The sequence below is a fragment of the Pseudomonas fluorescens genome (genome assembly GCF_041354075.1).
In the GTDB taxonomy this organism is placed as follows: Bacteria; Pseudomonadota; Gammaproteobacteria; order Pseudomonadales; family Pseudomonadaceae; genus Aquipseudomonas; species Aquipseudomonas fluorescens_CE.
In genome coordinates, this window is sequence record NZ_JARZGC010000010.1 from 1 (window position 1) to 113,665 (window position 113,665).

The window sequence follows — 113,665 nt, forward strand, 5'->3', positions numbered from 1 at the left end:
AATGCGGACTGACAGTCGACAGAAATGTTGGCAGATCTGACGCTTTCGCGAGCAAGCCCGCTCCCACATCAGCTCTGTGCCGCCTGCCCCCTCCTTTGTAAAACCCTATATAATGTGCGCTTTTTAGCGATCCTGAACTCAAGGAGCTTTAGTGAGCACGTTGCCACCCTGCCCGAAATGCAATTCCGAATACACCTATGAAGACGGCACACAGCTGATCTGCCCTGAGTGTGCCCACGAATGGTCCGCCAGTGGCGAAGCCGAGGCGGCGTCCGATGACGCGGTGAAAAAGGATTCGGTGGGTAACGTCCTGCAGGATGGCGACACCATCACCGTGATCAAGGACCTGAAGGTCAAAGGCACTTCCCTGGTGGTCAAGGTCGGCACCAAGGTCAAGAACATCCGCCTGTGCGACGGCGATCACGACATCGACTGCAAGATCGATGGTATCGGTCCGATGAAGCTCAAGTCCGAGTTCGTCAGAAAAGTCTGAACCTGCCACATGCCATCCCGCGCCCGGCGTGGGATGGTGCTTTGCCCTCCCCCGCCCCCACCTGTTCCCTCTCAACTCCCCAATGTCGGCCATTTTGACCTGACACAATCTTTACCCGGAAAAAATCACAATTGGCCAATAGGCCCTTGCTATTTCTTGAATAAGAATTATTCTCATTGAACCAATCAATGGAGATGAGAACCATGACTTATTTGATCGACGCCTGGCTGGATCGCCCACACCCCTACCTCAGGATTCTGCATCGGGAAACCGGGGAAGTCTGTGCGGTACTGGAAGAGGAAGCCTTGAGCGAGCTGCAGGATCAAGGTGACCTGGACGTCAGTGGCTTGAGTTCCAGCGAGCCGGTGGTGCTCAAGGAACTGGTGCGCAATCTGTTTCTGTTCTGCTACGCCCGGGCGTTGCGCCCGACGACGGAGCTCAATGGCAAGTTTCATCCATGAGACACACTGCAAAACAAACCTGTAGGAGCGAGCATGCTCGCGAAGGAATTGAGGACGCCGCTGGGCATCAGATACCCAGCATTATCGTTAACGTCCATTCGCGAGCATGCTCGCTCCTACAGATGAATCATCAGCGGTCTTACAGAACGTCGAGCAGCTCGACGTCGAAGACCAGTACGCTGTGCGGCGGAATGCTGCCAACGCCTTGAGCGCCGTAAGCCAGCTCGCTCGGCACGTACAGACGCCATTTGCTGCCGGCGTTCATCAGTTGCAGGGCCTCGGTCCAGCCGGCGATCACGCCGCCCACCGGGAATTCTGCAGGCTGACCACGATCGTAGGAGCTGTCGAACACAGTGCCGTCGATCAGGGTGCCGTGGTAGTGGGTACGCACGGTGTCTTCACGGGACGGCTTGGCGCCCTCACCGGCGGTCAACACTTCGAATTGCAGACCGGAAGCCAGGGTGGTGATGCCGTCGCGCTTGGCGTTTTCAGCCAGGAACGCCAGACCTTCGCCTGCAGCCGCTTCAGCCTTGGCAGCCGCTTCGGCTTGCATGATTTCGCGGATGACCTTGAAGCTGGCGGACATTTCTTCCTGGCCCACACGGCTTGGCTTGCCGCCAAACGCGTCGGTCAGACCTGCCAGGATCGCGTCCAGGCTGACGCCCGGTGGCGGATTGTCACGCAGTTGGTCGCCCAGCTGACGGCCAATGCCGTAGCTGACGCGGGTTTCGTCGGTGGACAGATTTACTTCGGACATGACACTGCTCCGCTGTGCGGGCGACTCTGGATCTGCCGTGCATGCACAGCACCACCGGAGCGCCCGGAACCAAAAAGGGCCAGCAGACTAGCACAGATGTCGATGCGCTGATGAGGGGCGTCAGTGATGCCAGGCAGAACCGAAGCCGATCGGCACCTTGAGGCTCTCCCCGGTACCCGCCTCCAGTCCGCACATTTCATCATGGACCGAGGTGTGCACCAGGTTGAACGGCAGGTCGGGAAAGTCGTGAAGCACCGCCCGCGCATGCTCTACCGAGCGCAGGTGGAACATCTGGCCGCGGGCATCGCTCAAGGGATACGCCGCACCGTGCATGCGCGCTTCCAGCAGATAGATCCCGCCTTCCAGCGAGACCAGATTCAGCTCGTCGATTTTCCCGGCGATGGCATAAGCATGTAGCTCTATGAAGTTCATGAACGTACCCCACACACTGGCGAGACAACATCCCTTAAGGGATAGGCTTCAGAACCTCAAAGTACAAGCCAGAACTGCCACCGCCCGTCCGTTTCACACCTGCAGCGGAAAAATCAGTGCTTGGTGACCTTGTCCAGGTAACCCATGGCGAACGCCGAGACCACGAACGTCATGTGAATGATGACGTACCACATCAAATGCTCGGGATCGACGTTCTTCGCATCCATGAAAATACGCAGCAGGTGAATGGAGGAAATGGCCACGATGGAAGCCGCCACCTTCATCTTCAGCGACGAGGAGTCCATGGTGCCCAGCCAGTTGAGCTTTTCCTTGGTGTCGTCGATGTCCAGCTGGGACACGAAGTTCTCGTAGCCGGAAATCATCACCATCACCAGCAGGCCGCCCACCAGCGCCATGTCGATCAGCGACAGCAGCACCAGGATCAGGTCGGACTCGGCCATCGAGAACACGTTTGGGATGACGTGGAAGACTTCCTGGAAAAACTTCAGCGCCAGGGCCAGCAGACCGAGGGAAAGGCCGAAGTAGATCGGCGCCAGCAGCCAGCGGGAGGCGTACATTGCATTTTCGATAAAGCGTTCCATTGAATCTCACACATGGTTGGAAATGGCGGCGAGTATACCAGCCGCCTGTTACACCCATAAACAGTCGGCAAATCCGCCACCTGCACGTGTATGACAAGGTTTTTCTGCTAGTGTCCAAATCATTGACAGCGCAGTGATATCAGACAGGAAGACTGGAAATGAATGGGCGAATGCCTTTGAAGAGCCTTGGCATGTTGCTGGTCCTGCTGACGGGCGGCTGCTCCCCCGGCGAGGACAACCCTCCGGCCAATCTGGACGAAAAGACGGCGCGGTTCGAAACGTCTCTGGAGGTCATCCAGGACCCCAAGCTCAAGAATGCCGTGACCGAACTGGGCAGCTCGTTGTTATTGCTCGAGCGGGCCCAGCTCAAGCTCGACAGCAAGCCCGTGGAGACCGAATACGGCGAGGATGTGCTCGCCGTGCTCAAACACTATTCCACCCCCCAGGCCCTGGTCGACACCTACATCAACGGCCTGATCGTGCTGCACAAGGATTCCAGTTCCGACTATCTGACCGACCTGCAACCGCTGTTCCCTCTCAATTTCGACATACCGGCCGGTTTTTTCTTTCCCCATGGCCTGCAATGGCAGTCAGTGACCCTGAGCAACAAGCGGGTGATCGCGTTCCAGCCTGAGTGGTCGGAGACCGATCCCGGCATCCAGTTGAGCCCGTCCAGTTCGAACCTGAACCATCCCGACGACCTCACGGTGACCTACCCCTTCATTGACGGCCTGGATGTGCAAAACAAGCACCAGCCGCAACCGGTGAGCCTGCAGGGCAAAGTGCAAGTCATCGCGCCCCGCCGGCTCTACAGCTTCGACCTGACGAAAAAGGACATCGGCCAGACCCGTAGCAACGACAACCTCAGCGTCACGCTCTTGAAGCTGACGGACAACTTCGCCGAAATCGAATACAACAACAGCGCGGCACTGGCGCCTGAAGTCGCGCAAATTCCCCTCAACTCGCTGATTGTCCAGGCCAGGGACGCCAGCGGGCAATTTCTCGCCCGTTCGGGGTCGATCAACCAGAGCGCTGCGCAAATTGCCTTCTATGAAAAACAACTGGCAAGGATGCAGAAGCAAAAGGCCTGGAGCGAAGCGTTCGAAAAGCAGCTCGAAGACGAGCAACGCGTTTTCGAGCAGAAACAGAAAAGCCAGTACTCGAAGGTCTATTTCAACGGGCCGATCGACACGCTGGAGGTCAGCCTGCTCGACTTCTCGACCGCCACGGTGACGCAAAAGGACCTTGACCTGCCAGTCCGTCGCTTCGACCGTCACACCACGCAAAAGACCATCCAGCCCCTGACGCTGCCCGTGGTGGTGTACGACGATCATGCCCCCACCTGGCTCAAAGGCGCGGCACTGAACGAGGAGCAACTGAAAAAAAGCGTCAGCATCCGCCAGTCGGTCGATGACCCGAGCGCTGCGCGCATCGAGTTCGACCACACTCACAGTTTCAACGACGAGCTGCTGGGCAGCGCCTTCAACCCTGGCGAAACCCCGGTCACTTTTTTCACCGAAGACAAACAGGGCCAGCGCGGTGAGCCGATTGAACTGCCGGCTGAGGCATATCAGATCGATCCCTTGAACAGCATCATCACCTACGATTTGAACCTGTTCGCGCAGACACCTGCCTACGCCGTGGGCTCCATGCCGCTGTTTCTGGCCACCATCGACAAGCAGACCCTCGACACGAACGCGCTGCCCAAGGGGCTGGAACTGAAGGGCAATGCGCTGGTGGTGGACCAGAAGCTGTTCCCCGCCCAGGACTGGCGCTTTTTCGCCAGGGACGAAAGCGGTCATTACCTCAAGGAGATTCTGTCGGTCAGCCATGACGCGAGCCCCGAAGGCCCGGCGTTGTTCGACGTGCATTACTTCTATGGCCAGCCGACGCGGCTGGAGACCTATCAGCGAACCGACCTCACCACCGTGCAGTACGGCTTCGAGGTCAAGCTCGACAAGGTCGAGGCCACCAACCCCGCCCCATGATCCGCCCGTCCCTCAGGACGGGAAGCCGCCGGAACTGCGGCAACGCCCGCCATTGATTTCCCGCAGCTGGGCTTGCAGGTGCAGGCACCAGATCTGCGGATCATCCGCCAGCTCGTAACCGTGCAGGGTCAGGCTTTCAACGATGGTATCGAGGATTGACTCAGCCACGAAGGGTCCGTGGAACGGGCCCTGGGCCTTGATGGCTGAAGGTTGCTCGCCAGCCATTCCGGCAGCGAAGAGCAAGGTCCACATGCCCGTATCCCCCGCCAAAGGGCGGATGGCACACTCGATACGGGTCACAAGGCCCAGGCATTGACGGGTGAGGCAAAGGTTGCGCGACATGGCGGCGCCCCTCGGTAGATCCGCTGTTCAGCCCCCAAGCAGGAGCTGTTTCGATCCAGTGATGACTCTCCTTATCCTTGAGCTGAGGATAGAAGAAAAGTTCGAACAGGACGCCAACCGGGACCAGAAGGCGCCGAGCGGTCATTGTGTGAATCTTGACGCCAGAGTGATGGCACTTTATTGGCGGATGCACCCAATATCCTGTGGGAGCGGGCTTGCTCGCGAAGGCGGTTCAACATTCAACACAATTGCTGACTGATCCACCGCCTTCGCGAGCAAACCCGCTCCCACAGGTTTAATCTGCGGCGCTCAAATCAGACCGGCTTGGCCTCGACCAGCGCCTCCTGCGCGGCCTCCTTCTCGGCCTCCTTGAGGTCTTCCTCGCTGATCATCTCGGCAATCACTCGCAGACGCTCGACCACCCTCGCATTGACGCTGCCTTCAGGGAATTCGCCGTTCTCGTCCGGCGCACCGGCCGGCTCGCCCACCAGCAGGCTCAGGGCTTCGTCCGCCTGACGCACCGCGTACACGTGGAACTGCCCCGCACGCACCGCCGCCAGCACCTTCTCATCGAGCATCAGCGTGGCCACGTTGGCGTGCGGAATGATCGCCCCTTGCTCGCCAGTCAGCCCACGGGCTTCACACAGGCGGAAGAAGCCTTCGATCTTCTCGTTGACCCCGCCCACGGCCTGCACTTCGCCAAACTGGTTGATCGACCCGGTGATCGCAAAACACTGCTTGAGCGGTGTTTTCGACAGCGCCGAGATCAAGGTGCACGCCTCGCCCAACGAAGCACTGTCGCCATCGACGTAACCGTACGACTGCTCCAGGGCGATACTCGCGGAGATCGCCAGCGGGAATTCCTGGGCGTAACGGCTGCCCAGATACCCGGTCAGGATCATCACGCCTTTGGAGTGGATCGGCTGACCGAGGTTGACCTCGCGCTCGATGTCGACGATGCCGCTGCCACCCGGATAGACAGTGGCGGAAATCCGCGCCGGCACACCAAAGGCCGAATCGCCGACTTCCAGTACCGTCAGGCCGTTGCATTTGCCGACGGCAGCGCCATCGGTGTCGATCAGGATGATCCCGGCCAGCATGTCGTCGAGAATCCGCGCCGACACACGACCGGTGCGGGTCGCTTTGGCCTTGAGCGCGCGCTCGATGTGGCCGGCGTCGGTCATTTCATCACTTGCCAGGTGACGGATGAAGTCCGCCTCGCTGACCAGCTGGAACAGGTCACCGATACGGGCCGACAAGCGCCCCTGGTGTTCGGCCAGGCGCGCGCTGTAGGTGGCCAGGCGCGCCACGGCGTCCGCCGTCAGCGGCGCCATGCCCTCCTCCGAGGTGCGGGTTTTGAGCAATTGCGCAAACTGCTCCAGGCTCTCGTCGACCATCGGGATGTCTTCGTCGAAATCCACCAGGACGCGGAACATCTCCTGGAAGTCCGGATCGAGGTCCTGCAGCGTGTAGTACAACTGGCGCGCCCCGATGATCACGACCTTGACCTGCAACGGGATGTGTTGCGGCGTCAGGGTCACGGTGGCCAGGCGGCCCAGTTCGCCCAGTGGCGACTCCATTTTCAGCTTGCGCGATTGCAGGGCGCGCTTGAGCGCATCCCACACGAATGGCTCGCCGAGCATTTTTTCCGCTTCGAGGATCAGGAAACCGCCGTTGGCCCGGTGCAACGCCCCCGGACGCAACTGCCGATAGGTCGTGTAGAGCGCGCCCTGGTCGGTGCTGTATTCAATGCGGCCAAACAGGTTTTCGTAAGTCGGGTGCGGCTCGAACACCACCGGTGCACCGCCGCTGGCGGCGTGCCCCACCACCAGGCTTGGCGCGTATTGCTCTTCGAGCATCTTGCGGGCGACCGCGTCAGCCTTGCTGTCATCGACCAGTTGCTCGACCACGGTTTTGAGCAGGTAGACCTGCATCGCCTGCAGGTAACCACAGACGGCGGCGTTCTCCGCGTACTTTTCCGACAACGGCGCCAGCAAAGGCTGCAGGGCCAGGGTGATGGTTTCTTCGTTGAGGTGACGCAGCTGATTGCTGGACTCGCGTTTCCATTGCGGCAGGCTGGCGAGTTCTTCGTTGAGACGCTCTTCCAGCGAGGAAATGTCGTCGTGGAAACGCTCACGATCGGCTTCCGGCAACTGGGCGAACTCCGCTTCGTCGAGGGCCTTGCCATCGAGCATCGGCGTGAACGCGATATTGCTGGCATCGCGATACAGCGCGACATCCTTCTCCAGCGCCAGACGCTCGATCACGTCCAGCGCCTTGTCATAACGCTGGTTGAAGGCCCGGTCGATCGCGCTTTTCTTCTGCTGGTAGGACGGGTGTTCGAACACGGCGGGGAAAGTCGAGAGCAGGTTGTCGATCAAGGCGTTGATGTCACCGATGAACGCGCCGGCGCTACCCGACGGCAATTCGAGGGCACGAGGTTCGCGCGGCTCATCGAAGTTGTTGACGTATACCCAGTCCGACGGGGTCTGCAGGCGCTTGCCCTCGGCTTTCAGGTAACGTTTGACGAACGAAAACCGGCCGGTGCCGGGTTCACCCATGACAAACACGTTGTAACCGGGGCGCGGCATGGCCACGCCAAACTGCAAGGCTTCGACCGCACGTTCCTGGCCAAGCACACCGCGAAAAGGCTCCAGATCATTGGTGGTAGAGAAGCTGAACTGTTCAGCGGAAAACGGACGGGTCAGCGCTTCAGGCGCTAGACGCAAGCTGGCAGCAACAGGATCAGGCATCGGGCTTCCTTACATCAGGCGGGGCAGATAGCGGCATTCTGGCGCTGCCCATACCCCACTGGCAAGGCGCGCCGTAAGCCTAAGCATAGACAAGCCGTCAGCCCCAGGCGGGCCGGGTCTAAATCAGCGTTTCCAATGAATATTTCGCAAAAAGCCACGGAACCCTTGGAACGTGCCTAAACTCCAACTTGCGCGGCTGGAACAATAACCGGCCCTCTGGCGCCTTTTCGGGCCACACCCTTGTCCATTGGTATGCACATAAAGAGAACAAAGCTATGAAACGGATTCTTCTCGGTACTCTCTTCACCGCTGTATCCATCAACGCCATGGCTCAGGCGCCAGGCGGCCCGGATTGCGGTTGGGGCAACATGCTGTTCGAAGGTCAGCGTGGTACTCCGGCTCACTTCCTGGCATCCACCACCAACGGCACTTCCGGTAACGCGACGTTCGGCATGACTTCCGGCACCAACGGTTGCTCGACCAATGCGTCGCTGACCTACGGCGGCAAATCCTGGTTTGCCATGAATGGCATGATGAACGAGCTGTCGGAAGACATGGCCAAAGGTAACGGCGAAGCGCTGACGACCTATGCCGTGGTACTGGGCGTGGCGCCGGAAGACCGTGCGCACTTCGCTGCCGTGACTCACGAGCACTTCCAGCAGATCTTCAGCAAGGCTGATGTGACCGCTGAAGACGTGCATACCAACACCCTGGCCGTCCTGAAGAACGATCCGCGTCTGGCCAAGTACGCCACTCAAGCTTAAGCTCGACTCACCCGCTCTTTTCGAGGAGCGGGTTTTATTTTTTGGACCTGCCCCTCCTTGGGTCTTTGTTTTTTTCGAATCTAAGTTGCCCATTATGCTCAAACGCCTTGCCTGGCTGGCGCTGTGTGTCTGCGCCCCGCTATCCGCCGCGCCTCACATCGACAATCAACGTTTGCAGCAATTGGCCAACGATCCCTTCTGGATCTCCCTGGGCCACTACGAAACGGCCAAACTGGGCGGCTGGCGCAGCTATGTCAGCGACCGCAAGTTCTTTCTCGCGCCCGACGGCAACGAACACCCGGACCGTGAGCTGGCAGCCACCGTCCAGGCGTTGTATGCCCCGGCCAGTGCCGGCGAGCAACACGCCCAATGCGTCTACCCCTCCCGCACCCGCTGGCTCAAGGCGCAGCTCGACCTGACCGATCTGCCGACGCCCGAGTGCGCCGAATTCAAAAAATGGTTCAAGGACGTGTCGCCCCACAGCGCGGTGATGATTTTCCCGGCGGCCTACCTGAACAGCCCGTCGTCGATGTTCGGCCACACCCTGCTGCGCATCGACCAGGCGGATGTGCAGAGCGACAAGACCTCGCTGCTCAGCTACGCCATCAACTTCGGCGCCTACATCGAAGGGTCGGACAACAGCATCCTCTACGCCTGGAAGGGCTTGATGGGCGGCTATCCGGGCCTGTTCGCGCTGGTGCCCTACCAGGAAAAACTCTCGGAATACCGCAGCCTGGAAAACCGTGACCTGTGGGAGTACCGCCTTAACCTGACCCAGCAGGAAACCGCACGGATGGTCGAGCACGTCTGGGAGCTGAAGCAGATCCAGTTCGACTATTTCTTCTTCGACGAAAACTGCTCGTATCGCCTGCTCGAACTGTTGCAGGTCGCACGTCCCAGCCTGCGGCTCACGGAGCAGTTCCCCCTGACGGCGATCCCCACTGACACCGTCAAGGCGGTCAAGGAAGCCGGCCTGGTGGAGTCGATCCAGTACCGGCCATCACGCGAACGTGAACTGCTGAGCCGCGCCGAGACGCTGGACCCTGAAGAACAACAGTGGGTGCTGAAGGTCAGCGCCGATCAGCGACAATTGCAGGAGCCGGCGTTCAAGGCTCAGCCCCGCGAGCGTCAGGCGCTGATCATCGACGCCGCTTACCGCCTCGAGCGCTACCGGGCCAATGGTCAGGAGCGCGATCCCCAACGGGCGCAACGCAGTTTCGAACTGCTGCGGGCGATCAACCAGAACCCGGCGCCAGAGCTGGACATCGCGCAGCCCGGCCTGCCGGAGGATGGCCACGAGTCCCGCACCTGGCAGGCCGGCATCGGCACCCGGGGCGACAAGGCCTTTGGCGAATATGGCCTGCGCATGGCCTATCACGACCTCAACGACAACGCCGAGAGTTTTCCCCTGGGCGCACAGATCGAAATCCTGCAGTTGAAACTGCGCCAGTACGAAGGCAATCAGTGGCAGTTGCAGCAACTGGATCTGGCGACCATCCGCTCCCTGACACCGCGCAATGAACTGCTGCAACCGCTGTCATGGCAAGTCACCGGCGGCCTCGAACGCGTTCCCGGCAAGCACGATGACGAAACCCTGGTCAGCCACGTCAACGGCGGGGGCGGTGGCACCTGGCAATTGAGCGACGACCTGCTGGGGTTTGCCCTGGGCACCGTGCGGGTCGAACACAACAATGATTTCGCCGAATTCATCTCGCCAGCCGCCGGCTTCAACAGCGGCCTGTTGTGGAAGAACCCGCTGGGCAACTTCAGCCTGGAAGCCAAGGGCGACTTCTTCACCAATGGCGAGGTGCGCCGCAGCCTCAGTCTGAATCAGCAGTGGGAATTGTCGCGCAACCTTGGCCTGCGCCTGAGCGCCCAGCGCGAGTTCAGCCACCTTGCCACGCCTGAAAACGAGGTGATGCTCGAGGTGAAGTGGTATCACTATTGACGCAAATCCCATGTGGGAGCGGGCTTGCTCGCGAAGGCGGTGTGCCAATCAACGGCATGGTGGCTGACACACCGCCCTCGCGAGCAAGCCCGCTCCCACATTTTATGTTTCATGACACATCCATCACACCCCTTTCACGATCGCCTCACGAACCCGCTCGTAGACTTGCTCCATCAGCCGCCGAGCGGCTCGGGAGACGACGATGCGGCGCGGTATGGCGGTGGTGGGTGTATTGATATTGATCGCGGGTTGCCAGACGACTCACGAAGAGTTGATTGCCAAGGGTTACCCGCCGGCGTTCGCCGACGGTTTCGATGACGGTTGCAGCAGCGGTCGCCAGGCCGCAGGGGCGATCACCGGCGAGTTTCGCAAGAACGTCCCGCGCTACCTCGGAGACAGCAACTACGCCGAGGGCTGGAGCGATGGCTTTCGCCAGTGCCAGGCCATGCGCGAGAGCGAAGACCGCGAGGACTACCGCAGCCACCATTGGGACGAGCGGGAAAAAGCCTGGCAGCAGCAGAAAGACCAGGACACCGCTCGGGCCTTTCACGCTCAATGAGTCGCTCACAGACATCCATTGAAACCAAAAGCCTGTGACCATGGCCCAAACCCTATAACAGGGAGGAGCCCCATGAGTCGCGCCTTCGTCAATGAAGATAACGCTGCGGCGCAAGCCGATCAGCCGGTCGAACGGCAGGTCAGCACGCAGCCCAATTACGTCACGCCCGCAGGCTTTGCCCAGTTGCAGGCGAAAGTCGCCGAGCTGCAACAGCAGCACGGCGAGCAGTTGGCCAAGGGCGAGCAGGCCGACAAGCAGCGCCTGGCCGACCTGGAGCGGGATCTACGCTATTTCAATCAACGCCTGCAAAGCGCGCAGGTCGTGCCCGCACCCCGTTCAACGCAAAAGGTGCAGATCGGCAGCCGTGTGACGTTCGCCGACGAACAGGACACCGAGCGCACCGTGCAACTGGTGGGCGAGGACCAGGCCGACGCGCCGGCCGGCCTGATCAATTGGGGCTCGCCGCTGGGCAGGGCACTGCTTGGCGCGCAACTCGGGGATGAGGTGCTATGGCAACGCCCGGCCGGGAATCAGACGATCGAGATCCTTCGCATCGAAACCGTTTAAACCACACCCTGGGCGAGCATAGCGTCGGCAACCTTGACGAAACCGGCGATGTTCGCACCTTTGACGTAATTGACCTGGCCGTTCTCTTCGCCGTAATGCACGCAGGCGTGGTGGATCGACTGCATGATCCCGTGCAGCTTGCTGTCCACTTCGCCGCCGGTCCACAGCAGGCGCATGGCGTTCTGCGACATCTCCAGACCACTCACCGCCACACCGCCGGCGTTGGATGCCTTGCCTGGCGCAAACAGGATACCGGCTTCGATGAACAGGTCCACCGCTTCCAGGGTGGTCGGCATGTTCGCGCCCTCGGCCACGCAGACGCAGCCGTTACGCAACAGGGTGCGCGCAGCCTCGGCGTCGAGTTCGTTCTGGGTCGCGCACGGTAGCGCGATATCGCACGCCAGGTCCCAGGGGCACTGGCCGGCCCGGAATTCCAGGCCAAAAGCCGTGGCCAGCTCGCTGATGCGGCCGCGCTTGACGTTTTTCAGCTCAAGCAACGCCAGCCATTGCGCTTCGGTCAAACCGGCCTCGCAATACAGCGTGCCTTCGGAATCGGAGAGGGAGATCACCTTGCCGCCCAGGTCCATGACCTTGCGCGCGGCATACTGCGCCACGTTGCCCGAACCCGAGATGGCCACGCGCTTGCCTTCGACGGCGTCACCCCGGCGTTTGAGCATTTCCTCGGCAAAGTACACACAGCCGAAACCGGTGGCTTCCGGACGAATCAGGCTGCCGCCGTAGCTCGGGCCCTTACCGGTCAGCACACTGGTGAACTGGTTGCTCAGGCGCTTGTACTGGCCGAACAGGAACCCGATCTCACGCGCACCGACACCGATGTCGCCGGCCGGAACGTCAACGTCCGCACCGATGTGCCGGTACAACTCGCTCATGAAGGCCTGGCAGAAACGCATGACCTCCGCGTCGCTCTTGCCCTTGGGGTCGAAGTCCGAACCGCCCTTGCCGCCGCCCATCGGCAACGAGGTCAACGAGTTCTTGAAGGTCTGCTCGAAGGCGAGGAATTTCAGCACGCCGAGGTTGACCGAAGGATGGAAGCGCAGGCCACCCTTGTACGGTCCGATGGCGCTGTTCATCTGCACGCGGAAACCGCGATTGACCTGCACCTTGCCTTGATCGTCGACCCACGACACACGAAACACCACTGCCCGCTCCGGCTCGCACATGCGCTCCAGGATGCCGGAAATCAGGTAATGCGGGTTGGCCTCGAGAAACGGCCACAGGCTGCGCAGGACTTCTTCCACGGCTTGATGGAATTCCGGCTGATCCGGGTCGCGTTTTTTCAGTCGGGCAAGGAAGGAGTCGACGGATTCAATCATGGAGAAGTCTCGGCAAATGCATTGTCATTGGAAGATTTTGCGCCGGACTGTAACAAAGGACTAACGCACTGTAACAGCGCAAAATGTCGCAGTTATGAAATTAAATGGTGCACTAGATATAAATTAACGCACTTAAGCGGGCAATTTTGCACCCAGAAGGGGCGACGCTCTCAAGACTTGCACCAACAGTCACATCGCCATCGCTGGCAAGCCAGCTCCTACAGGGTCGGCGAATTACCTGTGGGAGCTGGCTTGCCAGCGATGAATTCACTGAGCTGCCACTGCCTACATGCAACAGGCAAAAAAAACGGAGCCCGAAGGCTCCGCTTTTTTCATGCAAACGACCCTTGATCAGGCGAGTTTCTTGTGGCGTACACGGTGCGGCTGGGCAGCCGCTTCGCCGAGGCGTTTTTTGCGATCGGCTTCGTACTCGGTGTAGTTGCCTTCGAAGAACACCGCTTGCGAGTCGTCTTCGTACGCCAGGATGTGCGTGGCCACGCGGTCCAGGAACCACCGATCGTGGGAGATCACAATGGCGGCGCCCGGGAAGTCCAGCAGGGCTTCTTCCAGGGAACGAAGGGTTTCAACGTCAAGGTCGTTGGACGGTTCGTCGAGCAGCAGGACGTTACCGCCCTCCTTCAGGGTCAGGGCCAGGTGCAGGCGACCGCGCTCACCACCGGACAGGTCCTTGACGAACTTCTGCTGATCGCCGCCCTTGAAGTTGAAGCGACCGACGTAGGTCCGCGACGGAATCTCGTAGTTGCCGATGCGGATCTGGTCCGAACCGTCGGAGATCTGCTGGAACACGGTCTTGCTGCCGTCCAGGTCCTCGCGGCTCTGGTCGACGCAGGCCAGTTGCACGGTTTCGCCGATTTCGATGCTGCCCGAATCCGGCGTTTCCTTGCCCATCAGCATGCGGAACAGGGTCGATTTACCGGCACCGTTACCGCCGATTACGCCCACGATGGCGCCTTTGGGCATGGCGAACGACAGGTTGTCGATCAGCACGCGATCGCCGTAGCCCTTGGTGACGTTCTTGAACTCGATGACCTTGTCACCCAGGCGCGGACCGGCCGGGATGTAGATCTCGTTGGTTTCGCTGCGCTTCTGGAATTCCTGCGACTGCATTTCCTCGAAGCGTTGCAGACGGGCCTTGGATTTGGACTGACGGGCCTTGGCGCCTTTGCGCACCCACTCCAGTTCTTCCTTCATGGCTTTTTCATGGGCCGACTGCTGCTTGGATTCCTGGGCCAGACGATCGGACTTGGCTTCCAGCCAACCCGAATAGTTGCCCTCGTAAGGAATGCCCGCGCCGCGGTCGAGTTCCAGAATCCAGCCGGCAACGTTGTCCAGGAAGTACCGGTCGTGCGTGATCGCAACCACGGTGCCCGGGAAGTCGTGGAGGAAATGCTCCAGCCAGGCGACGGAGTCGGCATCCAGGTGGTTGGTCGGTTCGTCGAGCAGCAGCATGTCCGGTGCGGACAGCAGCAAACGGCACAGGGCCACACGACGTTTTTCACCACCGGACAGGTGTTCGACCTTGGCATCCCAGGCCGGCAGACGCAGCGCATCGGCGGCGACTTCCAGCTGGCGCTCCAGGTTATGACCGTCGCCCGCCTGCAGGATGGCTTCGAGCTTGGCCTGTTCAGCCGCGAGCTTGTCGAAGTCGGCATCCGGTTCGGCGTAGGCCGCATAGACCTCGTCCAGGCGCGCCTGGGCCTCCTTGATCACGCTGACCGCTTCCTCGACCACTTCACGAACGGTCTTGGTCGGGTCCAGGATCGGCTCCTGCGGCAGGTAACCGATGTTCAGCTCCGGCATCGGCCGGGCTTCGCCTTCGAATTCGGTGTCGACGCCGGCCATGATTTTCAACAGCGTGGATTTACCCGAACCGTTGAGGCCGAGCACGCCGATCTTGGCGCCTGGAAAGAATGACAGCGAAATATTTTTCAGGATTTCCCGCTTCGGCGGAACAACTTTGCCCAGCCGATGCATGGTGAATACGTATTGAGCCATGGAGAACCTAGGGTCAGTGACTGATGAATGGGTGGAACGCAGGCAATGCCTGGCCAGGCCGGTGCGCGTCGACGCTTGATGGATCATGCTGCGCGCTGAAAAAACCTGATTCTAGGAGCTGGAACGCTCCCGCGTAACCGGCAAAGCTACCTGAATGACGAGAGGCAGTCCAGCCGAACGGGGCTGGCACTTTGCCACAACTCAAGGCATGCTAGGCGCCCTCCGGGCGTCCGGCTTATAGTGCACGTCGCGCCAGTCCAGCCCAACCGCAGGATCACAGCTTGTCCAACGTCACGCCGCCCCTGATTACCCGCGCACCGACCGCTGCGCCCGGCTCTCCCCTGCGCGGAACCCTCAAAGGCGTACTGGCGACACTGGTGTTGCTGCTGCTCGCCCTGCTCTTCTGGCAATTACTGGATCAACTGCGGGAAACCCAGAAAAACCAGCGTCAGTACACCATCGACTACACGGCCGACCTGGCCGCACAAGTCAGCCTGAACATGTCGCTCAACGCGCAGATTGCCCTCAACCTGCTACCGATCGTCGAGCAACCGCAAAGTGCAGACGAACAACAGGAGCTTTTGCGCAAGCTGCAAAAAAGCATGCCCGACCTGCTCAGCCTCGCGTTGCTGAGCCCTTCCGGCAAGATCCTCAGCGACAGCGCCACCGACAGTGATGACGCCGATTACCTGGCCGAGCTGGTTCGACGCAGCCGCGCCCAGGTGCATTACTTCAGTAATGCGGACAATGGCTCGGTGGTGCATCTGCTGCTGCATCAGGCCAGCGGCAGTACGCGCGGTTACTGGGCGCTGCGCCTGAAGCCGAATTTCTTCTCGGCCCTGACCCAACTGAACGAATCCGGCGTCCGCCCGTTGTGGCTGGTGGAAAACCGCGTCAATCACCAGGTCCTCAGCCGAGACCAGTCGGGCCCGCTGCCCAAACCCGGCGAACTGACCGAAGCCGATGTGGCCAACAGTGTGCTGACGGTGCCGCTGAGCTACAGCGATTGGCAATTGCGCGGGTTGTTCGACCGTCAACGGGTCATCGAAGAACTGCTGCCTGCCTTCATCGGCAAGTGTCTTCTGGGGCTGGCGTTCTCCCTGCTGCCGCTGATTGCCTTGCTGAACATGCGCCGCCGCCAGCGCCAGGTAAATGAAGGCCGTCGACGCTACCAGGATATTTTCGAAGGCACCGGCGTCGCGCTGTGCGTCCTCGACGTGTCGGGCCTGAAGAGCGCTTTCGACAAGGCGAACCTGCACGGCAGCGAACAACTGCAAACCTGGCTGGCAGACCCGGACCAACGGCGGCAAATGCTGCAGGAGCTGCGGATCACCGAGGTCAACCAGGTGGCGCTGCAACTGCTGAACGTCAGCACCTGCGAGCAAGCCTGGAAACTGCTGATCGACGGCAATCCGCTGGACGGCAGCGCCATTGGCAACCAGGTGCTCGACGCCGTGCTCAACCAGCAGAAACAGCTCGAGCTGGAAATCAAGTTGGCGGACGCCAACGGCCGCGACCAACACTTGTGGCTGGTGCTGCGCCTGCCGGAAGACCAGGACGACTACAAAGCGGTGATCCTGAGCATCAACGACATCACCAGCCGCAAGCTCATCGAACTGTCGCTGCTCGAACGTGAAGGGTTCTGGTCCGACGTGGTGCGCACGGTGCCGGATCACCTGTACGTGCAGGACGTGATCAGCCAGCGCATGATCTTCAGCAACCATCACCTGGGCCAGACACTCGGCTACAACCGCACCGAATTGCACCAGATGGGCGAATATTTCTGGGAAATCCTCCTGCACCCCGAAGATGCCGACTTTTACCACCGAAGCCGCCAGGCCCAGCGGCATTCGGGTTATGCCCAGCTGCTGCAATGCCATCTGCGCTTCCGTCATCGGGACGGCAAATGGCGTCGTTTCGACATTCGCGAGCAGGCCCTGGCGCGGGACAAATATGATCAGGTCACCCGAATCATTGGCGTGGCCAAGGACATTACCGAGCAGATCGAGGCCAGCGAATCCCTGCGCGACAGCGAACAGCGCTACCGGATGCTGGCCGAAAGCATCAGCGACGTGATCTTCTCCACCGACAGCCAACTCTCGCTCAACTATGTCAGCCCATCGGTACAAAGCGTGCTGGGCTATGACGTCGACTGGATCTTCCGCAATGGCTGGCAGACCACCATTGCCAACCCTCAGCAATTGTCCGGCATTTTCAGCCTGATGGACCGGGTCAGCAAGGCGCTGGATAAACCCGAGCAACTGGCGCTGCTGCGCAGCCAGGTGCAGACCCAATTGTTCGTGTTCGACTGCCTGCGCGGCGATGGGCGCAAGATTCCGATCGAATTGCGCCTGGTGCTGGTCTGGGACGAACACGGCGCCTTCGAAGGCGTGCTCGGCGTCGGTCGCGACATCAGCCAGCAACGTCGGGCCGAGAAAGACCTGCGCATGGCGGCCACGGTATTCGAGCACTCGACCTCGGCGATCCTGATCACCGACCCGGCCGGCTACATCGTCCAGGCCAACGAGGCCTTCAGCCGCGTCAGTGGTTACGCGGTCGAGCAGGTGCTCGACCAGTTGCCGAATATCCTGACGGTCGACGAGCAACAGGAAGCCCACCTGCGCTATGTGCTCAAGCAACTGAACCAGAACAGCACCTGGGAAGGCGAAGTCTGGCTCAAGCGTCGCAATGGCGAGCATTACCCGGCGTGGGTCGGCATCACGGCGGTGCTCGACGACGAGGGCGACCTGGCCAGTTACGTGTGCTTCTTTACCGACATCAGCGAGCGCAAGGCCAGCGAGCAGCGCATTCACCGCCTCGCCTACTATGACGCCCTGACCCACCTGCCCAACCGCACACTGTTCCAGGACCGCCTGCACACCGCCCTGCAATCGGCGGAACGGCAGAAGTCCTGGGTGGTGCTGATGTTCCTCGACCTTGACCGTTTCAAGCCGATCAACGACTCCCTGGGCCACGCCGCCGGCGATCGCATGCTCAAGGAAATGGCCACGCGCCTGCTCGGTTGCGTCGACGATGACGACACCGTGGCCCGCATGGGTGGCGACGAATTCACCCTGCTCCTGCAACCGCGCATCAACCGCGAAATTGCCCTGAACCGGGCGATTCACGTGGCCGAGCAGATTCTCGCCAGCCTGGTCAAACCCTTCGTGCTGGAGGGTCGCGAGTTCTTCGTCACCGCGAGTATCGGCATCGCCTTGAGCCCGCAGGATGGCAATGAACTCAGCCAGTTGATGAAAAACGCCGACACCGCGATGTATCACGCCAAGGAACGCGGCAAGAACAACTTCCAGTTCTACCAGACCGACATGAACGCCAGTGCCCTGGAACGCCTGGAGCTGGAAAGCGACCTGCGCCACGCCCTGGATCAGAACGAATTCATTCTTTACTACCAGCCCCAGTTCAGTGGCGACGGCAAGCGCCTGACCGGCGCCGAAGCCTTGCTGCGCTGGCGCCACCCACGCCGAGGCCTGGTGCCGCCAGGGGATTTCATCCCGGTGCTCGAGGAGCTCGGGCTGGTGGTCGACGTCGGCGACTGGGTGATCAGGGAAGCGTGCAGCCAGCTAAAGGCCTGGCACCAGGCCAAGGTGCGCGTGCCGAAAGTGTCGGTGAACATCTCGGCGCGGCAGTTTTCCGATGGCCAACTGGGCACGCGCATTGCCGACATCCTCAAGGAAACCGGCCTGCCGCCCGCCTGCCTGGAGCTGGAGCTGACCGAAAGCATCCTGATGCGCGAAGTCAGCGAGGCCATGCAGATTCTCGACGGGTTGAAGAACCTCGGGTTGAGCATCGCCGTGGATGACTTCGGTACCGGTTACTCATCGCTCAACTACCTCAAGCAATTCCCGATCGATGTGCTGAAAATCGACCGCACGTTCGTCGACGGCCTGCCTTCGGGCGAACAGGACGCGCAGATCGCCCGGGCGATCATCGCCATGGCCCACAGCCTCAACCTGGCGGTGATCGCCGAGGGCGTGGAAACCCATGAACAGCTCGACTTCCTGCGCGAGCATGGTTGCGATGAGGTTCAGGGCTACCTGTTCGGGCGGCCGATGGCGGCGGGCCGGTTCGAAGCGCAGTTCAGCAATGATGCGCTCTTCGTGTTCGAATGAAATCCTGCGGCGATGAGGCCTCTGAAGGCGCCGCATTTCTGCTCATGAAGCCCGCTTGTCTACGACATGATGTCCTTTCATATGCCATCTAAAACCCATTGGGTTAGAATGCCCCCCTTTTCTGCCCCGATCCTTGAGGACCGCCATGTTCAGCCGTGATTTGACTATTGCCAAGTACGACGCCGATCTCTTTGCCGCCATGGAGCAAGAAGCTCAGCGCCAGGAAGAGCACATTGAGCTGATCGCTTCGGAAAACTACACCAGCCCTGCGGTGATGGAAGCTCAAGGCTCGGTTTTGACCAACAAGTACGCCGAAGGCTACCCAGGCAAGCGCTACTACGGCGGTTGCGAGTACGTCGACGTGGTCGAGCAACTGGCCATCGACCGCGCCAAGGAACTGTTCGGCGCCGATTACGCCAACGTTCAGCCGCACGCCGGCTCGCAAGCCAACAGCGCCGTTTACCTGGCCCTGCTGCAAGCGGGCGACACCATCCTGGGCATGAGCCTGGCCCACGGCGGTCACCTGACCCACGGCGCCAGCGTGTCCTCCTCCGGCAAGCTGTACAACGCCGTGCAGTACGGCATCGACGCCAACGGCCTGATCGACTACGACGAAGTCGAGCGCCTGGCCGTCGAGCACAAGCCAAAAATGATCGTGGCCGGTTTCTCCGCCTACTCGCAGATCCTCGACTTCCCGCGTTTCCGTGAAATCGCTGACAAGGTCGGTGCCTACCTGTTCGTCGACATGGCCCACGTGGCCGGTCTGGTCGCCGCAGGCGTCTACCCGAACCCGGTTCCATTCGCCGACGTCGTGACCACCACCACCCACAAGACCCTGCGCGGTCCACGTGGCGGCCTGATCCTGGCTCGCGCCAACGCCGACATCGAGAAAAAACTCAACTCCGCGGTCTTCCCGGGTGCCCAGGGCGGCCCGCTGGAGCACGTGATCGCCGCCAAGGCCATCTGTTTCAAGGAAGCGCTGCAGCCTGAGTTCAAGGCCTACCAGCAACAAGTGGTGAAAAACGCCCAGGCCATGGCCAGCGTGTTCATCGATCGCGGTTTCGACGTGGTTTCCGGCGGTACTCAGAACCACCTGTTCCTGCTGTCGCTGATCAAGCAGGAAATCTCCGGTAAAGATGCTGACGCCGCACTGGGCAAGGCATTCATCACCGTGAACAAGAACTCCGTGCCCAACGACCCACGCTCCCCGTTCGTCACCTCCGGCTTGCGCTTCGGTACTCCGGCCGTGACCACTCGCGGTTTCAAGGAAGCCGAGTGCAAGGAACTGGCTGGCTGGATCTGCGACATCCTGGCTGACCTGAACAACGAAGCGGTGATCGATGCCGTTCGTGAGAAGGTCAAGGCCATCTGCAAGAAGCTGCCGGTGTACGGCGCCTGATAGCGGATGACTGAAAGCCCGGCCAATTGGCCGGGCTTTTTTTTGTCTTGAATATGGCTGACCGATAGCGCCCCGTCATCAAGGGTAGAAACATCAGATCATTAAAAGCCAATCTCTTTAATAGTTCATAACTGCTAGTTTAATAACGACCGCAACAACGCAATTAAACCAGTTAATGGACATAACACAATGGGACAGAACAAAGAACGCTCTTTCGTTGCAACACTATCAACCTCGCACGGTAACCTGCATCTACCCAGACTGACTTATGGCAAAACCACTTACATACAAAAGCTGGATTACGACACCTGGTCATTTGAGGCCAATATGGATGTCTCGAACCATTTGTGCGTCAAAAGCGATGTGTCACCGCATCAATTGAAATTTTATTTCTATTGCATCGACGACTATTATTCCATCTACCTGTTCACCAACGGGCTGTACCATCGTCAGGCATTGAGTAATGAGACGAAGGACTTCATCGGAGCCTATTCGCCCAACAGCGGACAAACCACTTTCAATCTCCTGGACCAGCAGGGCCGTATCATCACGCTTGACCAATTGGGCGAAGAGACGGCATCCATCCGGATCCGCACCAGAGGCGGCAAAACACTCAGTGTGCGAGGCAACACCAAAGTCGGCGGGCTCGTCTGCACGGAGTCGCACAAAGCCAAGCCCCTGGAGTTCAAACTCGACATTGAGAGTCGGGGCGCAGCCTGATCATTTCAACGACTCGCAGGAATAGTTCGAGAGCATTCCTGGAAAGGGATTTGATATTCAACTCAAGCGTGCCTGCAAATATCCACGCCCGCTAACTTCTGCGCGCTCGAAACTCGAAATACAAGAAGCGGACATTCACAGAAGACAGTTGAAAGATCAGCGTTGTGCTAGTTGGGAAATATATCGGCCACACCAGCCTCACGACGAAACATCAAGTGAGTGTCACTGCTTACGTCCAGCGGGCGCGAAAGTTCATCGCGCCCGCGTTCTACCCCACGGGCAGCGAGTTGCTTTCAACCGGCCGCCACGTTATCGAATCCTGCCCGAATTTTCTCTTCAGGCAAATCATCGGCGATGAACACGATCACACTTTCACGCGCCTCATCGGGCGCCCATTCGGTATCCCAATCGAAGCCATACAACTTCAGCACGCCCTGGAACACCATGCGTCGCGGCTCGCCCTTGATGTTCAGTACCCCTTTGTAGCGCAACAATTGCTTGCCGTGGTCTTCGAGCAGTTCGTTCATGAACTCGCTCAGCTTGTCGATATCCAGCGGCTTGTCGGTGCGCAGCACCAGGCTGGAGATGCGATCGACCGAAGGTACCGAACTGACCGGACGCAAACTGACGCCGCCGCCGAGGTCGGCATTGAGATTGAAGCCGCGCACATCGAGCAGTTCGGCCAGATCGATCCTGCCATGATCCACCAGACGAATCGGTGCCCGGCGGTTGATGCGCGTCAGGCGTTCGCTCAGGGCGTTGAACGCCGGTTCGTCCACCAGATCGCGCTTGCTCACCAGCAGGCGGTCGGCGAAGCCGATCTGTGCCTGGGCAATGGTCTGGGCCAGGTGCACATCGGCGTGGGCGGCGTCGACCAGGGTGATGATGCCGTCGAGGATGTAACGCTCGCGCAATTCTTCGTCGATAAAGAAGGTTTGCGCCACCGGTGCCGGGTCCGCCAGGCCGGTGCATTCGATCACCAGACGGTCGAAGGCGAGCTCGCCGCTGTCCAGGCGTTCGAGCAGCAGGTACAGCGCTTTGGTCAGATCGGTGTGAATGGTGCAGCAGACACAGCCGTTGGACAGCGTCATCACTTGCACCGGCTCGTCGCCCAACAGCTGGGTGTCGATACCGGCGTCACTGAATTCGTTTTCGATTACGGCAATTTTCAGCCCGTGCTCGGCCTTGAGCAGGTGGCGCAACAGCGTGGTTTTGCCGGCGCCGAGGAATCCGCTGAGGATCGTGACGGGAATGGGAGAGGACAAAGGGCGAGTCTCCTGGATATCAAGGCGTAAAAATAACTGTAGGAGCGAGCATGCTCGCGATGGCGATCCTGACAACACGGGCATTCAGAGACCCTGCGTTATCGTTGACGACCATCGCGAGCATGCTCGCTCCTACAGGAGGTAGCACTTACCGAATTAGCAGCACTTCGGCCCACCCTTGCCACCGTAACGCGCTTCCTGGCGTTCACGAAAGAACACCTCGTAGCTCATCACCGGTTTGTCCGGGTGTTTGTTCTGCATGTGCTCGACGTAGGTGTCGTAGTCGGGCATGCCGACCATCAGGCGTGCGGCCTGACCGAGGTATTTACCCAGGCGACTCAAGTCATTGAACATGCTGCACTCCTCGATTACGCATCCGGCAGGGCCTGGAAGGGGGCTTCCTTATCCGTACGCTCTTTGGTGCCCCAGGCGGCGATACCGACCTTGAGCGCGTAGAACAGGATACTGAAGACCACGAACAGGAACAGCGCCGTCAGCGTGGCGTTGGTGTAGGCGTTGAAGATCACGTGCTGCATCTGCTCGACGCTCTTGGCTGGGGCAATGACCTGACCGTTGGCCAGCGCATCGCTGTATTTCTTCGCCAGCGACAGGAAGCCGATCGCCGGGTTGGCATCGAACAGCTTGATGAAGCCGGCGGTCGAGGTGCAGATCAGCAGCCAGACCGCAGGCAGCATGGTCACCCACACGTAGCGCTGGCGCTTCATCTTGATCAGCACGACAGTGCCGAGCATCAGCGCGATACCGGCCAGCATCTGGTTGGAAATGCCGAACAGTGGCCACAGGGTGTTGATGCCACCCAATGGATCGATCACGCCCTGGTACAGCAACCAGCCCCACATGGCCACACAACCGGCGGTGGCGATCAGGTTGGCAGTCCAGGATTCGGTGCGTTTGAGCGCCGGGACGAAGGAACCGAGCAGGTCCTGGAGCATGAAACGCCCGGCGCGGGTGCCGGCATCCACGGCAGTCAGGATGAACAGCGCTTCGAACAGGATCGCGAAGTGGTACCAGAACGCCATGGTGTTTTCACCCGGCAGGACACTGTGCAGGATCTGCGCGATACCGACCGCCAAGGTTGGCGCACCACCGGCACGGGCCAGGATGGTGGTTTCACCGATGTCCTTGGCCACCGCTTGCAGCGCTTCCGGAGTAATGGCGAAACCCCAGCTGCTGACGGTCTGTGCTACGGCAACGACGTCACCGCCGACCACCGCCGCCGGGCTGTTCATGGCGAAGTACACGCCCGGCTCGATCACCGAGGCGGCAACCATGGCCATGATGGCGACGAAAGACTCCATCAGCATGCCGCCGTAACCGATGTAACGAGCGTTGGTTTCGTTATCCAGCAGTTTTGGCGTGGTGCCCGAAGAAATCAGCGCGTGGAAACCCGAAACCGCGCCACAGGCGATGGTGATGAACAGGAACGGGAACAGACCGCCCTTCCACACCGGACCCGTACCGTCGACGAACTGGGTCAGTGCCGGCATTTTCAGCTCGGGCATGGTCACCAGGATGCCGATCGCCAAGGCGATGATGGTGCCGATTTTCAGGAAGGTGGAGAGGTAGTCACGCGGCGCCAGGATCAGCCACACTGGCAGTACCGCCGCGACAAAACCGTAGCCGATCAGCATCCAGGTGATCTGCACGCCGGTGAAAGTAAAGGCCTTGGCCCAGACCGGATCGGCAGCGATCTGCCCGCCGAGCCAGATCGAACCGAGCAGCAACAGCACGCCGATCACCGAGATTTCGCCAATGCGACCCGGGCGGATATAGCGCATGTAGATGCCCATGAACATGGCGATCGGGATGGTCGCCATCACCGTGAAAATGCCCCATGGGCTTTCGGCCAGAGCCTTGACCACGATCAGCGCCAGCACCGCGAGGATGATGATCATGATCAGGAAGCAGCCAAAAAGCGCGATGGTGCCGGGAATGCGGCCCATTTCCTCACGCACCATGTCGCCCAGGGAGCGACCGTTGCGGCGAGTGGAGAGGAACAGGACCATGAAGTCCTGCACCGCACCGGCCAGCACCACGCCGGCAATCAGCCACAGCGTACCGGGCAGGTAGCCCATCTGCGCCGCCAGGACCGGACCGACCAGGGGCCCCGCGCCGGCGATGGCTGCGAAGTGGTGACCGAACAGGATGTGCTTGTTGGTCGGCACATAGTCCAGACCGTCGTTGTTGAGCACGGCAGGGGTGGCCCGTCGTGGATCGAGTTGCATCACATTGTTGGCGATGAACAGACTGTAGTAACGGTAGGCGACCAGGTAGATGGCCACGGCAGCGACCACAATCCACAAGGCGTTGATGGCCTCGCCTCGACGCAATGCCACGACGCCAAGGGCGCACGCTCCCACGATTGCCAGCAGCAGCCAGGGTATGTGGCGGAGCAGGCTATTGTTATTTTTCATTTTTTAATTCCAGCCAGGGTGGACAAGAAAGACAGCCACCCCGAGTTTAGCTCTCCTGACGGCAAAGACCATACCCGACATTGGTCTAGCCACCGATCCTGGCTGGCAGGCTGTCACAAGGGGGGTCTATAGTCAGCGGATCCATTGGAGGATTGCGCCATGAGCGAGCACCCCGCCGATCGCCGCCGCTTCAAACGAATTGCGTTCGATGCCAGAACGGAGCTGATCCAGGGGCCCTTCATCTGGCCTGTGAAACTGGTCGACCTGTCACTCAAGGGCGTGTTGGTCGAGCGTCCCGAACCGTGGCTCGGCAATCGGGAACAGGATTTTTCCGTGGACATTCATTTGAGCGATGACATCGACATCAGGATGGATGTGCAATTGACCCATGAAGATCACGGTCAGCTCGGCTTCGTGTGCCGGCACATCAGCCTGGAGTCGATCGAACGGCTGCGGCGGCTGATCGAGTTCAACCTCGGCGATCCGCAGGAACTCGAGCGGGAATTGGGGGCGCTGATCGACATCTGACTCAGGACCTTCGTGGGAGCCAGCCGGCTAGCGCCCACGAGGATCCATTTTCAGCGGATGTTTATTCGAACAAGGCGTCGAGGGCCTGTTCCAGACGGGTGACCGCAATGATCTGCAACCCGGCTGGCGCTTCCTTGGGCGCGTTGCCCTTGGGCACAATGGCGCGCTTGAAACCGTGCTTGGCGGCCTCCTTCAGACGCTCCTGACCACTCGGCACCGGGCGAACCTCGCCAGACAACCCGACTTCGCCGAACACCAGCAGGTCATGGGGCAATGGCCGATTGCGCAAACTGGACATGACCGCCGCCATCAGCGCCAGGTCGGAGGCGGTTTCCAGCACCTTCACACCACCCACCACGTTGAGGAACACGTCCTGATCGTGGGTCGGGATGCCGCCATGGCGGTGCAGGACCGCCAGCAGCATGGCCAGCCGGTTCTGATCCAGCCCCAGGGTGACCCGGCGCGGGTTGGCCAGGTGGCTGTCATCCACCAGCGCCTGGACCTCCACCAGCATCGGTCGGGTGCCTTCCCACGTCGCCATGACCACGCTGCCCGGCACTTCTTCCTGAGCACGGGTCAGAAAAATCGCCGAAGGGTTGGACACTTCCTTCAGGCCCTTGTCCGTCATGCCGAACACACCCAGTTCGTTGACCGCTCCGAAACGATTCTTCACCGCCCGCAGCAGGCGCAGGCGCCCGTCGGATTCGCCCTCGAAATACAGCACGGTGTCGACCATGTGCTCCAGCACCCGTGGTCCGGCCAGGGCCCCTTCCTTGGTCACGTGGCCGACCAGGAAAATCGCCGTGCCGCTCTGTTTGGCATAACGCACCAGCAGCGCCGCGCTCTCCCGAACCTGGGAAACGCCGCCCGGCGCCGATTGCAGTTGTTCAGTGAAAATCGTCTGGATCGAGTCGATCACCATGACCCTGGGCTTTTCCACCCGGGCGGTGGCAATGATGGTTTCGATGCAGGTTTCGGTCATGACCCGCAGTTGGTCCTGTGGCAAGCCCAGGCGCCGTGCACGCATGGCCACCTGCTGCTGGGACTCTTCGCCCGTGACGTACAGGGCCGACATGCTCTTGGCAAGGTTGCACAAGGTTTGCAACAGGATGGTTGATTTACCAATGCCAGGGTCGCCACCGATGAGCACCACGGAGCCATCCACCAGGCCGCCGCCCAACACTCGGTCGAGCTCACCGGACGCGGTGGAAAAACGCGGGATTTCCTCGACACTGACTTCCGCCAAGGTCTTGATCTGCGCCTGCTGGCCGGCCCAACCAGTGCGACCCGCTGGAGCGGCAGCCCCGCCACTCTCGATCATGGTTTCGGTCAGGGTGTTCCAGGCTCCGCACTCTGCGCACTGGCCGGCCCATTTGGGAAACGTCGCGCCACACTCGGTGCAGCCGTACATGCGTTTGGCCTTGGCCATCTGAACTCCCGGCAAAAAAACGCGATGATAGCTCAGCTCGACTGAAACCGGCGCCTCAAACTCGGTCGCCTTGCACTTTTGAAACCCGCACAAGGGTGACGAACAAGCCACCGGATAACTTAGTCAGATTGCAACTCTGAAAATAAAGCCTGATAGGACAAGCGTTCATTTACGGCATCAAAAAACTATACAAACACATTCAAAATTATAAAGTCATGTACAACAAATACCGAGATTTCCGTTTAAACAAAGTTTCGTCAGCTAATGGCATTATAATAGCAACCTGTCTGATTCAATCATTATTCATCACACTCTCTACACACTTGTTAAAATTTGTTTCAGGTAACTCCCTTTACATACAGCCAACTTCTACTCGCTTTCCCAGCGTTTAAAACTCCTGCTTCAAGTGCATCGACGAGCACTCTCCCCGGTGCGCAATCCGTTAGCCCTCACGCCGACAGGATGATTTCATAAACTTTTTTCCGTCAGGCCGGTCGACTGCAGGCAATCTCTGTAACCAGTCGTTTCGAGCGAGAAGCCCGTCGCTGGCTTACACTGGGTAACCAACCTCATCTGTAACAAGGAAATAACCTATGGGCGTGATCAGTGAGTTCAAGGCCTTCGCGGTCAAAGGCAATGTGGTCGACATGGCCGTCGGGATCATCATCGGCGCCGCGTTTGGAAAGATCGTTTCGTCGTTTGTTGGCGACGTCATCATGCCGCCACTCGGGTTGCTGATCGGTGGCGTCGATTTCAGCGACCTGGCAGTGACCCTTAAGGCCGCTGAGGGTGCTACGCCTGCGGTGGTGCTGGCGTACGGCAAGTTCATCCAGACGGTGATCGACTTCGTCATCGTCGCCTTCGCAATCTTCATGGGAGTCAAGGCCATCAACCGCTTGAAGCGCGAAGAGGCTGTCGCGCCCACTCTGCCGCCTGTTCCGACCAAGGAAGAGGAGCTGCTGGGGGAGATTCGCGACCTGCTCAAAGCGCAGAACCAGCGGCCCGAGTAACAGGCCGCTGAGCCATGCGGCGCCTTCGGGGCGCCGTCATTCCTACCAGTAGTTTTCCACCGCCACCTGGCCGGGACGACGGCTGAGGCTCAAACTCATGCCCCGCTGTTTGAGCAGCTTGCGCGTGTCATCGATCATCTGCGGATTCCCGCACAGCATGACCCTGGAATGCTCGGGCGTCATGGCCAGGCCCGCGACCCGCTCCAGCTCGCCATTGTCCAACAGCGTGGTGATCCGGCCGTTCAAGGCTCCCGGGTGCTGCTCGCGGGTCACGGTGGGGATGAACTGCAGCTTGTGCGCGTACTCGGCGAGATAGTCTCGCTGGCCCAGCTCGGCAATCAACCCCTGGTAAGCCAGCTCAGCCGCTTCACGTACGCTGTAGACGAGAATGATCCGTTCGAATCGTTCCCACACCTCGAAATCCTGCAGGATCGACAGAAACGGCGCGACCCCCGTGCCTGTGGATAACATCCAGAGGTCTTGCCCGTCGACGAATCGGTCGAGCGTCAGATAACCAAAGGCCTGGCGTTCGACCAGCAAGGTATCGCCCACGCCCAGGCGGCTGAGTTCACTGGTGAACTCGCCACCCGGTACCACGATGGAGAAGAACTCCAGGAATTCGTCATAAGGCGAGGACACCATGGAGTAGGCCCGCCATACGGTGCTTCCGTCAGCCTTGGTGACCCCGAGCCGAGCGAACTGACCGGCACGAAAGCGAAAGCCAGGGTCACGTGTCGTGCGCAAGGTGAACAGGTTCGGGGTTAACGGTCGGACATCCAGCAGGGTCTGCGGAGTGAATTTTTCTGCGCTGGCGGTCATTGGACGATTCCTGAAAAAAGTCCCTTCAGTGTCCCGCAAAGCGCAGCAATTAAACACCCACTCTTTGTAGTGCCATTAACCACCAATGCCCTTGCAACTGTTTCAGGCATGCAACATATACTTAGAGTTATTACTCGGTTAATAATTACCGCCGTCATTACATATAGATCAACATATTGTTTAATAGAACTGGATACTTAAATTGCCAATTCCGGTAAAGCCAAAAATTCTCACTCACCTGTAAGAACCCTCCTACAATCCATCAAGTGCAGGATCCTGGATCCAAGCCCATTTGATAAAAAACGACGTCTGGAGAAACGTGATGGAACGATGGAAGGAGGCTCAACTAACTCACCTGTCGTGCACGACGGACATTGATTCCGCTTATCGCAGTGCACTCGGTTTCGCGAAGAATATCGGATTCAAATTTTTTGCCTTTTCAACCACCTACAAAAGCAGAAACAACAAGTTAAACACCATTGAACGCCACAACTTCCCGGCGGGATGGAATACAGGGAGGACGGGTGAGAGGCTGACTCTTGACCCCGTGATGGCGCATTGCAATCAATCAATGCTGCCGATTGTCTGGAGCGAAGCGTTGTTCGCCAAGACCCCTTCATTGTGGGAGGCGCTCGAAGCACAAGGCATTCAGCATGGCTGGTCGCAGGCATTCCATGACGAGGAAAGCGGCTTGAGCAGCGTTTTGAGTCTTGCCAGGAGCCACTGCCCGATCAATCCATTGGAGCTTTACGAAAACCTTGGATTTTCCGTGTTCATGGGTCGCCATCTGCACCACCTGATCATGCAGTCGCTGCCCAGCCAACCATCCACCCCGCACCTGTCGCCTCGCGAAATCGACGTGCTGCAACTGGCGGCGGCGGGCAAGACGGCGGATGAGAGCGCGCGCATCCTCAACCTGAGCTCGCGCACGATTCATTTCCATATTCAGAGCGCGATTGTGAAAATGCGCGTCACCAACAAGATCTCGGCAATCATCGCCGCCATCAAGGCAGGCTACCTGAATAGCCCGGAAACCCCAGGCGGATGAAAACCTGCAAGTAATCCAAAGGAAAAAAACGTACCATTTGCGACGCCACCTGAGTGTTGAGCGTGTCACCTTCACGACGCAGTTCACTCGGTCGGTTTCGCCCGCTACAACGCCCCTGGGCCGCGGGATTCCCGTTGATCACCCAGAGCCCCGCCCCATGCCTTTGCTCGAAACGCCCTTCGCCCGACTCGACCTGATCCGCCAGCCAGAACAGCAGAACGAACCGCTGCAGGCGTTTGATGCGGCCGATGAATACCTGCTCAATCACCTGGCCTCGCAGCAACCGACGGCACAGACACGCGTGCTGGTGCTCAACGACAGCTTCGGAGCCCTGGCTGCGAGCCTGGTGGGCAAGGTGCAGGTCACCAGCAGCGGTGACTCTTACCTGGCCTTTCTGGGCCTGGAAAAGAATCTCTCCCGTAATGGCCACGGGTTTGACGCCGTGCCAAAGGTGGCGGCCAACGAGACCTTCACCGGTCCCTTCGACCGGGTGCTGATCCGCGTGCCGAAAACCCTGGCCCTGCTCGAGGAACAACTGATCCGCTTGCAAACCCAGCTGGCTCCCGGTACCCAGGTAATCGCCGGCGCCATGATCAAGCACCTGCCCCGTGCTGCGGGCGATTTGCTCGAACGCTACATCGGCCCCCTGCAAGCCTCACTGGCGGTGAAAAAGGCCCGGCTGTTGATCGCCACGGCTGAAAGCAACGTAGCGGCGACCTCACCCTACCCGACGCGCTATCGACTGGATTCGCCGGCCATCGAACTGATCAACCATGCCAACGTGTTCTGCCGCGAAGGCCTGGACATCGGCACCCGTGCGTTTCTACCGCATTTGCCGACGAATCTGGGTACGGCTCGCGTGGCCGACCTCGGTTGCGGTAACGGCGTGCTGGCCATCGCCAGCGCCCTGCAGAACCCGCAAGCGCATTACACGCTGGTGGACGAGTCGTTCATGGCCGTGCAATCGGCGGCCGAGAACTGGCGCGCCGCACTGGGTGAGCGGGAGGTGATTGTGCGAGCCGGTGACGGCCTGGCCGAGCAGGCCGCGCAATCGCTGGACGTGGTGCTGTGCAACCCGCCGTTTCACCAGCAGCAAGTGGTAGGTGACTTGCTCGCCTGGCGAATGTTCCAGCAGGCGCGGGACGCACTGGTGGTGGGCGGAGCGCTGTACATCGTGGGTAATCGCCACCTGGGTTATCACAGCAAGTTGGCGCGGTTGTTCCGAGGTGTCGAGCAAGTGGCGGCCACACCCAAGTTCGTCATTCTCAAAGCCCGCAAATAATCGCCGGACAAAAAAAACCCTCCGGTGCAGGAGGGTTGAAGATCCGTGCCAAGGGCAGCGGATGGGATGATTCGACGTCAGTGGGTCGACAGCCCGGCGGCATTCATGAACAGGCGCATCAGGCTCGCGACGATGAACAGCGCGAGCACGCTGCCCGCCCAGATCATCGCCAGCCAGCCCAGTCGTTTCCACAGCGGCTTTTTCTCGGCGGCCTCGATTTCCTGCAAAGTGTGTTTACCCGACATGGCGTTGCACTCCTCTTGTGCGGATGCGATGGCGCCTTTGATGACGCCATCGCGAGCAATACGACTTCATGCGCTGGTTAGTGGTACCCATCTTCATGGGTTACCTTGCCGCGGAACACGTAGTAGCTCCAGAAGGTGTAGCCCAGGATGAACGGGATGATGAACAAGGTACCGACCAGCATGAAACCCTGGCTTTGCGGTGGTGCGGCAGCGTCCCAGATCGAGATCGACGGCGGCACGATGTGCGGCCACAAGCTGATGCCCAGGCCGCTGTAGCCAAGGAAGATCAGCACCAGGGTCAGCAGGAACGGCGTGTAATGCGCATTGCGCGCCACCGCGCGGATCAGGCCATACATCGTCACCAGCACCAGGATCGGTACCGGCAGGAACCAGAACAGGTTCGGCAGCGTAAACCAGCGCGAGGCGATTTCGGCATGGGCCAACGGTGTCCAGATGCTGACGACGCCAATCACCGCCAGCAACACGAAGGCCAGGGGTCGCGCCAGGTCATGCATCTGCTCTTGCAGCTTGCCTTCGGTTTTCATGATCAGCCAGGTGCAGCCGAGCAGCGCATACGCCACCACCAGAGCGGCGCCGCAGAACATCGTGAACGGCGTCAGCCAGTCGAGCGAACCACCGGCAAACTGGCGGTTGACCACCGGCAGTCCATCGATGAACGCCCCAAGCGCCACGCCCTGAAAGAAAGTCGCGGCCACTGATCCACCGATGAATGCCTTGTCCCACAGATGACGTTTGTCGTCCTTGGCCTTGAAGCGGAACTCGAACGCCACGCCGCGAAAGATCAGCCCGATCAGCATGAATATCAGGGGCAGGTACAGTGCCGAGAGCACCACCGAGTACGCCAGCGGGAACGCACCGAACAGCGCCGCGCCCCCGAGTACCAGCCAGGTTTCATTGCCGTCCCAGACGGGCGCTACAGTGTTCATCATCACGTCCCGGTCCGTCTTGCCCGGGATGAAGGGGAAGAGAATCCCGATCCCCAGGTCGAAGCCGTCCATGACCACGTACATCATGATGCCGAAGATGATGATCACGGCCCAGATCAGCGGAAGATCGATACCCATGATTCAAATCTCCTTGGTCAGGCTTGGGCTGTGGTGGTCGTCGGCGCCATCATCGTCAGCAGCGGACAGCGGACGGGCCGGGGTGCGTTTCTTGCCTGGACCTCCATCCGGCGTTTCCTCGGCTTCATGGGTCTTGGGCCCCTTGCGCACCAGGCGCATCATGTAGCCAAGACCGGCACCGAACAGGACGAAATACACCACCACGAACAGCACCAGGGTGATGCTCATCTGCATCACGCTGTGATTGGAGGACGCGTCCGCCGTGCGCATCAGGCCGTAGACGACCCACGGCTGACGGCCGATTTCAGTGGTGAACCAGCCGGCGAGAATCGCAATCAGGCCCGATGGTCCCATCCACAACGCCAGATACAGAAACGGCCGCGACGTATACAGTTTGTCGCTCTTGCGCAGCCACAGGCTCCACAGGCCGGTGAAAATCATCAGCAGCCCCAGGCCCACCATGATCCGGAACGACCAGAACACGATGGTGGAATTCGGCCGGTCCTCAGGCGGGAACTCCTTGAGCGCCGGTACCTGCTTGTCCAGCGAGTGGGTCAGAATCAGGCTGCCCAGGTACGGAATCTCCACAGCATATTTGGTCCGCTCCTCTTTCATGTCGGGCCAGCCGAACAGGATCAGCGGGGTCGCTTCGTCACCCTTGTTTTCCCAGTGCCCCTCGATGGCAGCGATCTTCGCGGGTTGATGCTCCAGCGTATTGAGGCCATGGAAGTCGCCGATGACGGCCTGGATCGGCGCCACGATCAACGCCATCCACATGGCCATCGACAGCATCTTGCGGATTGCCGGATTGTCCTTGCCGCGCAACAGATGCCAGGCCGCCGAAGAACCGACGAAAAAGGCGGTGGCAACGAAGGCCGCCGTGGCCATGTGCATCAGGCGATAGGGGAACGAGGGGTTGAAGATCACGGCCAGCCAGTCGGTGGGGATGACCTGGCCGTTGACGATTTCAAACCCCTGTGGCGTCTGCATCCAGCTGTTGGACGCGAGAATCCAGAACGTCGAGATCAGTGTGCCGATGGCGACCATGACCGTGGAAAAGAAGTGCAGGTTACGCCCGACCTTGTTCCAGCCGAAGAGCATGACCCCCAGGAATCCGGCTTCGAGGAAGAAGGCGGTGAGCACTTCGTAGGTCAGCAACGGTCCGGTGACCGAACCGGCGAAGTCCGAGAAACGGCTCCAGTTGGTGCCGAACTGGTAGGCCATCACCAAGCCGGAAACCACGCCCATGCCAAAGTTGACGGCAAATATCTTCGACCAGAAGTGGTACAGGTCGCGGTAAGTGTCGTTACCGGTTTTCAGCCACAGGCCTTCGAGCACCGCCAGGTAGCTCGCCAGGCCGATGGTGATGGCCGGGAACAGGATGTGGAACGAGATGGTGAACGCGAATTGAATCCGGGCGAGTTCAAGCGCCTCCAAACCGAACATAAGTCTTCCTCTGTCAGGTAATACCGGCTGAAGGCTTGCGGCCTACACCCACTGCCCCCACGGATATGGAGTGTGGCGAATTTCGATTCGTTCTTTTTTTACAAACATCACATCGTAGGGAGTCTGGCCATCTGGCCACCGGATCAATCCGCAAAGGGTCTTGATCTGGATCAAGCTTGGGTAAAAGAGTAGTCCGGTTTTTGACGATGGACGGTGTGGTCTATTGCCGCGTGACAGGTTGCCTCAGTGACGGCCTGTCGAAGGAGCGACTTCGGTTCCCGGAAGATCGGTGTCTGGCTAACTAAATTTGCCAGCTCTGCAACTTCTGGTTACAGGTTGGTGATAATCTCGCCCTTCCCTTTGCTCAAGATCTGCTCCTGATGCCCAGCCAAGCGCCTTTGCTGTTACGTCATCACCGCCCTTTCATCGCGTTCTGGCTGGCCCGGATCTTCACCGCCAGCGGCTTTCAGATGCTCACCGTGGCCATCGGCTGGAACCTCTATCAGCTGACCGGCAACGTGCTGGACCTGGGCCTGGTCGGGCTGGTGGAGTTCGCACCGCGAGTGTTGTTCATGCTGCACACCGGGCATGTCGCCGACCGTTATGACCGACGCAAGGTCGCGGCCATCTGCCAGTCGCTGCAGGCGTTCATCGCGCTGACCCTTGCGATCAGCGGCGCCACCGGCCACATCACCCGGGAAATGATCTTCATCCTCGCCTTTCTGCTCGGTGCCGCCCGCTCGTTCGAGATGCCGACGACCCAGGCGCTGCTGCCGAGCATCGTGCCGGCTGCGCTGTTTCCCCGCGCCGTCGCCGCCGCTCAGTCGGCGCAACAGTCGGCCACCATCGTCGCTCCGGCCCTCGGCGGCCTGCTCTATGCCTTCGGCAGCGTCTGGGTGTACGGACCGACCGTGATTCTGTACGTCATCGCCTGCCTGTTGATGCTCAACCTGCCCGCCCGGCAAACGCCGTTGAACAAGGGCAAGGCGACTCTGGATTCCCTGCTGGCCGGCATCCGCTTCATCCGCAGCCGTCCGGACATTCTCGGGGCGATATCCCTGGACCTGTTTGCCGTATTGCTCGGCGGGGCGACGGCGCTGCTGCCGGTGTTCGCCAAGGACATCCTGCTGACCGGCCCCTGGGGCCTGGGTTTGCTGCGTTCGGCGCCAGCTGTCGGTGCCTTGTTGATGTCGCTGTGGCTGGCGCGCTTCTCCGTGGATCGCCATGTCGGTCGCGTGATGTTCACGGCTGTCGGCGTGTTCGGTGTGGCGACCATTGCCTTCGGCCTCTCGACCTCGTTCTGGTTCTCCCTGGCCGTGCTGGTGGTGCTGGGGGCGGCGGACATGATCAGCATGGTCATCCGTGCGTCGTTCGTGCAGCTTGAAACACCGGACGAGATGCGCGGTCGGGTCAGCGCCGTGAACGGCTTGTTCATCGGTGCCTCGAACCAACTGGGCGAGTTCGAGTCCGGCGTCACCGCCCACTGGTTCGGCACCGTGCCGGCCGTGGTCATGGGCGGCTTGGGCACGCTGGTGGTGACCGGGGTCTGGATCAAGCTGTTCCCGACCCTGGCCAACCGTGACCGCATGCATGTGCCGGCGGAAGAAGCCAAGGTCTAGAGCAGCTTGTCGAGGGTGATGGGGAAATCCCGCACCCGCTTGCCGGTGGCATGGTAAATGGCGTTGGCCACTGCCGCCGCCACCCCGACAATGCCAATTTCACCCACGCCTTTTGATCCGAGCGCATTGACGATTTTGTCCTGTTCTTCGACGAACAGCACATCAATGTCGCCGATATCGGCGTTGACCGGTATGTGATACTCGGCCAGGCTGTGGTTCATGTGACGCCCCAGTTCATGATCGGTTTGCGTCTCTTCGTGCAGGGCCATGCCGATCCCCCACACCACGCCGCCGAGGATCTGGCTGCGAGCCATTTTCGGGTTGACCACCCGCCCTGCCGCGATGGCGCTGACCACCCGATTGACCTTCACCGTGCCCAATGTCTCGTCCACCAGCACCTCGACAAACACCGCCGAATGCGTTGCGGTGGCGAAGGCGTCGCGGGTCTTTTCCGGCTCGGCGTCCACTTGAACGGCAATCATGTCTTCGCCACTGCTTCTCACCAGTTCGGCCAAGGCCATCCGCGCATCACCGAACGACAGGTAGCCCTCTGCAAAAACAGCCTGCGGCGTCGTCACGCCGGCGAAGTCCTCCGACGTCTGTCGCGCCACCATCAGCAGCTTTTCCTTCAACGCCTCACAGGCTTGCTGCACGGCGGTGCCGACCGACGAGACGGTAAATGACCCACCCTGCAATGGCGCCTTCGGCAATGAAGAGTCGCCGAGGACGAAGGTGACGTTATCCAGAGAAACCCCTGACGCCTGCGCAGCGATTTGCGTCATCACGGTGTAGGTCCCGGTGCCGATGTCCGTGGTCGCGCTGCTGACGGTCAGTTTGCCCTGCTGATCCAGCACCGCCCGGGCACTGGCTTTCTGCTGCATCGCTTCCCAGACGCCACCGGCCATGCCCCAGCCCACCAGTAGCCGGCCACGACGCATGCTGCGCGGCTCGGGATTACGCTGTTCCCAGCCGAAACGCTGGGCGCCCTGGGCATAACAGGCGCGCAGTTCTTTACTGGACCAGGGCTTGTCTTCGTTCTGATTGCGCTCCGCGTAATTGATCAAACGCAACTGCACCGGGTCGATCGCCACGGCGCAGGCCAGTTCATCCATCGCGCATTCCAGGCCGATCAGCCCAAGCGCCGCACCGGGGGCGCGCATGTCCAGTGGCGTGTACACGTCGAGTGGCAGCAATTTGTAGTTCATCTGCACGTTGTCACAGTGGTACAGCATGCCGCTCCACTCCACCACATGCTCGGTGAAATCCTCGAAACGCGAGGTCTGGCCAATTGCAGAATGTGCCACCGCAAGCAAACGCCCATTGGCCGCCGCCCCCAATTGCAGGCGCTGCAGGGTGCGCGGGCGATAACCGAAGGTGAACATCTGCTGGCGTGTCAGGGTCACGCGCACCGAGCGCTTGAGGTGCAGTGCGGCCATCACGGCGAGGGGCAGCTGGTATTGCGGACGCAGACCGGACCCGAAGGCGCCGCCGACATAGGCCGCGAACACCCTGACCTGCTCTTTCTCAAGGCCGAAGACCTTCTGCACATAGGCCTGACAGTTCTGCGTGCCCTGGGTCTTGTCGTGAATGTGCAGGCTGCCATCCGCCTGGTACAGCACCGTACTGGCGTGCGGCTCCATCGGGTTGTGGTGTTCGATCGGCGTGCTGTAGTGCAGGTCCAGGCTCAAGGCCGCACCGGCGAACTCGGCCTGAAAATTCCCGCGGGGCTCGGGCAACTCGGCAGGCGCTGGACGAGCGTCGCCCTGCAGGCTCGACAGATCGGTCTGATGCGGCTCGGGCGCGTACTCAATGGTGATCAGCGAGCCGGCATGGCGCGCCAGTTCCAGGTTGTCGGCGACGACCAGCGCCAGCGGCTGCCCGCTGTACAGGATCCGATCGTTATACAGCGGGCGGAACGGCGAGCCGTCAGCCGAATCGGCGTCCTCGTAGCTTTTGTCGTAGCTGGCGATGTCCGGGCGATGGGTGTGATCGATCACGGCCACCACGCCGGGCAGCGCCAGCGCTTTCGAGGTATCGATGTGTAACACCCGGCCGCGTGCGATGCGGCTGGACACGACACTGCCGTGCAGCAAGCCAGTTTCTGCGAACTCCCCGGCGTACCGAGCCTGGCCGGTGACCTTGAGGCGACCGTCGACACGGTCCAGCGGCTGACCCATGGGTTGGGTAAAGGTATTCATCAGGCGTGCCCTCCCTGCGCGGCAGTGCTCAAGGCGCGAATGATCGCCCGACGCGCCAGCGCCACCTTGAAAGCGTTGTGTTCGAGGGGCTCGGCGTTTTGCAGCAGCGCATCCGCAGCAACACCGAACGTGTCTTCGCTCACCGTTTTGCCCACCAGCCAGGTCTCTACCGCTTCATCGCGCCAGGGTTTGTGCGCCACGCCACCCAGGGCCAGGCGCGCCTCGCGGATGACCGGCCCGGTCAACTCCAGTGCCGCCGCCACGGAAACCAGGGCGAAGGCATAGGACGCGCGATCACGAATTTTCAGGTAATGGCTGTGCTCGGCAAAACCCGCTGCCGGCAGCTCGACGGCCGTGATCAACTCATCGTCCGTCAGTTGATTGTCACGCTGCGGGGTATCGCCGGGCAGTCGATGGAAGTCTGCGAATTCAATCGTCCGTGCACCGCTGCGGCCCTGGACATGGACCACCGCGCGCAAGGCGGCGAGCGCAACACACAGGTCCGAAGGGTGCGTGGCCACGCAGTCGCGACTGGCGCCGAGGATCGCGTGAATCCGGTTGAGCCCTGTGCGCGCCGGACAGCCACTGCCCGGCTCGCGTTTGTTGCACGGCACGGCGGCGTCATAGAAGTAGTAACAACGGGTACGCTGCAGCAGATTACCGCCCGTGCTGGCCATGTTTCGCAGTTGCGGCGATGCGCCAGCGAGGATGGCCTGGGACAACAACGGGTAACGTTGCTCGATCAACGGATGCCAGGCCAGGTCGGCATTGCTGACCAGGGCCCCGATCATCACCCCACCCCTGGCTGTTTCGCTCACATCGTTCAGGGCAAGCCCGGTGATGTCGATCAGATGCTCCGGCCGTGTGAGATTTTCCTTCATCAGGTCCAGCAGGTTCGTCCCCCCGGCGATGAAGCGCGAGGCCGGACCGGCAAGCTGCACCGCCTCCTGTACCGAAAGGGGTTTGCTGTAATGGAAAGGGTTCATTGTTCGCCTCCCTGTCCGACACGCTGGCGGCACGCCGGCAGCGCTTCTTCGATGGCATCACGGATATTGCTGTAAGCACCGCAGCGACACAGGTTGCCGCTCATCAGCTCTGCAATGTCGGCACTGGATTGCGCCCGCCCTTCATTGGCCAGCCCGACCGCCGAACAGATCTGCCCCGGTGTGCAATAGCCGCATTGAAAGGCGTCGTGGCGGATGAAAGCCTGCTGCATCGGATGCAGTTCATCACCATCCGCCAGGCCCTCGATCGTGGTCAGTTCGGCCCCTTGGCACATCACCGCGAGGGTCAGGCAGCCATTCACGCGCTTGCCGTCACGCAACACCGTGCAGGCGCCGCATTGGCCGTGATCACAGCCTTTTTTGCTGCCGATCAGGCCCAGTTGCTCGCGCAGCAAATCCAGCAACGTAGTCCAGGGCAGAACCTCTACCTGGATAGGCTGGCCGTTGAGCGTCAGGGACAACGGATAACGGACAAACGACGGCGGCGTCTCGTCGGGGAAGGTCGCACTCATAAACACCTCACGGTTGGTCGTACGTTGCGGCGTTTTGGCAAACCGCCGTCATAAGGGGTACGACTTCAGGGGTGCGGGGGTGTTCAAAGGGATTGATGGAGAGGGGATCGGGGGACCGCGGCAAACACAAAAATGCCGACCAGATGCAATACATAGTTAACGCACTCGGTGTAATGTATCGCCTTACACTCGCGGCATGATCAAATCCTTTCAGCACAAAGGCCTTCGTGGCTTCTATGAGACGGGCTCGACACGTGGAATCCGCGCCGACCATGCGAAGCGCCTTTCGCGGATGCTGCAGTTCATGGACCGCGCGGTGGTTCCTGGAGACCTCGACCTGCCGGGATGGCGATTGCATCCACTCAAAGGTGAGTTGAACGAATACTGGTCGATGAGCGTTTCGGGAAACTGGCGGATCATTTTCCGTTTTATGGGCTCGGACATCGAGCTGGTCGATTATCTGGACTATCACTGACAGGAGGCAGGACATGCCCTTGCACAATCCGCCCCACCCCGGCGAAACACTGTTAAAGGACGTACTGCCTGACCTGGGCATCAGCGTGACAGAACTGGCACGACACTTGGGGTTCGCACGGCCTCACCTCTCCCGGGTACTGCACGGCCATGCGCCGATCAGTCCAGACCTGGCGGTGCGTCTCGAGAGGGCAGGAATTGGCAAGGCTCGAATGTGGCTGGGGGTTCAAACCGATTACGACCTCTGGCACGCAGAGCGACGGGAGCAGCCGGTGATTACCCCTTTTGCGGTCCCCGCCTGACGGGTTTCAGACCAGTAAATCCCCAGCCACCGCCGCCCGCGTGGCCTTGCCGCACAGGTGCTCCACCAGCGTCAGGGCGAACGTCAGCGCGCCTCCCGAGCCTTGGGCGGTGACGCAGTTGCCATCGACCACCACCGCTTGATCGACGAAGTTGCAGCCTGACAGTTGATGACTGGCCGAGGGCAGGCAGGTCATGCGCCGCTGACGCAGGACTCCACTGGCTTGCAGCGCCAGGGCCGGGGCTTCGGCGATGCCGGCGAACAGTCGACCGGCCGCCGCCTGGTCCTTGAGCAATTGCTGCAGGGGCTGATGGGCCGCCAGGTGCTGCGCGCCGACGGCACCGCCGGGCAAGGCGATCAGGTCGAATGTCTGGGCCAGCACATCCACCAGCATGCCGTCGGCCGTGACGCGTGTTCCACGGGCGCAAGTGAGCATGCGGCGACCCTCGATACTGGCCACCACTACTTCCACCTGAGCGCGGCGCAATACATCGATCAGGGTCACGGCTTGCAGGTCATCGATACCCTCGGCAAGGGGAATCAGGGCTCTAAAGGTCATAGGGGCCATCCACAAAATTATCCTTGAAGCGTAGTCAGCTTTCCTGACGCTTGTTCGAACCCATCATTACCTGATGTAAAGCTGCGTCGACAGCGTGTTGCGCGGAGCGTTGATCGACGTGTTGCTGAAGGTGAACGTGCCTTCCTGTTTGCCGGCCAGATCAAAGACATACAGGTAACCCACGGTTTTCTTGCCGGGACTGCATTCGGTCAGGTTGCCATTGTCGTAGGCACAGACCGGGGTGCGCGTGCCATTCACGTCGAAGCCGTCGAGCCCGGCGTGCGCTGCGCGGCCATAGCCGACTTCCAGCACATACACCTTGATGTTCGGCCCGCTGTGATCGCATTGAGTTCTCTGCTGCCCCTCGTCAATGCTTTCGAAACCACAGGCCGGCGATTCGACCTTGAGCACCTTGACCTGGCTCAGCGGTGCCGCCGATGCCGCCATGGCGCCCTGTGTTCCAAGCGCCAGCATCCACCCGGCTGCGAATGCGCTCAACAGATACTTGTTCATGCCGTTCCCCATCCCCAAAACCAGCGCGCAGTATGGCGCACTTGGCTTTAACGCAAAACATCGACGACGATCACTGCCATTAGCAGCCATGGCGCCACGCTGCTGGTATGATGCGCGGCTTTTTCCGACCCACAGAAAATTCCAGGCGCCTGCAGCGGTCTGTGCTTTGCTGTTGAGGTCGATACATTCACGGCGCCGGGCGCGCCACGGGGAGCAGACATGCTGGAAAGGCTGTTTCAACTCAAGGCACACAACACCAACGTGCGCACCGAAATTCTTGCGGGCGTCACGACTTTCCTGGCCATGGCCTACATTCTGTTCGTCAACCCGAGCATTCTCGGCGAGACTGGCATGGACAAGGGCGCGGTGTTCGTCGCGACCTGCCTGGCCGCCGCCATCGGCTCCACGGTCATGGGCCTGATCGCCAACTACCCGATCGCCCTCGCGCCCGGCATGGGCCTGAACGCTTTCTTCACCTACACCGTGGTCCTGCACATGGGCCATACCTGGCAAGTGGCGCTCGGCGCGGTGTTCATCTCGGCGGTGCTGTTCTTTCTGCTGTCGATCTTCCGCATCCGGGAATGGATCATCAACAGCATCCCGTTGCCGCTGCGCTCGGCGATTGCCGCCGGTATCGGCCTGTTCCTGGCGCTGATCGCCTTGCACAACGCCGGCATCGTGGTCAGCAACCCGGCGACCATGGTCGGTTTGGGCGACCTGAAGCAACCGGCTCCGATCCTGGCCACCCTCGGTTTTGCCCTGATCGTCGGCCTGGAAGCGCTGGCGGTGCGCGGTGCCGTGCTGATCGGCATCCTGGCGGTCACCATCGTCTCGATCCTGATGGGCTTCACCCCGTTCGGTGGCGTGACGTCCATGCCACCCTCGCTGGCGCCAACCTTCCTGCAACTGGACATCAAGGGTGCACTGGACATCGGCCTGGTCAGCGTGATCTTCGCGTTCCTGTTCGTCGACCTGTTCGACAACTCGGGCACCCTGATCGGCGTCGCCAAGCGTGCCGGCCTGATGGGCAAGGACGGCCACATGCCGAAGATGGGGCGTGCGCTGATTGCCGACAGCACGGCCGCCATGGCCGGTTCGCTGCTGGGTACGTCGACCACCACCAGCTACATCGAATCCGCAGCCGGCGTGAGCGCCGGTGGTCGCACCGGCCTGACGGCGATCGTAGTGGCGATCCTGTTCCTGCTGGCGCTGTTCTTCTCGCCACTGGCCGCCAGCGTTCCAGCCTTCGCGACCGCGCCGGCGCTGCTGTTCGTCGCCGTGCTGATGACATCCGGTCTGGCCGAAATAGACTGGGAAGACATTACCGTGGCCGCTCCCGTGGTGGTCACCGCCCTGGCCATGCCGTTCACTTACTCCATCGCCAACGGCATCGCTTTCGGTTTCATCGCCTGGACGGCAATCAAACTGCTGTCCGGTCGTGGCCGTGAACTGAACGCGGCGCTGGTGATTCTGTCGATTCTGTTCGTGATCAAGTTGGGTTGGTTCAACGCATGACTTTTGATTCCCAGGCTTACACCGTCCAGCTTGAAGAAAAGGTGGCGCGCCTGCGCGACCTGCTGGCTCCGTTCGATGCGCCAGAGCCCGTGGTCTTCGATTCGCCGCTGAAGAACTTCCGCCTGCGTGCCGAGTTCCGCCTGTGGCGCGAAGCCGGTGAGCGCCATTACGCGATGTTTTCCCAGGAAGACAAACGCACGCCGATCCTGATCGAAGAGTTCCCGATTGCCAGCCTGCGCATCAACGAATTGATGCCAAAGCTCAAAGCCGCCTGGCAAGCCAGCGCGGCCCTGAGCCACAAGCTGTTTCAGGTGGAGTTCCTGACCACCCTGGCCGGCGACGCGATGATCACCCTGTGCTATCACCGCCCGCTGGATGAACACTGGCATGCAGCGGCTTCGAAGCTGGCAGCGGACCTGAACGTCAGCGTGATCGGTCGCTCCAAGGGCAAGCGTGAAGTGATCGGTCACGATTACGTGGTCGAAAAACTTGAAGTCGGTGGTCGCACCTTCAGCTACCGCCAACCGGAGGGCGCATTCACCCAGCCCAACGGCACCGTGAACCAGAAGATGCTCAACTGGGCCTACGATGCGCTGGGCGAGCGCACCGACGATTTGCTGGAACTGTATTGCGGCAACGGCAACTTCACGCTGCCCCTCGCTACTCGCGTGCGCAAGGTGCTGGCCACCGAGATCAGCAAGACGTCGGTCAACGCAGCCCTGAGCAACCTCGGCGAAAACGCGGTGGATAACGTCACGCTGGTGCGCCTGTCCGCCGAAGAGCTGACCGAAGCCCTGAATGAAGTGCGTCCGTTCCGTCGCCTGCACGGCATCGACCTCAAGAGCTACGAGTTCGGCAGCGTGTTCGTTGACCCGCCCCGTGCAGGGATGGACCCGGACACCTGCGAGCTGACCCGACGCTTCGACAACATCCTGTACATCTCCTGCAACCCGCAGACTCTGGCCGCCAACATCGCCCAGTTGCATGACACCCATCGCATCACCCGCTGTGCAATGTTCGACCAGTTCCCGTGGACCCACCACATGGAATCCGGCGTGCTGCTGACCCGGCGTTAAGCGCAGCCCTCCCTTACAAAACAGCCGTCAGTACGACGGCTTTTTTGTGCCCGGTCATTCGGGGGTTTCGGTTTTGCGCGGGCGCCCGCCCTTGCGGCCATTCTCCCTGGCAGCCTCGGCCTTGGCGGCGCTGCTCTGGCGGCCGTTGCGCGAAGCGATGAGCGAGGCCGCCATATCCATTAACGGTTTATTCGCGGAAATCATTCCGGCGATGGAGATGTGCAGATCCTTGCCCTCATGACAGAGCGCGGTGCCGGCATGGCCAACGGTGAGATCAGCGTAATCCTCGACCGCGAAGTCATCGAATTCCGGGTACTGCCTCACAGGTAGCAGCACTCCGGCACCATCGATGAAGCACACCGCCAGACATGGTTCAATGAACGCCACCGAAGTCGCCTCGAAGGTTTTTTTCTGACGGTGCTGACCGCGCCGGATGGCCTTTTCCAGCACAGCCTCGGTGACAGGCCGGCCTGCGCCTTTTTTTGCTTGTATCGTTGTCATAATCGAATCTCCACACCCTGCGAGTCGCCTATCAGCGACAACAGGGTCTTGTTGGCTGCGGGGTCGTAACGAGCCGAATAAATCATGTGAGTGATACTGGCGACCCGTTTGATCGCGACGACTTCATGGGTTTGCCCGTTCCAGATCTGGTGATCCAGACAAACTGTGCGCAACTTGCCCCACCAGATGCGCCGGGCACGACGCAGGTTGAAGGGTTGCTCAAGTCCATCGCGTAATCCTTCCAGGACGGCCAGCGGCGGGCGCGTTGAGTGAGGGACCACATCCCATAGCTCCACATCGTTGTGCCAGAAACTGAATCGAAAGCGCGCGCTCCAGGCTCCGGCATTGACATGGACATGAGGCGGACAGTGTTCATCACGCAGCAGGATGACGACTGAAAGACCTTTGTACTGGAACAATTTCATGCTAACCCATCCGTTAGGTTAATGAGCATACTTGCTCGTCATTCCTTGAATAATCCGATAGCCGGTGCAGATTCCCATTCGGGTGTCCGTGATCAAGGCTAGCCGTGGGAAGGGCCGAGAGCCGCCCACCTGAGGGCAAAAATGGTAAGCAATCCTTTCTATAATTTGATAAATACGGCGTCAGCCCTTTTCATTTGATCCCCGGTGTAATCAATCATGCAGCGCACATTCGACGATCTTCAGCTCGGCAGCATCGAACTGTTTTGCCTGGCCGCCGAAGCCGGCAGCTTCACCGCTGCGGCACTGGTGGCGGGCGTCACGCCGGCAGCGGTGAGTCGTTCGGTGTCGCGCATGGAGGAGCGCCTGGGCGTCAGGTTGTTCGCGCGCACCACGCGCAGCGTGAAACTGACCGACAGCGGGCGCCGGTATTACGAGGAATGCCGGCAAGCGCTGGCGCAACTGGTCGAAGCGCAGCGCGAAGTGATGGGCCAGCAGCAGGAGCCGTCCGGGACCTTGCGCGTCAGTATCCCGACGACCTACGCCCATCACCGGATCCTGCCGCTGTTACCGGCTTTTCGGCAGCGGTTTCCCCAGGTGAAAGTCGAGGCGCACATCAGCAATCGCAACATCGACTTTGTCGGCGAAGGCTATGACATGGCCATTCGCGTGCGGGCGATCCCGGATTCGGGGCTGATTGCCCGACAACTTGAAGAGGCGGAACTGGTCCTGATTGCCACGCCCGAATACCTCAAACGCGCAGGCACCCCGCAAACCCTGGACGACCTCAAGCAGCACGAATGCATCCAGTACGAGTTGCCCAGCAGCGGCCGGCGCATCGCCTGGCTGTTTAACGACAACGGCGAGCAGCGCGAGATTCTTGCCGAGGGCAATCTCAGTTGCTCCGACGACGTGCTGGGCGGGGTAACCCTGGCCAAACACGGCGCCGGCCTGTTTCAGACCTATCGCTTCATCGTCGAAAAGGAGTTGGCCGACGGCTCGCTGGTTCAAGTCCTCGAACCCTTCGGTGGACGCTCGCGCCCGTTCACCCTGCTCTACCCGCAGAGCCGGCACATGCCATTGCGGTTACGAGCGTTCATCGATTTTCTGCTTGAGCAGCTACCTCGCTTGAAACCCTGAAACCGTCCGATCACCGAACACAATAGGCCGGGTCCACGCCACTTCAATTGACCAAATTAACCGACTGGTACATTTTATCTCCACAGGCTGAACCTCAGCCCATCCAACAATAAAAAGTGGAGAGACCCGATGAAACCGATCGTTCAGGTGCTCAACGGCCCGAACCTCAACCTGCTGGGCACCCGGGAGCCGGGCACCTACGGCCATGAGACCCTGGCGGATATTTCAGCCTTGTGCGCACATGCCGCCGAGGAATTCAGCCTGGCGGTGGAGTTTCGCCAGACCAACCATGAAGGCGAACTGCTCGACTGGATTCACGCCGCCCGCGGCCGCTGTGCCGGGATCGTGATCAACCCTGCGGCCTGGACGCACACCTCGGTCGCGATTCGCGACGCTCTGGTTGCAAGCGAATTGCCGGTCATCGAAGTGCACTTGTCGAACGTCCACGCGCGCGAACCTTTCCGCCACCATTCCTTCGTTTCTGCGATTGCCACAGCGGTGATGGCCGGGTTCGGCAGCCACGGTTATCGGCTGGCGCTGGAGCATTTCAGCCTGCGCCTGAAAGGATGAACGCCATGACTCGCCACAATGCAGTACTGGCTGGCCTGATCGGCGCCGGCATCCAGGCTTCGCGCACGCCCGCGCTGCATGAGCAGGAGGGCGATGCCCAAGGCTTGCGCTACCTGTATCGCCTGATTGACCTCGATCAACTGCAACTCGACAGCCTGGCCCTACCCGACCTGCTGAAGGCGGCCGAGCAGATGGGCTTCACCGGCCTGAACATCACCTACCCGTGCAAGCAGACGATCCTTCCCCTGCTCGACGAATTGTCCGACGAAGCTCGGGGCATCGGTGCTGTAAACACGGTGGTGTTGAAGGATGGCAAACGCATCGGCCACAACACCGACTGCCTGGGTTTCGCCGAGGGTTTCCGGCGCGGCTTGAAGGATGCAGCGCTCGAGCGTGTCGTGCAGATGGGCGCCGGAGGTGCCGGGGCGGCGGTGGCCCACGCCTTGTTGAGCGAAGGTGTCCAACGGCTGAGTATTTTCGACGTGGAAACCAGCCGTGCCCAGAGCCTGGCGAACAACCTCAGTCAGCATTTCGGCCCCAACCGCGCCGTGGCCGGGCACGATCTGCCGGGCACCCTGGCGCAGGCCGACGGCCTGGTCAACACCACGCCCATGGGCATGCAGAAGTTGCCGGGCATGCCGGTCCCGGCAGCCCTGCTTCGACCGCAGTTATGGGTGGCGGAGATCGTTTACTTTCCGCTGGAAACCGAGTTGCTGCGCCACGCTCGTGCCTTGGGTTGCCGGACGCTGGATGGCGGCACCATGGCGGTGTTCCAGGCGGTGAAGGCGTTTGAATTGTTCAGCGGCGTGGCGCCGGATGCGCAGCGAATGCTTGCGCATTTTCAGCGCATGAATGGCTGAGCAAGGGCCGTGGACCGGGAGCCGGAACCGGGTGCCGGAACCGGGAGCCGGCTCCCGGTAAACGCCGTCAGGCCTGCAAATAGCGCAACACCGACTCGCAGATCATCTGTCGGTGACGCTGTTTGACGCTTTCTTCCGGCAGCTCGATCTGAAAAATCTCACCGATCGTGTGGCGGTTCGACACGCGGTAGAAGCAGAACGAACTGATCAGCAGGTGCACATCCAACGGCTGCAGCCCCGGACGGAACACGCCCTCTTCAACTCCGCGCTGCAGAATCACCCCCAGTGAATCGAGAATGGTGTTGTTCATCGCCTTGATTGCATCGGAACGCTTCACATAGTCAGCGTTGTGAATGTTCTCGATGCTGACGATGCGCACGAAGTCGACATTGCGGTCATGGTGATCGAAGGTGAACTCGACCAGCCGCCGAATCGCTTCCTGCGGCGCCAGTTCGGCCAGGTGCAGGCGGCTTTCGGTGCTGCGGATGTCGCCGTAGAGTTTCTCCAGCACCTCGACGTACAACTGCTCCTTGCTGCCGAAGTAGTAATAGATCATGCGCTTGGAGGTGTGAATACGCTCGGCGATCGCATCGACGCGAGCACCGGAAAGCCCCTGCTGGACGAACTCGACAATGGCTTCTTGAAGAATGTTCTCGCGGGTCTTTTCGGGGTTGTTCTTGCGACTCTTTCGAGGCTCGGCCAAGGGTTCGTCGGGCGCTGGGGAGAGTTCTGAAATTAAGGTCATTGTGGGCTCACGGCCATCACTGCACAGGCTGGCGATTATGAGCCGCACTGCACAGTGAAGGAAGCCGCGCGGCGTCGGTTTAACCTCGTGCTTACCAAATTCCTACAACTTGGCCTGACGAATCGTACCGCTACGGGACTTGGCCATGGCCGCCAGGCGTACTGCCACGTTGGCCGCGCCGTAACCGGCATAGCCGTTCCTGCGCTGGATGATCTCAAAGAAGAACCGGCCTTCGAACGGTTCGGTGTACACGTGAAACAGCTCGCCCCCCTGGGGGTCGCGGTCGTACAGCACGTTGTAGTAGGCCAGTTCGCTCAGGAACTCATCGTCGAAATCGAAGCGGGCCGCCAGGTCGTCGTAGTAATTGAGCGGGATGTCCAGCAACGGTACGCCCGCCTCCTTGGCGCGGCTGACTTCGGCGAAGATATCGTCGCAGTCGAACGCAATGTGATGCACACCGGAGCCGCGATAACTCGACAGCGCGTGTGAGATCGCGGTGTTGCGGTTCTCGGAAATGTTCAAGGGCAGGCGGATCGAACTGTCACGGCTGCGCAGGGCCCGGCTCTTCACCAACCCGTAGGGGTCTGGCAGCACGACTTCATCGTCAGCCTCGAAATCCAGCAGGCTCTTGTAGAACAGCACCCAGCTGTCGAGGCTGTCGGCCGGCAAGGCCATCGCCATGTGATCGATGCGCTTGAGGCCGCCACGGGCCACGGCGTCCGGTTGCAGATGGAAATCGGTGTGATAGACGTCGGCCTGCTGGTCCACCAGGTAGATCAGGCTGCCATCCGGCGCCCGCACGGCGGCCAGTTCCAGCTCGTTGGGGCCGACCAGCCCGCGATAGGGCTGCCCCCTGTAAGCCACCGCCCGCGCCAGTGCGCTGGTGCTGTCCTGCACCCGCACCGCCGTGGCGCAGAGCGACGGACCGTGGGCCTCGAAAAAACTGTGGGCGAACGAATAGGGCTCGCAGTTGAGGATCAGGTTGATATCGCCCTGGCGCATCAGGCTCACGCTTTTGGAGCGATGCTGCCCGGCCTTGACGAACCCCAGTCGCTCCAGCCAATGGGACAGCTTGGCCCCAAGGCTCTCGTCCACGGCAAACTCGAGAAACTCGATGCCGTTGTACTCGCTGGCCTTGGGGGTCTCGAACAGAATGTCGTCGTGCGGCGCGGGCCGGACTTGCTGTGCCAGACGCTCGCGGGTTTTCTCTTCCAGGTACAGCAACGAGCGCAGGCCGTCAGCAGCATTGGCGCGGGGTGGCGCGGCCCGGAAGCCGTCGTTGAAGATCTCCAGCGACAACGGCCCGGTGTAGCCGCTCTGGATGATCGGCGCGAGAAAGCCCGGCAGGTCGAACTCACCCTGGCCCGGGAAGCAGCGAAAATGCCGACTCCACTCCAGTACGTCCATGGCCAGGATCGGCGCGTCGGCCATTTGCACGAAGAAAATCTTCTCGCCGGGAATATCGGCAATGGCGCTCGGGTCGCCCTTGAGCGACAAGGTGTGAAAACTGTCGAGCAGTACACCCAGGCTCGGGTGATCGGCCTGGCGGACGATGTTCCACACCTGTTGATACGTGTTCACATGCCGCCCCCAGGCCAGTGCTTCGTAGCCGATGCGCAAGCCGCGAGCCCCGGCGCGTTCGGCCAGCAGACGCAGGTCGTCGACGAGGATCTGCTCGTCGCCCACCGAGTCGGGCGAAGCATTGCTGCACACCAGCACCAGGTCGGTGCCCAGTTCCTGCATCAGGTCGAACTTGCGTTCGGCCCGCTCCAGGTTACGGGGCAGGCGCTCGCGACGGCAGCCTTCGAAATCCCGAAACGGTTGAAAAAGGGTGATGGCGATCCCGAGATCGGCGCACATCTGTTTAATTTCCCGCGGACTGCCGTCGTAGTAGAGAAGGTCATTCTCGAAAATCTCCACCCCGTCGAAACCGGCGGCGGCAATGGCTTCGAGTTTTTCCGGCAGGGTACCGCTCAAGGACACGGTGGCAATGGAACGTTGCATGGGTCGACTCCCGGTGGAGGCTTCGGCTACAGGGAATTTGCGCCGCTTTTGAAAGAATGACCCGATTATTCAGCCGCGTTTTTCAATGAGCAATTCAAAGTGTACTATCCGGTTAGTTTTTCGTGCGATTATCGAACACTATGCCCCTCGGCGAATTGACGATTTTTCGTCCACTGCGCAACATCGATCCCACATTGAGTCCGGTTGCGAGCCACCGGGTTCGGTCAATAACGACACACCACACCACATAAAAACAATCGGGTGGCCTACATGACTCCGTCTCAAAGCTCTCCCATGGAGCGTACCTCCATGACCCCTGCCCCCGCCGGCATCGGCGATAAGATCCGTGGCGCCATGGCCGTCGGCAAAACCCGTTGGGGCATGCTGGCGTTGGTGTTTTTCGCCACCACCCTGAATTACATCGACCGTGCCGCACTGGGTGTGATGCAGCCGATCCTGGCCAAGGAAATGAGCTGGACGGCGATGGATTACGCCAACATCAACTTCTGGTTTCAGGTCGGCTATGCCATCGGTTTCGTCCTGCAAGGCCGCCTGATCGACCGGGTCGGCGTGAAGCGCGTGTTCTTCTGCGCCGTCCTGCTCTGGAGCCTGGCGACCGGTGCCCATGGCCTGGCCACCTCGGCAGCCGGCTTCATGGTCTACCGCTTTATCCTCGGGCTGACAGAAGCCGCCAACTACCCGGCCTGCGTGAAAACCACGCGCTTGTGGTTCCCGGCGGGCGAGCGCGCCGTGGCCACCGGCATCTTCAATGCCGGGACCAACGTGGGGGCGATGTTCACCCCCATGCTGCTGCCGCTGATCCTGCACGCCTGGGGCTGGCAGGCGGCCTTCCTGTGCATGGCGGCGCTGGGTGGCATCTGGCTGCTGTTCTGGGGCTTGAAGTACTTCAACCCGGAAGATCACCCGAGCGTCAACCCGGCTGAGCTTTCCTACATCCAGAAGGAAGTCGAGCCGGAGCAGGCCCGCGTTCCCTTCTCGCGAATCCTGCGCATGCGCGGCACCTGGGCCTTCGCCCTCGCCTACTCCCTGACCGCGCCGGTGTTCTGGTTCTACCTGTACTGGCTGCCACCGTTTCTCAACCAGCAATACAACCTGGGGATCAACGTGACCCAGATGGGTATCCCCCTGATCATCATCTACCTTACGGCCGACTTCGGCAGCGTTGGCGGCGGCATCCTGTCTTCGTTCCTGATCGGTCGTGGCGTCAATCCGATCAAGGCGCGGTTGATCTCCATGTTCCTGTTCGCCTGCTGCATCATCGGCGTGGTCATGGCCGCTGGTTCGAGCAGTCTGTGGGTTGCGGTGGCGGCCATTTCCCTGGCGATCGGCGCGCACCAGGCCTGGACCGCGAACATCTGGAGTCTGGTCATGGACTACACGCCCAAACACATGATGAGCACAGTGTTCGGCTTTGGCGGCATGTGCGCAGCGATCGGCGGGATGTTCATGACGCAGTTGGTCGGCTACATTCTGACGGTCACCAACAATAACTACACCGTGCTGTTCACCCTGATTCCGGCGATGTATTTCATCGCGCTGACCTGGATGTACTTCATGGCGCCGCGCAAGATCCCGAACGTCAGCGAGTAATCAACGTGTGGGAGCGAGCCGGCTCGCTCCCACAGTTTTTCTTGCGCCCTGCCTCTCTATTTACGGCTCTGCTGCCAGGCCGCCGCCAGTCCACTGCAGCAAATCACCGCAATCCCGATCACCGTGGTCAGGGTCGGCGTGTGGGCAAACAGCAACCAGCCCAGCAATCCGGCAAAGACAATCTGGCAGTAGCCGAACGGCGCCAACAGTGCCGGGGCGGCGTGGCGGAACGCCTGGGTGAGGAACAGGTGGGCGGTCATCCCGCAGGCGCCCAGCGCGATCATCATCAAGCCATGGCCCACGCTGGGCATCTGCCAGAAGAACGGCACCATCGCACTCATGACCAGGGTGTTGCACAGGCCGGCGAAAAAGTTGCTGGTGGTCGGGCTGTCGATCTCACTGAGCTTGCGGGTCAGCAACTGATAGAAGCAGAAGAACAGCGCCGAGCAGAACGGCAGCAACACTGCCGGCGTGAACAGATCGCCGCCGGGGTGGACGATGATCAGTACCCCGACGAATCCGCAAATCACCGCAATCCACTGGCCACGGGTGACGCGTTCCCCCAGCAGCGGCACCGACAGTGCGGTCACCAGGACCGGCGCAAGAAAGTTGACCGCCGTGGCTTCAGCCAGCGGGATGTACTGCAGGCCGGTGGTGAAAAACAGGCTGGTCCCCAACAGGCATAACGCCCGCATCAACTGCAGCAACGGCCGTTTGGTACGCAGGACGCGCAGCCCGGATTGCGGCAGAAAAATCCCCGCCATCAACAAGGTGTGCACCACATAACGCGCCCAGACCACCATGACGATCGGGTAGAACCCCGAGAGGTATTTCGACAAGGCGTCGTGACTGGAGAACAGGAAGGTAGCAAGGACGATCAGCAAAATCCCTTTGAAGGGCTGGTTGACACCGGAAAGCGGGGTGCTGACAGTCATCAGGTAATCCTTGTGTCCCACATCGAAGATCAAAAAGCGTTGCGAACCCGCGAGGTCGTACAACAGCGCATACCGTAACCGTGACAGGGCCGCTTTGGCCAGATCTTCCAGCCGTTTATCGAACGAAGATAAAAACCCGGCGCCCTGGGGAATTCGACCGGGAATCCACGTTCAATACAACGCGCCCTGCGTCCCGGCGGAAAAAAAGCCGGACGACCGGACTGGCGCCTCTCCCACTCACCAGCAACACTCATCCCACGGACAATCAGAGGATTCCCCCATGCTATGGAGAAAAGGCCGGCGCAGCGACAACGTGGTCGACGCCCGTGGCGATGATACCGGCGGTGGTGGCGGAATGCGCTTCGGGGGCGGCAAGGGGCTGAGCCTGACCGCCATCATTCTGATCGTCGGGATCGGCTGGATCACCGGCCAGGACCCGCTGCAAATCCTCGGACAACTGACCGGGCAGATGAGCGACCCATCGGTGCCGGCGTCGACGCAGACCCGCCAAGCCCCACCGGCCAATGACGAAGGTGCGGAGTTCGTGCGCTCGATCCTCGGCGATACCGAAGACACCTGGGGACCGATTTTTCAGCAGGCTGGCCGCCAGTACAAAGAGCCGACACTCGTGCTGTTCAGCAACCGGGTGAACTCGGCGTGCGGCCTGGCCACCTCGGCGACCGGCCCATTTTATTGCCCGGCTGACCAAAAGGTGTACCTGGACATGGCGTTCTTCCAGGAGATGTCGCAGCGGTTTTCCGCCGCTGGCGACTTTGCCCAGGCCTACGTGATCGCTCACGAAGTCGGTCATCACGTGCAAACCTTGCTCGGTGTCTCGGCGAAGATTCAGACCGCCCGCCAGCAGGGCCGGCAAATGGAAGGCGACGGTGGCCTGCTGGTGCGCCAGGAGCTGCAAGCCGATTGCCTGGCCGGCGTCTGGGCCAACCATGCGCAGAAACGCCTGAACTGGCTGGAACCCGGCGACATCGAGGAAGCCCTGAATGCCGCCAATGCCATCGGCGACGACCGTCTGCAACAGCAGGGTCAGGGTCGCGTGGTGCCGGACTCGTTCACCCATGGCACGTCAGCGCAAAGGGTGCGCTGGTTCAAAACCGGATTTGCGCAAGGCCAGGTGGGCCAGTGCGATACCTTTGCGGCGAAAACCCTGTAGATGAAAAAGTGGCTGTTGATGTTGTTGTTGACCAGTGCAAGTTCCCAGGCTGTCGAGCAGGAGGTCAAGGAGATCAGCTCCGGCCGGCTGCTGTTGAAAGAAGGCGAGATGGCGGTGGGCATCGGCCCGGCGCCGGCAAAGATCGAACGCGTGCTGATCATCATCCACGGACGATTGCGCAATGCCGAAACCTATCGCCGCAACGCCGAGCGGGCGGCGCAGCAAGCCGGGCAAGATGCCAATACCTTGGTGATCGCCCCGCAATTTCTCAGTGAGAGCGACGTGGCACTTCATCCGGTCGCCGACACCGTCCTGCGTTGGCAAGGCAATGACTGGATGGCCGGCGGCTTGTCCGTTGCGCCATTCGCCCTCAGTTCCTATGCCGCGCTGGACCAGATCATCACCCGGCTCGCTGACCGCCGACAGTTTCCCGATGTAAAGGACGTGGTGATCGCCGGACACTCCGGCGGTGCACAGGTGGTTCAGCGGTATGCGCTATTGAGCCACGACCAACCAGAGCTCCAGGCAGCCGGCGTGCACTTGCGCTACGTGATCGCCAATCCGTCTTCCTACGCGTACTTCGACGAGCGCCGGCCCGTGGCGTTCAGTCATGCCGGGTGCCCGGATTACAACCGCTGGAAATATGGCCTGGCGGACCTTCCGGGCTACGCCGAAGGGCAAACACCAGCGCAACTCGAGGAAAACTACGTTCAGCGCGACATCGTTTATCTGTTGGGGCAGCAGGATATCGACCCGAATCATCCGGCACTGGACAAGGGTTGCGAAGCCAGGGCCCAGGGCGCAAACCGGCTGGCTCGCGGGCGCAATTACTTCGAGTACCTCAAGCGCCGTCATCCCCAGGGGTTGAACCAACAATTGATTGAAGTGCCCGGGGTCGGGCATGACGGCGGTGAAATGCTGATGTCGCCGCAGGGGCAGAAGGCCGTGTTCGGTCAGTGACGGAATCGCGAGCAGGCTCGCTTCCACAAGATTCACTGTGGGAGCGAGCCTGCTCGTGATGCGGCCCTCAAGCCGACAGCATTTCCCGCAACACCGCACAATCCGCCGCATGCCAATCGGTCAATTCCGGCCAAGGGTTATCGGGCAGGTTGACCAGAACCGTACGGGCGCCCGCCGCCCGACCGCAATCCAGGTCGAATCGGTAATCGCCGACCATCACCATCTCACTCGCCGGCACGTTCCAGGCTTCGGCCAGTTTCAGCAAGCCGCCGGGGTGTGGCTTGGGCGGTGCTTCGTCGCGGCCCAGCACATCTTCCACGGCAAAACAGTCGGCCAGGCCGATGGCTTGCAAGGTCACATGGGCCAGCTCCCGCGCATTGCGCGTGAGGATGCCCAGGCGATAACCGCGCCCGGCCAGCTCGCGCACCAGCTCCACGGCACCGGGCGCCGGTGTCGAGCCCAAGGCCAGGTCCCGTTCATGCTCCAGCAGCCAGGCGTGCTTCGCTGCGGCTTCATCGGCCGGCAGCGCCGCCAGGTGCGTGAGGATGTCGTCTTCGGCGGGAATCGCCAGGGCCACACGAATGGCCGCGAAGTCGTGTACGGCCACCGTCAGGGTGCCGTCCATGTCGAACACCCAATGACGGACTTCGGTCAGGCTCATGCCCAATCCTTGCGGTGGCGAATCAGGCCTTCCTGCGTGACCGAGGCCACCAGTTGTCCGGCACGATTGAACACGCTGCCCCGGGAAAAACCACGGGAATTGCCCGCCCACGGACTGTCCATCGCGTACAGCAACCAGTCATCGGCACGCAGGTCTGCATGGAACCACAGCGCATGATCGAGGCTGGCAACCTGCATGTCCTTGTGCCACACCGATTTGCCATGGGGCAGCAGCGAGGTGGTCAGCAGACCGAAATCCGAGGCGTAGGCCAGCAGATACTTGTGCAGCGCCGGCGAGTCCGCCAGGGCGCCGTCCGCGCGGAACCACACGTACTTGACCGGATCGGAAGGCTTGGGGTTGTAGGGGTCGTCCCCGGCCACCGGTCGGAATTCTATCGGCTTGGGGCACAGGAATTTTTCCCGCATGTGCTCGGGAATCAGGTGCGCCCGTTGCTGGGTCAGCTCCAGTTCCGAGGGCAGGTTTTCCGGACCGACCACCACCGGCATTTCGCGCTGGTGCTCAAACCCTTCTTCGTCGTACTGGAACGAGGCGCTGCAGGTGAAAATCGGCTGGCCCTTCTGGATCGCCGTCACCCGACGCGTGCTGAAACTGCCGCCGTCGCGCACCCGGTCGACCTGATACACCACGGGCAGCCCGGCATCCCCAGGGCGCAGGAAATAACCGTGCATCGAATGCACGTGCCGCGCTTCCTCGACGGTCTGGCTGGCGGCCGACAGGGACTGGCCGAGCACCTGGCCGCCGAACAGCTGACGGAAACCCAGGTCCTGGCTGCGGCCACGGAACAGGTTTTCCTCGATCGGTTCCAGGGTCAACAAATCGACCAGATCTTCCAACACGTGGCTCATTCGGACTCTCCTCACACAACGCAATGCCGCGCAGTCCTGGCTGCAGCGGTCCATTCAGGTTCTGGCCGGGGCCATCATGGATGCCATTGTAAACGTCCGGGACGGCTTAGCCATGCAAGGTTTGCAGCCATTGTTCCCGATTGATGCGGTACAGCACGTGGTGGCGCAGTGGATGACCGGGAGCCAGCCTGGGGTGTTCGAAGTCATCCGCCGCATCATGCTGCATGCCGATCGCCTGCATGACTTTCTCCGATGGCGTATTGACGGCGCTGGTGAAGGCCACCACCTCTTCCAGCGCCAACCGGTCAAAGCCGCAGCGCAGAGCGGTCCACGCCGCTTCACTGGCGTAACCCAGGCCCCAGTGTTCGCGGGCCAGGCGCCAGCCGATCTCGATGGCCGGGGTGAAAGGCGCATCGAAACCGACTACGCCCAACCCGGTAAAGCCGATGAAAGCTCCGGTGTCCTTGCGTTCCAGCGCCCAGAGTCCGAAACCGTGCTCGGCGAAGTGCCCACGAACACGCCCGATCAGCGCAGCGCTTTCCAGCCGACTCAAGGGCGCCGGGAAATAACGCATCACCTGCGGGTCGGCGCACATCGCCGCAAACGCCGGCAAATCATCGTCCCGCCACTGCCGCAGCAGCAGGCGCGCGCTCTCCAGTTCCAGAATTGGCTCCATCCTGTGCTCCCCCTTCCCATGTCACCAGTCTATAACGCTGGTAGGATCCTTCCTGCATTCCTGCCCGCCGTTCTGAATGAATACGTCATGCCATTGCCGCTGATCTACCACGAAGACTACAGCCCCGAGTTCCCCGTCGATCATCGCTTTCCCATGGACAAGTTCCGCCTGTTGCGCGATCACCTGGTCGACAGCGGACTGACCCGCGACGCCGACCTGCTGCGTCCGCAACTCTGCCCGCCGGAGATTCTCGCCCTCGCGCATGACGCTGCCTATATCGAACGCTACATGAGCGGCGAGTTGTCCCGCGAAGACCAGCGGCGCCTCGGCCTGCCCTGGAGTGAAGCCCTGGCCCGACGTACGGTGCGTGCGGTGGGCGGCTCGTTGCTGGCGGCGGAACAGGCGCTGGAGCACGGCCTGGCCTGTCATCTGGCGGGCGGCACGCACCATGCCCATTACGACTACCCTGCCGGTTTCTGCATCTTCAATGACCTGGCGGTGATCAGCCATTACCTGCTGGAAAGTGGCCGAGTGAACCGCGTACTGATCTTCGATTGCGATGTGCACCAAGGCGACGGCACCGCTCGCATCCTGCACAACACCCCGGAGGCGATCACCGTTTCCCTGCACTGCGAAAAGAACTTTCCTGCACGCAAAGCCGAAAGCGACTGGGACATCCCGCTGCCCAAGGGCATGGGCGATGGCGAGTACCTGAAAATCGTCGACGACACACTCAATTACCTGTTGCCGTTGTATCAACCGGATCTGGTGCTGTACGACGCCGGCGTCGATGTGCACAAGGATGACGCGCTCGGCTACCTGAAGCTGACAGACGAAGGCGTGGCCGCCAGGGATGAAAGCGTGATGCGTCATTGCCTGGGGCGTGATATTCCCGTGGTCGGCGTGATCGGCGGGGGCTACAGCAAGGATCGCCAGGCACTGGCGCGACGCCACGGCATCCTCCATCACAGCGCGCAGCGGGTCTGGACGTCATCAGGTTGTCACTGAGTTGTGGATGCTTTACCCACAACGGCTGTGGAGCCGCCTGTGGATAACCTGAGTGGAAGGTCCTGCAGGCCATACCCGGCAAGGGCTGCAGAGCTGTGGTTGTTTTTTGATCAAGCCTTGAGTCATTGAGGAACCCTGTGGGAGCGGGCTTGCTCGCGAATGCGTAGTGTCATTCAGCATTGATTTAGCGGGTGTACCGCATTCGCGAGCAAGCCCGCTCCCACAGTAAGGCGTACTGATAGAATGCCCGGCTTGTTCAGCCAGACCGCAGCGCTTGCCATGACTCAACCCTCGACCGCCTCCCCTTCCCGCGTCGCCATCATCGGCGGCGGCCCTGCCGGCCTGATGGCCGCGGAGGTGTTGAGCCTGGCCGGCATCAAGGTCGATCTGTACGACGGCATGCCGTCGGTGGGTCGAAAATTCCTGCTGGCGGGGGTTGGCGGCATGAACATCACCCACTCCGAAGCCTATCCGGCGTTTCTCTCACGCTACGCCGAACGTGCCCCACAGATCGCTCCATTGCTACGCGCCTTTGGCGCCGAGGCGCTGTGCCAGTGGATTCATGACCTGGGCATCGAAACCTTCGTCGGCAGCTCCGGCAGGGTGTTCCCCACCGACATGAAAGCCGCACCGCTGCTGCGGGCCTGGCTCAAGCGCCTGCGCGACAACGGCGTGGTTATCCACACCCGCCACCGCTGGCTTGGCTGGAATGACAGCGGCGCATTACGCATGGCCAGCCCTGAAGGTGAAAAAACCCTGCGACCCGACGCGACCCTGTTGGCCCTGGGCGGCGGCAGCTGGTCACGACTCGGCTCGGATGGCGCGTGGATGCTGCCTCTGGAACAGCACGGCGTAGAACTCATGCCGCTGCAACCCAGCAATTGCGGTTTCGAAGTGCAGGCCTGGAGTGAGTTGATGGTCAGCAAATTCGCCGGAGCGCCGCTCAAGAACATTGCCATCGGTCTGAATGACGACACTCCAAGGCTCGGCGAATGTGTCATCACGGCCACCGGGGTTGAGGGCAGCCTGGTCTACGCGCTGTCGGCACCGATTCGCGACGCTATCGGTCAACACGGCGCGGCAACCGTTCACCTGGACCTGTTGCCGGGCCGGCCTGTGGATAAAATTGAGGCCGCCCTGAGCAAACCCCGGGGCTCACGCTCGATGTCCAAGCACCTGCACAGTCAGTTGGGGATCGACGGCGTGAAGGCGGCACTGCTGCGCGAACTGACCGCCGCCGAAGACTTCAGCGACCCGGCCTTGCTGGCGAGGGCAATCAAGGCACTGCCCCTGACCCTGGTGAAAACCCGTCCACTGGACGAAGCCATCAGCAGCGCCGGGGGGGTGAAGTTCGAATCGATGGATGAACGCTTGATGCTCAAGCAATTGCCGGGGGTGTTCTGCGCCGGGGAAATGCTCGACTGGGAAGCACCGACCGGTGGCTACCTGCTGACCGCGTGTTTCGCCAGTGGGCGAGCGGCGGGGTTGGGGATGGTGGAGTGGCTCAAGTGCCAGAGCTGAGGCGCGGCTATCGCCGGCAAGCCGGCGATGACGCTCTGTCAGGCTCCGCGTCCCTTCAAGGCTTGCGCTTGCGCGGCCCGGTATTGAACACCGGCACTTTGCGCACGGGCTTGATCGAAGGTTCCACCGGCGTGGTGTCGCCGCTGTCCACCCACTTGCCGAGATTGCGCTTGCCGCCACCACCGGACGCCTTCGGCTTCTTCGGTTTTTTCGGCTTCTTGATCACCTGGCCGCTGGCATCGGTTTCCGGCACGCGGTGCTCGGGCTCGAAGTCCTGCTCCATCTGCCGGGGCAAGGTCTGACGGGTCAAGGTCTCGATGGCCGACAGCAGGTTCACCTCATCAGCGCAGACCAGGGAAATGGCCTGGCCGGTCGCACCTGCGCGCCCGGTACGACCGATGCGGTGGATGTAGTCTTCCGCCACGATCGGCAAGTCGAAATTGACCACCAATGGCAGGTCTTCGATATCCAGGCCACGGGCCGCGACGTCGGTGGCCACCAGAATCTGCACTTCACTGGCCTTGAAACGGTCCAGTGCCCGCTGGCGGGTGGCCTGCGGCTTGTCGCCATGGATGCCGTCGGCGTTGACGCCCAGGCCCTGGAGTTTTTCCACCAGCGCGTCCACCCCGTTACGGGTCTTGGCGAACACCAGCACCTGCTTCCACTTGCCCTTGCGCATCAAGTGCACGAACAGCTCGGGTTTGCGCTTCTTGTCCACCGTGACCACCCACTGCTTGACGGTATTGGCCGCCACGTTGCGGGGACTGACTTCGATGCTCAGCGGGTCGTTGAGCATCTGCCCGGCCAGCACGCGGATCGCGTCGGAGAAGGTCGCGGAGAACAACAGGGTCTGACGTTTCTTCGGCAACGCCTTGTAGATGTTCGCCAGTTCCTCGGAAAAACCCAGGTCGAGCATGCGATCGGCTTCGTCCAGCACCAGGGCCTGCAACTGGTTGAACTTGAGCGCGTTCTGCCGGAACAGATCGAGCAGGCGGCCCGGCGTTGCGACCAACAGGTCCACACCGCCGCGCAGCTTCATCATTTGCGGGTTGATGCTGACACCGCCGTACACCGCATAGGTGCGCAGCGGCAGGTTCTCGGCGTACTGGCGCACGGCCTCGTGGACCTGCTCGGCGAGCTCGCGGGTCGGCACAAGGATCAGCGCGCGTACCGAGTTGGCGGTGACTTTCGGCCCTTCCATGGCCAGCAATTGCAGGAGCGGCAGCGCGAAGCCGGCGGTCTTGCCGGTGCCGGTCTGAGCGGCGGCCATCAGGTCACGACCGGCCAGCACCGCCGGAATGGCTTGCGCCTGAACCGGCGTCGGGGTCTGGTAGCCGAGCTTCTCGAGAGAGCGCAGCAAGGGGTCGATCAGGCCAAGGGTGGCGAAAGTCATGGGATTACCGTAGGAAAATTCAGCGCGAGTTGTTCAAACAAGGAGCAATGCCGCGCAGTTTACCCTAATTCACACTCGATTCTGCCTGCGCCACCGCAGCCGGTCGTGGCGGTGCCCGCCGCCACTGCGGCAAACCGATCAACACCACGGCACTGATGATCACCAGCATTGCCAGCGCTTCCTCGATCCCGATGCTCTCGCCGGCGAATACGATACCCAACAACACCGCCACCGCCGGGTTGACGTAGGCATAACTGGTGGCTGCGGCCGGGCGCACGTTCTTCAACAGATACATGTAGGCGTTGAAGGCAATGATCGAGCCGAAGAGGATCAGGTACGCCAACGCGGCCCAACCTTCCAGCGGCGGCATGGCCGGCAGGTGCTCGCCACTGACCGCGCTGCCGATCAACAGCACCACGCCGCCTACCAGCATTTCCACGGCACTGGCCATCGCCCCCTGCGGCAACGGCAAGTGTTTGCTCCAGACCGAACCGAACGCCCAAGTGGCGGCGGCAAACACCAGCAACATCGCGCCCAGCGGGCTCGATTGCAGGTTGGAGCCCAGGTTCAACATCGCGATGCCGATCAGCCCGAGCACAATCCCGGCCCATTCCAGGCGGGTATTGCGCGCGCCCCAGAAGTAACCGCAGAGCAAGGTGAACAGCGGCACCGTGGCCACCGCCAGCGCGGCCACCCCGGAAGCCACGCCGGTATGCTCGGCCACGCTCACCGCGCCGTTGCCGCAACTGAGCAACAGCACCCCGATGATCCCGGCGGCTTTCCACTGCGCCCACGTCGGCGCCGGAGCCCCACGCCAGCGCAGGAACGCGTACATCAGGGAACCGGCGATCACGAAACGAATGCCGGCCAGCAACAGCGGTGGCCAGTACTCGATACCGATGCGGATCACCAGGTACGTCGAGCCCCAGATCACGTACAACGCGAAAAAGGCAGCGATCAACGGCAAGGGAAAACGGCGCGGGGCAGACATGGGAGAAGCTCGCAGGCAGGGCAAAAGAATCGCTATTCTAGAAAGGCCGACGAGTAAAATTAAGTTACAAAACCTGTTTATAGCGCCGGTACACTTTCAAATCCCGCCACGACCCCGCCCCCGTCCCCGTCTTCTGTAGGAGCGAGCATGCTCGCGATGGTCCTGAACGATATCGCGGGCAGTCAGGTGCCCAGCGGTGCCTGGTCGTCCATCGCGAGCATGCTCGCTCCTACAGGGGTTGTGGTGCTTTCAGATTTCGCGATACCGCTTGAGGTGCTCCCCCACCTTCGCCGCCGGCACTTTCTGCAACTTGCACAGCAGATCATGGGACAGTTCGCGCAGACCGTGCGTACCGCGCAGCTCAGCCGCCAGATGCGCGGTCAGGTTGGCCGCCATCTCGGCGTCGGCCATCGCCCGGTGAGCCTGGCCGGTGTGGGGCAGTTGGGCGAAGGTGGTGAGGGTGCCGAGTTTGTGGTTCGGTGCCGCCGGCATCAGACGGCGCGCCAGCAACAGCGAACAGGCGAAGTTCTGCAAGCGTGTGCGCTTGATCCGCCCCAGTTCGAAGTCCCAGAACTTCTGGTCGAACGCGGCGTTGTGCGCCAGCAGGGGTGTGGTGCCGACGAACTCGTTGACCTCGTTCATCACCCGCTCGGCCGGCGGCGCGCTGCGCAGCATGGCGTTGCTGATGCCGGTCAGTTGCTCGATGAACGCCGGGACCCGCACGCCCGCGTTCATCAGGCTCTGGTAACGCTCGACGATGCGCCCCCGTTCAAGGATCACCACGGCAATTTCCGTGGCCCGGCAGCTACTGCTCGGGGAGATCCCGGTGGTTTCAAAGTCGATGACTGCAATGCGTTCCAAACCGGTTTCAACTCCGTATCAATCAATTCTTGAGCAGCAAGGCACCTTCGATCGGCACATAGCGGCTGGCGGCGCGGATCAGCGAATTGGCCGTCAGCCCCGGTACGCCATAGGCCACTGCCTGGACCCCATGCTTGCTGATGATGCGCTCGAGCAACATGTCGAAATCACCGTCGCCGGAGGCCAGCACCACTTCGTCGACGTGATCCGCCGCGTCCATGATGTCGAGGGTGATGCCCACGTCCCAGTCGCCCTTGGCCGAGCCGTCGCTGCGCTGGATGTAGGGCTTGAGCTTCACGGTGAAGCCCAGGTTGCGCAGGATCTGCTGGAACTGCTGCTGTTTGCTGTCACCGCGATCGATCGCGTAGGCGTAGGCTTCGACGATTTCGCCCTGTTTGCTGACATCAGCCCACAGCGCGGCGTAGTTGAAGTGGCAACCATAAGCCTGGCGCACGGTGTAATAGAGGTTTTGGACATCGGCGAACACGGCAATTTTTTTCACCGGTTTTCCTCAAGGCTGAATCAGCCACCTGGCGCGAAAAGTGGCCCAGTATGCCAGCCTCGAGGAATGTTCCGCGAATAATCGGTCCGGAGCGCCGCAGCGCTCCGGACGAACGGCAGGTCAGATCGACCGATCAGACATAGGAATCGTCGTCGCCACCAAAGAACGACGAGCCGTCATCGCTGTAGTCGGTGTCGGCGTAACCGCCCTGGTCATGGGCGTTGTCGGCCACGCGCTGGTCATCGCCCCAGCCGTTGTCAGCGTGCTGATCGTTGACCTGCGCCGGCTCTTCGCGAATCACTTCGACCACGTCTGGCTGCTGATGATGGCTGAACAGACTGCTGATGCCCTGGGCCAGCATTACGCCACCCGCGACACCGGCAGCGGTTTTCAACGCACCGCCGAGAAAACCGCTGCCCGCCGGCGGTGGCGGCGCATAGTTGGGCGGCGGTGGCGGTGCAGCGAAATTCTGTTGGGGTGCAGGGGCGCCGAATGACGAACGCCCCGGCTCACGCCAGCCCCCGCTGACCGGCGGTGCGCTGGGCGCAGGCGTGTCGCGTGAGGCGCCGCCGAAGATACTCGACAGGAAACCACCACCGCTCGGCGGCGCGGCGGGTCCCTGCGCCTTGGCCGATTGCAGCTCGGCCTGTAATTGTCGGACTTGCTCGGCGAGCTGCCGATTCTGCGTGTCGAGGCTTTTGATCGCAGCCTCCTGCACCAGAATGGCCTGGGTCATGAAGTAACCCGCCGCCGGCTGGCGAGTCAGGTGCTCCTTGATCCGCGCCTCGGCCTGGGCGTCGCGCGGGGCTGCGTCCCTTTCGGCCTGTTGCAGCCGGGAAAACAGTCCATCGATCAGGGTTTGTTCTTCGCTGTTCATGGCGAACCTCTTGGATTGCCGGGGAAATCGGTGCCGCTCTCCCGTGAGAGTAACCGGCAAGACCTTAATGGAGGCTGAAACAACTTGATTCAATAACCTTTACTGAACGTTTACGTTTGCGCCCCCACGCGCTGCATCGGTTAAAGTGGGCCACTGCTTTCAACCTGCGATAGCCACTGATGAATCCGTTCGATGTACTGCGCGACTCCTTGTATTTCTTCAAACGCAATCTGGGCCAGATCGTGCGGCTGTGCCTGCCGCTGGTGATGGTCGAAGCCCTGCTGCAACAGGTGGTCGATCGCTCCACCGAGCCGGACGGTTTTCCCGGTATCAGTGTCATCGTCGGCCTGCTGGTGTATCCGCTGTACACCGCCGCGCTGATTCTGTTCCTCGATGCCCGCAGCCGCGGCGAGTCGCCGAGCACCCGCGAATTGCTGTCGAGATCGGCCTACCTGTGGCCGCGTTTCGCCCTGCTGACAGCGCTCAACACCCTGCTGATCCTGCTTGGCCTGTCGCTGTACTTCCTGCCGGGCATCTGGCTGATGGTGGCCCTGGCCTTTGGCGAATACCTGCTGGTGCTGCGCGGCCTGGCGCCACTGGCGGCGATGAAGGAGAGCCTGCGCCGGACTCGCGGCCATTTCCTGCGCATTCTGGTGTGCATCCTGTGCGTGATGGGGCCGTTGTGGGTGCTCAAGGGCTTGACCGTGCAGGTGTACCCGGAGCCGCAGAACCCGGTGTTTTCCCTGCTGATCGACAGCGCCCACAGCTTTTTGCAACTGTTCACCAGCGTGGTGCTGTTCCGCTTGTTCATGCTGATCAGTGACGCCCCCGAAAAAATCGACCGGGCTGAACCATGACCCGTCTGCTGCGCTACGCCCTGCTCGGCCTGCTGATTGCGATCGGTCTGAGCGCCTTGCTGATCTACAGCCTGACCTGGCGCCCCGAGGCCCGGGAAGTGCTGCCGGTCACTTGCAACGCCAAGGTACCGACACTGGTGCCGGGCCAGGCGCTGAAAGTCATGACCTGGAACATCCAGTACCTGGCGGGCAAACGCTATGTGTTCTGGAATGACCTGGCGGCCGGCCCCGACCAAGGCCCGACCGACGCCGACATGGCCTTCAGTCTCGATGAAGTGGCGCGGGTGGTGCGCGATGAACAGCCGGACATCCTGCTGCTGCAGGAACTCGACGACGGCGCCAAGGCCAGCGACTACCAGAATCAATTGAAACTGCTCCAGGAGCGGGTCGCCGACTTGTACCCGTGCAGCACCCATGCCTTCGACTGGAAAGCCGATTTCGTGCCGCTGCCACCGATCTACGGCAGCGTCGGCCGGCAACTGGCGACGCTCAGCCGCTATCAGGTCGAGCATGCCGAGCGCCTGCAATTGCCAGTCGCGCCAGCCAACTTCATCAGCCGTCAGTTCAAACCCAGAAACGCCTTGCTGGTGAGCTACCTGCCACTGAGCGATGGTGGCCAGATCGCCGTGCTCAACACTCACCTGGATCGCGTCGTGCAGCCGGACGACACGCTGCAATCCCAGGTGACCGCCGTGGCCAAGGTCCTCGACCGGTTCGAAAGCCGTGGCACCCCGTGGCTGATCGGTGGCGACTTCAACCTGTTGCCCCTGGGCCAGTATCGACGCCTGCCCACCGAACAACGCACGCCCTACTCCGCCGACAGCGCTTTGCATGTGTTATGGGACAAGTACCCGATGATCCCCACCAACAACGAAGCCGGCGGGATCGATCGGGCGCGCTGGCTGACCCATTACCCGAACGACCCGGGATTGAGCGGGCCGGACCGCACGGTCGACTACCTGTTCTACAGTCCGCGCATCAAGCGGGTCGAAGCGATGGTGCGGCAGGACGACACCTTGCGCATTTCCGATCATTTGCCGGTGATCGGGCGGTTTTTGTTGCCGGCAGGTCAATGACCCAAACCCTTTGTGGGAGCGAGCCGGCTCCCACAAAGAGGTTCAATGCACCTCCTCCAGATCATCATGCAGCAACCCGAAAATGTTGCGTTTCATCTCGATGAACGAGCGCTCCATGACCATGTCCAGGGTCCGGGGGCGTTCGATCGGGACGTCCAGAATCTGTTTGATCCTCCCTGGCCGTGCGCCCATCACGTAAACCCGGTCACCCAGCAGAATCGCTTCGTCGATGTCGTGGGTCACGAACAGCACGGTCTTCTTGCTGTTGCCCCAGACCCGTAGCAACAGCTGCTGCATCTGCAGCCGGGTCTGGCTGTCGAGCGCGCCGAACGGTTCGTCCATCAGCAGTATCTGCGGGTCGTTGGCCAGTGCCCGGGCAATCGCCACGCGTTGCATCATCCCGCCGGACAGCTGCTTGGCGTAGTTGTCGGCGAAGCCGGCGAGGCCCACCTCATTGACGTAGTAATCGACGATTTCCTTGCGCCGGGCCGCCGCCATGCCGCGACGCTTGAGGCCGAACTCGACGTTCTGTCGCACGGTCAGCCACGGGAACAGCGTGTAACTCTGGAACACCATGCCGCGATCCGCCCCCGGGCCCTGCACTTGCTGGCCACCGACATGGATCTCGCCTTCCGTGGGTTCGTTCAGGCCGGCGGTGAGGTACAACAAACTCGATTTGCCACAGCCCGACGGCCCGACCAGCACGGCGAACTGTTGATCCGGCACCTCGAACGACACCTGGTCCAGCGCGGTGAACACACCGCCGCCGGGCTTCGGGTAACGCAGGCTGACCTTGTCCACCTGCAGGCGCGGCGCGCTGTGCATCGGGGTGGCCGTCGGCGCGACGAAACGTGGGTTGACGGCGGTTACTGAGCCCATGCGGCAATCCTCAGGCGAAGGAAACGGAACAGTTGATCGGTGATCAGGCCCAACAGGCCGATGATCGCGATGGCGAGGAAAATCACATCCACCTGGAAGCCGCGCATGGCTTTTAGGCTCAGGTAACCCAGGCCGCTGGACGCAGCGACCAGCTCGGCGACCACCAGGTAGGTCCAGGCCCAGCCCATGGTCACGCGCAAGGTGTCGAGCACGCCAGGCAACGACGCCGGTGCGATCACATGCAACACCGCGTCGCGACGGTTCGAGCCGAGGGTGTAAGAGGCATTGATCAAATCCTTGGAAATGCCCTTGGACACGTCCGCGATCATCACCAGTTGCTGGAAAAACACGCCGAAGATAATCACCGACACCCGCTGCTCCAGGCCGATACCGATCCACAGAATGAACAGCGGCACGAACGAGGTCACCGGCAGGTAACGGATAAAATTCACCATCGGTTCGAGGAACGCCTGGACGATGCGGAAGCTGCCCATCAGCAACCCCAGCGGCACCGCCACCAGCGACGAGACAATGAAGCCGACCATCACCACTTCGACGCTCGCCCACACATGCTGGCCGAGCGTGCCATCGCGGCCCAGACGCAGGGCGGCCTCGAGTACGGCGCCCGGCGTCGGCAGGAACATGCCCGGCACCACACCACCGTATGACAAACCGGCCCACAGGCCGACCAACAACACCCAGGCCAGTCCGCTCGCGCTCCAGATCACTGACACCGGCAGACTGGTCTTGGGCGTGATGCAGCGGCTCAGCCACGATTTGCGCTTGAACATGCGAACCTCCTACAGCGGGCTGACGAAACGGTTGTCGACCAGGTCGTCATTGCTGACGTTGTAGGGCTTGCCCTGCAATTCGCTGGCGGTTTCATTGGCCAATTTGATCAAGGGTGCGCTGTCGCCCGGCTTGCCCGGCGAGCCCAGGAGTTTCTCGCTCATGGCCTGGTCGTAGAAACGTACGCCTTGCGCGGCCGCCTCCAGCTCCTTCGGATCGGCGAGGTAACCGCCGACACCCTCGGCCATGATTTTGTAGGCTTGCTGCGGATGATCCTTGGTGTACTGCACCGCCTTGTACAGCCCGGCCACCAGGGCCTTGACGTCTTCCGGTTGCTTCTCGATCACCGTGCAGTTGAGCGCGACCACGTCGACGATGACCCCGGGCGTGCTGCTGCTGTCGATCAGCACCTTGCCCTGCTGCTTGGCGCGCACCATCGACAGGTGCGGCTCCCAGGTCACGGCGGCCGGTACGCGACCGGCGATGAAGGCGGTTGCGGCATCGTCTGCGGTCATGTTCTGCACGGTGATGTCGCTCATGCTCATGCCGTGCTTCTTCAGCAGGTACGACAGCCAGAACTGCGAGGTCGACCCTTCATTCACCGCTACGGCCTTGCCCTTGAGCTCTTGCAGGCTCTTGACGTCCTTGCCCACCAGCACGCCGTCGCCGCCATGGCTGTCGTCCAGCGCGGCCACGGCCTTGAAGCAGAATTGCGGGCGATACTTGAGCACTTCATCGATGGTCGACGCCGAGCCGGACAACTTTCCGGACGCCTGAGCGGCCATGTACATCGCGGCCTCCTCGACCACGGGTAGTTCGACGGTCAGGCCGTTTTCCTTGAAGTAGCCCAGGTCCCGGGCCAGGTAGAGAGTGCCGTAACCGACCCAGGTGGTGTGGCCGATGGACAGGGTTCCGGCCTGGGCGCTGCCGGCGACGGTAGCGGCGATGGCGGTGACCGCCAGCGGATGCGCAACGCAGGTAAGCAAGGACTTGATCATGAAGCACTCCCAAAGCTGTTGATTTAGTTTTGTCATGGGCAGTACGACCGGCAGCGTCGGGGGTGGGCCATGGCCTGGGGTCTCTGCTGGACTTTGCGGCGCACGGCATTCAACTGACGGGCGAAGTCGATGTTGGACCAAGGCCGGGCTCAGGAAAATTAGGAAATATGTCGGCGGGAGTGATGAAAAAACTGGGTAGCGTGCGCGGTAAAAGGGCGGGGTTGGCGGGGGTGCACGGAGGGGGTGCAAAAGCTGAAAGGTGTGCTGATTGAGCGGCCGTCATCGCGGGCAAGCCCGCTCCCACACTTTGACCTGTCGGTCACAGAATTTGTGTACGACATAGATCAAGTGTGGGAGCGGGCTTGCACGCGATGAGGGCCGAAAGAACGCTACAGAATCAAAGCCGGCCATACTCCTGCGCCGTACGATCCAGCGCTTTCAACGTCTTGCCGACCAACTCGTCGATCTCCTCGCGGCTGGCAATCAGCGCCGGCGCCATGATCATCCTTCCCAAGGTCGAGCGAATGATCACCCCTTCCTCGAAACCAAGGGTGCGGCAGCGCCAGGCGATGTCGTTCTCGTTGGCGAAGCGCTTGCGGCTGCGCTTGTCTTCAGCCAGCTGCAATGCCGCGACCATGCCCACGCCCTGGATATCGCCCACCAGCGGGTGATTGCCGAACACCTCGCGCAGGCACTGTTGCAGGTAAGGCCCGATGTCGCCCTTGACCCGAGCGACCACGCCCTCTTCACGCAAGGCCTTGAGGTTGGCGATGGCCACTGCCGCCGCCACCGGGTGCCCGGAATAGGTCAGGCCGTGGGCGAACACACCACCCTGCTCCACCAGCACCTCGGCCATTTTTCTCGACAGGATCAACCCGCCCATGGGGATGTAGCCCGAGGTCAGGCCCTTGGCGATGGACAAGGTGTCCGGTTCGAAACCGAAGTGCTCGTGGGCGAACCATTCGCCGGTGCGACCAAAGCCGCCGATCACTTCGTCGGCACATAGCAGCACGTCGTACTGGCGGCAAATGCGCTGGATCTCCGGCCAGTAGCTTTCCGGCGGGAAGATCATCCCGCCAGCGCCCTGGAACGGCTCGGCGATAAAGCCTGCAACCTTGTCCGCGCCCAGTTCGAGGATTTTCGCTTCCAGTTGCTGCGCCGCCCGCAGACCGAACTCGGCCGGGGTCAGGTTGCCTTCGTGGGCGAAGAAATACGGTTCGTCGATGTGCTCGATGTCCGGCAGCATGCCACCCATTTCGTGCATGAATTTCATGCCGCCGAGCGCCGTCGCCGCCAGGGTCGAGCCGTGGTAACCGTTCCAGCGGCCGATCATGATTTTCTTCTCGGGCTTGCCCAGTACCTGCCAGTAACGGCGCACGGTGCGGATCAACACCTCGTTGGCTTCGGAGCCGGAGTTGGTGTAGATCGCGTGGCTGTAATGCCCCGGCAACAGGCTGAACAGCAGCTCCGACAGTTCGATGACCTGCGGGTGGGTGGTGTGGAAAAACATGTTGTAGTACGGCAACTGCTCAAGCTGTCGCGCCGCCGCAGCCGCCAGGTCCTGGCGCCCATAGCCGAGGTTGGTGCACCACAGCCCGGACATGCCGTCGAGGTAACGCCGGCCGTCGTTGTCCCACAGGTGCAGGCGCTCGCCACGCACCATGACGCGCGGCCCTTCATCGTTAAGGGCTTTCTGGTCGACGAAGGCGTGGATGTGGTGCGCAGCGTCGGCGGCCTGGTAATCGCGGGTTTCACGTGGTGTGGTCATCGCCAGTTCTCCGTTTTTGTCAGCGAAGTTGAAACCAGGTGGTCTTCAACTGGGTATATTTATCGAATGAGTGCAGCGACAGGTCGCGGCCGAACCCGGACTGCTTGCCGCCGCCAAATGGCACGGTTACGTCCAGCGCATCGACGCTGTTGACCGACACCGTGCCCGCGCGCAATTGCCGGGCCACGCGGTGCGCACGATTGAGGTCGTCGGTCCACAGGGACGCGGCCAGGCCGTAGACGCTGTCGTTGGCCAGTTGCAAGGCGTGTGCCTCGTCGTCGAACGGGGTGACGGCCAGCACCGGGCCGAACACTTCGTCGCGAAACAACGGCATGTCCGGGGTTACGCCGGTGAAGATCGTCGGCAGAATGAAATTGTCGGAACCGTTGAACCTCGACTGCCGACCACCGCATACCCGTGTCGCACCCTGGCGTTCGGCCTGCTCGATAAACCCCATGATGCGCGCCGTCTGGCGGCTGTCGACGATGGCGCCAGCGTGGCTCGCCGGGTCCAGCGGATCGCCGGGCAACCAGCGCTGAGCCTGTACCTTGAGGCGTTCAATGAACGCGTCATGAATCGAGCGCTCGACCAGCAAGCGCGAGTTGGCCGAACAGACTTCGCCCTGATTGAAGAAGATGCCGAAGGCGGCTTTCTCGGCGGCCAGGTCCAGGTCCTGGCAATCGGCGAACACCAGGTTGGCGCTCTTGCCGCCGCATTCCAGCCACACCTGTTTCAGGTTCGATTGCGCGGAATACTGCATGAAATATTTGCCGACCTCGGTGGAGCCGGTGAACACCAGGCAATCCACATCCGGGTGCAAACCCAGGGCTTTGCCCGTCTGCTCGCCCAGGCCTGGCAACACGTTCAACACACCAGCCGGCAACCCGGCCTCCAGCGCCAGTTCGCCCAGGCGCAGCGCGGAGAACGGCGATTGCTCGGCGGGTTTGAGGATCACCGAGTTGCCGGCCGCCAGCGCCGGCGCGAGTTTCCACGCGGCCATGTCCAACGGGAAATTCCACGGCACCACGGCAGCCACCACGCCCAGCGCTTCGCGGGTGATGGTGGCCAGCACGCTCTGCGCACTGGGCGCGACCTGGTCGTAAAGTTTGTCGAGGCTTTCGGCGTACCAGCGAAACACCCCGGCGGCACCGGGTACGTCGATGTTGCAGGCGTCCATCACCGGCTTGCCCATGTTCAGCGAATCCAGCAGCGCCAGCTCTTCGCGGTGAGTCAGGATCAGTTCGGCCAGACGCAGCAACACCTGCTTGCGCTCAGCCGGCGAACGCGCAGCCCAGGTGCCGGCCTCGAACACCTGCCGTGCATTGCTGACCGCGATATCCACATCCTCGGCGCCGCACGCCGCCACGTTGGCCAGCAACTGGCCGGTCGCGGGATTGATTGCGCAGAAGGTCTGGCCGGACTGCGCCGAACGCTGTTTACCGTTGATGAAGGCCTGGTCGGGTAACGCCAGCGTCGCGGCTTTTTTCTGCCAATATGCAAGCTCGAACACGTTCAAATGCTCCAAGGGCTTTCTTGTGCAGTGGATAGTCGCTCAGGCCCGAGTCCAGCAAAAATAGTAAAAATGTCTTTGCAGACCATGAAAAAACTGGGCAGCCGATCTCCCCGGTGACGTGCGATGTGGTTATTGTTCAGGCACAACAATCCCGTCGTCGGAACGGACGCAGTCGGCGCAAAAATTGCCTGGATGTCGTGTCCATCCAACCGAGGTTCGCCGTGGCTGCCTACAACCTGCGTCAATTGAAGTACTTCATCACCACCGTCGAATGCGGCAGCGTCGCCGAGGCCTCGCGCAAGCTGTACATCGCCCAGCCGGCCATATCCACGGCGATCAAGGGGCTGGAAGACAGCTTTGGTGTGCAGTTGCTGATCCGTCATCACGCCCAAGGGGTATCCCTGACCCCCAGCGGTGCGCGTTTCTACCGCAAGGCCCAGGAACTGCTGCGCATGGCCAGGGAATTCGAACAGAACGCCCTGGCCGACAACGACGTGGTGGCCGGGCAAATCGATATCGGCTGTTTCGAAACCGTTGCGCCGTTGTACCTGCCGCAATTGATCGCCGGTTTTTCAGCGCTCTACCCTGGGGTGAAAATCCGCATCCGCGACGGCGAACAGCAGGAACTGGTGCAGGGCCTGACCTCGGGCAGCTTCGACCTGGCGATCCTGTATGAACACGACCTCGACGCCACCATCGAAACCGAGCCCTTGATGCCCGCCCAGCGCCCGTACGCATTGCTGCCGGCCAATCACCGCTTCGCCCAACTCAAGCAGGTATCGCTGCGCGACCTGTACCTGGAACCGATGATCCTGCTGGACGTGCAACCGAGCCGGACCTACTTCGTCAGCCTGTTCGAAGAACTGGGCCTGCAGCCGCAGATTGCCTTCAGCTCCCCGTCAATCGAGATGGTACGGGGCATGGTCGGCCAAGGGTTCGGCTTCTCGATCCTGGTCACCCGCCCGCATTCGGAGTGCACCTACGACGGGCAGAAAGTGGTGTGCGTGGACATCATCGAAGACGTCACCGGCTCAGGCCTCGTGGCGGCGTGGCTAAAACGCGGGCAATTGACCAAGCCGGCACAGTTGTTTGCCGATTACTGCCGCGAGCAGTTGACCGCTAAAAATGTGCCTTGAGGCTCGCTCACACAGGGGCAGGCAACGGGACTATTTGCGGGGCTTGATCCGTGCCGTGGCCTCCGCCACAAGGGGATCATCCGGCCAGTAATGCTTGGGGTAGCGCCCCTTCAAATCCTTCTTCACTTCGGCGTAGGTGCTGCGCCAGAAATTCGCCAGGTCCTGCGTCACCTGCACCGGCCGCCGTGCTGGGGACAACAGGTGCAACTTGACCACTTGCCGCCCGCCGGCAATGCGTGGGGTTTCGGCGAGGCCGAACAGCTCTTGCAGGCGCACGGCCAGAATTGGCGGCTGCTCGCTGTAATCCAGGCGAATGGACGACCCCGACGGCACGCTCAAGTGATGCGGCGCCCATTCATCCAGGCGTTGCGGCAACGGCCAGGGCAGCAGGTTGTGGACGATGCTCGTCAGGTCGAGGTTGGCGAAGTGGCTGAGGCGCGAAACCTTGCCCAGGTATGGCAGCAACCAGTGCTCGAGTCCTTTGAGCAACGCCGTGTCGCTGACGTCCGGCCACTCGGTTTCGCCTTTGCCGCCCAGGTCCAACTGGCGCAGCAAGGCCACCCGCGCCTGCCACTGACGCAGTTCAGACGTCCACGGCAACAGCTCAAGGCCCTTGCGCCGCACCAGATTGACCAGCGCCTGGCTGCGCGCGGTCTCATCCAGCCCGGTCAGGGGTTCACGGCTGAGAATCAGCTCCCCGACCTTGCGCTGACGCTCGGCGCGCAACACGCCTTCGCGCTCGTCCCAGTCCAGTTGATCGACCACCCGCACCTGCTCGGCGAGGACCGAATCGAACAACGCCGGATCGAAATCCGCCGCCAGGTAGATCCGCTCCTCACGCTGGCCCTGACGACTGCCAAGGTCGGCGATCACCAGCCACGTTTGCTTCATCAGGCTGTCGGCTTCGGCGAACAACGCGGCACGCCCGTTAGCCAGGCGATACTCCGCGCCCCCTGCGCGACGTTGCTGGGCCACACGGTCCGGATAGGCCAGCGCCAGCAAGGCGCCGAGCCAGCGCGGGTGATCCGGATCGCTTACCGGCTCGCTTGCCTTACCCCTCAGATAGCCCCGATATTGCCGCGCCAATTGCCGGGCACGCTGCACGCCGCCCTGGGCGCCACGCGCGGCCCGCTCCTCGCCGGACAACAGCGCCAGACGACTGTGCAGATCGGCGCCAACCCCGCGCAGGATGTCGCGCTCGCCCAGCAATGCCGCGACTTCGCAGGCCATGTCGGCAAGGCCGAGTGCCTGCCCGCGCAACAACAGATGTGCGATGCGTGGATGCGCCGGCAGTTCGGCCATTGCCTGGCCGTGGCGAGTCAGCGACTCACCCTCCAGTGCGCCGAGGCGCTCGAGCAGGTCCTGCGCCTGTGCATAAGCCGCTGCGGGGGGTATGTCGAGCCAGACCAATTGCTCCGGTGCGACGCCCCAGCGACCGAGCTGCAACGCAAGGCCGGCAAGGTCCGCCGACACGATTTCCGCGCTGGCATAGGCCGCCAGTTGCTCGTGCTGGTCCTGGGACCACAAGCGATAACACACACCGGGCTCCAGTCGCCCGGCACGGCCCGCCCGCTGTGTGGCACTGGCGCGGGAGATGCGTTGGGTGTCCAGGCGCGTCATGCCGCTGCCTGGATCGAATCGCGGCACCCGCGCCAGCCCGGCGTCGATCACCACACGCACACCGTCGATGGTCAGGCTGGTCTCGGCAATGTTGGTGGCCAGCACCACTTTGCGCTGACCGGCGGGGGCCGGATCGATGGCGGCGCGTTGCGCGGCCAGATCCAGCTCGCCGTGCAACGGGCAGAGCAAGACCGGTGAATGGGCGCCCAATGCCTCGGCCAACTGCTGGTGCACGCGGCGGATTTCCGCTTGCCCCGGCAGGAACACCAGCAGGCTGCCGCTTTCGTCATCGAGGGCATCGAGGATGGTCTGCACCACACGTGGCTCGATGAATTCACCGGGCTGGAAGGGTCGACCCCAGCGCATCGCCACCGGGTACATGCGCCCTTCGCTGCGCAGGATCGGTGCGTCGTCGAGCAACCCGGCCAGGCGCTCGCCTTCCAGCGTGGCGGACATCAGGAGAATCTTCAGCGGCTGGTCATCACGAAACAGCGACCGGCCATTGAGGCTCAGGGCGAGCGCCAGGTCAGCGTCGAGACTGCGCTCATGGAACTCGTCGAAAATCAGCAGACCCACACCTTCCAGCGCCGGATCATCCTGCAAGCGCCGGGTGAGGATGCCTTCGGTGACCACTTCGATGCGCGTGTCGGGGCCGACCTTGCTGTCGAGCCGGATGCGATAACCGACGGTTTGACCGACCTTTTCCCCCAGCTCACTGGCCAGCCGCTCCGCCGCCGCCCGTGCCGCCAGGCGCCTGGGTTCGAGCATCAGGATGGTCTGTCCGGCCAGCCAGGCCTCATCGAGCAAGGCCAGGGGAACGCGAGTGGTCTTACCCGCTCCGGGCGGAGCTTCGAGCACGGCTTCATGGCGTGACGCCAAGGCTTCACGCAGGGCGGGTAAAACTTCATCGATCGGCAACGAATTCATGCTGGCTCCCAAACAGAGTCGCGAGTATAACGGCGAACTGCCCGGTGTTCGTCGCGGTCCTAACTCATACCGACGATGCTTCGTATTTCCAGATGACAGGAGTTTTCCTATGCGTATTCCCTTTCGCCTGATTGGCGGTGTGCTGGTAGCGACCCTGCTGACGCAGGTGACGGCGTGCGGTTCGATTTTCTACCCCGACCGCCGTGGTCAGATCGATGGCAAGATCGACCCGGCGATTGCCGTGCTCGACGCCGTCGGCCTGTTGTTCTACATCATTCCCGGCCTGATCGCGTTCGGCGTGGATTTCGCCACCGGGGCGATCTATTACGCGCCGGGCGAGACCGCTCACGTGGCCCCCGAAAAACTCCACGAAGCCATTGGCGCCGACGGCAAGGTCGATACCCATAAACTGCAGACCATCCTGGAAACCGAGCTGGGCCGCAGCTTCCCGCTGGACGACCCACGCCTGATCCAGCACAAGGGCAGCCCTCAGCAACTGGCCCTGCTCGGCCTGCAACCTGCCGCGTGACCCCGCGTCTGAAAGGATAAGCCGTCGTTATGGTTTCCAGCTCCGAACACGCCCGTCTGCTGCGGCTGGCCACCCGCGCCTCGGTGGCCGTGGCGTGCACCCTGGTGGTCTCCAAAGCCATTGCCTGGTGGATGAGCGGCTCGGTGAGCATGCTCGCCGGCCTGACCGACTCGGCCCTGGACGGTGTCACCTCGCTGCTTAACCTGCTGGCCGTGCATTATGCGTTGCGCCCTGCCGATGACGATCACCGCTACGGCCATGGCAAGGCCGAGTCGCTGGCGGGGATGGCGCAAGCGTTGTTCATCGGTGGCAGTGCGGTGCTGATTGCCTTGCAGGCGTTGGAGCGGCTCAAGCACCCGGAACCGGTGGGCGCGCCGTGGATCAGCATTGGGGTGATCGTGTTCTCGCTGGTGCTGACCCTGGCGTTGCTGATGTTGCAGCACCGGGTGGTCAAGGCCACCGGCTCCAATGCGGTGCGCGCCGACTCCTTGCACTATCGCTCGGACATGCTGCTCAACGGCAGCATTCTGGTAGCGCTGGTGCTGGCCGGGTTCGGCTGGCATCAAGTGGACGCCTGGTTTGGCCTGGGGATCGCGGCCTACATCTTCTGGAGTGCAATCCAGATCGCCCGGGAAAGCTTCACCGTGCTGATGGATCAGGAACTGCCGCCAGACGTCAGCCAGCACATGCTCGATCTCGCATGCAGCGTTCCGGGTGTGTTGGGCGCGCACGACCTGCGCACACGGGTCTCGGGCAATCAGTGGTTCGTGCAATTGCACCTGGAGTTGCCGGGGGAATTGACCCTGTCAGTCGCCCACGGCATCAGCGATCAGGCCGCCGATGCGATTCACGCTGCCTACCCGCGAGCCGAAGTGCTGGTGCACGCCGACCCGCAGGAAGTGGTGAAGGCCGCCAGGATGGCTCAGAAGCTCACTTGATAACCGCGACTGGCCAGGCAGTTGCCCTGGGCCTGACGGTAGGCTTGAACCACTGAAGGGTCCGGCTGGTACGTGGCCGTACGGGGATCAAACCCGCTCTGTTGCACCGCGTACTGATAACACTCGTAGCCGTCCCGATTGACCTGCTCCGGCGACTGACCATTGGCCGGGTAGGCCACCACGTCGTAACCGTTGCTGACCGGTTGTGGCTGTGGCTGCACCGGGGGCTCGACCACCACGTAGTCCTGGGTGTTTTCCTGATAGGCGTAGTACGAACCGGCCGCGAGGAACAGCAGCGCGCCGCCGACCCAGACTTCACGGGCGTAATCAGGCAGATAACTGATGCGGATCCCGCGCGGCGGTTGCACCACCACGTAACGCGGCCCAAGCGGGCGATACCAGTAACCGCCAGAGAAGAAGTAGTCCTGGCCACGATACGGCACGCGATAGTCGCGGTCCGGGAAGCGATCGATCACGTGCCCTGGACGGTACTGCGGACCCGGCCCCCAACCATTGCCGTGGCCATTCGGGCGACCCGCCCAGTGCGGGTCATTGGGGCGTGGGCCGTTGTTGGGCCAGGACGGGTTGTAGTCGTTGCGCCGAGGCTGATCCTGATAGTAGCCCCGCTGCGGCTGCTGGGTCTGGCGCACGCTGTCGGGTCGCCCCTGGATCGGCAGGTCGTTGGCGGGCAATTGTGGCGGCGGTGGCGGTGGCCGCACGGGGTTGTTGAAGTCGCGCGGTTGATTGTCGCGCGGAGAATTGTTTTGCCACTGACCGCCGTTGCGCGGCTGGCCGTTCTGTTCGAACTGGCGACTGTTGTCGCCCCGAATGATCTCGTTGCTCTGCGGGCGCGGCTGATTATTGCCGACATGCCCCTGATTATTGCCCTGACGGCCGTCACCGCGCTGCCCGTTTTCCGGACCACGGTTCTGCGGCTCATCGGCGTGCGCTTGCGCAGTGAAACCGCCCCCTGCACCTACAATCAGCAAACCAACTCCGGCCAAACGCCAGATGCGCGACTTCATGCTTATCCTCACTGCGGTTCAGGGCTTGTACGTAAGACTGGGAAAGCACAGGCCGGTTCTGCAACAGGTTATCAGTCACGAAACATATTTATTGAGGGCGCCGGCAAGAAATCCCGGGCAAAAGAAAAGGGAGACCCGTCGGCCTCCCTTTGAGAACTTCGTCCGTGCTCGACGCTTTTGACGTCGGCTCACCTCACGCCGTCTTCTGGACAGTGTGCAGCTCGGGGGCCGGGCACATCCCCTGTGGGGGTGGCGGCCGCGACTGGCCTGATTGGGCGAGTCGCCGTGGACTGTTTGTCCGAGCAGTGATTCTGGTGATAAGGATAGGCCTGCGGCGCCGACAGAGGATTGCGAAGATTGCTCAAATAAACATGACTTGCGCAATTTTTAACCCTGGATAGATAATCTGCCGCAATTGATACGACAAAGGCCTGAATGATGAGCAAACTCGACCGATACGACCTGAGCATTTTGGCGGAATTGCAGCGCGATGCGCGTATTTCCAACCAGGAGCTGGCCGAGCGCATCGGCCTGTCACCGTCGCCGTGCTCGCGGCGGGTCAAGCAACTGGAGGACGATGGCTACATCACCCGTCAGGTGGCGCTGCTGGACCGCAAAATGCTCGGCCTGAGCCTGACGGCCTATGTACTGATCGGCATGGACCGGCATACGCCCGAGCGGTTCGAGAACTTCGAGGCGGCGATCCGTACCTTGCCGCAGGTGCTGGAATGCAGCCTGGTGACCGGGATGGACGCTGACTACCAACTCAAGGTGGTGGTGCCGGACATGGACCACTATCAGAAACTGCTGCTGGGCCACCTCACCCGCATCGAAGGGGTGACGAGCGTGCGCTCGAGTTTCGTGTTGAACCAGGTGCTCAACAGCACGGAGCTGCCGTTGACTCATCTGCGTAGCTGATAACACCATCGCGAGCAGGCGACGGACAGCTGCGACACACCGACGCAGGTCAATGCTGCGCCAATCCAGCAGGCGTATACTCGCCCCGCCTTTTTAGCCCCACCCGCGCTGGAGATACCTGATGGATCCTGCACTGTTTGAAGAGTGGATGATGACCGGACTGGTCAGCATCCTGATCATTTTCATGGGTTTCATCGTCTGGGATCTGGCAAAAAAATCCAAGGCCGGGCGCTTTGGTTCGTTCATCCTGTTCTTCGTGCTGGGCCTGGGCGTGGCCGCGTTCATCATCAAGAGCGTGGTGATCGGCCTGATCGAATCCGGCGCCTTATAAGCGCGCCGGCACTTCCTTCCACTGGCCCTGATCGAGCCCTTCGATCGTCCAGTCACCGATTCTGACCCGCACCAGCCGCAGCGTGGGCAAGCCCACCGCCGCCGTCATGCGTCGCACCTGGCGGTTACGTCCCTCGCGGATCACCAGCTCCAGCCAGCTGGTCGGCACACTTTTGCGAAAGCGCACCGGCGGGTTGCGCGGCCACAATTGCGGTTCCTCCAGCTGCCGCGCTTGTGCGGGCAAGGTCATGCCGTCGTTCAACTCGACACCCTCACGCAACCGCTGCAACTGCTCGGCGCTCGGCTCGCCTTCCACCTGCACCCAGTACGTCTTGGCCAGTTTGTGTTTCGGGTCGGCAATCCGCGCCTGCAACTGGCCATCGTTGGTCAACAGCAGCAACCCCTCGCTGTCGCGGTCCAGCCGCCCTGCCGGATAGATCCCGGGGATCGCGATGAAATCCTTGAGCGTCGCCCGTCCTTCTCCGTCACTGAATTGCGTCAGCACATCGAAGGGTTTGTTGAACAGGATCAGCGTCGGCTCGGCCGGGGGTGCCTTGGCGACCCGACGCGGGGCGGACGAAGGGGTGTTTGCGCCAGGACGGCGGGACACAGGGCGTTGTGGACGGGACATAAGCACAAGGACATCTGACGGTCAGGGCTGCCCATGCTAGTGCCCCGACCGACAAATGGCCATGGCCGTCAGCGGAACGGCGGCTCGTCGAAACTGCGCAATTTGCGCGAGTGCAGCGAATTGAGCTCGGTGCGCAGCAGGTCCACCGCCTCGATACCGATCTGCAAGTGCTGGCTGACCGCGCGCTGATAGAACGCGTTGGCCGAGCCCGGCAGCTTGATTTCGCTGTGCAGCGGTTTGTCCGAGACACACAGCAAGGTGCCGTATGGCACCCGGAGGCGATAGCCCTGGGCGGCGATGGTGCCGCTTTCCATGTCCACCGCCACGGCGCGGGACAGGTTGATCAACGGCCGTTCCTGAGCCCAACGCAATTCCCAGTTACGATCGTCGTAAGTCAGCACGGTACCCGTGCGCAGGCGCTTTTTCAGCTCGTCGCCCTTCTCGCCGGTGACGTTGGCGGCCGCCTGCTGCAGGGCCATCTGCACTTCGGCCAGCGCCGGGATCGGAATGTTCGGCGGCACCACCCGGTCAAGAATCCCGTCGCGGCGCATGTAGGCGTGGGCCAACACATAGTCGCCAATGGTCTGCGACTGACGCAGGCCACCGCAGTGCCCGATCATCAGCCAGCAATGCGGGCGCAGCACCGCAAGGTGGTCAGTGATGTTCTTGGCGTTGGAGGGGCCGACACCGATATTGACGAGGGTCACGCCATGGCCGTCTTCAGCAATCAGGTGATAGGCCGGCATCTGATAACGGTGCCAGACCACACCCGCGGCAATCGCCGAGGCTTCGCCGTGGTCCATGCTCTTTTCGATGATCACATTGCCCGGCAGCACCATTCGCACGAAACGCGGGTCGCTGCGCAACTGCTCCAGGCCATGCACGATGAACTGGTCGACGTAACGGTGGTAGTTGGTCAGCAGAATCCACGGCTGCACATGGCGCCAGTCGCTGCCGGTGTAGTGCACCAGACGGCGCAGGGAGAAATCAACCCGCGCGGCATCGAACAGCGCCAGCGGCAGCGGATCGGTGTTTTCCCAATCGTACAGGCCGTCGGCAATGCCGTCGGTGGCGGCGGACAGGTCGGTGCTGGGGAAAACCCGGGCCAGCACGGCGGCGGTCACGCCGGAGCCGGCCAGCTCATCGCCCTGCTCGACCACGTACGGATAAGGAATGTTCTGCTGGCTGATGCCGACCTCCACGGTCACGGTGAAGTCATGCATCAACGGCACCAGTTGCTCCAGCAGGTATTTGCGGAAAGCGGCCGGATGGGTGACGGTGACGCTGTAGGTGCCCGGCAACTGAACCTTGGCATAGGCTCGCGTGGTTTGCGGGACTTCGCCCTGACAGTGGTAGGTCAGACGCAGCTCAGGATAACGAAACATCGCACGCTGTTCGGCGTCCGGCTCAATACGGTCCTTGAGGTAACGCATGAGCGCCTGGTTCAGCGCGGTGGTTGCACGATTGTGCAAGTACGCAAGCCGATCCACGGCTTGCTCGGCGGTTTGGACGACAACAAAAGCTTCGGTCACGATCAGCATCCTGTGTTCTGACTTGCAGGCTTTCATCTTGCCTGCATCGTGGGCCGACGGGAACAGTGGTGTGTCGGATGCACACCAAGATATAGGTCAACACTGTCCATTGTGGGAGCGGGCCTGTGGTGTTAGAGAAACGGGGTCGAACGGGCGACGAGGGCTTCGACTTCCAGACCCCGCGGCAGTGCGCCATACACCCGGCCGGTCGCCCCCAGGCGACTGGCAATGAACGCATCGCTGACCGCCGAATTCCCCGCCTCCAGCAGCAGCTTGGCCTGCAACCCCAGGGCAATGTCTTCGGTCAACTGCCGTGCCCGGTATTGAATGTCGCTGGTGTCGCTGAATGCGCTGTGCAGCTGGCGGATGTGCGCCGCCAGGCGATGATCGCCATGCCCGTCACCCAACTCGCTGAACAGCACGTCGAGCACGCCAGGCTCCTTCGACAGCGCCCGCAGCACATCCAGGCATTGCACGTTGCCTGAGCCTTCCCATGTCGAATTGACCGGTGCCTCGCGGTAGAGGCGCGGCAGGATGCTGTCTTCGACATAGCCGGCGCCGCCCATGCATTCGGCGGCTTCATTGATCATGGCGGGCGCGCGCTTGCAGATCCAGTACTTGCCCACCGCCGTCACGAGGCGGGCGAATTTCGCTTCATGGGAGTCGTTCAGATGATCCAGCGCCTTGCCCATGCGCAGGCTCAACGCCAGGGCCGCTTCGCTTTCCAGCGCCAGATCGGCGAGCACGTTCTGCATCAGGGGCTGCTCGCTCAGGGGCTTGCCGCCGACACGGCGATGGGCGCAGTGATGGCTGGCCTGGGTCAACGCCTGGCGCATCAGCGCGCTGGACCCGACCATGCAATCGAAACGGGTCATGGCGACCATTTCGATGATGGTCGGCACGCCCCGCCCCTCTTCACCGACCATCCACGCCAGCGCGCCGCGAAACTCGACCTCGCTGGAGGCGTTGGAGCAATTGCCGAGCTTGTTTTTCAAACGCTGGATGTAGAACTGATTGCGCGTGTCATCGGGGCGGTGACGTGGCAGCAGGAAACAGGTCAGGCCCTTGTCGGTCTGCGCCAGGGTCAGGAAGGCATCGCACATCGGCGCCGAACAGAACCACTTGTGGCCCACCAGTTCGTAGGCCTGCCCCGGGCCGCTGGCGCCCACCGGATACGCCTTGGTGGTATTGGCCCGGACATCGGTGCCACCCTGCTTCTCGGTCATGGCCATGCCGATGGTGACACCCGCCTTGTGGGCCATGCCGACATTGCGCGGATCGTACTCGGTGGCGAGGATTTTCGGCAGCCACTGTTCGGCCAGGTCCGGCTGCAAGCGCAACGCCGGCACGCTGGCGAAGGTCATGGTCAGCGGACAGCCGCTGCCGGCTTCGGCCTGACTGTGCAGATAGGTCATGGCGGCGCGGGCGACATGGGCACCGGACTGCGGGTGCGTCCAGGGCAAGGCCGTCAGGCCGTGCTCGACCGCCGTGCGCATCAGCTCGTGGTAGGCCGGGTGGAATTCCACCAGGTCGATACGGTGACCGTAGCGGTCATGGCTGGCAAAAACCGGCTTGTTCTGATTGGCCAAAAACCCCGCTGCCATCAGCGGCCCGCCGGCCAGTGCACCGTAAGCGTCGATGCGCGACTCGGCCCACCCCGCGCTGAAACGCCGCGACCATTGCTGCAACGGCAGGTCGATGCGGTACAGGTTGGTGCCGTCCAGCGACGGTGGCTGGTTGGTGACTTCGTGGGTTTCAGCGAACTGATGCAGGTTCATGACGGGGCTCCTCGGGTCAGCCAGGGGTTCAGTTAAGCACTGCCCCGAGGCCGAACAAAGTGGCATATCCGCCTAACTGTCGGCGCTTTCGCCCTGTTGCTGACAGAGCACCCGCCGATACATGGCCGCCTGCAAGTCTTCGAATTTCACCGGTTTGCTCAGGTAGTCGATCAGGTCTGCCGTCACGCAGCGCTCCCGATCGACGGTCAGCGCAATCATGAACACCGGCACCTGCTCACAGCCCGGCAAGGCGCGGATCTGGCAGCACAGCGATACACCATTCATCTGCGGCAGCTCGCTATCGAGCAAGACTGCGTCAAATGTTTCCCGGCGCAGGAAATCCAGCGCTGCATGGCCGTCGTCGGCCGTGCGCACGCGAAAACCGAGCTTGAGCAACATCCCGCGCATCAGCAACTGATGGATGTCGTTGTTATCCACCAGCAGCACGGTGCATTCCTGAGGCAGGCGCAGATGTGGCAGGTCGCGACTCATCGGCGCTGCGACAGGCTCGCCCAGCGGTAATTGGAATTCCACATCCAACTGGAAGCGGCTGCCGCGCCCGGGTTCTGAGCGGTGGGTCAGTTGCCCGCCGAGCAAGTCCACCAACTGCCGGCAGATCGCCAGCCCAACGCCCAGCCCCCCGTGCTCACGGGTCATCGAGCCGTCGATCTGGAAGAAGCGCTGGTACAGCGTCGCCTCGCCCAGGTCGGTGAAGCCGATGCCGGTATCGATGACCGCGAAGGACAACGCCAGCCGCCCCGGTGCCACGGGTTTGCCCGTAACCCTCAGCGCCACGCCGCCGACCCGGGTGAACTTGATCGCGTTGTCCAGAAGGCATTCCAGGCATTGCACCAACTTGCTGCTGTCGCCGAGCACCCGGTCCGGCAATCCCGGTGCGACATCGACCTTGAAGTCCAGAGACTTGCCCAAGGCGTTGCCTTCGAACTGCATGCGCAGGGCATCGATCACGCTGCGCAGGCTGAAGGTCGACGCAGTGGCCGTGAGCTTGCCGGCCTGCAACTCGGTGAGGGTCAGGATACCGTTGACCATGCGCATCATGTCCCGCGCGGAACCGGCGGCGGTTTGCTGGTACTGCTCGAGTTCGGGGCCCATTTCCACGGTTTGCATCAACTCCAGCGAACCGATGACGCCGTTCATGGGCGTACGCAATTCGTGGGTCAGCGTGGCGAGGAATTCGTCCTTGAGCTTGTTGCCCTGCTCCAGCTGCCGGTTGAGCACTTCGAGCTTTTGCCCGGCATCGAGCAGGGTCTGCGCCTGTTGTTCGCGCATGGCGTTGATGCGGTCGGCCAGCGCCAGTGACAACAGCGCCACCTCGATGGCCGAGCCGATCTGGCTGGAATACATGGTCAGGAACACGTTCGGCAGGTAACCCAGCACCATCAGCGTGTTGACGATGCCGCCGAGCAGAAACGCCGACCAGGCAATGATGAAGTAGCGCGCCACGCGCAGGCCGCGCCACCAGGAAAACAGCCCGGCGGCGAAGATCACCACGGTGAACGTCAGCGCCAGCGCGGTCGCCAGGCGCAGGGCCAGGGCGTAACTGGTCATCAAGGACAACCCGACCACCAGCGCGCCGAACGCGATCAGCGCCAGCAACAGGCGATCGAGCCCGCGACTGAGGGTGGCCGTTTGCAGGAAGCTGCGGGCGAACTGACTGCCGAACAACCCGGCGCAGCCGATGAAGAACGGTGTGGCGGCGTTGGCCCACCAAGGGTTGTTCGGCCAGAAATACTGGACCGCCGCGCCGTTCACCGACAGCTGGTACAGGCCGAACGAGGCGATATAGAAGATGTAATAGAGGTAGCTGGTGTCGCGCACGCTCAGATAGATGAACAGGTTGTAGACCAGCATCCCCAGCAACACACCGTAAATCAGGCCCAGCACGTAGAGCCGGACCGGCTGCTCTTCCAGAAATGCCGTGCTCGACCACAACGTGACCGGTGCCTGGATAGAGCCTTCGCTCTGCAAACGCAGGTAAACGGTTTGCGCCTGCCCCGGGGTGAAGCTCAGGTCGAACAGGTAGTTGTTCTGACGGATTTCGCGACTGTCGAACGGCAAGGCATCGCCGGTCTGACGGATCAGGTGAAAATTACCCGCCGCATCAGGCATATAGAGGTCCAGCCGGTCGAGAGGCGGATAGGCCAGTTCCAGCAGCCAGGTGCGCTGGGCCGCAGGATTGATCGGGCGATAGTGCAGGTCAATTTTCAGCCAGAACGCCGAGCGCGAATAACCGGCGTTGAGGGTGGCCTTGTCGTGAGGCTTGAAGTGGCCGCTCGCGGCCTGCGCGAGTACCTCGTCGATGGTTGCCTCGCCATTGGCGTCTTCGAACACTTGCAGGGTTCGACCCAGGGGCAGGCTTTGAGTGAACTCATCGAATTCGACGGCGCTGGCCATAAGGGGCAAGCAAAACAGCAACATCAGCAAATAGCGCATTGAAGCCCCAGCGTGGCCTGTCCGGTTAATCTCAAAAAGCCCCTCATTCCCTTTGAGTAGACGTAAAACCGGCATGACCTGTTATTGGTTTGGATCCACTCTAGCATAGCCGTTGATGGCCATTGAACACCATTGAAACATTTCCTGGAAAGGCTCTAGTACGGGCGTTCCAGCGACGCAAAAAGGATCAGAACTGTTTAAATGGTCAGGTTGCGACAGTGCATCGGCCGACAGGCGCATTCCTGCAGGCCGCCGCGAGGTCACTTCCATGACTCGCCGGGCGACTGGTGGTAAGCTCGCGCACCATGAATATCTACAGCTCTCGCCCCGTTGTCCTCTGTCTCTCCGGCCACGACCCCAGTGGTGGCGCCGGCCTGCAGGCAGATATCGAAGCCCTGCTCGCCCAGGGTTGCCATGCGGCTCCGGCCGTCACCGCCCTGACCGTGCAAGACACGGTCAACGTCACTGACTTCCGCGTCCTCGACCGTGAGTGGGTATTGGCCCAGGCCAACGCCGTGCTCAACGATTCCGAAGTCGCGGCGGTCAAGCTGGGCATGCTCGGCTCACTGGAGATGGTCGATACCGTTGTCGAGCTGCTTCAGGCGCATCCGCATTTGCCCATGGTGTGCGACCCCGTGCTGCGCGCCGGTGGCGGCGGACGACTGGGCAAGGACGAAGTGGGTTACGCCATGCGCGAACGCCTGCTGCCCCTGTCGATCATCGCCACGCCCAACCTTCCGGAAGCGCGAATCCTCGCCGAACTGCCCGAAGGCACGGCGGACGAATGCGCTGAAAAACTCCTGCCGTTCGTCAAGCACCTGCTGATCACCGGCGGGCATGGCGAAGAGAGCGAAATCCATAATCGCCTGTACAGCCGCGACGGTCACCGCGAGACCTTCATCTGCCAACGCCTGCCCGGCAGTTATCACGGTTCCGGCTGCACCCTGGCCAGCGCCCTGGCCGGTCGTCTGGCCCAGGGCGAAAACCTCGCCAGCGCCGTACAGACTGCACTTAACTACACGTGGCGTACCCTGCGCGATGCCGAACAGCTGGGCAAAGGCCAGTTCGTTCCGCGTCGTCTTCCACTGGACTTCTGTTCGTAACGCCATGGGGCTTGTCCGATGAAACTACGCGGCCTTTACGCCATCACCGACAGCCAGTTGCTGGCCGGTAAATTCCTGTCGTACGTGGAGGCGGCGCTGGAAGGCGGCGTCACCCTGCTGCAATACCGCGACAAGAGCGATGACCAGGCCCGCCGCCTGCGCGAAGCGCAAGCCTTGCGCGACCTGTGCGAACGCTACAAGACCCATTTGATCATCAACGACGATGCCGAACTGGCCGCGCGCCTGAACGTGGGCGTGCACCTGGGCCAAACCGACGGTCCGCTGTCGCCGACCCGCGCTTTGCTCGGCTCCCGCGCCATCATCGGTTCGACGTGCCACGCACAACTCGAGCTCGCCGATCAGGCGGCCAGGGAAGGCGCCAGCTACGTCGCCTTCGGGCGCTTCTTCAATTCCAGCACCAAACCCGGGGCACCGAGTTGCAGCCTCGAATTGCTGGACCAGGCCCGCCGCCAATTGCACCTGCCGATCTGCGCGATCGGCGGTATCACCCTGGACAACGCCGCGCCGCTGGTGGCCCACGGGGTCGATCTGCTGGCGGTGGTCCACGGCCTGTTCGGCGCCCAGAGCACGACTGAAGTCACCCGTCGCGCCCGCGCCTTCAACGAATTACTGAAAGTCTGATATTGAGAGCCCGACCATGTCTCGTTCCGAAACGCTGTTTGCCAATGCCCAGAAACACATTCCCGGTGGCGTGAACTCGCCTGTCCGCGCCTTCAAGAGCGTGGGCGGCACACCGCTGTTCTTCAAGCACGCGCAGGGTGCCTACGTCACCGACGAAGACGACAAGCGCTATGTCGATTACGTCGGTTCCTGGGGCCCGATGATCCTCGGCCACAGCCACCCGGACGTGCTGGACGCGGTGCGCAAACAGCTGGAGCACGGCCTGTCCTACGGCGCGCCGACCGAGATGGAAACCCGGATGGCGGATCTGGTCTGCTCGATCGTGCCGTCGATGGAAATGGTGCGCATGGTCAGCTCCGGCACCGAAGCCACCATGAGCGCGATTCGCCTGGCGCGTGGCTTCACCGGTCGCGACAGCATCATCAAGTTCGAAGGCTGCTACCACGGCCACTCCGACAGCCTGCTGGTCAAGGCCGGCTCCGGCGCGCTGACCCAAGGCGTGCCAAGCTCGGCAGGCGTACCGGCGGCATTCGCCAAACATACCCTGACGCTGCCGTTCAACGACATCGGCGCCGTCGAAACGATGCTCGCGGAAGTTGGCCAGGACGTGGCGTGCATCATTGTCGAGCCCGTGGCCGGCAACATGAACTGCGTGCCGCCCGCGCCTGGTTTCCTTGAAGGCTTGCGCAGCCTGTGCGACAAGCACGGCGTGGTGCTGATCTTCGACGAAGTGATGACCGGTTTCCGTGTCGCCCTCGGCGGCGCGCAGGCCCATTACGGCGTCACCCCGGACCTGAGCACCTTCGGCAAGATCATCGGTGGCGGCATGCCGGTCGGCTGCTTCGGCGGCAAACGCGAGATCATGTCGCACATCGCGCCACTGGGCCCGGTCTACCAGGCGGGCACCCTGTCGGGCAATCCGCTGGCGATGGCGGCCGGCCTGACCACCTTGCGCCTGATCAGCCGTCCCGGCTTCCATGACGAATTGAGCGACTACACCAGTCGCCTGCTCGATGGCCTGCAACAACGGGCCGATGCCGCCGGCATTCCGTTCGTGACCACCCAGGCCGGCGGCATGTTCGGCCTGTATTTCAGCGGTGCCGACGACATTGTGACATTCGATGACGTGATGGCCAGCGACGCAAACCTGTTCAAGCGCTTCTTCCACCTGATGCTCGAAGGCGGCGTGTACCTGGCGCCAAGTGCGTTCGAAGCCGGCTTTACCTCGATCGCCCATGGCGAAGCCGAGCTCAAGCTCACGCTGGACGCCGCCGAGCGCGCATTCGCCGCCTTGAAATAAACGCAGTGCCGCTGACGTTGGCGATTGCCAGCGTCAGCTTTCACCTACATAAGCGCATATTTTCCTACCGATCTGCCGATTATCCCCCGCAAACCGGGCGATATATTTCCCACGCAGCAGAAAAACGAGTAAAGACTTTGTAAGGTTGGCCCTGCTTATTTCATAATGCGCGCTTATTGGATCCCCTCGACGGGTCCGCGTGCCCTTCAGAGGTAAGTCGATTCCCATGAACCGCACCGGCCGCATCCTTGCACTGGGCTGCCTGTTGCTCCTTCAACCCCTGCTCGCGCTCGCACAAGCAGGCGGTAACTCGTTGTTGATCCCAGCGATGGGTCGCTGCACCCTCAATACCCAGCCGCAAGACCTGGAACAGGCGCTGGCTGCCTGCCAGAAAGCTTCGGATGACGGTGATGCCCAGGCGCAATACGAGCTGGGCGAGTTCTACTACGCCGGGAAAAACACCTCACGCGATCTCAACAAAGCCCTGAGCTATTTCGAGAAGGCCTCGCTGCAAGGCCACGCCCAGGCGCAGTTCAAGCTCGGCAGCATGTTCTTCCACGGCGAAGGCGTACCGGCCAACAACGTTCAGGCGTACATCGTGCTGAAAATGGCGGCGGTCAATGGCGCTGAAGATGCGCTGGACACGGCCGATGAAGTCGCCGAGAAAATGCCTCGGGAAGAACTTGAAGTCGCCACCCAGGTGCTGGGGCAGATCTTCCGCAAATACCTGATGGAACTGCAGAGCGCCGATGGGCGCACGCCGTTTGCGCCCTTGCCCTGATTCGATACCGACCTTTGCGGCCCTGTCGCGAGCCTGCTCGCGATGAAGGCGACCCGGTCTTGAACCTTACTTCTCAGGCATCGGCATCGGAAACGGCATCACATTGCCGACCCCGGCACGGGCTTCGCTGATCTTGGGTGTGCCCAGGCGCTCGACCTCGTCAATGCGCACGATCGAATGCATCGGCACAAAACTGCGCACGACACCTTCGAACTGCGCCTTGAGCTTCTCTTCGCTCGGGTCGACCACCACTTGCGTGCGCTCGCCAAAGACGAACTCTTCCACTTCCAGAAAGCCCCACAGATCACTTTGATAGATCTGCTTGGCGTACATTTCGAACACCTGGCCCTGGTTGAGGAAAATCACCTTGTAGATTGGAGCTTCACGTTTGGTCATGGCGAGGGAGCAACACATCGGGGGATAAAAAAGAGGGCGCGAACTATAACATAGCCACCGGACGCACAGCGGTAGGAACCTGGTGGCATGTTCCCTATAATGCGCGGTTCTTTGAATCACGTGATGACTGTATCCATGGCCAAGAAGCTTTACATCGAAACCCACGGTTGCCAGATGAACGAGTACGACAGCTCGCGCATGGTCGATCTGCTGGGTGAACACCAGGCCCTGGAAGTCACCGCTCGTGCCGAAGACGCCGACGTGATCCTGCTCAATACCTGCTCCATTCGCGAACGCGCCCAGGACCGGGTCTACTCGCAGTTGGGTCGCTGGCGTGAACTGAAGCTGGCCAACCCCGACATGGTGATTGCCGTCGGCGGTTGCGTGGCCAGCCAGGAAGGTGCGGCGATCCGCGACCGCGCACCCTACGTCGACGTGGTGTTCGGTCCCCAGACGTTGCACCGCCTGCCGGAGATGATCGATGCCGCGCGCATCAGCAAACTGCCGCAGGTCGACGTGTCGTTCCCGGAAATCGAAAAATTCGACCATTTGCCCGAACCGCGCATCGACGGCCCAAGCGCCTATGTGTCGGTCATGGAAGGTTGCAGCAAATACTGCACGTTCTGCGTGGTGCCCTACACCCGCGGCGAAGAGGTCAGCCGGCCCTTCGATGACGTGATTGCCGAGATCATCCACCTGGCCGAGAACGGCGTACGTGAAGTGACCCTGCTTGGCCAGAACGTCAACGGGTATCGCGGCACCACCCACGACGGTCGCCTGGCGGACCTGGCCGAACTGATTCGCGTGGTCGCGGCCGTCGACGGCATCGACCGCATTCGCTACACCACTTCCCATCCGCTGGAGTTTTCCGACAGCCTGATCCAGGCCCACGCCGACGTGCCGGAACTGGTCAAACACCTGCACTTGCCGGTGCAATCGGGATCGGACCGCATCCTCGCGGCGATGAAGCGCAACCACACGGCGCTGGAATACAAGTCCAAGCTGCGCAAACTGCGTGCCGCCGTGCCGGGGATCTGCATCAGCTCGGACTTCATCGTCGGTTTCCCCGGCGAGACCGAGAAAGACTTCGAACAGACGATGAAGCTGATCGAAGACGTCGGCTTCGACTTTTCCTACTCGTTCGTCTACAGCCAACGCCCAGGCACCCCCGCAGCCGACCTGGCCGACGAAACGCCGGAAGCCCTGAAAAAAGAACGCCTGAATGCCCTGCAACATCGGCTGAACCAGCAGGGTTTCGAGATCAGCCGACAAATGGTCGGTTCGATCCAGCGCATCCTGGTCACCGATTACTCGAAAAAAGACCCCGGCGAGTTGCAGGGCCGGACCGAGAATAACCGGATCGTCAACTTTCGCTGCGACAATCCAACCCTGATCGGACAGTTCGCCGATGTGCACATTGATTCCGCACAGCCGCATTCGCTGCGGGGTTCGCTGATCCAACAACACTGAAAACCCGATGTGGGAGCGAGCCGGCTCGCGATGACGGTCTGACATTCGACACATCAGTCGCCTGCCAGGCCCCTTCGCGAGCAGGCTCGCTCCCACAGGGGCCGGGTGTTTGATCCAGGACCATTTAAGAGCTTTCGCACCCGCGCCGCTGGCGTTATCCTTGATTTCATCTTAATTGCCCCAGGGCGGCTGAATACGACCTTGAACGCACCCATAGAACCACATCGTTTTATTCTCGAGCCCTTTGAGGCCCGCCGCTTCGCCAATCTGTGCGGGCAATTCGACGAGCACCTGCGCTTGATCGAACAGCGCCTGACCATCGAGATCCGCAACCGCGGCAATCAGTTCGAGCTGATCGGCGATCCCAAGCACACCACCTCCGCAGAAAACCTCCTGCGCCGCCTGTACCGTGAAACCAAGGGTACCGAGCTGTCGCCGGACATGGTTCACCTGTTCCTGCAGGAATCTGCCGTGGAACAGCTGGACAACGTTTCCGCCTCCGAGCCCTCCGTGGCCCTGCGCACCAAAAAAGGCATGATTCGCCCTCGCGGCTTGAATCAGTTGCGCTACGTGAAGGAAATCCTCGGTAACGACATCAATTTCGGCATCGGCCCGGCCGGTACCGGCAAGACCTACCTGGCCGTGGCCTGTGCGGTCGATGCGCTGGAACGCGAACAGATCCGCCGCATCCTGCTGGTTCGCCCGGCGGTGGAAGCGGGTGAAAAGCTCGGCTTCCTGCCAGGCGATCTGTCGCAGAAAATCGACCCCTACCTGCGCCCGCTCTACGACGCGCTGTACGAAATGCTCGGCTTCGAGTACGTCGCCAAGCTGATCGAAAAGCAGGTGATCGAAGTGGCACCGTTGGCCTACATGCGCGGTCGCACCCTGAACAACAGCTTCATCATCCTCGACGAAAGCCAGAACACCACGGTCGAGCAGATGAAGATGTTCCTGACCCGGATCGGCTTCGGCTCCACCGCCGTCATCACCGGCGACATCACCCAGGTCGATCTGCCCCGAGGCACCAAGTCCGGGCTGCACCACGTGATCGAGGTGCTCAAGGAAGTCCCGGGCATCAGCTTCACGCACTTCCAGCCCAAGGACGTCGTGCGCCATCCGCTGGTGCAGCGCATCGTCGAAGCCTACGAGCGTTTCGAAACCCGTGTGGCCGAAGATGCAGCCGCCAAGGATAGTCGCCGCGATGCTTGAGCTTGACCTGCAAATCGCGACCGAAGCGCCCATCCCGAGCGAAGAGGATTTCCGTCTATGGTGTGAGCTGGCCCTGCGCCAGCGCAGTGCCGACTCGGAGATGACCATTCGCCTGGTCGATGAAGCCGAGGGCCGTGAGCTCAACCACACCTGGCGGCAAAAGGACTACGCCACCAACGTCCTGTCGTTTCCGGCCGACGTGCCCGACGAGTTTCTCGATATCCCGCTGCTGGGTGATCTGGTGATCTGCGTGGCGGTGGTCGAGCGCGAAGCCGCCGAACAGGGCAAGGAACCCAAGGCGCATTGGGCCCATCTGGTCATCCACGGCTGCTTGCATCTGCTGGGTTACGACCATATAGACGATGACGAAGCAGAAGAAATGGAAGCGTTGGAACGCGCCTTGCTAGCTCAGTTGGGCTATCGCGATCCGTACGCGGACGACGAAACCGAAACATCCACTCTCGTGACAACAAAGGATTCAGAGTAATCGCTATGAGCGAAGATCGATCGAGCAACGGGCAGAAGTCATGGCTGGGTAAGCTTACCCAGGCTTTTGCCCACGAGCCGAAAAACCGCCAGGAGCTGCTTGAGCTGCTGCGCGATGCGCATCAAAACAAATTGCTGGACAGCGAAGCGCTGGCCATCGTCGAAGGCGCCATCCAGGTTGCGGACTTGCAGGTACGGGACATCATGGTCCCGCGCTCGCAGATGATCAGCATCAAGGCGACCCAGACACCCCGCGAATTCCTGCCCGCCGTGGTCGACTCGGCCCACTCACGTTATCCGGTGATCGGCGAGAGCCACGACGACGTGATGGGCGTGTTGCTGGCCAAGGACCTGCTGCCGTTGATCCTCAAGGAGAACGGCGACAGCTTCAACATCAAGGACCTGCTGCGCCCGGCCACGTTCGTGCCCGAGTCCAAGCGCCTCAATGTGCTGCTGCGCGAGTTCCGCGCCAACCATAACCACATGGCCATCGTCATCGACGAATACGGCGGCGTGGCAGGCCTGGTGACCATTGAAGACGTGCTGGAACAGATCGTCGGCGACATCGAAGACGAACACGACGTTGAAGAAGACAGCTACATCAAGCCCCTGCCCAGCGGAGACTTCCTGGTCAAGGCGCTGACGCCGATCGAGAACTTCAACGAGTTTTTCGACAGCGAGTTTTCCAACGACGAATTCGACACGGTCGGCGGTCTGGTGATGAGCGCGTTCGGGCATTTGCCAAAACGCAATGAAATCACGGAAATCGGCCCGTATCGCTTCCGTATCCTGAACGCCGACAGCCGTCGGATTCATCTGCTGCGCCTGACCCCCATCGCCCGCTGACTCCAAGGATTGAACTATGACCCGCCCCGGCTGGCCCGGTAACCTGCTGGCCGTGGCGGCCGGTGCAATCACCACCCTGGCGCTGGCGCCGTTCGACATCTGGCCGCTTGCGTTGCTGGCGGTCGGCCTGTTTTACGTGGGCCTGCGCGACCTGAACCCCCGGCAGGCTCTGGGCCGTGGCTGGTGTTTCGGTTTCGGCCTGTTTGGCGCCGGCACCAGCTGGATCTACTACAGCATCCACAACTTCGGCGGCGCCTCGGTGTTGCTGGCCGGGTTCCTGATGCTGCTCTTCACCGCAGCGATCGCCTGGTTCTTTGCCCTTCCCGCCTGGGTCTGGGCGCGCTGGTTGCGGCGCAATGAGGCGCCGTTGGCGGACGCCCTGGCGTTCGCTGCCCTGTGGGTCGGCCAGGAGGCGTTTCGCGGCTGGTTCCTCACCGGTTTCCCGTGGCTTTACTCCGGCTACAGCCAGCTCGATGGCCCGCTGGCCGGACTCGCCCCCGTGGGCGGCATGTGGCTGGTGTCCTTCACCCTGGCCCTGACCGCCGCACTGGTCTGCAACGCTTCACGACTGCTCAAGGGCGCACGCAAAGCCTTCATCGCTGCGGGCGTGCTGTTGTTGCTCGGGCCCTGGGTGGCCGGCATCGCCCTCAAGCACCATGCCTGGACCAGCCCTTCGGGTGCGCCGCTGAGCGTCGCGGCGATTCAAGGCAACATCGAACAAAGCATGAAATGGGACCCGGCGCAGCTCAATTCGCAGTTGGCGCTGTACCGCGACATGAGCTTCAGCTCCAAGCCGGTGGACCTTCTCATCTGGCCGGAAACCGCAGTCCCGGTGCTCAAGGAGTCCGCCGAAGGCTACCTGAGCATGATGGGAAACTTCGCTGCCGAGCGTAAGAGTGCGCTGATTACCGGTGTGCCGATCCGCCAGGAAGTCCATCACCAGAAGCGCTTTTTCAACGGCATCACAGTGGTCGGCGAAGGCGATGGCACCTACCTCAAGCAGAAACTGGTGCCGTTCGGCGAATACGTGCCGCTGCAGGACGTGCTGCGTGGCTTGATCGCGTTCTTCGACCTGCCGATGTCGGACTTCGCCAGGGGCCCGGCCGACCAGGCATTGCTTCAGGCCAAGGGCTATCAGATTGCACCGTTCATCTGCTACGAGGTGGTCTACCCGGAATTTGCCGCAGGGCTGGCCGCCCGCAGCGACTTGTTGCTGACCATCAGCAACGACACCTGGTTCGGCACCTCCATCGGGCCACTGCAACATTTGCAGATGGCACAGATGCGCGCACTGGAGGCGGGTCGCTGGATGATTCGCGCCACCAACAACGGCGTGACCGGGCTGATCAACCCGTTTGGCCAGATCACCGCGCAGATTCCGCAATTCGAACGCGGCATCCTGTACGGCGAGGTGGTGCCGATGCACAACCTCACGCCTTACCTGCAATGGCGTTCGTGGCCGCTGATCATCGTCTGCGTGCTGTTGTTTGGCTGGGCATTGATGGCCAATCGGATGGCCAAGACCGTCTGATCCCTTCCTGTAGGAGCGAGCATGCTCGCGATGGACGTTCAGGCTCCGAGGGGAATCAGGCAGCCAGCGTCATCGTTAACCACCATCGCGAGCATGCTCGCTCCTACAGAAAACCTACCGGTAGAACAGTGAATACCCCACCTGCCCCACCGCCTCGTTCAGCAACTGCCCGCTCTGCCACATCGACTTGAATTCCGGCATCCAGCCACCGAGCGGACGGGCATTGTCCACTCCCCAAAACCCTACCGGCGCCGCCACCACATCGAACCCGGCTCGCTCGAAGCTCCAGACCGAACGCGGCATGTGCCACGCCTGGGTCACGACAACCACACGCTTGACCCCCTGGGGCAGCAGGGTTTCGGCACTGAACTGCGCATTTTCCCAGGTGGTGCGGCTGCGCTCCTCCTGCCAACGCACAGTGACGCCAAAATCATTGAGCAGCGAGTCCGCCATGAGCCGGGCTTCCGAGGGCGGCGTGCCGTAGTGCAGGCCGCCGGAGGTCAGGACCGGCAGGCCCGATGCCTTGGCCAGCCTGGCGGCAAAACGCATTCTTTCCAGGGCATTGCCGGTCGGCTGATCGGTGACCCATGCGGGGTCACCGCGCTCACGCCCCGCGCCCAGCACCACGATCGCGTCGGCACGCTGGCCCAGGGTCGCCCACTCGTCGCGAGCCAGCGGCGGTATGCGCTCAATGGCCTCAGCGCTCCACTGCACCACCACCGGCAAACTCATCAGCCACAACCCGCCGAACCCCAGTGCAAAGCACACACCGGCCAGTCGCGGCCTCGAACGGCGAAACCACCAGGCAAGCAGCAGCAACAGCAGTAAAATGCCGGGCGGCAGGAGCAATTGTTTTATGAAATAACGAAAAGGCATCGAGCATCTCCTGAAGATGCCCGAAGCCTAAGTGGGTTGACGCCATGCGACAACAGATACGCAAGCACCGTGCTTGCAAAAACCACACATCATGATTCAAGTGCCCTTACTTGAACTGCAGAGACCGGACCTTTACCGCGTCTCTGTCGGGCGCCTTGTCCTTGAGCCAGATGACCTTGGCCGAACGTGGCGTGTCGAGTTGCTTCACGGCTTCTGACAGGCATCCGTGTGTTTCACGTTCACTGCGATCCAGATAAGCCTTGACCAATGCAAACTCTGCGGGGCTCAGGCCGCGCAGTTCCAGCTCCAGGGGACGCTCATCGCGCAGCCGACCAGCGGTTCTTGCGGCGTCCAGGGCCATGCCCAGACGATCGATCAGTTTTTCGTAAAGCTCGGGTTTTGTCGCTTTTTGCTGTAACTCAACCATCCCTCACCTCATTGAAGATAAGACTCGCTCCCCATTTAGAGCTTAGCTTCGATGAACAAACCGGCTGAGTGCCGCGACCAACGGACCTCGCAGCGTTTTTTGCAGGACGCGCGACAGCAATCAGCGTTTCCCTCGGTAGAGTGCGGTCATGTATGCTACGGCGCTTCCTGTAACTCCACTTCCAGCTCGCCTGGACAGCGAAACGCCGATTTGGCGTGATCAGCGTCCGGCGTTGCATTGAAGAGGATTAGGCCACCCCTATTCAGTTCAAAAGTAGCCATGCACGAACAATATCAGCCCCGTGAGATCGAAGCCGCCGCCCAGTCGTTCTGGGACGAGCAAAAGTCCTTTGAAGTCAGTGAACAGCCAGGCAAGGAAACTTACTACTGCCTGTCGATGTTCCCTTACCCCAGCGGCAAGCTACACATGGGGCACGTGCGCAACTACACCATCGGCGACGTGATCTCCCGCTACCAGCGCATGCAAGGCAAGAATGTCCTGCAACCCATGGGTTGGGACGCCTTCGGCATGCCGGCGGAAAACGCCGCGATGAAGAACAACGTAGCGCCCGCCAAATGGACCTACGAAAACATCGCCTACATGAAATCCCAGCTGCGCAGCCTCGGCCTGGCGGTGGACTGGTCCCGCGAAGTGACCACCTGCAAGCCCGATTACTACCGTTGGGAACAATGGCTGTTCACCCGCCTGTTCAAAAAAGGCGTGATCTACCGCAAGAACGGTACCGTGAACTGGGACCCGATCGACCAGACCGTCCTGGCCAACGAACAGGTGATCGACGGTCGCGGCTGGCGCTCCGGCGCGCTGATCGAAAAGCGCGAAATCCCGATGTACTACTTCAAGATCACCGCCTACGCGGATGAGCTGCTGGAGAGCCTCGACGAGCTGACTGGCTGGCCTGAGCAGGTCAAGACCATGCAGCGCAACTGGATCGGCAAATCCCGTGGCATGGAAGTGCAGTTCCCGTACGACACCGCTTCGATCGGCGAAGCCGGGGCGCTGAAAGTCTTCACCACCCGCCCCGACACTCTGATGGGCGCGACCTACGTCGCCGTCGCCGCCGAGCACCCGCTGGCCACCCTGGCCGCGCAGAACAATCCCGCGCTGCAGGCGTTCATTGCCGAATGCAAGGGCGGCAGCGTCGCCGAAGCCGACGTCGCCACGCAGGAGAAAAAAGGCCTGCCGACCTCGTTGTTCGTCGAACACCCGCTGACCGGCGAGAAACTGCCGGTGTGGGTCGCCAACTACGTGCTGATGCATTACGGTGACGGCGCCGTCATGGCAGTGCCGGCTCACGACGAGCGTGATTTCGAATTCGCCACCAAGTACAGCCTGCCGATCAAGTCGGTGGTGCGCACCAGTTCCGGCGATGCCAATCCAGCACCGTGGCAGGATGCCTACGGCGAACACGGCACCCTGATCAACTCCGGCGAATTCGACGGCCTCGACTTCGCCGGCGCCTTCGATGCCATCGAAGTGGCCCTGATCAAGAAGAACCTCGGTGCTTCGCGCACCCAGTTCCGCCTGCGCGACTGGGGCATCAGCCGTCAACGCTACTGGGGCTGCCCGATCCCGATCATCCACTGCGCCAGCTGCGGTGATGTGCCGGTGCCGGAAGATCAACTGCCGGTCGTGTTGCCTGAAGACGTCGTGCCCGATGGCGCCGGTTCGCCTCTGGCACGCATGCCGGAGTTCTACGAGTGCAGCTGCCCGAAATGCGGCCAGCCTGCCAAGCGTGAAACCGACACCATGGATACCTTCGTCGAGTCGTCGTGGTATTACGCCCGTTATGCCTCGCCGCAATTCGAAGGCGGTCTGGTGGAAAAATCCGCCGCCGACCACTGGCTGCCGGTCGATCAGTACATCGGCGGTATCGAGCATGCCATTCTCCACCTGCTCTACGCGCGTTTCTTCCACAAGCTGATGCGTGACGAGGGGCTGGTCAGCTCCAACGAACCCTTCAAGAATCTGCTGACCCAGGGCATGGTGGTCGCCGAGACGTACTATCGTCGTGAGGCCAACGGTGCCTACACCTGGTTCAACCCGGCCGACGTCGAACTCGAGCGCGACAGCAAGGCCAAGGTGATCAGCGCCAAATTGATCGCCGACGGCCTGCCGGTGGAAATCGGTGGCACCGAGAAAATGGCCAAGTCGAAGAACAACGGCGTCGACCCTCAGTCGATGATCGACCAGTTCGGCGCAGACACCTGCCGCATGTTCATGATGTTCGCCTCGCCGCCTGACATGAGCGCCGAATGGTCCGACTCCGGCGTCGAAGGCTCGCATCGTTTCCTCAAGCGCGTCTGGCGCCTGGCTCAAGCCCACGTCACTCAGGGCTTGCCGGGCAAGCTGGACATCGCCAGCCTGAACGACGAGCAGAAAGCCGTTCGCCGCTCGATCCACCTGGCGATCAAGCAGGCCAGCCACGACGTCGGCCAGAACCACAAATTCAACACCGCCATCGCCCAGGTGATGACGCTGATGAACGTGCTGGAAAAGGCTCCGCAAGCCACCGAACAGGACCGCGCCCTGATTCACGAAGGCCTGGAAACCGTGACCTTGCTGCTCGCGCCGATCACGCCGCACATCAGCCACGATCTGTGGAACCGTCTGGGCCACGCCGACGCGGTGATCGACGCTCGCTGGCCGGTGGCCGATGACGGCGCACTGGTCCAGGACAGCCTGCAACTGGTCATTCAAGTCAACGGCAAACTGCGTGGCCAGATCGACATGCCGGCCAGCGCCAGCCGCGAGGAAATCGAAGCGGCCGCACGGGCCAACGAAAACGTGCTGCGCTTTGTCGACGGCCTGACTATTCGTAAAGTGATCGTAGTGCCCGGGAAACTGGTCAATATCGTCGCCAGTTAATTGGATCAGGCGCCAGGTGAGCCTGGCGCCGAGTAAAACCTTTCGGGTCACATGATCGACCCACATGGTTTCAAGGGGAGCAACAAGATGATCAAACGCAATTTGCTGGTGATGGGCCTCGCGGTCCTGTTGAGCGCCTGCGGCTTCCAGCTGCGCGGCACCGGCACCACTGAACTGGCCATCAAGGAGCTCGACGTGAGCGCCCGCAATGCCTATGGCGAAACCGTGAGGCAATTGCGCCAGGTGCTGGAAGGCAGCGGCGTCAAGGTTTCCACCGGTGCACCTTACAAACTGATCCTGACCAACGAGCAGGACTCCCAGCGCATCCTCAGCTACGCGGGCGCCGGTCGTACCGGTGAGTACCAGGTCTCCAAGGTGCTCAGCTACGACATCCGCGATCATGCCAACCTGCCACTGCTGAGCGACAAGCTGGAAGTGCAGAAGGTCTTCATTCACGACGGCAACAACCTGGTCGGCTCCGATCAGGAAGCCAATGATGCGCGTCAGGAAATGCAGCGCGAACTGGTACAACGGATGATCCTGCGCCTGCAGCGCATCACCCCGGCTCAACTGGATCAGTTGCAACAGACCGCCGAAGCGAAAGCCAGGGCTGACGCAGCGGCACTGGAAGCGGCACAGAAGGCTGAAGCGGAAACCCCGCGTCAGTCGCCTCTCGAAATCCCGCAGCAGTAAGACTGACGGGGCGCTTCGGTGCCCCGTTCGCCCTCTCTGATGAAACTCGCCCCCGCTCAACTCGCCAAACACCTGCAAGGCACGCTTGCGCCGGTCTACGTCATCAGCGGCGATGACCCGCTGCTGTGCCAGGAAGCCGCTGACGCCATTCGTGCCGCCGCGCGCCAACAGGGTTTCGACGAACGCCAGGTGTTCGCCGCCGACGCCAACTTCGACTGGGGCACCTTGCTGCAGGCCGGAGCAAGCATGTCGCTGTTCGCCGAAAGACGCCTGCTGGAGTTGCGCCTGCCCTCCGGCAAGCCGGGGGACAAGGGTGCGGCGGCCCTCATCGAATATTGCTCACGCCCCGCCGAAGACACGCTGCTGCTGATCAGCCTGCCGAAACTCGACGGCAGCGCGCAGAAGACCAAGTGGGGCAAGGCCCTGGTTGAAGGCCAGCAAACCCAGTTCGTGCAAATCTGGCCAGTGGATCAGAGCCAGTTACCGAGCTGGATCCGTCAGCGCCTGTCCCAGGCTGGTCTCTCCGCCAGCCACGACGCCGTGGAACTGATCGCTGCCCGTGTCGAAGGCAACCTGCTGGCTGCCGCCCAGGAAATCGAAAAGCTCAAGCTGATGGCCGAAGCCGGGCAGATTACCGTCGAGACCGTCCAGGCGGCGGTGGCCGACAGCGCACGCTTCGACGTCTTTGGCTTGACCGATGCGATCCTCAATGGCGAGGCGGCCCATGCCCTGCGCATGCTCGAGGGGCTGCGTGGCGAAGGTGTCGAACCACCGGTGATTCTCTGGGCCCTGGCCCGTGAATTGCGCCTGCTGGCCAACCTGTCGCTGCAGTACAGCCAGGGCGTGCCACTGGACAAGGCGTTCAGCTCGGCCCGACCGCCGGTCTGGGACAAGCGCAAGCCGTTGATGAGCAAAGCCCTGCAGCGGTACTCGGCGCAACGCTGGGCGCAGTTGTTGCTGGAAGCGCAGCGCATCGACGCGCAGATCAAGGGCCAGGCCGCAGGCTCGCCCTGGATGAGCCTGAGCCGGTTGTCGCTGTTGATGGCCGGTCAACGGTTGGGCTTGCCGGCTGAATAACGGTATACACACGCTCCCGCAGGGGCTGGACAACGCCGCGACTTCGGCAGATTATTCTGCGCGCAAAAACCATCCCTGCGAGAGATCCGCTCATGAGCAAAAAGCCATCCCGTAATGGCCACAACAAGGCCAAGTCCATCGTCGCCCAACCCCTGTTCCGCAGCCGCCAGGAACGCGCCGGCAAGGGCAAGGGCAGCTACCGCCGCGAAGCCTTCCAGTCTGACAACTGGGAGGCTTCTTACTTTCTGGCGGCCTGAAAGGCAAGCCAACGCTCAACATGTTAAGGTCAGCACCTGATTCGTATTCCCTGGACCCGTGCATGCCCTTTTGTATTACTCGTCGTTGGCATCTGCGCCAATTGATCGCTGCCTCCAGCCTCATTCTGCTTGTCGCCTGCGCGGAAAAACCCACCGCCGCCGACGCCCAACCGCTTCAGACCCTGCCCGTCTCGTCAGCCCCTGCGGTGATTCCGCCCGTGGTGCCGACCGGCGAAAACCTCGACATCCAGCCCACGCAGACCTTTGCCGAATGGCAGGCCGGCTTCCGCAAGGACGCCCTGGCTGCCGGTATTCGCGCCGACCTGTTCGACCGCGCCTTCGCCAATGTCAGCCTGGACAGCAGCGTGATCCGTGCCGATCGCAGCCAACCGGAATTTTCCCGCCCGGTGTGGGAATACCTCGATGGCGCCCTGTCACCGTTGCGCGTACGTAAAGGCCAGGCACTGGTCAGCCAGTATTCGGACATCCTGCAAAGCATCGAACAGCGTTACGGCGTCGACCGTCGCGCACTGGTGGCGGTATGGGGCATGGAGAGTAACTTCGGGCAATTCCAGGGCAGCAAGTCGGTGATCAACTCACTGGCAACCCTGGCCTACGAAGGTCGTCGCCCTGGCTTTGCCCACGCGCAATTGATCGCCGCCCTGCAGATCCTGCAACAGGGCGATATCGCGCCGGAGAAAATGCTCGGTTCCTGGGCCGGCGCCATGGGCCAGACCCAGTTCATCCCGACCACCTACAACACCCACGCCGTGGACTTCGATGGCGACGGTCGCCGCGACATCTGGGGCAGCGCCACCGATGCCCTGGCCTCCACCGCGCACTACCTGCAAAGTTCCGGCTGGCAGAAAGGCCAGCCGTGGGGCTTCGAAGTCCAGTTGCCGGGCAGTTTCAACTACGTGCTGGCCGATGGCGCTACCCGCAAGAGCGTCGCCGAATGGCAGCAACTGGGCGTCAAGCTGCCAAACGGCGGGCGGGCTCCAGCCGGCTCCGAACAACTGTCCGCGGCCCTGTTGTTACCGGCAGGCTATCGCGGGCCGGCGTTCCTGGTGCTCGATAATTTCCGGGCGATCCTCAAGTACAACAACTCCTCATCCTACGCCCTGGCGGTGAGCCTGCTGTCCGAGCGCTTCGACGGCGCCGGCCTGATCGCTGGCACCTGGCCCAAGGATGACTTGCCGCTGAGCCGTACCGAACGGATCGAGCTGCAAAACCTGCTGAGCGCCCAGAACTACGACGCCGGTGCCGCGGACGGGATCATCGGCGCCAACACCCGCAAAGCGATCCGCAGTGCACAGCAGTCGTTTGGCTGGCCGGCGGATGGGTATCCGACGCACAAGCTGCTCGAAGGCCTGCGCAATCGCTGAAAGCATCGCGAGCAGGCTCGCTCCCACAAGGAGGGTGCAAACCCTGTGGGAGCGAGCCTGCTCGCGATAGCGGGCTATCAGGCGCTGATGAATCAGCGCCTGACCACCACATCCTGCTCCAGCACCAACGCCTGATTCCCCGCATCCAGCCGCACCAGCGCCCCCATCGGCAAGGTCAGGTTCGGGTCACAGTGCCCGCTGCGCCAACCCGACAGCACCGGTATGCGCAGCGGCTCGAAAGTCTGCTTGAGCAAACGCTCCAGCGCCGCCCTCTCCACCCCCGCCACATCCCCGCAGATCACGCCGCGCAACTGGTCGAGCTTGCCGGCCAGACGCAGATGGGTCAGCAGCCGGTCAATGCGATACAACGGCTCGTTGATGTCCTCGATGAACAGGATCACGCCCTCGGCATCCATTTCGTAGGGCGTGCCCATGGTCGCAGCGATCATCGACAGGTTGCCGCCGAGCAAACGCCCGTGAGCGACACCCGGCTCAACGGTGGTCAATGGATAGGCCACCGGGTGCGCCAAGGTGCTCCCCGTCTTCACCTGCCCCCGTAGCATGTTGAAAAAGGAGGCCTCGGTGGGCTTTTGCTTGTCGCCCAGCAGGTCGGCATTGAGCAACGGTCCATGAAAGGTCACAAAACCCGCATACCGGTTGATCGCCAGGTGCAGGGCCGTGATGTCGCTGTAGCCGATGAACGGTTTGGCGTGGCGTTGCAGCAGCTCGAAGTCGATGCGATCCAGCAGGCGCGGTGTGCCGTATCCGCCGCGCAGACAGATGATCGCATCCACCTCGTCGTCGACGAACGCCGCGTGCAGGTCGTTGAGCCGCACGTCATCACTGCCGGCCAGGTAGCCTTCCTGCTCGTAGACCCCAGGGAAGATCCGCAGCGCATAACCGCGAGCGCGCATCCAGGCGAGCGCTTTATCGGTGTCCAGAGGCGCTGGACCGGCGGGGGCGATCACGCCGATCAGCCCTTGCGCGGGCAAGGCCGGAACAGGCGTATGAGGAAACAAGGTGGGGGTGGGTCGAACGGTCATCCATGAATCTCCCTGCGCAAAAACATCAGCACACAGTAGTCAGGATCGGCGATAAACAGAAGGGGCAGTCACACAGGCATTGCCAGCCAAGACCGTCATTGCCTCGGACCGGGCAAAAAAAACCCGCGAGACCGGTCAGGTCTCGCGGGTATGTTTCCGTATCAGGACGACATCAGCTCGGCCTTGACCAGCTTCGCCTGCTCGTCGGCATGGTACGAGGAACGCACCAGCGGACCGGACGCCACGTTCTTGAAGCCCATCTTGTAACCTTCCTCGGCGAACCAGGCGAAGGTGTCAGGGTGGACAAAACGCTGTACCGGCAAGTGATTGCGCGACGGTTGCAGGTACTGACCCAGGGTCAGCATGTCGATGTCATGCTCGCGCATGCGCTTCATGACCTCGATGACTTCGTCGTCGGTTTCGCCCAGACCGAGCATCAGGCCGGACTTGGTCGGAACGTGCGGCATCATCTGCTTGAAGCGTTGCAGCAGGGTCAGCGACCACTGGTAGTCCGAACCCGGACGCGCAGCCTTGTACAGGCGCGGCACGGTTTCCAGGTTGTGGTTGAACACATCCGGTGGCTCGGCGGCGGTGATTTCCAGCGCGACGTCCATGCGCCCACGGTAGTCTGGAACCAGGGTTTCGAGCAGCACGTTCGGCGACAACTTGCGGATCTCGCGGATGCAGTCGGCGAAGTGCTGGGCACCGCCGTCACGCAGGTCGTCGCGGTCCACCGAGGTGATCACCACGTACTTCAACTTCAGGTCGGCGATGGCGATGGCCAGGCTTTCCGGTTCATTGACGTCCAATGGCTTCGGACGACCGTGGCCGACGTCGCAGAACGGGCAGCGACGGGTGCAGATGTCGCCCATGATCATGAAGGTCGCGGTGCCACCGGAGAAGCACTCGCCCAGGTTCGGGCAGGAGGCTTCTTCACAGACGCTGTGCAGTTTGTGCTTGCGCAGCAGGTTCTTGATACGGTCGACTTCCGGGGAAACCGGGATACGCACGCGGATCCAGTCGGGTTTCTTCGGCAGTTCGGTGGTCGGGATGATCTTCACCGGGATGCGTGCAACCTTCTCGGCGCCGCGCAGCTTGACGCCGGCTTCTACCTTGGCACGCGGGGCCGGACGCTCGGTGACATCCAGCGTCGGGATCATGGTTTGCACTGCATCAGTAGTCATATCAGTCGATTCCGCCCGTTAGGGTCGTCTGCTCAGCATAGTCGAGGTGTTTGACGAGCTGCGCGCGCAGCCGGGCACTTACCTCGGCAAATTCAATCGATCCTGCGTGATCGCTCAGCTGGGTCATCGCCAGCCCGGCGTAGCCGCAGGGATTAATCCGTCGAAACGGTTCCAGGTTCATGTCCACGTTCAGGGCCAGGCCGTGAAAGGAACAACCGTGGCGGATCCGCAGCCCCAGTGAGGCGATTTTCGCCCCGTCGACATAGACGCCGGGCGCATCCGGCTTGGCGGCGGCGCTGACCCCGTAACTGGCCAGCAACTCGATCAGACAGCGTTCCATGCGGGTGACCAGGTCGCGCACACCAAAACCGAGCTTGCGCACGTCGAGCAGCAGATAGGCGACCAACTGGCCCGGGCCGTGATAGGTCACCTGGCCACCGCGATCGACCTGCACCACCGGGATGTCTCCCGGCAGCAACAGGTGCTCGGCCTTGCCGGCCTGTCCCTGGGTGAACACCGGTGGGTGCTCCACCAGCCAGATCTCGTCGGCGGCATCGCTGCCGCGTTCGTTGGTAAAGCGTTGCATGGCATGCCAGACCGGCTCGTAAGCCATCTGGCCGAGCTCGCGAAAGCCCAGCGTGTCAGACATCACAGCACCATGTGCACGAAGCCGGTGGCCCGAAGTTCGCTGTTGATGTTGTACAGCTGGTCCTGGTCGGTGGCGACGATGTGCAACTGAATCGTGGTGTATTTGCCATTGCTGCTTTGACGCTCGTCCACACGCTCATCGTTGATCTTGGCGTGCTTGCGGACGATGTCGATGATCTTGTCCTTGTTGCCCACGCCCGTATCGCTGATCACCTTGACCGGATAATCAGTGGCAGGGAATTCGATCTTGGGCGCCTTTACTTCGGTATCGGTCATGGCGTAACGGCCTCATAAGCGTAAGCCGTGGCGACGGGCATAGCCCCACGCCGGATGAGCGCGGGGCCATGCAGGTGCACACTGATCAGTTGAACAAGCCGTAGAAGAATAGACGGATGCTATCCCACATGCGGCGGAAGATACCACCCTCTTCGACGCCGTCCAGAGCGATCAGGTCGGCGCTGTGCACCACTTTGTCGTCCAGTTTGACTTCGACTTTACCGATCACGTCGCCCTTGGCGATGGGCGCGACCAGTTGCGGATTCATGGTCATGCTGGCAGCGAGCTTTTTCAGCTGGCCTTTAGGCAGGGTCATGGTCAGGTCTTCAGCCAGGCCGGCCTTGACTTGATTGGTGGCGCCTTTCCAGACAGGCGCCTGAGCCAGCTCGGTGCCTTTCTGGTAGAAGGTCTGGGTTTCGAAGAAACGGAAACCGTAGGTCAGCAGCTTCTGGGTTTCAGCGGCACGGGCCACTTCGCTGTTGGTACCGAACACCACGGCGATCAGGCGCATGCCATCACGCACGGCCGAAGAGACCATGCAGTAGCCGGCTTCTTCGGTGTGGCCGGTTTTCAGACCGTCGACGGTCTTGTCACGCCACAGCAGCAGGTTGCGGTTGGGTTGCTTGATGTTGTTCCAGTAGAACTCTTTCTGCGAATAGATCGCGTAGTGAGCCGGGTCTTCGTGGATGATCGCGCGAGCCAGCACGGCCATGTCATGAGCCGACGAGTAGTGCTCAGGGTTCGGCAGGCCGGTCGGGTTCATGAAGTGGCTGTTGGTCATGCCCAGGTCGGCCACGGTTTTGTTCATCATGTCGGCAAAGGCGTCTTCACTGCCGGCGATGTGCTCGGCGAGCGCGACGCTGGCGTCGTTGCCCGACTGAATGATGATGCCGTGCAGCAGGTCACTGACCGTAACCTGCGAACCGACCTTGATGAACATCCGTGAACCGCCAGTGCGCCAGGCGTTCTCGCTGACGGTCACCGGATCGTTCTCGCCGATCTGGCCACGACGGATTTCCAGGGTCGCGATGTACGCGGTCATCAGCTTGGTCAGGCTGGCCGGCGGCAGGCGCTGGTCACCATTGTTCTCGACCAGCACGTTGCCGCTGCTGGCATCCATGAGCACATAGGCTTTGGCGGCCAGTTGAGGCGGCGACGGCATCATTTCGACCGCGAAGGCGGCAGGCGAAAGCAGCAGTGGAACTAGAAGGCACAGGCGTTTGGCAAAGGTGGTGATGTTCATCCGTCTCTCGAAATCGCTAATGGAAACTGCCCGAGGGCAAAACTAATCAGACAACCCTGGGGTCATCGCGTGTTCAGTCGTTCACTCTGTAACCCTTGCCGGGCTTTTGTTCTTCAATGAGCCAACAACCTGGCCCATCCCCCAAACTGCGAGTGAACCGTCAATCAAGTCTACGTATTACTCGGCGGTAACCACGCTCGGCGAACCGAGGTTGGCCAGTCGCACGCTGTTCTGCACTTGCTGGACCTCACCCGGCGAACCGATCGGCCCCAGTCGCACCCGATGCAGTGTCTGCTGGTTGCGCACGATCGAGCTGATGAACACCGGCGCGCTCACCATCCCGCTGAGCTTGGACCTCAGGAGCTCTGCAGCGTCCGGGTTGGCGAACGCGCCCACCTGCAGATACTGGCCAGACGCTGGTACAGAAGCGTTTTTTTTTGCATCGATCGGTGTCGGCACCACGGCGGCAGCGTGTTGTTGCGGCGGTGGCGTCCATTGTTCGACGGTGCCGGCGGATGCCGTGATCACCGGTGCATTATTTTGCGCAACCTGCGGCTCGTTGAGCATCAACGGCGCCGGTCGGCCTTTTTGCGCCCACCAGGTTTGCGGGTCGATGCCTTCGACCTTGACCCGCGCCGTGCCGGTTTCGGCGTAGCCGAGCTTCTTCGCGGCCGCGTAGGACAGGTCGATGATGCGGTCGGAGTAGAACGGGCCACGGTCGTTGACCCGCAGGATCACCGTCTTGTTGTTGTCCAGGTTGGTCACCCGAACGTAACTGGGCAGTGGCAGGGTCTTGTGCGCGGCACTCATGCCGTACAGGTCATACACCTCGCCATTGGCGGTGTTCTGGCCGTGGAATTTGGTGCCGTACCACGACGCCGTGCCCGACTGGACGTAGGTCTTGGATTCCTGCAACGGGAAGTAGGTCTTGCCCAGCACGGTATAGGGGTTGGCCTTGTAGGGGCCGGTGTGCAGGGTCGGCGTGGCATCCGGGATGCGCGACACGTCGACGTCCCACCACGGCGCACCGTCCTTGTGAGCACGGTTGATGTCCAGCCCCGGCGTCGAGCGCACGGCGGTGGAAGAAGACTTCTGGGTCGGCGAACGGCTGGTCGAACAACTGGCGACCAGCACCGCCAGGGTGGCGAATGCCATCAGCTTCAGGGGTTTATTCATAGGCAATGCCCGCATTACTTGACGCCCCGTGCTTGGACCAGCTGTTCAGACAGTTGATGTACGGCCATGGCGTACATCACGCTGCGGTTATAACGCGTGATCGCGTAAAAATTCTTCAGGCCCATCCAGTATTCAGGGCCGTTGTCACCTTCCAGGCGGAATGCCGTGACGGGCATATCATCGCGCAGCGCATCATGACTTGACCACCCCAGCGCCCGCAACTCCCCGACGGTTTTCGTCGGCTCGATGCCCGTGGTCAAACCTTCATCGACCTGATCGCCGCGCACATCGGCGCGGCTGACCACCGGCTCGCCAGCCACCCAGCCGTGACGCTTGAAATAACTGGCGACACTACCGATGGCGTCGTCCGGGTTGGTCCAGATATTGATGTGGCCGTCACCGTCGAAATCCACCGCATAGGCGCGAAAACTGCTCGGCATGAATTGCGGCAACCCCATCGCCCCGGCGTAAGAGCCCTTGAGGCTCAAGGGATCGACCTGCTCTTCCCGGGCCAGCAAGAGGAACTCACGCAACTCCTTGCGGAAGAATTCGGCACGGGGAGGATAGTCGAAACCCAGGGTCGACAGGGCATCAATCACGCGGAAATTGCCGGTATTGCGGCCGAAAAAGGTCTCAACGCCGATGATCGCAACGATGACCTGGGCTGGAACGCCGTATTCCTGTTCGGCCCGGGCCAGCACGGCCTCATGCTGTCGCCAGAAATCCACCCCACGGGCGATCCGCGCGTCGGTGATGAACATCGGGCGATACTCGCTCCATTGCTTGACGCGCTCAGCGGGCTTGGAAATGGCATCGAGAATCGACTGCTTGCGCTCGGCTTCGCGGAACACCCCCATCAGCTGTTCGCCGGCAAAACCGTAGTCACGGGTCATCTCGCCAACGAATTCGGCCACTTGGGGCGTGCCTTCGTAATCGCCGGCCAACACGTCCTGCGCGCTGCCAAGGATGCCTACCAGGCCGACCCACGACGCATACCGAGTCGCCCAGCCATGCATTACGTGCATTGAACTCTTCACCTTATTCAAACCTGTGCGATCCACTTGCGATGGGTATGGATCGACATCAAAACCCCAAACGCTGACAGCAGCGTCACCAGCGAAGTTCCTCCGTAGCTAATGAACGGCAACGGCACCCCCACAACCGGCAACAGACCACTGACCATACCGATGTTGACGAAAACGTAAACAAAAAAGGTCATGGTCAGGGCACCGGCCAGCAATTTGCCGAACAGCGTCTGCGCCTGGGCGGTAATCACCAGGCCACGACCGATCAGCAGCAGATAGATCAGCAGCAATGCGCAGATACCGACCAGGCCGAACTCCTCGCCCAGCACCGCGATAATGAAGTCAGTGTGGCTTTCCGGGAGGAAATCCAGGTGCGATTGGGTGCCCAGCAGCCAGCCCTTGCCGAAGACGCCACCGGAACCGATGGCCGCTTTCGACTGGATGATGTTCCAGCCGGTGCCCAGTGGATCGCTTTCCGGATCGAGGAACGTCAGCACGCGCTGCTTCTGGTAATCGTGCATGACGAAAAACCACATGGCGATCGCGACCGGCACCGTCGCCGCCAGTACGCTGAGAATCCAGCGCCAGCGCAGCCCGCCCATGAACAGCACGAAGGCACCGCCGGCCAGGATCAGCAGCGACGTGCCGAGATCCGGCTGGCGCACGATCAGGATGAACGGCACCCCGATCAGCATCAGGCTGACCCCCACGTGCTTGAGCTGCGGCGGCAAGGTGCGCTTGGACAGGTACCAGGCGATGGTGGCCGGCATCAGGATCTTCATGAACTCCGACGGCTGGAAGCGGATCACCCCGGGGATGTTGATCCAGCGGGTGGCGCCCATGGCGTTGTGGCCCATGATGTCCACCACAAGCAGCAGCAACACCCCGGCCACGTAACCCAGCGGCACCCAGCGCGCCATGAAGCGCGGCTCGAACTGGGCGATGATGATCATCGACGTCAGGCCGATGCCGAAGGACGTGGCCTGCTTGGCCAGCAGGTCCCAGCTCTTGCCGCTGGCCGAATACAGCACGAACAGGCTGCCGGCCGCGAGGGTCAGCAGCAGGATCAGCAACGGGCCATCGATGTGCATGCGTTGCAACAGCGTCGCGCGGCGACGCATCACATCCTCGCTGGAGAGGATGCGATCGAAATTACTCTTCACGGGCCGTAGCCTCCGCACTGATAGGGCTGGCGTATTCAGCTTTCAGGCGACCGTCCTGGTCGAGCAGCCAGGCGTCCATCACCTGGCGGACCACGGGCGCGGCGACCCCGGAACCGGACTCGCCGTTCTCGACCATCACCGACACCACGATTTTCGGGTTGTCGGCCGGGGCGAAACCGACGAACAGGGCGTGGTCGCGGTGACGCTCCTGAACCTTGGAGCGGTCATACTTTTCGCCCTGCTTGATCGCGACCACCTGAGCCGTACCACTCTTGCCGGCGATCCGGTATTGCGCGCCGATCGAGGCCTTGCGGGCCGTTCCGCGTGCACCGTGCATCACCTGCTGCATGCCGTGGTTGACCTTGGTCCAATCGGACGGGTCGCGCAGGACGATGTCCGGCATCGGATTGTCATCCTTGGGCCGCTCGCCCTCGACAGTCTTGGCCAGGTGCGGACGGTTCCACACCCCTTTGTTGGCGACCAGCGCCGTGGCCTGGGCCAATTGCAGCGGCGTGGACTGCATGTAGCCCTGGCCGATCCCCAGAATCAGGGTTTCGCCCGGGAACCAGGCCTGACGACGGGTGGCGCGCTTCCATTCACGGGACGGCATCAACCCCGGCGACTCCTCGAACATGTCCAGCGAGACCTTCTGGCCGATACCGAACTTGGTCATGTAGGCCGACAAGCGGTCGATCCCCAGCTTGTGCGCCAGGTCATAGAAGTAGGTGTCGTTGGACCGCATGATGGCGGTGTCCAGGTCCACGTAACCGTCGCCGGTGCGGTTCCAGTTGCGGTATTTGTGGTCGTAGTTGGGCAACTGGTAGTAGCCGGGGTCGAACACCCGGGACGATGCCGTCACCACGCCCGCGTCCAGGCCGGCAATCGCCACCGCCGGCTTGATGGTCGAACCCGGTGGGTACAGCCCCCGCAGTACGCGGTTGAACAGGGGCCGGTCGATGGAGTCGCGCAACTCGGCGTAGGCCTTGAAGCTGATGCCGGTCACGAACAGGTTCGGGTCGAAACTCGGTTGGCTGACCATCGCCAGCACTTCGCCAGTCGCCGGGTCCAGCGCCACCACTGCACCACGGCGACCGCCGAGTGCAGCTTCGGCCGCTTCCTGCAGCTTGATGTCCAGGCTCAGGACGATGTCCTTGCCGGGAATCGGATCGGTACGCTTGAGCACCCGCAACACGCGGCCCCGGGCGTTGGTCTCGACTTCCTCGTAACCCACCTGGCCGTGCAGCTCGGGCTCGTAGAAACGCTCGATGCCGGTCTTGCCGATATGGTGGGTGCCGCTGTAGTTGACCGGATCGAGGGTCTTGAGCTCTTTCTCGTTGATCCGCCCCATGTAACCCACCGAATGCGCAAAATGCGCGCCCTGCGGGTAATGCCGCACCAGTTGCGCGACCACTTCAACGCCCGGCAGGCGGAACTGGTTCACGGCAATGCGGGCGATCTGCTCTTCGGTCAGCTCGAACAGGATCGGCACCGGCTCGAAGGGGCGACGCCCCTGGCGCATGCGTTTCTCGAAGATCACCCGGTCCTCGGGCGTGAGTTCGAGCACTTCGACGATCACATCGAGCACTTGCTGCCAGTCGCCGGAACGCTCGCGGGTCATGCTCAGGCTGAAGCTGGGCCGGTTGTCCGCCACCACCACGCCGTTGCGGTCGAAGATCAACCCACGGGTGGGCGGAATCGGCTGCACATGGACGCGATTGTTTTCCGACAGGGTCGAGTGGTAGTCGTACTGGATCACCTGCAGGAAATACAGGCGCGCGATCAGCACACCGATCAGCGCCACCACCGCAATTGCCCCGAACACGACGCGGCCGCGCACCAGGCGGGCGTCTTTTTCGTGGTCCTTGATGCGGATCGGCTGGGACATGAGGCAGAACTACTTGTGGTAAGGGTGGCCGGACAGCACTGTCCAGGCACGGTACAGCTGTTCGCCGATCAGAATCCGCACCAGCGGGTGCGGCAACGTCAGGGGCGACAACGACCAACGCTGATCTGCCCGCGCACAGACTTCCGGCGCCAGCCCTTCGGGGCCGCCGACCATGAAATTCACCGTGCGCGAGTCCAGCCGCCAGCGATCGAGCTCGACCGCCAGTTGCTCGGTGCTCCAGGGCTTGCCGTGGACTTCGAGGGTGACGATCCGCTCGTTCTGCCCGACCTTGGCCAGCATGGCTTCGCCTTCCTGGCGAATGAAGCGCGCCACATCGGCGTTCTTGCCACGGGTGTTGAGCGGTATTTCCACCAGTTCCAGCGCCAGCTCGGACGGAAGACGCTTGGCATATTCATGCCAGCCTTCTTCCACCCACTTGGGCATGCGTGAACCGACGGCGATCAGTCGCAGTCGCACAGCGGTCCCTTACTGCTGGTCTTTGTTGAGCTTGGTGAAGTGCTCGTGGGGGTTTTCCGGGCTGTGGTGCGCGCCGCTGGCCGAACGGCTCTGCTCGGCACCGGCCCACAGGCGCTCCAGGTCATAGAACTGGCGAGCCGAGGCGGTCATCATGTGCACGATGACGTCGTCCATATCCAGCAGCACCCAGTCACTGTCGCCCTTGCCTTCTTCGCCCAGCGGCTTGACGCCCTTGGCCTTGACCGCTTCGCGCACCTTGTCCAGCATCGCGCCGATCTGGCGGTTGGAGGTACCGGTGGCGATGATCATGTAGTCGGTGATGCTCTGCTTGTCGCGAACGTCGATCACCTGGATGTCCTGGGCCTTGACGTCTTCCAGGGCGGCCACGGCTACCTTGACCAGCTCTTCGCCGGCCAGCACTTCGCCGGTTTGCGGCTCTACCGGCAGCGGGGCGCTCTTGAATGTGCCTTTGCGCTTAACTTTAGCTACGTCTTTGTCAGTCATATAAAACTCGTTTTGCTCGTATGTTCGGGCGCTTCACACGCATTCACGTGCCTTGAAGCGCACCCTTTTTCAGTT

General features: G+C 61.6%; 107 protein-coding genes (1 of these 107 cut by a window edge). 48 read left to right on the forward strand and 59 right to left on the reverse strand.

The window, feature by feature from the left end; all coding sequences use genetic code 11:
* The first annotated feature begins 151 nt into the window (after positions 1 to 151).
* The gene (locus QIW53_RS14780) at positions 152 to 493 is read left to right on the forward strand and encodes a zinc ribbon domain-containing protein YjdM (RefSeq protein ID WP_371050352.1); all 342 of its coding nucleotides are present in this window, start codon (positions 152 to 154) and stop codon (positions 491 to 493) included.
* Positions 494 to 696: 203 nt separating this feature from the next.
* Positions 697 to 954: a PA4570 family protein gene (locus QIW53_RS14785; RefSeq protein ID WP_371050353.1), complete on the forward strand. Its 258-nt coding sequence runs from the start codon at positions 697 to 699 to the stop codon at positions 952 to 954.
* Between the two features lie 139 nt (positions 955 to 1,093).
* Here QIW53_RS14785 and QIW53_RS14790 read toward each other — a convergent pair whose 3' ends face one another.
* From QIW53_RS14790 to QIW53_RS14800, 3 genes are all read right to left on the reverse strand, one after another.
* Positions 1,094 to 1,711: an FKBP-type peptidyl-prolyl cis-trans isomerase gene (locus QIW53_RS14790; protein ID WP_371050354.1), complete on the reverse strand. Its 618-nt coding sequence runs from the start codon at positions 1,709 to 1,711 to the stop codon at positions 1,094 to 1,096.
* 120 nt (positions 1,712 to 1,831) lie between these two features.
* Positions 1,832 to 2,143, reverse strand: coding sequence for a DUF6482 family protein (locus QIW53_RS14795; RefSeq protein ID WP_371050355.1), 312 nt, complete (start codon positions 2,141 to 2,143; stop codon positions 1,832 to 1,834).
* 113 nt (positions 2,144 to 2,256) lie between these two features.
* Positions 2,257 to 2,745, reverse strand: coding sequence for a TIGR00645 family protein (locus QIW53_RS14800; protein WP_175378846.1), 489 nt, complete (start codon positions 2,743 to 2,745; stop codon positions 2,257 to 2,259).
* A gap of 158 nt (positions 2,746 to 2,903) precedes the next feature.
* Here QIW53_RS14800 and QIW53_RS14805 point away from each other — a divergent pair, with 158 nt between their 5' ends.
* Positions 2,904 to 4,733 (forward strand): hypothetical protein, encoded by a 1,830-nt coding sequence (locus QIW53_RS14805; RefSeq protein WP_371050356.1) that lies wholly within the window; start codon positions 2,904 to 2,906, stop codon positions 4,731 to 4,733.
* 12 nt (positions 4,734 to 4,745) lie between these two features.
* On the opposite strand, the gene QIW53_RS14810 is transcribed toward QIW53_RS14805, so the two are convergent.
* Both QIW53_RS14810 and QIW53_RS14815 read right to left on the reverse strand, forming a co-directional pair.
* Positions 4,746 to 5,075 (reverse strand): PA4575 family protein, encoded by a 330-nt coding sequence (locus tag QIW53_RS14810; RefSeq protein ID WP_192309050.1) that lies wholly within the window; start codon positions 5,073 to 5,075, stop codon positions 4,746 to 4,748.
* Between the two features lie 314 nt (positions 5,076 to 5,389).
* Positions 5,390 to 7,828, reverse strand: a complete 2,439-nt coding sequence (locus QIW53_RS14815; protein ID WP_371050357.1) for a Lon protease family protein — start codon at positions 7,826 to 7,828, stop codon at positions 5,390 to 5,392.
* A gap of 275 nt (positions 7,829 to 8,103) precedes the next feature.
* On the opposite strand from QIW53_RS14815, the gene QIW53_RS14820 reads away from it, so the two are divergent.
* The 4 genes from QIW53_RS14820 to QIW53_RS14835 all read left to right on the forward strand — a co-directional run bounded on the left by QIW53_RS14820 (position 8,104) and on the right by QIW53_RS14835 (position 11,666).
* Positions 8,104 to 8,592, forward strand: a complete 489-nt coding sequence (locus QIW53_RS14820) for a DUF3015 domain-containing protein (RefSeq protein ID WP_192309054.1) — start codon at positions 8,104 to 8,106, stop codon at positions 8,590 to 8,592.
* 94 nt (positions 8,593 to 8,686) lie between these two features.
* On the forward strand, positions 8,687 to 10,540 hold the full coding sequence (locus QIW53_RS14825; protein WP_371050358.1) for an Lnb N-terminal periplasmic domain-containing protein: 1,854 nt from the start codon (positions 8,687 to 8,689) through the stop codon (positions 10,538 to 10,540).
* 202 nt (positions 10,541 to 10,742) lie between these two features.
* Positions 10,743 to 11,099: a hypothetical protein gene (locus tag QIW53_RS14830; protein ID WP_371050359.1), complete on the forward strand. Its 357-nt coding sequence runs from the start codon at positions 10,743 to 10,745 to the stop codon at positions 11,097 to 11,099.
* Between the two features lie 72 nt (positions 11,100 to 11,171).
* Complete coding sequence (locus QIW53_RS14835) at positions 11,172 to 11,666, forward strand: GreA/GreB family elongation factor (protein WP_371050360.1); 495 nt, start codon at positions 11,172 to 11,174, stop codon at positions 11,664 to 11,666.
* On the opposite strand, the gene gdhA is transcribed toward QIW53_RS14835, so the two are convergent.
* Entirely contained in the window at positions 11,663 to 13,000 is a 1,338-nt protein-coding gene (gene gdhA, locus QIW53_RS14840; RefSeq protein WP_371050361.1) for an NADP-specific glutamate dehydrogenase, read from the reverse strand. The two genes, QIW53_RS14835 and gdhA, sit on opposite strands and share 4 nt — an antisense overlap.
* A gap of 351 nt (positions 13,001 to 13,351) precedes the next feature.
* Positions 13,352 to 15,016, reverse strand: coding sequence for an energy-dependent translational throttle protein EttA (gene ettA, locus QIW53_RS14845; protein WP_371050362.1), 1,665 nt, complete (start codon positions 15,014 to 15,016; stop codon positions 13,352 to 13,354).
* A 281-nt stretch (positions 15,017 to 15,297) separates the two neighbouring features.
* Here ettA and QIW53_RS14850 point away from each other — a divergent pair, with 281 nt between their 5' ends.
* From QIW53_RS14850 to QIW53_RS14860, 3 genes are all read left to right on the forward strand, one after another.
* On the forward strand, positions 15,298 to 19,146 hold the full coding sequence (locus QIW53_RS14850) for a sensor domain-containing protein (RefSeq protein ID WP_371050363.1): 3,849 nt from the start codon (positions 15,298 to 15,300) through the stop codon (positions 19,144 to 19,146).
* Between the two features lie 145 nt (positions 19,147 to 19,291).
* Complete coding sequence (gene glyA, locus QIW53_RS14855) at positions 19,292 to 20,545, forward strand: serine hydroxymethyltransferase (protein WP_371050364.1); 1,254 nt, start codon at positions 19,292 to 19,294, stop codon at positions 20,543 to 20,545.
* 189 nt (positions 20,546 to 20,734) lie between these two features.
* Positions 20,735 to 21,265 (forward strand): hypothetical protein, encoded by a 531-nt coding sequence (locus QIW53_RS14860; RefSeq protein ID WP_201194916.1) that lies wholly within the window; start codon positions 20,735 to 20,737, stop codon positions 21,263 to 21,265.
* 293 nt (positions 21,266 to 21,558) lie between these two features.
* Here QIW53_RS14860 and yjiA read toward each other — a convergent pair whose 3' ends face one another.
* The 3 genes from yjiA to QIW53_RS14875 form a co-directional block, all read right to left on the reverse strand.
* Positions 21,559 to 22,530 (reverse strand): GTPase, encoded by a 972-nt coding sequence (gene yjiA, locus QIW53_RS14865; protein WP_371050365.1) that lies wholly within the window; start codon positions 22,528 to 22,530, stop codon positions 21,559 to 21,561.
* A gap of 156 nt (positions 22,531 to 22,686) precedes the next feature.
* Complete coding sequence (locus QIW53_RS14870; RefSeq protein ID WP_371050367.1) at positions 22,687 to 22,884, reverse strand: YbdD/YjiX family protein; 198 nt, start codon at positions 22,882 to 22,884, stop codon at positions 22,687 to 22,689.
* 14 nt (positions 22,885 to 22,898) lie between these two features.
* Positions 22,899 to 24,965 (reverse strand): carbon starvation CstA family protein, encoded by a 2,067-nt coding sequence (locus QIW53_RS14875; protein WP_371050368.1) that lies wholly within the window; start codon positions 24,963 to 24,965, stop codon positions 22,899 to 22,901.
* A 159-nt stretch (positions 24,966 to 25,124) separates the two neighbouring features.
* Between QIW53_RS14875 and QIW53_RS14880 the strand changes: the two genes are divergently transcribed.
* Positions 25,125 to 25,493: a PilZ domain-containing protein gene (locus tag QIW53_RS14880; protein ID WP_371050369.1), complete on the forward strand. Its 369-nt coding sequence runs from the start codon at positions 25,125 to 25,127 to the stop codon at positions 25,491 to 25,493.
* Between the two features lie 61 nt (positions 25,494 to 25,554).
* Here the strand turns inward: QIW53_RS14880 and radA are convergent, their stop codons facing one another.
* Positions 25,555 to 26,922: a DNA repair protein RadA gene (gene radA, locus QIW53_RS14885; protein WP_371050370.1), complete on the reverse strand. Its 1,368-nt coding sequence runs from the start codon at positions 26,920 to 26,922 to the stop codon at positions 25,555 to 25,557.
* Positions 26,923 to 27,515: 593 nt separating this feature from the next.
* Here radA and mscL point away from each other — a divergent pair.
* Complete coding sequence (gene mscL / locus QIW53_RS14890) at positions 27,516 to 27,932, forward strand: large-conductance mechanosensitive channel protein MscL (protein ID WP_371050371.1); 417 nt, start codon at positions 27,516 to 27,518, stop codon at positions 27,930 to 27,932.
* Positions 27,933 to 27,974: 42 nt separating this feature from the next.
* Here mscL and QIW53_RS14895 read toward each other — a convergent pair whose 3' ends face one another.
* Positions 27,975 to 28,751 (reverse strand): ferredoxin--NADP reductase, encoded by a 777-nt coding sequence (locus QIW53_RS14895; RefSeq protein ID WP_371050372.1) that lies wholly within the window; start codon positions 28,749 to 28,751, stop codon positions 27,975 to 27,977.
* A gap of 322 nt (positions 28,752 to 29,073) precedes the next feature.
* Between QIW53_RS14895 and QIW53_RS14900 the strand changes: the two genes are divergently transcribed.
* Complete coding sequence (locus QIW53_RS14900) at positions 29,074 to 29,799, forward strand: helix-turn-helix transcriptional regulator (protein ID WP_371050374.1); 726 nt, start codon at positions 29,074 to 29,076, stop codon at positions 29,797 to 29,799.
* A 157-nt stretch (positions 29,800 to 29,956) separates the two neighbouring features.
* Positions 29,957 to 31,081 carry a methyltransferase gene (locus QIW53_RS14905; RefSeq protein WP_371050375.1) on the forward strand — a complete coding sequence of 375 codons (1,125 nt, stop codon included), beginning with the start codon at positions 29,957 to 29,959 and terminating at the stop codon, positions 31,079 to 31,081.
* A 77-nt stretch (positions 31,082 to 31,158) separates the two neighbouring features.
* On the opposite strand, the gene QIW53_RS14910 is transcribed toward QIW53_RS14905, so the two are convergent.
* The 3 genes from QIW53_RS14910 to QIW53_RS14920 all read right to left on the reverse strand — a co-directional run bounded on the left by QIW53_RS14910 (position 31,159) and on the right by QIW53_RS14920 (position 33,857).
* Entirely contained in the window at positions 31,159 to 31,326 is a 168-nt protein-coding gene (locus tag QIW53_RS14910) for a DUF2474 domain-containing protein (protein ID WP_371050377.1), read from the reverse strand.
* A gap of 77 nt (positions 31,327 to 31,403) precedes the next feature.
* A complete protein-coding gene (gene cydB / locus QIW53_RS14915; RefSeq protein WP_371050378.1) occupies positions 31,404 to 32,411 on the reverse strand; it encodes a cytochrome d ubiquinol oxidase subunit II in 1,008 nt (335 codons plus the stop codon).
* A gap of 3 nt (positions 32,412 to 32,414) precedes the next feature.
* Positions 32,415 to 33,857 (reverse strand): cytochrome ubiquinol oxidase subunit I, encoded by a 1,443-nt coding sequence (locus QIW53_RS14920; RefSeq protein ID WP_371050380.1) that lies wholly within the window; start codon positions 33,855 to 33,857, stop codon positions 32,415 to 32,417.
* Between the two features lie 380 nt (positions 33,858 to 34,237).
* On the opposite strand from QIW53_RS14920, the gene QIW53_RS14925 reads away from it, so the two are divergent.
* On the forward strand, positions 34,238 to 35,476 hold the full coding sequence (locus tag QIW53_RS14925; protein WP_371050381.1) for an MFS transporter: 1,239 nt from the start codon (positions 34,238 to 34,240) through the stop codon (positions 35,474 to 35,476).
* Here the strand turns inward: QIW53_RS14925 and QIW53_RS14930 are convergent.
* Genes QIW53_RS14930 through QIW53_RS14940 form a run of 3 tightly spaced genes read right to left on the reverse strand, consistent with a single transcriptional unit; the run spans position 35,473 to position 39,190 of the window.
* A complete protein-coding gene (locus QIW53_RS14930; protein ID WP_371050382.1) occupies positions 35,473 to 37,674 on the reverse strand; it encodes a xanthine dehydrogenase family protein molybdopterin-binding subunit in 2,202 nt (733 codons plus the stop codon). The two genes, QIW53_RS14925 and QIW53_RS14930, sit on opposite strands and share 4 nt — an antisense overlap.
* Positions 37,674 to 38,660, reverse strand: coding sequence for an FAD binding domain-containing protein (locus QIW53_RS14935; protein ID WP_371050383.1), 987 nt, complete (start codon positions 38,658 to 38,660; stop codon positions 37,674 to 37,676). The genes QIW53_RS14930 and QIW53_RS14935 overlap by 1 nt, the downstream gene beginning before the upstream one ends.
* The gene (locus QIW53_RS14940) at positions 38,657 to 39,190 is read right to left on the reverse strand and encodes a (2Fe-2S)-binding protein (RefSeq protein ID WP_371050384.1); all 534 of its coding nucleotides are present in this window, start codon (positions 39,188 to 39,190) and stop codon (positions 38,657 to 38,659) included. Before QIW53_RS14940 ends, QIW53_RS14935 begins: the two co-directional genes overlap by 4 nt.
* Positions 39,191 to 39,386: 196 nt before the next feature.
* Here QIW53_RS14940 and QIW53_RS14945 point away from each other — a divergent pair, with 196 nt between their 5' ends.
* Complete coding sequence (locus tag QIW53_RS14945; RefSeq protein ID WP_371050385.1) at positions 39,387 to 39,665, forward strand: type II toxin-antitoxin system RelE/ParE family toxin; 279 nt, start codon at positions 39,387 to 39,389, stop codon at positions 39,663 to 39,665.
* 13 nt (positions 39,666 to 39,678) lie between these two features.
* Entirely contained in the window at positions 39,679 to 39,966 is a 288-nt protein-coding gene (locus tag QIW53_RS14950) for a HigA family addiction module antitoxin (protein ID WP_371050386.1), read from the forward strand.
* 6 nt (positions 39,967 to 39,972) lie between these two features.
* On the opposite strand, the gene QIW53_RS14955 is transcribed toward QIW53_RS14950, so the two are convergent.
* On the reverse strand, positions 39,973 to 40,524 hold the full coding sequence (locus tag QIW53_RS14955) for a DJ-1 family glyoxalase III (protein WP_371050387.1): 552 nt from the start codon (positions 40,522 to 40,524) through the stop codon (positions 39,973 to 39,975).
* Between the two features lie 66 nt (positions 40,525 to 40,590).
* The gene (locus QIW53_RS14960) at positions 40,591 to 41,037 is read right to left on the reverse strand and encodes a DUF4879 domain-containing protein (RefSeq protein ID WP_371050388.1); all 447 of its coding nucleotides are present in this window, start codon (positions 41,035 to 41,037) and stop codon (positions 40,591 to 40,593) included.
* 219 nt (positions 41,038 to 41,256) lie between these two features.
* Between QIW53_RS14960 and QIW53_RS14965 the strand changes: the two genes are divergently transcribed.
* Positions 41,257 to 42,552, forward strand: coding sequence for an NCS2 family permease (locus tag QIW53_RS14965; protein ID WP_371050389.1), 1,296 nt, complete (start codon positions 41,257 to 41,259; stop codon positions 42,550 to 42,552).
* Positions 42,549 to 43,628, forward strand: coding sequence for a tRNA (uridine(54)-C5)-methyltransferase TrmA (trmA, locus tag QIW53_RS14970; protein ID WP_371050390.1), 1,080 nt, complete (start codon positions 42,549 to 42,551; stop codon positions 43,626 to 43,628). The genes QIW53_RS14965 and trmA overlap by 4 nt, the downstream gene beginning before the upstream one ends.
* Positions 43,629 to 43,682: 54 nt before the next feature.
* On the opposite strand, the gene QIW53_RS14975 is transcribed toward trmA, so the two are convergent.
* Both QIW53_RS14975 and QIW53_RS14980 read right to left on the reverse strand, forming a co-directional pair.
* Positions 43,683 to 44,129 (reverse strand): DUF2442 domain-containing protein, encoded by a 447-nt coding sequence (locus QIW53_RS14975; protein ID WP_371050392.1) that lies wholly within the window; start codon positions 44,127 to 44,129, stop codon positions 43,683 to 43,685.
* The gene (locus QIW53_RS14980) at positions 44,126 to 44,554 is read right to left on the reverse strand and encodes a DUF4160 domain-containing protein (RefSeq protein WP_371050393.1); all 429 of its coding nucleotides are present in this window, start codon (positions 44,552 to 44,554) and stop codon (positions 44,126 to 44,128) included. The genes QIW53_RS14975 and QIW53_RS14980 overlap by 4 nt, the downstream gene beginning before the upstream one ends.
* 216 nt (positions 44,555 to 44,770) lie before the next feature.
* Here QIW53_RS14980 and QIW53_RS14985 point away from each other — a divergent pair, with 216 nt between their 5' ends.
* The 3 genes from QIW53_RS14985 to QIW53_RS14995 all read left to right on the forward strand — a co-directional run bounded on the left by QIW53_RS14985 (position 44,771) and on the right by QIW53_RS14995 (position 47,121).
* Positions 44,771 to 45,691 (forward strand): LysR family transcriptional regulator, encoded by a 921-nt coding sequence (locus QIW53_RS14985; RefSeq protein WP_371050394.1) that lies wholly within the window; start codon positions 44,771 to 44,773, stop codon positions 45,689 to 45,691.
* A gap of 129 nt (positions 45,692 to 45,820) precedes the next feature.
* Positions 45,821 to 46,261 (forward strand): type II 3-dehydroquinate dehydratase, encoded by a 441-nt coding sequence (aroQ, locus tag QIW53_RS14990; protein ID WP_371050396.1) that lies wholly within the window; start codon positions 45,821 to 45,823, stop codon positions 46,259 to 46,261.
* A gap of 5 nt (positions 46,262 to 46,266) precedes the next feature.
* A complete protein-coding gene (locus tag QIW53_RS14995; protein WP_371050398.1) occupies positions 46,267 to 47,121 on the forward strand; it encodes a shikimate dehydrogenase in 855 nt (284 codons plus the stop codon).
* Between the two features lie 67 nt (positions 47,122 to 47,188).
* Here QIW53_RS14995 and QIW53_RS15000 read toward each other — a convergent pair whose 3' ends face one another.
* Positions 47,189 to 47,866 carry a TetR/AcrR family transcriptional regulator gene (locus QIW53_RS15000; protein WP_371050399.1) on the reverse strand — a complete coding sequence of 226 codons (678 nt, stop codon included), beginning with the start codon at positions 47,864 to 47,866 and terminating at the stop codon, positions 47,189 to 47,191.
* A 102-nt stretch (positions 47,867 to 47,968) separates the two neighbouring features.
* On the reverse strand, positions 47,969 to 49,870 hold the full coding sequence (quiC, locus tag QIW53_RS15005; RefSeq protein ID WP_371050401.1) for a 3-dehydroshikimate dehydratase QuiC: 1,902 nt from the start codon (positions 49,868 to 49,870) through the stop codon (positions 47,969 to 47,971).
* Positions 49,871 to 50,164: 294 nt separating this feature from the next.
* Here quiC and QIW53_RS15010 point away from each other — a divergent pair, with 294 nt between their 5' ends.
* Positions 50,165 to 51,481, forward strand: a complete 1,317-nt coding sequence (locus QIW53_RS15010; protein WP_371050543.1) for an MFS transporter — start codon at positions 50,165 to 50,167, stop codon at positions 51,479 to 51,481.
* Between the two features lie 56 nt (positions 51,482 to 51,537).
* Here the strand turns inward: QIW53_RS15010 and QIW53_RS15015 are convergent, their stop codons facing one another.
* A complete protein-coding gene (locus QIW53_RS15015) occupies positions 51,538 to 52,416 on the reverse strand; it encodes a DMT family transporter (protein WP_371050402.1) in 879 nt (292 codons plus the stop codon).
* A gap of 280 nt (positions 52,417 to 52,696) precedes the next feature.
* On the opposite strand from QIW53_RS15015, the gene ypfJ reads away from it, so the two are divergent.
* Positions 52,697 to 53,587: a KPN_02809 family neutral zinc metallopeptidase gene (gene ypfJ / locus QIW53_RS15020; protein WP_371050403.1), complete on the forward strand. Its 891-nt coding sequence runs from the start codon at positions 52,697 to 52,699 to the stop codon at positions 53,585 to 53,587.
* Positions 53,588 to 54,547, forward strand: a complete 960-nt coding sequence (locus tag QIW53_RS15025) for an alpha/beta hydrolase (protein WP_371050404.1) — start codon at positions 53,588 to 53,590, stop codon at positions 54,545 to 54,547.
* Between the two features lie 67 nt (positions 54,548 to 54,614).
* Here QIW53_RS15025 and QIW53_RS15030 read toward each other — a convergent pair whose 3' ends face one another.
* The 3 genes from QIW53_RS15030 to QIW53_RS15040 form a co-directional block, all read right to left on the reverse strand.
* Complete coding sequence (locus QIW53_RS15030) at positions 54,615 to 55,208, reverse strand: HAD family hydrolase (RefSeq protein WP_371050405.1); 594 nt, start codon at positions 55,206 to 55,208, stop codon at positions 54,615 to 54,617.
* Positions 55,205 to 56,074, reverse strand: a complete 870-nt coding sequence (gene tesB, locus QIW53_RS15035) for an acyl-CoA thioesterase II (protein ID WP_371050406.1) — start codon at positions 56,072 to 56,074, stop codon at positions 55,205 to 55,207. The genes QIW53_RS15030 and tesB overlap by 4 nt, the downstream gene beginning before the upstream one ends.
* A 106-nt stretch (positions 56,075 to 56,180) precedes the next feature.
* Entirely contained in the window at positions 56,181 to 56,750 is a 570-nt protein-coding gene (locus QIW53_RS15040; protein WP_371050407.1) for a GNAT family N-acetyltransferase, read from the reverse strand.
* An 87-nt stretch (positions 56,751 to 56,837) separates the two neighbouring features.
* Here QIW53_RS15040 and QIW53_RS15045 point away from each other — a divergent pair, with 87 nt between their 5' ends.
* Together QIW53_RS15045 and QIW53_RS15050 are read left to right on the forward strand one after the other, a co-directional pair.
* A complete protein-coding gene (locus tag QIW53_RS15045) occupies positions 56,838 to 57,758 on the forward strand; it encodes a histone deacetylase family protein (RefSeq protein ID WP_371050408.1) in 921 nt (306 codons plus the stop codon).
* A 279-nt stretch (positions 57,759 to 58,037) separates the two neighbouring features.
* Complete coding sequence (locus QIW53_RS15050) at positions 58,038 to 59,279, forward strand: TIGR03862 family flavoprotein (RefSeq protein ID WP_371050410.1); 1,242 nt, start codon at positions 58,038 to 58,040, stop codon at positions 59,277 to 59,279.
* A gap of 55 nt (positions 59,280 to 59,334) precedes the next feature.
* On the opposite strand, the gene QIW53_RS15055 is transcribed toward QIW53_RS15050, so the two are convergent.
* The 5 genes from QIW53_RS15055 to QIW53_RS15075 form a co-directional block, all read right to left on the reverse strand.
* On the reverse strand, positions 59,335 to 60,672 hold the full coding sequence (locus QIW53_RS15055; protein WP_371050411.1) for a DEAD/DEAH box helicase: 1,338 nt from the start codon (positions 60,670 to 60,672) through the stop codon (positions 59,335 to 59,337).
* A gap of 64 nt (positions 60,673 to 60,736) precedes the next feature.
* On the reverse strand, positions 60,737 to 61,663 hold the full coding sequence (gene yedA / locus QIW53_RS15060; RefSeq protein WP_371050412.1) for a drug/metabolite exporter YedA: 927 nt from the start codon (positions 61,661 to 61,663) through the stop codon (positions 60,737 to 60,739).
* 249 nt (positions 61,664 to 61,912) lie between these two features.
* Positions 61,913 to 62,524: a 3'-5' exonuclease gene (locus QIW53_RS15065; RefSeq protein WP_371050413.1), complete on the reverse strand. Its 612-nt coding sequence runs from the start codon at positions 62,522 to 62,524 to the stop codon at positions 61,913 to 61,915.
* Between the two features lie 22 nt (positions 62,525 to 62,546).
* Complete coding sequence (locus tag QIW53_RS15070) at positions 62,547 to 63,026, reverse strand: LabA-like NYN domain-containing protein (RefSeq protein WP_034148167.1); 480 nt, start codon at positions 63,024 to 63,026, stop codon at positions 62,547 to 62,549.
* A gap of 133 nt (positions 63,027 to 63,159) precedes the next feature.
* Complete coding sequence (locus tag QIW53_RS15075; RefSeq protein WP_371050414.1) at positions 63,160 to 63,903, reverse strand: DUF2076 domain-containing protein; 744 nt, start codon at positions 63,901 to 63,903, stop codon at positions 63,160 to 63,162.
* 179 nt (positions 63,904 to 64,082) lie between these two features.
* Between QIW53_RS15075 and QIW53_RS15080 the strand changes: the two genes are divergently transcribed.
* Positions 64,083 to 64,760: a YciC family protein gene (locus QIW53_RS15080; protein WP_371050415.1), complete on the forward strand. Its 678-nt coding sequence runs from the start codon at positions 64,083 to 64,085 to the stop codon at positions 64,758 to 64,760.
* A complete protein-coding gene (locus tag QIW53_RS15085; protein WP_371050416.1) occupies positions 64,757 to 65,836 on the forward strand; it encodes an endonuclease/exonuclease/phosphatase family protein in 1,080 nt (359 codons plus the stop codon). The genes QIW53_RS15080 and QIW53_RS15085 overlap by 4 nt, the downstream gene beginning before the upstream one ends.
* 42 nt (positions 65,837 to 65,878) lie before the next feature.
* Here the strand turns inward: QIW53_RS15085 and QIW53_RS15090 are convergent, their stop codons facing one another.
* The 5 genes from QIW53_RS15090 to QIW53_RS15110 all read right to left on the reverse strand — a co-directional run bounded on the left by QIW53_RS15090 (position 65,879) and on the right by QIW53_RS15110 (position 71,780).
* Positions 65,879 to 66,715, reverse strand: coding sequence for an ABC transporter ATP-binding protein (locus QIW53_RS15090; RefSeq protein ID WP_201194972.1), 837 nt, complete (start codon positions 66,713 to 66,715; stop codon positions 65,879 to 65,881).
* Positions 66,703 to 67,506: an ABC transporter permease gene (locus QIW53_RS15095; protein ID WP_371050417.1), complete on the reverse strand. Its 804-nt coding sequence runs from the start codon at positions 67,504 to 67,506 to the stop codon at positions 66,703 to 66,705. Before QIW53_RS15095 ends, QIW53_RS15090 begins: the two co-directional genes overlap by 13 nt.
* 9 nt (positions 67,507 to 67,515) lie before the next feature.
* A complete protein-coding gene (locus QIW53_RS15100) occupies positions 67,516 to 68,502 on the reverse strand; it encodes an ABC transporter substrate-binding protein (RefSeq protein ID WP_371050418.1) in 987 nt (328 codons plus the stop codon).
* A gap of 397 nt (positions 68,503 to 68,899) precedes the next feature.
* Positions 68,900 to 70,270 (reverse strand): aspartate aminotransferase family protein, encoded by a 1,371-nt coding sequence (locus tag QIW53_RS15105; protein ID WP_371050419.1) that lies wholly within the window; start codon positions 70,268 to 70,270, stop codon positions 68,900 to 68,902.
* Between the two features lie 19 nt (positions 70,271 to 70,289).
* Positions 70,290 to 71,780: an aldehyde dehydrogenase gene (locus tag QIW53_RS15110; protein ID WP_371050420.1), complete on the reverse strand. Its 1,491-nt coding sequence runs from the start codon at positions 71,778 to 71,780 to the stop codon at positions 70,290 to 70,292.
* A 224-nt stretch (positions 71,781 to 72,004) separates the two neighbouring features.
* Between QIW53_RS15110 and QIW53_RS15115 the strand changes: the two genes are divergently transcribed.
* On the forward strand, positions 72,005 to 72,919 hold the full coding sequence (locus QIW53_RS15115) for a LysR substrate-binding domain-containing protein (protein WP_371050421.1): 915 nt from the start codon (positions 72,005 to 72,007) through the stop codon (positions 72,917 to 72,919).
* Positions 72,920 to 72,949: 30 nt separating this feature from the next.
* Here QIW53_RS15115 and hrpB read toward each other — a convergent pair whose 3' ends face one another.
* The gene (gene hrpB / locus QIW53_RS15120) at positions 72,950 to 75,466 is read right to left on the reverse strand and encodes an ATP-dependent helicase HrpB (protein ID WP_371050422.1); all 2,517 of its coding nucleotides are present in this window, start codon (positions 75,464 to 75,466) and stop codon (positions 72,950 to 72,952) included.
* A gap of 109 nt (positions 75,467 to 75,575) precedes the next feature.
* On the opposite strand from hrpB, the gene QIW53_RS15125 reads away from it, so the two are divergent.
* Together QIW53_RS15125 and QIW53_RS15130 are read left to right on the forward strand one after the other, a co-directional pair.
* Complete coding sequence (locus QIW53_RS15125) at positions 75,576 to 75,995, forward strand: polyribonucleotide nucleotidyltransferase (protein ID WP_371050424.1); 420 nt, start codon at positions 75,576 to 75,578, stop codon at positions 75,993 to 75,995.
* 29 nt (positions 75,996 to 76,024) lie between these two features.
* Complete coding sequence (locus QIW53_RS15130; RefSeq protein WP_371050425.1) at positions 76,025 to 76,933, forward strand: cation diffusion facilitator family transporter; 909 nt, start codon at positions 76,025 to 76,027, stop codon at positions 76,931 to 76,933.
* On the opposite strand, the gene QIW53_RS15135 is transcribed toward QIW53_RS15130, so the two are convergent.
* On the reverse strand, positions 76,918 to 77,958 hold the full coding sequence (locus QIW53_RS15135) for a DUF6515 family protein (protein ID WP_371050426.1): 1,041 nt from the start codon (positions 77,956 to 77,958) through the stop codon (positions 76,918 to 76,920). The genes QIW53_RS15130 and QIW53_RS15135 overlap by 16 nt on opposite strands.
* A 438-nt stretch (positions 77,959 to 78,396) precedes the next feature.
* Here QIW53_RS15135 and QIW53_RS15140 point away from each other — a divergent pair, with 438 nt between their 5' ends.
* A complete protein-coding gene (locus QIW53_RS15140) occupies positions 78,397 to 78,876 on the forward strand; it encodes an Lrp/AsnC family transcriptional regulator (RefSeq protein ID WP_007894448.1) in 480 nt (159 codons plus the stop codon).
* 121 nt (positions 78,877 to 78,997) lie between these two features.
* Complete coding sequence (locus tag QIW53_RS15145; RefSeq protein ID WP_016773053.1) at positions 78,998 to 79,207, forward strand: DUF2788 domain-containing protein; 210 nt, start codon at positions 78,998 to 79,000, stop codon at positions 79,205 to 79,207.
* Here QIW53_RS15145 and QIW53_RS15150 read toward each other — a convergent pair.
* From QIW53_RS15150 to QIW53_RS15165, 4 genes are all read right to left on the reverse strand, one after another.
* Complete coding sequence (locus tag QIW53_RS15150; RefSeq protein ID WP_371050427.1) at positions 79,202 to 79,837, reverse strand: pseudouridine synthase; 636 nt, start codon at positions 79,835 to 79,837, stop codon at positions 79,202 to 79,204. The genes QIW53_RS15145 and QIW53_RS15150 overlap by 6 nt on opposite strands.
* A 68-nt stretch (positions 79,838 to 79,905) precedes the next feature.
* On the reverse strand, positions 79,906 to 81,405 hold the full coding sequence (gene amn, locus QIW53_RS15155; RefSeq protein ID WP_371050428.1) for an AMP nucleosidase: 1,500 nt from the start codon (positions 81,403 to 81,405) through the stop codon (positions 79,906 to 79,908).
* A 95-nt stretch (positions 81,406 to 81,500) separates the two neighbouring features.
* Positions 81,501 to 83,147 carry an acyl-CoA dehydrogenase family protein gene (locus QIW53_RS15160; protein WP_371050429.1) on the reverse strand — a complete coding sequence of 549 codons (1,647 nt, stop codon included), beginning with the start codon at positions 83,145 to 83,147 and terminating at the stop codon, positions 81,501 to 81,503.
* A gap of 72 nt (positions 83,148 to 83,219) precedes the next feature.
* The gene (locus tag QIW53_RS15165; RefSeq protein ID WP_371050430.1) at positions 83,220 to 85,601 is read right to left on the reverse strand and encodes a hybrid sensor histidine kinase/response regulator; all 2,382 of its coding nucleotides are present in this window, start codon (positions 85,599 to 85,601) and stop codon (positions 83,220 to 83,222) included.
* A gap of 305 nt (positions 85,602 to 85,906) precedes the next feature.
* On the opposite strand from QIW53_RS15165, the gene QIW53_RS15170 reads away from it, so the two are divergent.
* From QIW53_RS15170 to QIW53_RS15185, 4 genes are all read left to right on the forward strand, one after another.
* Entirely contained in the window at positions 85,907 to 86,704 is a 798-nt protein-coding gene (locus QIW53_RS15170) for a hydroxymethylpyrimidine/phosphomethylpyrimidine kinase (RefSeq protein WP_371050431.1), read from the forward strand.
* An 18-nt stretch (positions 86,705 to 86,722) separates the two neighbouring features.
* A complete protein-coding gene (gene thiE, locus QIW53_RS15175; protein ID WP_371050432.1) occupies positions 86,723 to 87,346 on the forward strand; it encodes a thiamine phosphate synthase in 624 nt (207 codons plus the stop codon).
* Between the two features lie 16 nt (positions 87,347 to 87,362).
* Positions 87,363 to 88,646, forward strand: a complete 1,284-nt coding sequence (hemL, locus tag QIW53_RS15180; RefSeq protein WP_371050433.1) for a glutamate-1-semialdehyde 2,1-aminomutase — start codon at positions 87,363 to 87,365, stop codon at positions 88,644 to 88,646.
* Positions 88,647 to 88,872: 226 nt separating this feature from the next.
* On the forward strand, positions 88,873 to 89,427 hold the full coding sequence (locus QIW53_RS15185) for a tetratricopeptide repeat protein (protein WP_371050434.1): 555 nt from the start codon (positions 88,873 to 88,875) through the stop codon (positions 89,425 to 89,427).
* Positions 89,428 to 89,493: 66 nt separating this feature from the next.
* Here QIW53_RS15185 and QIW53_RS15190 read toward each other — a convergent pair whose 3' ends face one another.
* The gene (locus tag QIW53_RS15190; RefSeq protein ID WP_047736335.1) at positions 89,494 to 89,823 is read right to left on the reverse strand and encodes a DUF1820 family protein; all 330 of its coding nucleotides are present in this window, start codon (positions 89,821 to 89,823) and stop codon (positions 89,494 to 89,496) included.
* Positions 89,824 to 89,958: 135 nt separating this feature from the next.
* Here QIW53_RS15190 and miaB point away from each other — a divergent pair, with 135 nt between their 5' ends.
* The 5 genes from miaB (at position 89,959) to lnt (ending at position 95,365) form a co-directional block, all read left to right on the forward strand.
* A complete protein-coding gene (miaB, locus tag QIW53_RS15195) occupies positions 89,959 to 91,293 on the forward strand; it encodes a tRNA (N6-isopentenyl adenosine(37)-C2)-methylthiotransferase MiaB (protein WP_201195005.1) in 1,335 nt (444 codons plus the stop codon).
* A 201-nt stretch (positions 91,294 to 91,494) separates the two neighbouring features.
* The gene (locus QIW53_RS15200) at positions 91,495 to 92,502 is read left to right on the forward strand and encodes a PhoH family protein (protein WP_371050436.1); all 1,008 of its coding nucleotides are present in this window, start codon (positions 91,495 to 91,497) and stop codon (positions 92,500 to 92,502) included.
* Positions 92,495 to 92,989 (forward strand): rRNA maturation RNase YbeY, encoded by a 495-nt coding sequence (gene ybeY / locus QIW53_RS15205; RefSeq protein WP_371050437.1) that lies wholly within the window; start codon positions 92,495 to 92,497, stop codon positions 92,987 to 92,989. The genes QIW53_RS15200 and ybeY overlap by 8 nt, the downstream gene beginning before the upstream one ends.
* A gap of 5 nt (positions 92,990 to 92,994) precedes the next feature.
* Positions 92,995 to 93,834, forward strand: a complete 840-nt coding sequence (locus QIW53_RS15210) for an HlyC/CorC family transporter (RefSeq protein WP_017340984.1) — start codon at positions 92,995 to 92,997, stop codon at positions 93,832 to 93,834.
* A gap of 16 nt (positions 93,835 to 93,850) precedes the next feature.
* Positions 93,851 to 95,365: an apolipoprotein N-acyltransferase gene (gene lnt / locus QIW53_RS15215; protein ID WP_371050438.1), complete on the forward strand. Its 1,515-nt coding sequence runs from the start codon at positions 93,851 to 93,853 to the stop codon at positions 95,363 to 95,365.
* A gap of 114 nt (positions 95,366 to 95,479) precedes the next feature.
* Here the strand turns inward: lnt and QIW53_RS15220 are convergent, their stop codons facing one another.
* Positions 95,480 to 96,241 (reverse strand): YdcF family protein, encoded by a 762-nt coding sequence (locus tag QIW53_RS15220; RefSeq protein WP_371050439.1) that lies wholly within the window; start codon positions 96,239 to 96,241, stop codon positions 95,480 to 95,482.
* A 106-nt stretch (positions 96,242 to 96,347) separates the two neighbouring features.
* The gene (locus QIW53_RS15225; protein ID WP_371050441.1) at positions 96,348 to 96,668 is read right to left on the reverse strand and encodes a hypothetical protein; all 321 of its coding nucleotides are present in this window, start codon (positions 96,666 to 96,668) and stop codon (positions 96,348 to 96,350) included.
* Positions 96,669 to 96,947: 279 nt separating this feature from the next.
* On the opposite strand from QIW53_RS15225, the gene leuS reads away from it, so the two are divergent.
* The 5 genes from leuS to QIW53_RS15250 all read left to right on the forward strand — a co-directional run bounded on the left by leuS (position 96,948) and on the right by QIW53_RS15250 (position 102,966).
* Positions 96,948 to 99,554, forward strand: coding sequence for a leucine--tRNA ligase (gene leuS, locus QIW53_RS15230; protein ID WP_371050443.1), 2,607 nt, complete (start codon positions 96,948 to 96,950; stop codon positions 99,552 to 99,554).
* An 87-nt stretch (positions 99,555 to 99,641) separates the two neighbouring features.
* Positions 99,642 to 100,247, forward strand: a complete 606-nt coding sequence (locus QIW53_RS15235; protein WP_371050444.1) for an LPS-assembly lipoprotein LptE — start codon at positions 99,642 to 99,644, stop codon at positions 100,245 to 100,247.
* A 39-nt stretch (positions 100,248 to 100,286) separates the two neighbouring features.
* Positions 100,287 to 101,324: a DNA polymerase III subunit delta gene (holA, locus tag QIW53_RS15240; RefSeq protein ID WP_371050446.1), complete on the forward strand. Its 1,038-nt coding sequence runs from the start codon at positions 100,287 to 100,289 to the stop codon at positions 101,322 to 101,324.
* A 92-nt stretch (positions 101,325 to 101,416) separates the two neighbouring features.
* A complete protein-coding gene (gene arfA / locus QIW53_RS15245) occupies positions 101,417 to 101,581 on the forward strand; it encodes an alternative ribosome rescue factor ArfA (RefSeq protein ID WP_262164103.1) in 165 nt (54 codons plus the stop codon).
* A gap of 62 nt (positions 101,582 to 101,643) precedes the next feature.
* Entirely contained in the window at positions 101,644 to 102,966 is a 1,323-nt protein-coding gene (locus QIW53_RS15250; protein ID WP_371050448.1) for a lytic murein transglycosylase, read from the forward strand.
* A gap of 92 nt (positions 102,967 to 103,058) precedes the next feature.
* Here QIW53_RS15250 and QIW53_RS15255 read toward each other — a convergent pair whose 3' ends face one another.
* From QIW53_RS15255 to nadD, 12 genes are all read right to left on the reverse strand, one after another.
* Positions 103,059 to 104,009 (reverse strand): S66 peptidase family protein, encoded by a 951-nt coding sequence (locus tag QIW53_RS15255; protein WP_371050450.1) that lies wholly within the window; start codon positions 104,007 to 104,009, stop codon positions 103,059 to 103,061.
* A gap of 161 nt (positions 104,010 to 104,170) precedes the next feature.
* The gene (lipA, locus tag QIW53_RS15260) at positions 104,171 to 105,193 is read right to left on the reverse strand and encodes a lipoyl synthase (protein WP_371050451.1); all 1,023 of its coding nucleotides are present in this window, start codon (positions 105,191 to 105,193) and stop codon (positions 104,171 to 104,173) included.
* Position 105,194: 1 nt separating this feature from the next.
* The gene (gene lipB, locus QIW53_RS15265; protein WP_371050452.1) at positions 105,195 to 105,842 is read right to left on the reverse strand and encodes a lipoyl(octanoyl) transferase LipB; all 648 of its coding nucleotides are present in this window, start codon (positions 105,840 to 105,842) and stop codon (positions 105,195 to 105,197) included.
* Entirely contained in the window at positions 105,842 to 106,117 is a 276-nt protein-coding gene (locus tag QIW53_RS15270; RefSeq protein WP_056855803.1) for a DUF493 domain-containing protein, read from the reverse strand. Before QIW53_RS15270 ends, lipB begins: the two co-directional genes overlap by 1 nt.
* 85 nt (positions 106,118 to 106,202) lie before the next feature.
* Positions 106,203 to 107,360 (reverse strand): D-alanyl-D-alanine carboxypeptidase family protein, encoded by a 1,158-nt coding sequence (locus QIW53_RS15275; protein ID WP_371050454.1) that lies wholly within the window; start codon positions 107,358 to 107,360, stop codon positions 106,203 to 106,205.
* Between the two features lie 177 nt (positions 107,361 to 107,537).
* Positions 107,538 to 108,551, reverse strand: a complete 1,014-nt coding sequence (locus tag QIW53_RS15280; RefSeq protein ID WP_371050456.1) for a septal ring lytic transglycosylase RlpA family protein — start codon at positions 108,549 to 108,551, stop codon at positions 107,538 to 107,540.
* On the reverse strand, positions 108,551 to 109,561 hold the full coding sequence (gene mltB / locus QIW53_RS15285) for a lytic murein transglycosylase B (protein WP_371050458.1): 1,011 nt from the start codon (positions 109,559 to 109,561) through the stop codon (positions 108,551 to 108,553). The genes QIW53_RS15280 and mltB overlap by 1 nt, the downstream gene beginning before the upstream one ends.
* Before the next feature lie 17 nt (positions 109,562 to 109,578).
* Positions 109,579 to 110,682: a rod shape-determining protein RodA gene (gene rodA / locus QIW53_RS15290; RefSeq protein ID WP_192309383.1), complete on the reverse strand. Its 1,104-nt coding sequence runs from the start codon at positions 110,680 to 110,682 to the stop codon at positions 109,579 to 109,581.
* A gap of 31 nt (positions 110,683 to 110,713) precedes the next feature.
* Positions 110,714 to 112,609: a penicillin-binding protein 2 gene (gene mrdA, locus QIW53_RS15295; RefSeq protein ID WP_371050459.1), complete on the reverse strand. Its 1,896-nt coding sequence runs from the start codon at positions 112,607 to 112,609 to the stop codon at positions 110,714 to 110,716.
* A gap of 9 nt (positions 112,610 to 112,618) precedes the next feature.
* On the reverse strand, positions 112,619 to 113,086 hold the full coding sequence (gene rlmH / locus QIW53_RS15300) for a 23S rRNA (pseudouridine(1915)-N(3))-methyltransferase RlmH (protein ID WP_009051038.1): 468 nt from the start codon (positions 113,084 to 113,086) through the stop codon (positions 112,619 to 112,621).
* Positions 113,087 to 113,095: 9 nt separating this feature from the next.
* Positions 113,096 to 113,590, reverse strand: coding sequence for a ribosome silencing factor (rsfS, locus tag QIW53_RS15305; protein ID WP_192309206.1), 495 nt, complete (start codon positions 113,588 to 113,590; stop codon positions 113,096 to 113,098).
* 69 nt (positions 113,591 to 113,659) lie between these two features.
* Positions 113,660 to 113,665, reverse strand: partial view of a nicotinate-nucleotide adenylyltransferase gene (gene nadD, locus QIW53_RS15310; protein ID WP_442439647.1) — the 3' portion only. It continues 699 nt past the right edge of the window; the window shows 6 of its 705 coding nt (coding positions 700-705); its start codon lies beyond the right edge, outside the window — the gene reads right to left on this strand; it ends in the stop codon at positions 113,660 to 113,662.

Coding starts and splice junctions, on each gene's coding strand:
- QIW53_RS14785 (WP_371050353.1), top strand. CDS start 697: ATGACTTATTTGATCGACGCCTGGCTGGATCGCCCACACCCCTACCTC.
- QIW53_RS14790 (WP_371050354.1), bottom strand. CDS start 1,711: ATGTCCGAAGTAAATCTGTCCACCGACGAAACCCGCGTCAGCTACGGC.
- QIW53_RS14795 (WP_371050355.1), bottom strand. CDS start 2,143: ATGAACTTCATAGAGCTACATGCTTATGCCATCGCCGGGAAAATCGAC.
- QIW53_RS14800 (WP_175378846.1), bottom strand. CDS start 2,745: ATGGAACGCTTTATCGAAAATGCAATGTACGCCTCCCGCTGGCTGCTG.
- QIW53_RS14805 (WP_371050356.1), top strand. CDS start 2,904: ATGAATGGGCGAATGCCTTTGAAGAGCCTTGGCATGTTGCTGGTCCTG.
- QIW53_RS14810 (WP_192309050.1), bottom strand. CDS start 5,075: ATGTCGCGCAACCTTTGCCTCACCCGTCAATGCCTGGGCCTTGTGACC.
- QIW53_RS14815 (WP_371050357.1), bottom strand. CDS start 7,828: ATGCCTGATCCTGTTGCTGCCAGCTTGCGTCTAGCGCCTGAAGCGCTG.
- QIW53_RS14820 (WP_192309054.1), top strand. CDS start 8,104: ATGAAACGGATTCTTCTCGGTACTCTCTTCACCGCTGTATCCATCAAC.
- QIW53_RS14825 (WP_371050358.1), top strand. CDS start 8,687: ATGCTCAAACGCCTTGCCTGGCTGGCGCTGTGTGTCTGCGCCCCGCTA.
- QIW53_RS14830 (WP_371050359.1), top strand. CDS start 10,743: ATGCGGCGCGGTATGGCGGTGGTGGGTGTATTGATATTGATCGCGGGT.
- QIW53_RS14835 (WP_371050360.1), top strand. CDS start 11,172: ATGAGTCGCGCCTTCGTCAATGAAGATAACGCTGCGGCGCAAGCCGAT.
- gdhA (WP_371050361.1), bottom strand. CDS start 13,000: ATGATTGAATCCGTCGACTCCTTCCTTGCCCGACTGAAAAAACGCGAC.
- ettA (WP_371050362.1), bottom strand. CDS start 15,016: ATGGCTCAATACGTATTCACCATGCATCGGCTGGGCAAAGTTGTTCCG.
- glyA (WP_371050364.1), top strand. CDS start 19,292: ATGTTCAGCCGTGATTTGACTATTGCCAAGTACGACGCCGATCTCTTT.
- QIW53_RS14860 (WP_201194916.1), top strand. CDS start 20,735: ATGGGACAGAACAAAGAACGCTCTTTCGTTGCAACACTATCAACCTCG.
- QIW53_RS14870 (WP_371050367.1), bottom strand. CDS start 22,884: ATGTTCAATGACTTGAGTCGCCTGGGTAAATACCTCGGTCAGGCCGCA.
- QIW53_RS14875 (WP_371050368.1), bottom strand. CDS start 24,965: ATGAAAAATAACAATAGCCTGCTCCGCCACATACCCTGGCTGCTGCTG.
- QIW53_RS14880 (WP_371050369.1), top strand. CDS start 25,125: ATGAGCGAGCACCCCGCCGATCGCCGCCGCTTCAAACGAATTGCGTTC.
- radA (WP_371050370.1), bottom strand. CDS start 26,922: ATGGCCAAGGCCAAACGCATGTACGGCTGCACCGAGTGTGGCGCGACG.
- mscL (WP_371050371.1), top strand. CDS start 27,516: ATGGGCGTGATCAGTGAGTTCAAGGCCTTCGCGGTCAAAGGCAATGTG.
- QIW53_RS14895 (WP_371050372.1), bottom strand. CDS start 28,751: ATGACCGCCAGCGCAGAAAAATTCACTCCGCAGACCCTGCTGGATGTC.
- QIW53_RS14900 (WP_371050374.1), top strand. CDS start 29,074: ATGGAACGATGGAAGGAGGCTCAACTAACTCACCTGTCGTGCACGACG.
- QIW53_RS14905 (WP_371050375.1), top strand. CDS start 29,957: ATGCCTTTGCTCGAAACGCCCTTCGCCCGACTCGACCTGATCCGCCAG.
- QIW53_RS14910 (WP_371050377.1), bottom strand. CDS start 31,326: ATGTCGGGTAAACACACTTTGCAGGAAATCGAGGCCGCCGAGAAAAAG.
- cydB (WP_371050378.1), bottom strand. CDS start 32,411: ATGGGTATCGATCTTCCGCTGATCTGGGCCGTGATCATCATCTTCGGC.
- QIW53_RS14920 (WP_371050380.1), bottom strand. CDS start 33,857: ATGTTCGGTTTGGAGGCGCTTGAACTCGCCCGGATTCAATTCGCGTTC.
- QIW53_RS14925 (WP_371050381.1), top strand. CDS start 34,238: ATGCCCAGCCAAGCGCCTTTGCTGTTACGTCATCACCGCCCTTTCATC.
- QIW53_RS14930 (WP_371050382.1), bottom strand. CDS start 37,674: ATGAATACCTTTACCCAACCCATGGGTCAGCCGCTGGACCGTGTCGAC.
- QIW53_RS14935 (WP_371050383.1), bottom strand. CDS start 38,660: ATGAACCCTTTCCATTACAGCAAACCCCTTTCGGTACAGGAGGCGGTG.
- QIW53_RS14940 (WP_371050384.1), bottom strand. CDS start 39,190: ATGAGTGCGACCTTCCCCGACGAGACGCCGCCGTCGTTTGTCCGTTAT.
- QIW53_RS14945 (WP_371050385.1), top strand. CDS start 39,387: ATGATCAAATCCTTTCAGCACAAAGGCCTTCGTGGCTTCTATGAGACG.
- QIW53_RS14950 (WP_371050386.1), top strand. CDS start 39,679: ATGCCCTTGCACAATCCGCCCCACCCCGGCGAAACACTGTTAAAGGAC.
- QIW53_RS14955 (WP_371050387.1), bottom strand. CDS start 40,524: ATGACCTTTAGAGCCCTGATTCCCCTTGCCGAGGGTATCGATGACCTG.
- QIW53_RS14960 (WP_371050388.1), bottom strand. CDS start 41,037: ATGAACAAGTATCTGTTGAGCGCATTCGCAGCCGGGTGGATGCTGGCG.
- QIW53_RS14965 (WP_371050389.1), top strand. CDS start 41,257: ATGCTGGAAAGGCTGTTTCAACTCAAGGCACACAACACCAACGTGCGC.
- trmA (WP_371050390.1), top strand. CDS start 42,549: ATGACTTTTGATTCCCAGGCTTACACCGTCCAGCTTGAAGAAAAGGTG.
- QIW53_RS14975 (WP_371050392.1), bottom strand. CDS start 44,129: ATGACAACGATACAAGCAAAAAAAGGCGCAGGCCGGCCTGTCACCGAG.
- QIW53_RS14980 (WP_371050393.1), bottom strand. CDS start 44,554: ATGAAATTGTTCCAGTACAAAGGTCTTTCAGTCGTCATCCTGCTGCGT.
- QIW53_RS14985 (WP_371050394.1), top strand. CDS start 44,771: ATGCAGCGCACATTCGACGATCTTCAGCTCGGCAGCATCGAACTGTTT.
- aroQ (WP_371050396.1), top strand. CDS start 45,821: ATGAAACCGATCGTTCAGGTGCTCAACGGCCCGAACCTCAACCTGCTG.
- QIW53_RS14995 (WP_371050398.1), top strand. CDS start 46,267: ATGACTCGCCACAATGCAGTACTGGCTGGCCTGATCGGCGCCGGCATC.
- QIW53_RS15000 (WP_371050399.1), bottom strand. CDS start 47,866: ATGACCTTAATTTCAGAACTCTCCCCAGCGCCCGACGAACCCTTGGCC.
- quiC (WP_371050401.1), bottom strand. CDS start 49,870: ATGCAACGTTCCATTGCCACCGTGTCCTTGAGCGGTACCCTGCCGGAA.
- QIW53_RS15010 (WP_371050543.1), top strand. CDS start 50,165: ATGGAGCGTACCTCCATGACCCCTGCCCCCGCCGGCATCGGCGATAAG.
- QIW53_RS15015 (WP_371050402.1), bottom strand. CDS start 52,416: ATGACTGTCAGCACCCCGCTTTCCGGTGTCAACCAGCCCTTCAAAGGG.
- ypfJ (WP_371050403.1), top strand. CDS start 52,697: ATGCTATGGAGAAAAGGCCGGCGCAGCGACAACGTGGTCGACGCCCGT.
- QIW53_RS15025 (WP_371050404.1), top strand. CDS start 53,588: ATGAAAAAGTGGCTGTTGATGTTGTTGTTGACCAGTGCAAGTTCCCAG.
- QIW53_RS15030 (WP_371050405.1), bottom strand. CDS start 55,208: ATGAGCCTGACCGAAGTCCGTCATTGGGTGTTCGACATGGACGGCACC.
- tesB (WP_371050406.1), bottom strand. CDS start 56,074: ATGAGCCACGTGTTGGAAGATCTGGTCGATTTGTTGACCCTGGAACCG.
- QIW53_RS15040 (WP_371050407.1), bottom strand. CDS start 56,750: ATGGAGCCAATTCTGGAACTGGAGAGCGCGCGCCTGCTGCTGCGGCAG.
- QIW53_RS15045 (WP_371050408.1), top strand. CDS start 56,838: ATGCCATTGCCGCTGATCTACCACGAAGACTACAGCCCCGAGTTCCCC.
- QIW53_RS15050 (WP_371050410.1), top strand. CDS start 58,038: ATGACTCAACCCTCGACCGCCTCCCCTTCCCGCGTCGCCATCATCGGC.
- QIW53_RS15055 (WP_371050411.1), bottom strand. CDS start 60,672: ATGACTTTCGCCACCCTTGGCCTGATCGACCCCTTGCTGCGCTCTCTC.
- yedA (WP_371050412.1), bottom strand. CDS start 61,663: ATGTCTGCCCCGCGCCGTTTTCCCTTGCCGTTGATCGCTGCCTTTTTC.
- QIW53_RS15075 (WP_371050414.1), bottom strand. CDS start 63,903: ATGAACAGCGAAGAACAAACCCTGATCGATGGACTGTTTTCCCGGCTG.
- QIW53_RS15080 (WP_371050415.1), top strand. CDS start 64,083: ATGAATCCGTTCGATGTACTGCGCGACTCCTTGTATTTCTTCAAACGC.
- QIW53_RS15085 (WP_371050416.1), top strand. CDS start 64,757: ATGACCCGTCTGCTGCGCTACGCCCTGCTCGGCCTGCTGATTGCGATC.
- QIW53_RS15090 (WP_201194972.1), bottom strand. CDS start 66,715: ATGGGCTCAGTAACCGCCGTCAACCCACGTTTCGTCGCGCCGACGGCC.
- QIW53_RS15095 (WP_371050417.1), bottom strand. CDS start 67,506: ATGTTCAAGCGCAAATCGTGGCTGAGCCGCTGCATCACGCCCAAGACC.
- QIW53_RS15100 (WP_371050418.1), bottom strand. CDS start 68,502: ATGATCAAGTCCTTGCTTACCTGCGTTGCGCATCCGCTGGCGGTCACC.
- QIW53_RS15105 (WP_371050419.1), bottom strand. CDS start 70,270: ATGACCACACCACGTGAAACCCGCGATTACCAGGCCGCCGACGCTGCG.
- hrpB (WP_371050422.1), bottom strand. CDS start 75,466: ATGAATTCGTTGCCGATCGATGAAGTTTTACCCGCCCTGCGTGAAGCC.
- QIW53_RS15125 (WP_371050424.1), top strand. CDS start 75,576: ATGCGTATTCCCTTTCGCCTGATTGGCGGTGTGCTGGTAGCGACCCTG.
- QIW53_RS15130 (WP_371050425.1), top strand. CDS start 76,025: ATGGTTTCCAGCTCCGAACACGCCCGTCTGCTGCGGCTGGCCACCCGC.
- QIW53_RS15135 (WP_371050426.1), bottom strand. CDS start 77,958: ATGAAGTCGCGCATCTGGCGTTTGGCCGGAGTTGGTTTGCTGATTGTA.
- QIW53_RS15140 (WP_007894448.1), top strand. CDS start 78,397: ATGAGCAAACTCGACCGATACGACCTGAGCATTTTGGCGGAATTGCAG.
- QIW53_RS15145 (WP_016773053.1), top strand. CDS start 78,998: ATGGATCCTGCACTGTTTGAAGAGTGGATGATGACCGGACTGGTCAGC.
- QIW53_RS15150 (WP_371050427.1), bottom strand. CDS start 79,837: ATGTCCCGTCCACAACGCCCTGTGTCCCGCCGTCCTGGCGCAAACACC.
- amn (WP_371050428.1), bottom strand. CDS start 81,405: ATGAAAGCCTGCAAGTCAGAACACAGGATGCTGATCGTGACCGAAGCT.
- QIW53_RS15160 (WP_371050429.1), bottom strand. CDS start 83,147: ATGAACCTGCATCAGTTCGCTGAAACCCACGAAGTCACCAACCAGCCA.
- QIW53_RS15165 (WP_371050430.1), bottom strand. CDS start 85,601: ATGCGCTATTTGCTGATGTTGCTGTTTTGCTTGCCCCTTATGGCCAGC.
- QIW53_RS15170 (WP_371050431.1), top strand. CDS start 85,907: ATGAATATCTACAGCTCTCGCCCCGTTGTCCTCTGTCTCTCCGGCCAC.
- thiE (WP_371050432.1), top strand. CDS start 86,723: ATGAAACTACGCGGCCTTTACGCCATCACCGACAGCCAGTTGCTGGCC.
- hemL (WP_371050433.1), top strand. CDS start 87,363: ATGTCTCGTTCCGAAACGCTGTTTGCCAATGCCCAGAAACACATTCCC.
- QIW53_RS15185 (WP_371050434.1), top strand. CDS start 88,873: ATGAACCGCACCGGCCGCATCCTTGCACTGGGCTGCCTGTTGCTCCTT.
- QIW53_RS15190 (WP_047736335.1), bottom strand. CDS start 89,823: ATGACCAAACGTGAAGCTCCAATCTACAAGGTGATTTTCCTCAACCAG.
- miaB (WP_201195005.1), top strand. CDS start 89,959: ATGGCCAAGAAGCTTTACATCGAAACCCACGGTTGCCAGATGAACGAG.
- ybeY (WP_371050437.1), top strand. CDS start 92,495: ATGCTTGAGCTTGACCTGCAAATCGCGACCGAAGCGCCCATCCCGAGC.
- QIW53_RS15210 (WP_017340984.1), top strand. CDS start 92,995: ATGAGCGAAGATCGATCGAGCAACGGGCAGAAGTCATGGCTGGGTAAG.
- lnt (WP_371050438.1), top strand. CDS start 93,851: ATGACCCGCCCCGGCTGGCCCGGTAACCTGCTGGCCGTGGCGGCCGGT.
- QIW53_RS15220 (WP_371050439.1), bottom strand. CDS start 96,241: ATGCCTTTTCGTTATTTCATAAAACAATTGCTCCTGCCGCCCGGCATT.
- QIW53_RS15225 (WP_371050441.1), bottom strand. CDS start 96,668: ATGGTTGAGTTACAGCAAAAAGCGACAAAACCCGAGCTTTACGAAAAA.
- leuS (WP_371050443.1), top strand. CDS start 96,948: ATGCACGAACAATATCAGCCCCGTGAGATCGAAGCCGCCGCCCAGTCG.
- QIW53_RS15235 (WP_371050444.1), top strand. CDS start 99,642: ATGATCAAACGCAATTTGCTGGTGATGGGCCTCGCGGTCCTGTTGAGC.
- holA (WP_371050446.1), top strand. CDS start 100,287: ATGAAACTCGCCCCCGCTCAACTCGCCAAACACCTGCAAGGCACGCTT.
- arfA (WP_262164103.1), top strand. CDS start 101,417: ATGAGCAAAAAGCCATCCCGTAATGGCCACAACAAGGCCAAGTCCATC.
- QIW53_RS15250 (WP_371050448.1), top strand. CDS start 101,644: ATGCCCTTTTGTATTACTCGTCGTTGGCATCTGCGCCAATTGATCGCT.
- QIW53_RS15255 (WP_371050450.1), bottom strand. CDS start 104,009: ATGACCGTTCGACCCACCCCCACCTTGTTTCCTCATACGCCTGTTCCG.
- lipA (WP_371050451.1), bottom strand. CDS start 105,193: ATGACTACTGATGCAGTGCAAACCATGATCCCGACGCTGGATGTCACC.
- lipB (WP_371050452.1), bottom strand. CDS start 105,842: ATGTCTGACACGCTGGGCTTTCGCGAGCTCGGCCAGATGGCTTACGAG.
- QIW53_RS15270 (WP_056855803.1), bottom strand. CDS start 106,117: ATGACCGATACCGAAGTAAAGGCGCCCAAGATCGAATTCCCTGCCACT.
- QIW53_RS15275 (WP_371050454.1), bottom strand. CDS start 107,360: ATGAACATCACCACCTTTGCCAAACGCCTGTGCCTTCTAGTTCCACTG.
- QIW53_RS15280 (WP_371050456.1), bottom strand. CDS start 108,551: ATGCGGGCATTGCCTATGAATAAACCCCTGAAGCTGATGGCATTCGCC.
- mltB (WP_371050458.1), bottom strand. CDS start 109,561: ATGCACGTAATGCATGGCTGGGCGACTCGGTATGCGTCGTGGGTCGGC.
- rodA (WP_192309383.1), bottom strand. CDS start 110,682: ATGCGTCGCCGCGCGACGCTGTTGCAACGCATGCACATCGATGGCCCG.
- mrdA (WP_371050459.1), bottom strand. CDS start 112,609: ATGTCCCAGCCGATCCGCATCAAGGACCACGAAAAAGACGCCCGCCTG.
- rsfS (WP_192309206.1), bottom strand. CDS start 113,590: ATGACTGACAAAGACGTAGCTAAAGTTAAGCGCAAAGGCACATTCAAG.